The sequence below is a fragment of the Nostoc sp. FACHB-190 genome (assembly GCF_014696905.1).
In the GTDB taxonomy this organism is placed as follows: domain Bacteria; phylum Cyanobacteriota; class Cyanobacteriia; order Cyanobacteriales; family Nostocaceae; genus Nostoc_B.
Genome location: NZ_JACJQW010000033.1, coordinates 1 through 87,236, shown reverse-complemented (window position 1 = coordinate 87,236; position 87,236 = coordinate 1). Strand labels below are relative to the sequence as shown.

The window sequence follows — 87,236 nt, the reverse complement described above, 5'->3', positions numbered from 1 at the left end:
TGCAGTTTCATTTGCAAATAATGTCGTTTTGAGCAGAACCTTATTTGCAAATAATGTGGTTTCAAAATCGCCTTGTTTGCAGTTTTAGCCCTGGATGTTTGCAGTTCGCTACATATAGTGATAGAACTGTCAGTTTCGGCGATCGCCTGTTGTAAGAGTTGGGAGTCGTATTCATCTCCAGTGACGGAGGTGGAAGAATCGTCAACAATCTCAGCATCAAAATAAATTGGCGTTTTTTGATTTCTGGTTAGCATTGGCCAAACCTTGTAAGGAGTTATACCCAGGCTTGCTCCTGGGTATTTACTTGTTAGTCAATCAATCGTCTAAAAAAACCTTTCACAGAGCGCATGGCGTTAGAACCATGTCTGTGAATATCCTTGAGAGTTTCTTTGGCTCGATCTGCGGGTGACAGTCCTTGCTGTTTGTCCTTTACCTGCTGCCAAACCTGAGATTGTGCCTTAGAAGCGTCAATCTCAATAACTCTGAGCGTTGCACGGTGCGATTCACCAAGTAGGTTGAGCGTCCGTCCGTGCCGGAACTGTTCTTGGGCTAGTTGCTTGTCAGATGCAATAACTTTTTCCTGTAGGTTATAGCCCAAACGCGCATCGCTGACTCTGACTTTTGACCAACCATCAGCCATTTTGTTGATACTTGCACCTGCGGCGGTGAGAAACTGGGTTTCTTCTGCCATAACTGCCTCAGTTGCTTGTAACCCTTGATTTAAGTTGCCAAATACTGCTTTGGCATTTTGAGCGCGTTGAGTTTGTTTGATTCTGAAATCTGCCACCTCTGCGGCCGCTGTCTCGTTGCCGTCGAGTGCTTGGAATATAGTTTCTTGGCTGATGTTGGTTAAAGACTGTAAAGCAGCGTATGTGACGGGTGCATCCAGCTTGAGTTTTACTGTTTTACTCATGTTTGCTCCTCTGCCCAAATAAGCGAACAAGGCAGAAGGCAGGAGGCAGAAGGGAAAAATTAAGTTTCAGTATTGCCTTTTTGCCTTGCCCATCTGGGTTTAAGACCCTTACTAAATCTTCTCTACGAAAAGCTGCGCGAACAATTTGGTTGTCTTTAATTAGTGGGGGATTTAGACCTACCACTAATTGCTCCTTCTGCCCTCTGCCCTCTGCCCTCTGCCTTTCTTCAACCAACTCATCCAGACTGACAGCATTGATTTCTTCCACTAACTCATCAGGCAGAATTCGCAGCAGCCATATAATCAAAACCTTCATGGCTATTCACCCCAATAATTCATCTCACCCAATCTGGACTGGATGGATTCAGCCCGTTCAATCACATCCGGATCAATGCCCAATTCCTGCATGACCCCAAACGGGTAATCCTCACCCTCTGCCAATGCAAAAATGAGGTGGTCAGGGACTAATCCGCCTAAATTAGCTAAAAACTGCCCATGAGCCAGGGGATGCGGTGTTTCATCAATGGTTTGATAATCGTCATAAACTCCTGTTGAGTTCCAAGTCTGCTTCTGCAAATATGGCAGCACCTGTTGAATAATCTGCTGGTCTTCAGGAGTTCTGCCTAAATCTGGTTTGGATGGATCATCATTAGCCACAATGGAAGCGGCTGAGTGTGCTAATTCTTGGGGGCATCCATTGTTAATTAGCGCGTTCAAGGCTTCAAAGAAGATGTTATCGCTCATCTTGTAAAATCCTTTATATTGATACCTGGTGCTGTTGACAGGCGATTCGCATTACTGATTGGCGTTAGTGGGTGCGATCGCCTTTGATTTGACATTCAGATTGCAAGGTATTGAAAAACTGACGAACATCACCCAACGTGACATCACAATCAATTTGCCAAGCTTGGTATTGTGGGTGTTGATCAATTTGTGTAAGCAATTGTTGGGCTTGTAGTGCCAATTGAGATAGTGATTGCCGAGTCATATTCACCTCAAAATAAGGACAATTGCAGTGATTGTTGGTTAATGACAGAACTGTTTGTAGATAAACCTTCTACGGCATAACAACGAGTAGTCAAAGCTTTATGATTTAGCTTGAGGTCAGCCTTCTTTCGCTGTCCAGAAAGAGGCCGGAAGATAAACTGTGGAGCTTTGATTGTGCCTGTTTGGAAAAGGTATCGGTATAAAGTTCTATCGATTTGATAAACGTCTGCTTCAGTCAATAATGTTGAGTCATAGATGCGAAAGAGATTTTGCATTAGTTGTCACTCCCACCTTTTAAAGAACGAACAAGAGTATCACCGTAGTTCACCAACAGAATGGTAAATAGTTGTGAAAAGGTATGAATTCCTGTCTGATTAATAATCTCTTCAGCTTTGGGTACATACTTTTCATCCAAAACAACACGCTTCTGATTCATAGTTTGAGATTCCTAATTAATGTTTGACCTTTCAGTTTTTCGGTCGTTGGTTCTGGTGGAGATAGTTGTGGAGTTGGTGTGAGATTTTCTACCGGATTTTTTGAAGCTTGGGGCAGAACATTTATCGTATTGCCTGCTAAATATTCACTAATCAAGAGATTGGTGGCAGATGCAACGCTAATTCCTCTTTCGGTTGCATATTGGGACACCCAGGCTTGATGACGTTCATTCAGTCTGACTTTGGGGTTAATTGTCCCAGTTTGGGGCAAAGATGACAGTTTCAAATGCCATTGATGTCTGATTGCGTCCAGTAGCAGATTTACGGTGTCACTTAGCTTGGAATAGTTCAGTGAAAGGCGGACTCCCTCAACTTTACTGGCAACTTGATCTGCTAAACGTACTTGCATTTCACATAGCCAAGAGTGCTTGAATATTTGATAGTTGTGGATTGACAGGAATGTAAAAGCCTTGTTTAGCACTCAGCTTTTGACGGACTAAATTAGCGCACCCACCAATTAGCATGATGTTGGTTGTATCTGCAAGATAGTCATTGGCGGCTGTGGTTATGCTGTCTATCAGGTTGTTGAACCAGTTTTCTAGAAGTCCTGGAAAGACTGAGGAAAAATCATACTTACGCCCGTAGATGAGAGAACCATCTGCGATCGCGTCCATCATTTTGGCCACTTTAAAAGCAACGTTATCGCGCTTGGCGTAACTCTGCATTAAGTCACTATTGATAATGTCGTTAGCTAGAGAGACACCGCCCACCTTGGGAATTGAACGACGAGTGAGAACTTCCAAGGAAGGGGACATGATGACATAGTTGGTTGTACCACCACCAATGTCAATAGCGAGAGTGTCACCTTCCATGTCGAGCTTGCCAGTTTTATAAGCGTTGGCAACAGCCACGTCTGTCTCAAGATAAAACTCAACGTTTTTGATTCGGTGTCGGTAGTTTGTGCCGTTGACAGTGATTTGATGATCTGCGACTAAAGTTCTTTTGATAGTGTCTTCTTCCCATTGAGAATGTTCTGGGATAAGAAACCGGACAACTCCATCAAAATCTTGCCTTAGCCCTGCTAGAGTGAAAGGTTTGAAAAACTCTGGAAGCTGTTTACCCCTCTCTGCTGCTGTCTGTGAGTTTTTTTGCTTGGTGGCGCGGTCTCCAAGGACTAAAACTTTGTTATCCAGTTTGACAGACGGGGACTCGTCCGTATCGTAATCTCTGGCGCTGGTATAAGTTACGTCTTGGAAGACTGAGCGCATCACGCGAGGTTTTTCACCTTTGAGAGCGGTGATGCTACTGTAGTTACCGATATCTGCACAGTAAATATTGATCACTTGCAATCTCCTAATAAAGCTAGTAGCAGCCGTTTTTGGCTGTTGCTAACCTTCCTGGTAGCTATGTCGATTGTTGTGAAGTCTTGTCTCACTTGTACTAATTCGTCTGATAAACTCTCACTGACGCTTTCGAGTTGTGCTTACTTCAGAATTATTGACAACTTAGTAGTTTTAAAGTTCAGTTGTGGTCTGTTTGTTTTACATCCACTAAACGCAGTATAGCGTCTAATGGATGTAATGGATGTAATGGATTAATTGGATGTATTTATCTATGACTTAATAAAACATAAGATTGTGATATACCTAACAAACGTACAAAGATGGATATATTGGATATGTTGGAGGTAATAACTTGAATAAAAAGGGAAAAGAAAATGACACAGTGGAACTTAGAGTTTTTGTCCCTGGAGACTTAAGGAATCAATTCAAGGGTGTTTGTGCCACTCAGGGACTGACTATGAGCCAAGTAATCACTGAATTTATGAAGAATTATGTTGACCAGCAACACAAAAGTAAAGATAAATAACTTCCCCAGGTGTTAAGTTTTTGTCAAGCCAATTTAAATAAAATCGTTGAAGCTCTGAAAAAACACAGAATAGCAAATGATTAGTTCTAATGCGGCTGTAAATCAACTCTTAAAAGAGCGATTAACCGACAAAAAAAATTAAGTCATGTCTTAAAAAGACGTAGATACAAGAAATAGGTTGATTGCAGTATGGATAATACTTACTTAAAAATACTTAACATTTTAGTGGAGCTATTTAAAAAAGCGACTACTCCAGTCAAGAAGCGATCGCTTTTTGTATGTAGTAATTGTTTAAATTTCTGCTTGAGCGTTTGTCAGCCTACAAGACCAGACAGACAAATCTGTTTTTATACGGTCGAGCCGCTTTTCATGCTACTCTAGCGAGAGTAAGTCTGCACGTAGAACTGCATTAGTCTTTACAAAGGAGGTAGTAACGACCAAAACAGCATATTCAGATAGTCAGAATTAATGTGAGTCGTTGCAGAACAGTGTTGGTGCGATAAAGACTTGCCGGTCAAAACACCAAGTTGTTCCAGACTAACGAGGACTCACTACTCGTTCATTCAATCTATCCCTGTTGGCAATATTAGCACACAGGGCGGGATACTTCATGCTTTTTTTTGAACAAATCTTAAAAAAAGCATCTACCCCTACAATTTATCCCCACTCTGAATTAAAGCGGAGTATTGGTCAAAGCTATTGAGCCAAAAATAATTGAGGATGATTGGACGGCTAGATGCCTCGTAGATGAGGAGAAAGTCGTGAATATAGGTTTTTTAAGTCAAAAGCAGCGTTTTTATTTCTTGAAATGTCATATAAGGCTGATTTCTGCTGGCTTTACTCATAAAGCTAATTAAGCATTACTTAATTGTTTAATTAGCTTTGGTACGTAACTAACTAAAGAAATCGGTCAGCTGCCCACACGCCAGACATACGTTTAGCGGTTAGCAACTAACCGTCAAAAAATATTTAAAAGCAATATCAATTTAACAATGTCTGCGTCATAAAGGCAAAATTAGTGCAACTTAAATCAGGTGGCATCAACCCTCAAAAACTAACTATGAGAGCTTCAGACTAAGAATTTCAGCCTTTTCACCAAGAAAATTAATTTTTGAGTAAATGGAAAATTTTTGGTTTGTAGTCGTAGGTGACATTTGAATAAAGTACAGCTAATCAATGCTTGAAATAGGGATAGGAATTAGGGGATAGCAGAATAATCTTCACTACACCCAAAACTTAAATCCAAGAAAAATGTGGGTAGCTCCGATGAACCCAATCATCATCATCGGAGAAAGAAATGAGACAAGCGAATGTAAGAAAAACAGCACAACAGATACCCCAGCCATTAGACCCAATAGGGCAAAGGTTTCTATCACACTTCAATCACGGATGGGGATTCATCTTCGCCCCCACCCCAAAAGTTGGAGAACGCCCACATTGGCAGACAGAAAACCGCTATCCCCTACAGCCCAGAAACTTGTGGCAGCAGTACCTTGACCAAAGCGTATTACTAGGACTGCGCTTTGACAAACAAACCAGCTACCTGCTAATAGACATCGACCGCAAAAGCAAACTACACCCCGCCAACAACCTCTTAAAATACAAGCAACTACTAGGCTGCCTAGAAGAAATCGGCTTATGCCGACCAGTCCCCATACAATCAAGCGAAAGTGGCGGACTGCACATATATTATTTCTTAGAAGAAAAACAACCCTCATTTCTCCTAGCCAGCACCCTCAAGCAAACCCTAGAAGCAGCAGGATTCAAAATCAAAGGAGGAGAACTAGAAATATTCCCCAACTGCAAAGTATACAGTCAAGGCAGGCCCAGCAGCTTTAACGCCCACCGCCTACCCTTACAAGCAGGGTCATACATACTAGATGACATCTTAGAACCTTGGTCAGACGACGTAGAAGACCTAATGGATGCCGCCGACTGGTCAGCAGCAGGACAAGACTACTCAGCATTAACAGAAGCCATCGCCCTAGCCAAATTTCAAAAAGTCATCAGATTTCCCTACCGTCAGCGCAGCGCCATCGACCAATGGAGACATGACCTAGAAGAAAGAATCAGTGAAGGGTGGACAGGACACGGGCAGACCAACGACCTTCTCAAAGACATTGGCTGTTACGGCGTAGTCTTTCGCCAATTAAGCGGACAAGCCCTAGTAGACTACATCATCATCACAGCCTGCCAATCACCAGGATATACAGAATGGTGTCGCCACCAACACGAAATCGAGCAACGAGCCAGAGAATGGGCAAGATGCTGTGAAGGATTTTACACCCCCTACCCAGGCTCCCCCCAACGGGTAAACAGCTATAAAGAACAATTTGGCACAGTAGATAATAACAAAATCATCTCCCTACACCCCAACGAACAAAGGCAGCAACAGACAATAGAGCGAATTCGTTCCATTGTGCTACAGCTAAAAGCCACAGAACAATTACCCGAAAGAACAAGCGATCGCGCAATGGCAATCATAGCAGCATCAAAAGCCCAGTATGGCAAAGGAGTAAGCCAGACAACCCTGCATAAGCCGATTTACCTACCCCTATGGCATCCTGACCACCAAGAAAAAGCAGAAACAAAACAGCCTGTAAACGATTGCCCAGAGAGCGACACAGCGAATTTAACAGCAGAAAAATACCCCCAACAGCCAGACCCTTGGTTAGAAGACCCCAATCCTGAAACCCAGACTCTACAAGCAACACAGCTACAAACAGCCCTAGTTTACACACCCCCCCAATACATGAAGGTTTTGTACTTAAGTTCAGCAAAAGCGTTGCCACCAGCAACGCCAATAGCTGAACTTAATCAATTAGATAAATCATTGGTCATTTCTAATTCTTTGATCAGCTGTAATTCTTCAGATTGTTTAAAAGTCTTAAATGACTTGAATCATAAGCAAATCCAATGTTTAGTTCTGCCCAGCGTCGCCAAAAATGACAATAAGCAAGACTTATCAAACACGGAAAACCTGTCTTCCACTGATAGTACGAGTGTAGTACACAAAATTGAGACCAGTTTCCCGATAGCTAGGTCAGCCAAAAACATTACCCCACCTGATAGCTGTACCCTGAGAACTGAAACATCTGCACCAACTTTTACACAACTAGATACTGGCTCTGAAAATTCCCAGTCCATCACACAAATGGAAGCTTATAGCCAGCCTGAAGTAGAAGAAATTTTTACTCCAGAAGACTATCGTCAAAGCATTCGCTTGAAACTACAGGCAAGTACTCAAGCACGCCATTGGGTGAAAGTATACTGCATCACAGAAAACATATCCTTAAAGCCCCAGGAGCGAATAAAGCTGGAACAGCTGGCAATGCGCCTGTTGATGTTAGAGTCCCCGTCACTGATTTTACAGCAGGAAGCGCAGCAATGGCTGGCGGCTAACCCCAATGCTCTAGAGATGGCAGAACGATTAAAACAAAGAAAACATAACTGATTTCTGGTAAGGAAATCAAATTAGCAGTTGAGGCGAATTATATTCTTGTGTCAGTTAGACATTTTCCATGAACAAATATCTAACTACATCATCTTGTACTTGTAATTCAAACAATTAATAAAAATTAAATCAAAATAATTTGCCCCATTTAGAAAAATGAGAGTAAAAATGTGCAGCGAAAGTGCAACGAACTCATCAATAAGTGTATAATTATCACCAAATGGATGTTTAATTATCTTTTTGTTTTAAAACAATATAATTTAGCCCCAAACAGGGGCATCATTATCACAAAATGAGTCTTTTAGCTGCAATAACTGGCTAAAAAATTTCAAAAAGTAATATTTGATTTTGGGTAAGACAAAGTAATAAAAGTAGATAAATATATTTATAATTAAATTTATTCTAAGATAGAAAAATAAAAATACTTCTAACACCATAAATAAATTATTTTGTCAACTAATCACAGTAGTAAACTTTTAGTACAGCAGCAATTTAATAGTAAAAAAATATAGAGAAATGTCAATTATCTTTGCTAAAGTAGTTTGACTAAAAGTACTTGTACTAAAGTTTTTTATTGTCCCTGAATAAATTAAATAGGCTTGTTAGTAAAGAAGATGTATTTCTAGTAATTGGAATCGAGAGAGTAAGGGACAGTTAAGCAACTTTACTAGTCTTTACTTATGCAAGGTAAAAAACTTTTTTTGACTTCAATTAATGCCAAAACACCTATATTGGCATCTGCTAAGAGAGGGAATATAAGATTAAGAAATCAAGCTGAAAAAACCTTAATTGCAATGTTTTTTAAAGTTCGCTGGCAACTTGTTTCAGTTGCTACCACGCTATTAATTGCTTTACAAGCAAGGGTAGCAAGAGCAGATTCAATATTCTCTAATGCTCAAAAAGCAATGGAATGTGTAATTACTAGTGCCTCATCTGGTAGCACTGTTAATAATGCAGTCTTGACAAATCTGCCATTGATTTTATTTACTTCCCTGACTATTGTCCTATTCGGATATTTCTGTTTTTCTATCTATCAAGGTGTGGCCGCGTATGGTCGTGGGGAAGAAGTGAGTAATGTTATTCAGCAACCAATATTCACATTTATTTCAGTGATATTGATTGTAGTATTTCAATCACTACTTTTCGGTAATAATGCAACTTGTAATTAATTGAAAAATCAAGTCAAAATTCCGAATAAATGTATATAGTCGCTAATCGTCAAGACAAAATTAGCTCACGCTGAATTTTACCTCGAAATTCTTGAAGTAGAATTCAAATTATTGCTGATCAAAAGCTACTAAATTTTATATTTGGTAGGGAGTATTATTTTCGTTGGCAAGTTAGTCACCCCTTTCTGTCTCCTGAATTCTTGATTAATGCTCTATGAAAGAAGAGATTAAAAAAGTTAACCAGAGTTTAGGTGAAAGTCCAAAATTTGGCCCCTTTACAGGCAGACAGTTTGTTATATTTGCTGGTGGATTTTCTCTAATTTTTGGACTGTTATACCTAATTTTAGGCTTAGATATCTTCTGGAGCTTAGGCTTTGCATTTTGGGCAAGTTTATCAGTTGCATTCTTATCAGGAGACAAACCATACTTATACTGGTCAAAGATTTACCCAATTGTGCCGAAATGGACGCGAGGATATGCTACATATACGTCTCCACAACACAAGAAAAAAGTTGGAACTAGAAGAGTTAAACTGACTCGCTCATCCAAACCTAAAACCCTCAATCCTTTTGAAGATTGGCTGGATTTAACTACTATAGTCAGACTCAAGAAAGATTCATATTTAATAGGAGCTTATCTACTTAGTAAAAAAAATCTGACTGAAAATAGTAACACGCTGCAATTAATTTTTGGTTATGACTGCACTGGGATTCATCCCTTGTTCAACTCAGAACAGGAAATATCAGCCATTGCTCAAGCCTTTGAAAATGGTTGTAAAGAAATTCCTCAAGGTGAAAAAGTCACTTTTAGATGGAGTTCTTTTTGCGACCATAGTGACAGTGAAGAATATTTAATGCAGCGTCTGAATAACTCAGCTTCTTTAGAGTGTGAATTTTTAGATTGGGGGAGACTAGCCCGGACTCAAAAACTAATCCATGAGAGAGCGCGTAAAAATATCAAGCTGAATATCTTTTGGTCATTCACAGTTACTTATGAGGCATTAGAAACCTCAGATCCAGTAGATAAGTTTTTACTGAAACTTACCAACTTTATCCAAAGACGATTTACAGATTCAGGAGTTAACCAAATTACCAAAAAGCGATTTACACAGATTTTAACCAAAGGAATTGAAGCTTCATTAAGATATCAGCAGATTCTAGCCCAAATGGGGTTAAATCCTCAGCCTAAATCAGATAAAGATTTATGGACAGACCTTTGTAAAAATATCGGAGCTAAAGAGGTGATTATTCCGCATACCTTGGTATTTGATGAACAAGGTTTGAGAGAAGAAATTGATGAGAAAGCTTTATTTGATAAACCAATTGAAATCATCAATCAACCTCATCTAAGCTCAATTATTTTAAACAACGGTGTACCATTTGCAGATAAGCGATGGATTGGTTTACCGAAAGGAGAAGATAATAAGTATGTTGGAGTAATTGTACTCACACGCAAACCAGAAATTTTTGCTTCTACTAAACATCAAATTCGCTTTCTTTGGGATTTATTTTCACGGAACAATATTTTTGATGTGGAGGTAATCACAGAATTTTCACCAGCTGACAGAGGCATTACTCGTGCTGCTCAACAGATGATTACAAAACGCTCCAGAGCGTTAGATATAAATGTGCAACAGAAAAAATCAATTGATGTTTCTGCTCAAATCAATGTTGAACGTTCAGTAGAAGCACAACGACAACTTTACACAGGAGACATCCCGCTAAATTTGAGCTTGGTAGTTCTAGTTTATCGAGATACACCAGAGGAAATTGATGATGCTTGTCGATTAATTTCTGGTTACGTTTCACAACCTACAGAGCTTACCCGTGAATATGAATATGCTTGGTTAGTTTGGCTGCAAACTTTGCTTGTTAGACAAGAACCAATTCTGATGCGTCCGTATAATCGGCGCTTAACCTTCTTTACTAGTGAAGTTTTAGGACTAACTAATATAGTTCAGAATAACTCCGCAGATGATCAGGGTTTTGAATTAATCGCCGATGAGAGTGATTCACCAATCAAAATTGACCTATCAAAAACCAAAAACCTTCTAATTTTAGGTACAACTGGTTCAGGTAAATCAGTACTAGTAGCTTCCATCATTGCCGAGTGTCAAGCTCAAAATATGAGCGTTCTGATGATTGACTTGCCCAATGATGATGGTACAGGTACATTTGGGGATTACACACCCTATCACAATGGCTTTTACTTTGATATTTCCAAAGAGTCTAACAATTTAGTCCAGACATTGGACTTATCAAAAATTCCTCCAGAGCAACGAGAAGAACGAGCTAAAGCCCATAGAAACGATGTGAACTTGATTGTTCTTCAGTTAGTTTTGGGGTCGCAATCCTTTGATGGATTTTTATCCCAAACAATTGAATCTTTAATTCCACTAGGAACAAAAGCCTTTTACGATGACCCTGACATCCAAAAACGCTTTGCTGAAGCAAAGAAAGCAGGATTGGGTTCAATTGCTTGGGATAATACCCCGACCTTGGCAGATATGGAGCATTTTTTTACCAAAGAACATATCAGCCTGGGTTATGAAGATGAAACAGTTGAGCGATCGCTGAACTACATTCGGCTACGCTTTCAGTATTGGAAAAATAGCAGTATTGGAAGTGCAATCTGTCGTCCGTCTACTTTTGATACTGATGCCAAGCTAATCACCTTTGCTTTGACCAATTTGCAGTCAAGTAAAGATGCTGAGGTGTTTGGGATGTCTGCATACATCGCTGCATCCCGCCAATCCCTATCAGCACCAAATAGTGTGTTCTTCATGGATGAATCGAGTGTTTTGTTGCGGTTCCCTGCCCTATCACGTTTGGTAGGCCGCAAATGTGCCACTGCCCGAAAATCAGGCTGTCGAGTCATATTGGCAGGTCAAGACATTCTTTCGATCGCTAATTCCGAAGCTGGGGAGCAAATCTTGCAGAATATGCCCTGTCGGTTGATTGGGCGAATCGTGCCTGGGGCTGCAAAGAGCTTTTGTGAGCATTTAGGAATACCCAAGCCAATTATTGATTCAAATGAAAGCTTCCGCCCCAACATTAAACAGCTATATACGCTGTGGTTGCTTGATTACAACAACAAATACATTCGCTGTCGTTACTACCCTGCTTACCCAATTTTGGCATTAGTTGCCAATAGTCGAGAAGAACAAGCAGCCCGTGATCGATTTAAAGCAATGTATCCAAATAAGTTCAAATGGGTTTCTGAGTTTTCTAAATATTATGTGGATTGCATTAAGCAAGGAAAGCCTTTATGAAAAAGCTAGAAATTGCTACTGGATTTGCACAATATAAAGTTTTGCTGGCTATTTTAGGAGTTGTTACCTCATTAGCATCATTTACATTTTGGAAATGGCAGAAAGAGCAACATGAAAAGTATATTGTGGAGAAAGAAGAAATGTGCCAGCAGCGTTTAGACTTTGCTGAACAATATGTAAAGGGAGATAGATTTTTAAAAGCCGCATACTATGCAAGTAAAACCCAGAAGCCACTAACATTTCAACTAGAAAAGCCTGGGATTACAACTAATTTTCAAGCTGATAAAGAATATATATTGTTGTACGATAAACCAGGAGCTTTAATACCTAAGAGTCCCAGATATGAAGGTAGTTTATTTACAAGATTATCTAGGCAAACTGATAAATATCCTCCAGAACCATTACTAGTTACTGGTAAAAAAATATTGGGTCAAAAAGCAGAAGTTAAATCTGCCTGTTCTCCTAATTCTTTTACTGTTCCATTGGATAATTTATATGAAACTACACAGCCAATTGATATTACTCCCTATCTACCGCCGTTTAGCAATTTTTAGCACTTTAGTTTTCACATTTATTTTATTCTCGGCCTTACCAGCAACAGCTAAGTCTTCCTTTCTAGAGCAATTTCAACAAGTTATTACCAGTTTGCAGCAATACATTAAGCTGTATGGTCAAGAATTTGGTCAAGAAAAAGATTCAAATAAAGATAAAGAAGATGTAGATGATCCTATCAATTCGACAAAGGGAGATTTAGGCATACCTGATCCATTAAAAGCAGGTAGGAATATTAAGGTGATTATTCAAAACCAAGATACTGATTTAGTTGAAACTGATTCTCAAACTCAAGGGGATGATGCTCAAAGAAGATTACATCAAGCTTATACTTATGGACTTTCACAATCAGTTCTAGGTAGAGAAGGTCAAAAAACTCAATTTCAAGAAGGTGAAATGAGTAATGAAGCCCTGGAATCTTCCTCTGATAAAGCTGATAAAGTGCAAACTGATGTCATTACTCAAGATATTTTAAAAAAGATGGCAGTGCAAAATTTGCAGACAACAATTATCACTAAATCACTTCATAGTGAATCACAAAAACAAACAAGAGCATTATCAGCCGCAAATATAAATTTAAGTGATATTTCAAGTAGGCTAGATGAACAAGCAAGACAAGAACAAGCTAATAATAATTCTAGTGCTAAACAAATTTTAGGTGCAGCAGCATTCGCTGATAGTTTTTGGGAAAAGAGTAATGCTAATTCATCCAATTAACTTTTTATATTTACTAGAAGCGACTGGAGATACAAACGCTGATGATATAGTCGATGGCGCTATTAATGGCTCTCGTCTGGTTGTATCCTCATTTAATCAAGACTGGCAGGATTTAGTTAATAATCAAAGTGAAATTTATAAAGCAGTAGTTGCTATATCTGCTTTATGTGGTGTCGTTTTTGTATCTTTCTGGTCGATAAATTGGTATTCACGATTAACTCAGGAAGGGTTTAGCAATGAAGTTTTAAATGAGATGGTATATCCATTATTAGTCTGTTTGATGCTGACAGTGAATAATGGCCAACTACTTGCTGCTACCTCTCTCATGTTTCGTAATACAGCCATCAATCTGAACGATAAATTATTAAGTATTACGCGAGATGGTATTACTTTAAGAGATGCTATTCGTACCACAAATATGGATCAGGCTTTTACTATTTCAGTACAAACACAACTGCAAGAGTGTGAGCAGAAACCTAAAACTGGTAAAGATGACCAAGGAAATCCAATAAATCCGCGAGAGAAATGTAAAGAAGAAAAAATAAATCAAGCCGAACAAAAAGCTCAAGAATACAAAAATAAATACGGATTATCTTCTTATTCAAATAGCTGGAATCCTTTAGATATAGCAGGTCAAACTATTAACTCAATGGTGCAAGCCCTATCATGGATTATATTTAGTGGTTTACAAGCAGCCTTCCAATACGTTGTGCAAGTAGCATTTTTATTAAATGCCTACGTTGCTCCTATATTCTTAGTACTTTCACTATTTCCGTTTGGAGGTAAGCCAATTTATGCCTGGGTATCAGGATGGTTAGCCCTAACTTTAGTACTAATGTCGCACTCAATAGTTTGTGGAATTGCTGCTAGTGCAATAGTGAATGCTAGTAATAACAATCCTTTATTCTTGCAGCTAGTAGAAGCAATTTTATCTCCAATTTTGGCAGTGGCAATGGGTGCTGGTGCAGGAATGGCCGCTTTTTCTTGTTTTTCAAGTAGTGCTAGGTTAATCTCTGGGAGGATATTCAGATGAGATTACTAGATAAAAAAGAAATAAACTTCTCACCATTGTTATCAATGGGACAATTTATAATTTTAATATTTATATTTTTAATAACCTTAGTTAATTCCAGCCAAATCAGCCAAATATCTAATAAAAAACCAACCTTAGTTGAACTACAAGATGGCACTTCTATTAGAGCAGTTACTTTCGGAGAAAAAGACCGAACCGACCAAGCGATTATGGATTTCGCTGGGCGTACCATGATGAATCTGATGAGTTGGAATGCAATTCCAAAATCATCAGATGAAACTCTGAATCCCAGAGAATTAAAACTAGATCCAGGAATACAAGTAGCTGATAAAAAGTTAACAACAAATACTTGGAGTGCGGGATTTTCATTGTCAGAAGATTTTAGAGCAAGTTTCTTAAGAGAAATCGCAGCTTTAACCCCATCTAATGTATTCACTGGTGATACTCAATCAGCTTTACTAGTACGTTATCTATCCAACCCTCAAAAAATAGAACCAGGAAAATGGCAATTAGATATGGTTGCTAATTTAGTAGTTTTCAAAGGTAAAGACCAATTAGGTAATGCAATTTCTTTTAATAAAACCATATTTATCAGAGCAATAAATACACCACCTTTACCTAATAATCCCTCCGTACAGCAGATAGCAGCTTACAACGCTCGAAAAGCCGGAATGGAGATTTATCGTATCCAAGATTTAGATTTGGGAAGGTAGCTTTATGGCAAATCAAGTTACAGAAAATTCTCAAGTTACTACCGAAACTAACAATTATCGGCAAGAATTTGCTCAGATGAATGGAGCAGAAGTAAAAAATGATTCAACAAGATTATCCACATCATCAACAGACGATTCCCAAAAACCAGAGCCAGAAGAAATTGTAACTACTCGTCCCGTAGCTGCACACCCTTTATTGAAAGGGTTGACAATTTCTGGTGGAGTTTTGTTGTTGGTGATGAGTTTTGGGGCAATGGTTGGCACAATTACAGATGCTTTCAACTCTTCTACTAATAATCAAACTCAAGAAAATACTAAAAAAATTCAGCCTGATGATAGTAAAACTGCAAAAGATGAAGATGCAGATATGAAGACTGTGATGGCTCTCACTAGTCAAAAAGGTGAGTTACAAGCCATTGGCAAAAACAATGGCGAACCAGTGTCAGTTTTACCTACTCCCACAATTATTTCAAAACCTATTGTCAAGACACAACCAGCACCAACGCGCCCAACCATAACATATCAAGCGCCACCACCACCGCCTACTCCGGTTATTAGGACTCATCGAAACTACCGAGTGGCAGACAATCCTTCTCCAATTAGGCAGCCTGCGCCTGTGCCTAAATCATCCCCTAAACCTTTACCTGTAAATACAACTGCCAGAAATTTACCCCCACTACCTTCAGTTAGAACTGCCCCCAAAGACCCAATGCAGGAATGGTTAGCAGTAGCCAATGTGGGCAATTACTCTTCTGGTGATTCTGGCAATGAACAGTTAAACAATGAAGAACTGAATTTAGCAAATGCAAAAGTAGAGGGAGGTACAGGCATCAGACCAGCAAGTGCTGTTAGTCAAAATCAAGATTTACCCCAATCCTTACCAACTAATTCCGATGGTAAGCAGGTTTTGGTAGGGACTCGTGCTGCTGGTGTCATGGAAACTCCCATTGCTTGGATGGGTAGCAGTGTTAATGATCAGCAAAGACAAAACTGTTTAATTAGGCTATCGCAACCTTTAAAAAGTTTTGATGGTTCCGAAGTTTTACCCAAAGGGTCTTATGTCGTCGCTGTTCTCAATCCAACTAATTCAGAAATAGCGCAGATGACGGCAGTTTCTGCACTAGTCAATATTGATGGTAAAACTCAAGAAAAACAACTACCACCAAATTCAGTTTTGATATTAGGTAAAAGTGGCAATCTACTAAAAGCTGAATCTCGTAAAGGTGGAAGTAATTTAGGTAATTCGCTTATGGCATCACTGCTGTCTGGCTTATCGAAAGCAGCCGAAATTCAAAATCGAGCTAACAACGAAACTTCTATTAGCTCAAATGGGGTAACTACGACCAGTACAAGCAATGGTGACAAGAATTTAATAGCAGGTTTTACAGAAGGCAGCCTTAACGAGATTCTAGGAAGAATGAAAACTTCTAATGAACAGCAATTACAAAGCTTAGAAAGACAGCAACAAGTGTTTGTAATTGAAGCAGGCAAGCAAGTACAAGTTTTTGTAAATCAATCGATATTGATATGAAAAATTTAGTTTTTTTACTGGCCACAGCATTAGCACTAAATGCTGGGCAATTACTAGCATTACCAGCCGCGAGAAATGTTTATTCCCAAGATGCTCAAGGCAATAACTCGACAGGACTTGATTTAAAAATTTGGCAAGGCTATGGCCTGACAATTAACTTTATGTCTACTGGTGAGATTATCAAGCAAGTTTGGCTGGGAGATCCAACTCATTTTTCTCTAACTTCCAATGGTAAGTTATGCCAACAGGGGACATCAAATGATGAAAACTGTGGAACTGGAGGAGCAACAGTTTTATTTTTAAGACAAATTAAACCGATTAACTTTCCACATTTGACTTCTAGTGATGATGGCAGTACTCAAATTACTATTCTCACGAGTAGTGCTGATGGCCAAAAACAATATCAATTTAAGTTAATTCCAGCTAAAGGACAGCCATCTTATACAAGTTTAATTATTCAGCCTGACTCTCAAAGACCGTCACCTGTTTTAAGGCAACCAACATTAACTACCGCCAGAACAAGACCTCAATTAGTAACAAGACAGCCAGCTACTCAACAATTGACAGACCCTGTAACAAAAAAACCAGCAATAACCAAGCCAGTTTCTCAACGAAGAACAGTAGCGACAAGGCAAGAGAATACGAGAAGCCGCCAGGAAGAAAAGTTATTGACCGATAACTCCCTGCCGCCAAGAACTGTAAACGTTGCAAATAATTCAACTACTACCGTAGCCTTGTCCAAGCCTGTAACTGGTGGCAATTCAATTCCCAGAAACGATGCCAATGCTTTGGCTTATGGATTAGCAACAGCTGTTTCTAATCGAGAGATTAAGCCTTATTCAACTACTTGGAAAAAGTTTCAAGATGCTATTCGGCTACTACGACGAGGTAAAAGTCAAAATGAGGCAATTTCTTTATCTGGTGTCCCACCTGCATTATTTGAACAGTTAATAAACAGGGGTAGATAAATGCTGAAGCTGAAAAAATTATTGTTAGTAGCTTCAACAGCTTTAATAGCCGCTATATCAATTAAAACACAAGCTCAAACGCCAACCGAGACTCGTACTTTAGCCCAGTATGAAGTTAAAATACCCGACTGGTCAAAGATAACTTGGGATAACTTAGCACCAGTTCAACAGCCTGGATATCTTAATATTTCATCAGATTTAATTGACAGATTTGGTTATAATCCTTCCCGTTCTTGGTCGGCTGGACAAAAAATAGATTCGATAGTCATGTTGGGAGATGTAGAAGATGCTTTTAAAATGGGTTCTTTCAGCTTAAAACGTATATCAACAATAGTAGCAATTGATTCTGCACTGACACTTAAAGATTTGGGATTGCTCCAGTGGCAAACTCCCAAAAGCTTAGTTAAAGCAATTCCTGCATTAGGTAATCTTGATATTAGTCAAGTTCCACCTATTTACGATTTATTTGCTCAAGTTGCTAACAGTAATAAAACTCCTAAATCATTATTTGCAGGTGCAACAAAATCAAATATAACTGATAAAAATCATTTTGAAATTGCTGCAAGCGGTACAATCGCCCAAGTCTTACGATCCAATCCAAGATTAGCTAATACCCCACTAGGTAAACTTGACCTGAGCCGATATCCTATCAACTCCGTGCCTGGACTGACTCAAACACAATTAGCAAGATTTTCAGGCTGGCAGCAGAGTTTTATTAATCAGGTTCCAGGGCTAAATAAAGTGCCATTTGATAAAATGCCTCAGCCTATTAATACAGAGTTTAGTGTAATCGGGATTGCATCGTTAGTATTAGGAACACCGGAAAACGGAGATAAAACAGTTGGCTCAAACTACTTTATATCTGGCAGTATCAACCGTAGTAATGTAACTATTCCTGTAGCTTGCGAAGCCAATCATGAATGTGCGTACATGGAGTTAGGCGATTTAGCAGGTCAACAAGGGGAACTCTACGGTAAACGTTGGGCTTCTGGTTCTTCTCAAAAGGTCAAAGGCGGATTTGGACTACTAGGTAAGGTGAACGATGGTAAAGAACCTACAGGCAGACTAGTTTACGGTTCTGCTTTTAAGGTGGTGTTAACAAAAGTCAATGAATCAAAAGGTACAGCAGATTTCGGTTTATTTTTGAGGATCTGCGCGAATATTCCTTTTGTAGGTAAAACCTGTACCCCTTACTTCATCGGCCCCATACCCTGGATACCTGTGAAGGAAAATGAGCTAGTAATTGTGGGGACACAGTAATGGTTACTGTCAAAACCCAGACACAACAAGATATTAGCAGCCAGATTATTCCCAGCAATTTAAAAACTGCTTTCTATTCCCCGATGGGTTTAGCACTGCTTGTATCTATTGGCGCTTTAGTATTAGCTAAATCTTTAGAAGGCAGAGGTGGATCTAGTAAACTAGCACGGGCAAGGTGGGCAGGTACTAGAGAAAAAACCGCAGCCCGTAAATTGGCTTGCCAGCAGATTACTAAACGCAGACATAACAGAGTAGCTTTGTACATTGGTACACCCGAAGGTATTAATTTTCAAGTTGTTGGCAACAAACGCATTACCAATATTCCAGAAGATAAAAGCCGGCTCTACCTACCAGATGTTCAACGTGGTGTTTTTGTATGTGGCGGAGGAGGTTCAGGTAAAACCTTTTCTATAATTAACCCCCTGCTACGCTCTGCCATTGACCAGGGACTGCCAACGATCGTCTACGATTTCAAATATGCTCATCAGGAGTCAGCAACAGCAGAAGCCAAAGGGCAAGCACCTAAGCTGGCCGGGTATGCAATAGAGCGTGGTTATGAAGTAACAATCCTGTCCCCTGGTTTTCCTGAGTCATGTGTAGCCAATCCTCTGGATTTTCTTCGCAGTCCGACTGATGCGGAAATGGCTCGTCAGTTAGCGATCGTCCTTAACCGTAATTTTAAGTTAACAAGTGGGGACTCCTCTGATAGTGGGTTTTTTGCTAACGCCGGCGACCAGTTGGCACAAGCTATTTTTATGCTGGCACGGGGTACTTGTTTTCCTGACATCATGATGTGCCACCAAATTCTCAGTTTACCCAGGCTGATTGAACGCATCCAACAAGCAGACTTAAATCCTTGGGTGAAAGTGGCTTTTGACCAATTCTTATCTGTAGCTGGTAGCCCTGAAACCGCCTCCAGCATTATTGGTACAACCAGTGGGTTGTTTACTCGTTTTATGACTCCATCAACCTTATCTGCGTTTTGTGGAACAACCAATATTCCTTTGGACTTGAAGGGACGAAAGATGGTCATCTTTGGTATGGACAAAGAAAAACGAGATGTCATAGCCCCACTTTTAGTTTCAATTTTGCATCTTTTAGTTTGTCGAAATGTTGCTAAAAAAAGAACTGACCCGCTTGTTTTAGCATTAGATGAATTACCAACATTGTACCTTCCGGCTCTAGTAGATTGGCTGAATCAAAACCGCGAAGATGGTTTAGTTTCTATCTTGGGTTTGCAAAATATTTCGCAGCTTGAAAAAGCATATTCAGCAGAAATTACTAACGCTATTTTTGGCGGTTGTGCCACCAAAATATTCTTTAATCCTCAAGATGATGTCGCTGCTAAAAGATTTAGTGATTTTTTAGGAAATGAACAAATTCGCCATAAAGAACGTTCCCGGACTTCTGGAGGAAAAGGAGGAGCAAGTACATCTTTATCTGAACAGAACAGTACTAGAAACTTATTTGAAATTAATCAGTTTAACTCGTTATCAGAAGGTAGGGCAATAATTATTAGCCCTGGCTTCAGGAGAGGTAGAGAAGTTGGGATACCGCTTTTAGAACAAACCTCTATCCCTCAAGCTGATAAAGATGCTGAAGTGGCTAGTGTGGAAAGGTGGTACAAACTACAGCAACAATTTATTGCTAAATCAACTTTGAGAGAACCGTCTGGTGAGGAGTTAGAAATTAGAAGATTAGAGGCAGAAAAATTACTGCCTTTAGTAGAAGAAAAGGCGGAAGCAGAAAGTATTTTACAAAATGAAGTTTAGGAGTCAATTGATGAATAATTTTTCCGAGTATGAGTTAAATCTTCTAGCTAAACTACCACTAGATATTGCTTTACTAGCTGGTAAATATCGAATTGATATTATTAACGCGGCTGAATTTTGGGATGAACCACCATTTCCTGAAAACTATTTACCAGAAATGATTGAAATTTATTACGGCAATACTCCAAGTCCTCATGTGTTTATTTTGAATGGAAAACTAGAAGACTATAGGCTTGATGAAGTAGATATTAATCCAAATTCTATTGCCGTACAGATTGATGATCAATGGGCTTATATCCAAATTGAGGGACAAGAAATTCTCAATCGATTAGGTGGTGTAGTTTTACCAGATTTAGTGATTAAACCATCTGCGTTGTTAAATTCTGTTTTACAGGTAGAAAGTCATGGATGAAATTAAATCAGAAGGTAAACAAATACAGCAAGATTATTTAGAAATTCTCAATGATATCTTGCAAAAAGTTTTAGAGAAAGGACAGTTTCAAGGAGCCGATGTTAATAAAGATATATCAATTTTTGTAGGTAGAGACCTTCAGTATAAAGGTAATCCTAATGGGGAAGTATCCGTAAATCTGGTGAATTCAGATTTAGTGGAGCATCTGAAAAAAGCTATTAATTCCCCTCAAGATTTGAAAGGTTCTGTCCGAATTTTGATTGGTAAGGACAAAGCATTTCATGTTAAAGATGGAAAAATTTTAACAGATAAGCTAGGACTGGCTACTAAGAATGTTCAGAATTTAAATACTAGCCAAGCTGCAAATGTTACTCAATCTCAGAAACAATCAGCAGTTAGTATTGAGAATTTGCAAAATCAAGTTGATGCTTTACAACGTCAGGTTGAAGCGCAGCAGAAAGTAATTGATAGGTTCAGTAGTCAACAGCAAAAATCTCCAGAAGAAATTAAAGCACTGTTGGCGGAATTTAACAACCTCAAATCAGCTTTTGATGCACAGCAGCAAACAATTGAGCAGTTACAGAAAGGTTTAGAGGCAGTTAATAACCGTCATACTCCTCATGTACAAAATCAATCTTTAAAAGATTGGATGGGTAAACTCGAAAGCAATGTAAAAAAATCTGCAAAAGGTTTGTACGAACAAGTTAAATCTAATTTAACTCCAAAACTAGATGCAATTAAAACACAAATTCAATCTGCGCTAACCCCAAAAATGGATAAAATTAAGGCTCAACTTGAAAGTCAGATTGAGTCTCTTAAAAGTGAAATGCAATCGCAAATCGAAGCAGTGAAGTCTGATTTAAAAACACAAACTGATGTCGTCAAAACTGGAATTAGTGAAGTTAAGGGACTAGTACAAAATGAAATTCAACAGGGTGTAGAACGTCATCAAGCTGCTTTAGGTGCTATTGGTGGCAAAGTCTCAGAAGAAGTAAATACAGTACATAAACAAGTAACTCAAGCTGTTGGAGATATACATTCGGCACTGAATCATGCTGTTAAGCAAAATTATGAGAAAGTCACTAATAGTGTAATGGAGGCTAAAGGTAAAGCTATTGCTAAAAGTGTTGATTCTATGCTGCATCTTTTTGGAAAAACAAATTCTGATGGTTCAATGAGTTATGAAACTAAAAGTTTTAGTTTTCATAAACAAGGGAGTAATCTTTCTATTACATCTAAAGATGGTAGACCTGTGATGATAGAAGGTGACTTAACAACTGCTGCGACCGAAAAAGATGTAGAATCTCTCAACAAAGTAGAACAGGTGGTTCATAATTATTTGAAACCAAAAATGCCATCTCAATCACAATCATCAAAATTAAAACGATAATTTTATCTCCTAAAACCTCGTCTTGGTTGTGGTGAAGGCTGACGGTCAATAGTCAATTTAGCTTGAATTTCTCTTTCCCTTTGTCTTTGTGTCTCTTTAATGCTTGTGAGACGCTCTTGTAATTGAGGAGATTTGAGTAAATTATAAATAATACTCATCTCTATAGTTTTGTGTTCTCTCTTCCAGGTTTCATGATTTTGAACCTGGATTTCCCATTGGCTAGTATTTGATTGGAGTTGTTGTTTTTGAGTAAATAATTCTTTGATAGTGCTAATAGTTTCTAATTGCTGATTTAGCAATAAGTCATACTTATTACTCAACTTATGGAGTGGAATCAACTCCATTGCTTTGATAGCTTTCTCTTGTTGAGCGTGTTCTATCCACAAACTCTCAATTTTTTGTTGGAGCTGAGTAATTTGACTTTCAATTGCTTGCCTATCAATTGCAGACGGCACTTGTGCTGCTGGTTCTGAAAAATATTCCTTAATACCTTGCTCTAAATACAGTAGCTCTTGGTTAGTTAGTTCATCGATTGCTTTCTTAAATGCTGATGGAGTAAGTTGACCTGAAAAACGCTGTTGGAGTCGTTGTTTACGTTCCTGTTCACTCAACTTTTTGGGTGGCGCTGGCGGTGAGTGCCGTTGTTTATTATTATGGTCTCGCCATGCTTTAAGGGTGAGAGCCTCATAAAACGCTTTTTCGTATGCCAATGGCCCCACTGCCATAATTAAATCGTCAACGCCTTTATCTGGCCCTGGCAAAGTCACTACACTGACTTTAGCTCCACGTTCTTCAAGTAGTCCACCAGTACGTGAGATCGCAATCTCTATATTTCGCTGAGTCTCAAGTCGCGTCTCATAATCAAAGCAGAAAGTCATCTCGCGTTCTGGTGTGGCGAAAACAGCTAACTCATCCATGAGCCTAGCTTTCACCTTTTCGCCAAGCGCATCCTTACTGCGATAACCGGCATAAATTCCAGGCAGTCCAATTGCTGCATGACCCTGGCTCAAAAGACTGGCAGCTTTTTTGGCTCCTTCGGTGATCGTAACTGGTAGGTTGTACTTCCAAACACAATACCAGAATCCACTGGTGCGATCGCGTTCGGTGGGCTGTACCCCAAATTTTTCATAGATACGCCCTGCTATATCATCTGGCACATCTAATAGGAAAATGCTCAGTTCAGTTTTGGGTGGATGCTCATATTTTATGAGTTTGCTGGGGTTATCAGCTTTTTCTCTGGGATTATTGGGTTTGTAGCATCCCCACAATGTTCTATCAGGTTTATCCCCCGACTGAAGGTCAGCAAAAGACTTAGGATTGACACCAGCATCACACCACCAGCCGCCCGATTCAATATGAGTATACTTGCTCATAATTCCCGACGATAACTTACCTGTGTTAGTGCGAGGCAACCCCTCACTGTACATCAGATATTCCCAAGCCTCATGCTCCCAATCAAGAGTCTGATGCAGACTTTTGAAGTTAAGGGTGGCAATTTCAGGATGAATAGCACTACCTTCTACCAATTCTTGCCAGTGTTCAAAATCCAGCCGTTCAGAGGCTTCACCCACATGAAGAGGAGTCCAAAATGCTACTGTCGGCTGTGTCTTTTTAGGAACTGGTTTCTTAATAACTGGCTTGGGAGTAGGGATAGGAGGTAGAGGGGCAAGGGTGCAGGGGGGCAGGGGGGAAGAATTGGGCTTCGGGGCAGAGGGGCTGGGGGGCAGAGGGGAAGAATTAGTATAAGATTTCTCCTCTGCTCCACCCTGCGGGTGGAGCGAAGCGGTACCGCTCCCCTGCTCCGAAGCTCCCCCACTCCTCCGCTCCCTTACCTCTATTCCCTGCTGAGTAGTAGTTGTTTTAGCTACAATCGCATCAGCTATTTCCTTCTCTTGCTCTAACTGGCGTTGCTTCATTAATTCCTTCTGCCGCAGCAGCGCCAAGGCATTTTCCTTAGCTCTACTATGTTGCGCCCAATTCAGTAATTGGGATTTATCCTCTGTATAAAGCTTAAGGGAATACTTAGCACGGCTGACGGCAACATAAAAGCTTTCTTGTCCGATGGTATTGTCAGTAGCAATCAGTACAGAGTCAGCAGTTTTACCTTGACTGCTATATGTAGTGCTGACAAGCGCATAATCTAGATGTTGTGATTGTTGCAGGTTAATAAATTCAGTTTGACCATTTTCTAAATATTGGATTTGTGCGTTATCACCTGCAATTGCTTTAACGACGAACTCTTGACCGTTGCGCCGTCCCAATTGTCGGTCGTTTTTCGTCCAGCGTAAGCGATCGCCCTCGGCAATTTCAATCTGTTGATGTTGATAAACTGCCTTGTTAAATCCCGTGTCTACTTGAAAGTATTGCCCATCCTCTGCTTTGAGAATTAATTGGTCAGTATCCTTACCTACTACTTCATATAGTTTTCCCTTGGACAGCCCCCGGCGTTTATAACTGCGGATGGGCATAACCAAATCACCCAGTTCAAAGTTGTGAGTGTAACGCTTTTGTACTGAGGTTAAGTCTTTGGCTTGTAGTTGGGTGATGTTTGTCCCATTCCTTAAACTACCCTCGACTTTCATCTGTTGCCGAATCGCTTGAGTGATAGCCAATCGCTCAAAGTTTGTGCCTGCTAGTACCAGGGTTCGCGCCCGTTGTATGGGTGTGGCTGTCATATATTCACGGGCAATCGTATCAATTTTAAGTTCGGCTGTAACGCTATGAATACAACCGTTTTCATCGAGGCGTTCAAAACCTTCTTCAATGCGACCTTCAGCAATTAGGTCTACTGCTAACTTCAACTTTGGCGCACGTTGTCTATGAGATTCATTTAAATGAATGGTTTTGATTCCTGCTTGTTGCAAAGACTTAAAAGGACTGCCTGCTTCTACAGCTGATAACTGCTTTGTATCTCCCACTAACAAAACTCTGGCTTGCTCAAGAGTAGCTCGTTCTAAAAGAGCAAAGGCATCTTTAGCACTAAGTAACCCTGCTTCATCCACAACCCAAATTTGATTCGGTTCAATTTCCGGTGACGGTTCAGAAACTAGCAATCTAGCAACAGTCTCGGCCTGGATATCTAATTCTTGACCTAAAACTTTGGCAGCCATTGAACTGGGAGCAAAGCCTTTGATGGTATAGCCAGAATCGGTGGTGATCTCTTTTAATTCCTTGAGGGCGAAAGTTTTCCCAGCACCAGCTACCCCCTGCCATGCCACAAACTGGTCTGTTGTTGTGACCGCCGCTTCTACTGCGCGACGTTGATCAATGTTTAAAGCAGTTTTGGCCAAATGATGTTCAACTACTTCTCGTTCAGCGAGTGGGCTGACCTTGCCCTGTCCAGACTGCATGAGTTTAATGGTTGCCAGTTCCCGGTTGACTGCGGCCAAGGTTGTAAAATCACGGGTTTCTGGAGACAGGCTGAGTAATTCAGGGTTAGCTTTAACTAAAGGTTCAATAGCTCTAACATCTGTAGCTAGTCCTTGGTTGAGGATGAACTTTTCCAAATCCTCCTGGGTAAAGGCTACATTTCTTTCGGAACAGTGAGCGATCGCCGTATCCAAATTCTCATAGCTGACTAATCTTGGTTGTAGTTCTGGTTGTGCTTCTAGAGGTTGTACAAACTCGATTCCCAGTGCCGCAGCTTCTTCTCTCCACCTAGCTTTTAGTTCACTTGGATTAATCTTTTGCTTCAAGTTGCGAGTGGCAGTCCAAGCTGCTTCTCGCTCTACCCATGTTGAATTTTCGCCGGCGGCATCTAATATTTGCTGTCTGCGCTTGGAGAATTCTTGTAAGTCCTGTTGGCAAAAACCTTTAATTTCAAACTGCCCATGTTTTAAGGCTTCTACCTCGTACCCTAACTTCTGCACCTCTACTGCTAAGTAGTTCTGGTACACCATACCCAGAAATTTCTTATTTTTAAAAATCTCATCATTGAAAAGACTGTACCATGAGCCATTTTCTAGCTGCGTCATATTCATAACTAAGGCATGAGTATGCAGATGTGGGTCGAGTTCTCTGGTTTCCATGTGGTCAAACTCTGCTACTACTAAATTGTCAGTCTTGATAAGTTGCTGTCCCTTGTCCGTTGTCGCTCTGGTGTAGCTGTAGCGTTCTTCGATCAGCGATAGGGTCTTTTGTACCGCCAATGTATGGGCGGTAATTAATCTCTCATCTCCACCCACTAATGCTTGCAGACTAACACTTTTTGGCGCAGAGAAGGTAAAGTCAGTTGCTGACCGACGCTGTGATGAATCTAACTTTCTGGCGCTCAGTTGTTGGCTACCATCAGGAGATCGCCCATTGACAATATGAGTAAAGGTTTCTTGATGTTCAACTGCTCCTGACAATCCTAATTTTTTTGCACCTTTACCAGACCAACGTGAACTACCTTCTTGGTAGTAACCTGCCATGAAATAATGTACAGCTTGCTGTGGTTGGGTATTTTTTCCTGTCAGCATGGTTGTACATTCCTGGGTGAGAATTCGAGTTTCAAACCTTGGAATAATTGAGGTACTTGACTGGGGTCGCTGACTAAAAATTCAAGTTTTATTTCTGCATAATTGTTGAGTTCGCTGATGACTTTTTTAAAGTGGCACTCATCAATACACCAAACTTTGAATGCAGCATAATGATTTGGCTTTATCTCATAAAAAAATCGTTCGGTCTCTGGTAGCTTTCTAAAGACTTCTACTGCCTGGGCATGATATTTACAAAAGTTAAAACCTACCCAATTGACTTTTTTGAAACAGCTTACCCGAATAACCACACTAGCAGAATCTTTGAGTGAAGAAGGCAGAAGACTACTCCAATAAGAGCTACTTTTCCAAAAACACATCGCCATCATCTGATGTGCTTCTGTCTTGAGTGCCTTAAAGGTTACTTTCTGTAGTGCTGGATAATTCAAAACTTAATATTCATTTACATACTTTGTTCTTCCCTTTCAAATTTTAAATTAAACCGGATTTTTTCGGCAAAACTTTTTTGCGTACTGTGCGAGAGTTTTTGGCAGGGAGTCCAGAGGGAGAAATCCCTCTGGTAAATTCAGTTTTTCAATGCAAAATCCTTATATTTACCTTACAAATACCTTGAAAATACCTTAGTAATGCCATTGATTTACCTTATTTTCTCCTGATTAGCAAAAATTTCCGAAATTTTCTATATTTTGGGAATTTTCGAGAGGATGATTCCTTTTATTTGCCATTGAAATGCCATTGATTTACCATTGAAATTCCTTATATTTACCTTTTTGTAAAATTCCTTAATTTTGCCTTTTTTTTAGCAGTTTGTTGTTTAATAAATAAAGGATTTCAGCCAAGCAAATAGCGATGGCAGATTTAACAATTGCATTTGACCCAGGTTCGTCCCTGAGCAAGATTTTCTACACTCTCAAATCCTTCCAGCCGGAACTACTACTGATGGAACCAGAAGTTGCCCAAGTTCCTGTCGCTAGTCTTGTAGCTTACGAGTCAAGCTGTGTTGGTAGTCCGGCTCCTGAAAATTCTGCTTGGGTTGAGTACAAAGGACAGTATCGGGCTGTTGGGTTTCTCGCCCAAGACCGATTCTATGCAGATTTAAAACTTTCTGAACCGAAGTTTGAACTCGCCCTTTATAAGACTTTGGCTCTTGTGGGCGCTCTTGTGCAGAAAAAATCTCTACCTAATGGTGCAACTATCAATCTAGGTGTGCTGCTGCCTTATGGTGAGTACGAAGACCGCAAATTATTTGAACAATTAGTGACTGAAGCTCTGGCTGGTTTTCGTTTTCGCGGAGTGGAACATTCGTTTGAGTTAAAAAGTTTTCTTTGTCGTCCAGAAGGTTTTGGTTTAATTTCACGAGGTCGCGCTCCTGGTTCTAGTCTCAAGGAGTGCAAAATCGCGGTGATCATGATTGGTTATCGCAATATTTCTGTACTGATTATGGACAGAGGTATGATTTCTCAGGGGATTACAGAGGATTTAGGATTTAACAAGTTAGTTGGCTGTGTACAACGTTTAGTGTCTGGACAAAAACCCCTGAAGTTGGCCGCGGCTATTTCTAAGGCTGGTTCTAAAATCAGCACCAAGGCTTTAACTCACTTGGTACGGGTTCAAGACCCTGGTTTACGAGATACAGAACTTTCTCAAATTAGATCAGCAGTAACAACTGCGCGGGAGGAATACTGGATTAGTCTTACTAGTTGGTTACGTAGTCGCATCCCCTCTGATGTGGACGAAATTATATTTGCAGGTGGTACTGCTCACTATTTATCTCGTGAGTTAAATAATCTGTTTCCTTATGTCCAGAAAGTCTGGTGTAACGAACTAGAGGCACAAATCAACCGCAACTTTTTAGCTGATGTGTCCCGTAATGGATTGGAATTTCGACTTACCGATAATTACGGACTCTTTTATTACTTGTGTGGAAGTGCTGAAAGGATGACGACTCATGCCTAAACAAGTCGATTTTCGCTTTCAAATTAGTGAGCATTCCCCCTATGCCACACTGATTAAATATCTCAGTCCTAAGAATAAGTTGCTTGAGTTCCCACGGCACAATATGATTACCTGGGCGCTGGCTGCTTTTTGGCATCCTTTAGCTTGCAAGTGGTCTGGGAGATTCAGTGATGCTGACTTGAAACTGAAGGCCAGAACTGCCATCTATCAACTGCAACAACAGATTATTTATTTAGCCCATGTTTTTGGTTTGGAGAGTGAGTTGGGAAATCAGGAGATACTCACCAATCCTTTCCATTATGATGCTGACCTTGAGCCAAATTTCGATGGTTCTACACCAAAATCTTTACCTACTCTCAATCAAAGTGATGGTGAGCAAGATTTGAGATCACTAATGAGTTGTGAAAACGACGAGCTACTAGATGAAGCATTCAAGTAGGAGTTAACAATCATGCCGTACACTAAAGAAGCTCTGCAAAATATTTATTCCCTGTCTGTGGAAGATGTCAATGCAACTCTCAGTGCTTGTGGCCTGTCTCCAGATTGTGATGAGTATGCTGATGAAGATATCCAATCCGGTTTTGATACTGTTCGTCAATACTTTACTTCTGAGCGTGTCACAAACTACCAAGAAGCTACAAATCTATTCCAACAAGAATTAGAAGTGAGGCAGCAATCAGAGAATAGCCCAAAACCTAAAGGAAAAAAATTTAAACTTGGGAAGAATGAAGTCACTGCTGAACCTTTAGATATCTCTGCATTGTTATCTACAGTTAAAGAGCGAGTTGGTATGAAAATCACGCTGGGTGAATCTCTCTCTATTTTGCAAGCTTGTGGACTTCAAGACCAGGATGAATATGACAAAGCCCAGTGCGATCGCTTCCTGGAAGCTTGTGATTTAATCAAAAATCAAAATAAATCTTTAGACGAAGTTGCACAACATTTTGGGATAAGTAACTCGGCAGCAGATGTAGATACAGATAAACTTCTGGATGAACTTGGGGAAACTACGGCTTTACTCGGTGAGGAGGAACGGCAGTTAATTCAAGAAATGGTGCGACAGAAAGCCAAAGGAGATATGTCTGGCCTACCTAAACTCTATCTACAGGCTTTGTTAGAGGAAATGCGATCGCCCCAATTTCAACAAGAATGGCAGGAATTACGAAACGGATTTAAGTCTAGGGTCATGGGAAAAAAGCCGACTTCCCCAATATTCCAGCCGCAGCCGCCTTTAATGAGCTTGCCGCCGACATCGGAGAATGGGTCAACATCCGAATAGCCGAGGAAAAACATACTATTGAGGTCAAGGCACATAAAGTTATTGAAGAAAAAGCCAAGATTCGAGCTACTCAAATAGCCTTAGATAAGCTCAATGAATCTCAGAAGTGGATTGAAATTGAACAGAAACAAGCACAACTTAGAAGCCAGCGATCGCAGCAATTCAAACTCAATTTAATTTACTTTACACGCTGGATTGGCTCAGGGTGGAAAGGTTGGTTATTTTATTTGGGTTCGTTTGGAATTTACATATCTTTGGGTTTTGCTTTGGGTGTTAACTTTCCTTCTGTGATTGCCTGTCCTAACACCAAAAGCTACTGTTATCTTTTGCGATTGGATAAAACAAAAGTGGTTATTCCTAGTGATTACATCCAACAGCCATCTCAAAATCACTTCAAGCGTAAACGTTAATTTGTTGAGTAGTTTTCAGGTTGGCAAGTTGATAAACGTCAATTTGTTAAATGGTTAACTAAAGTATCATTGACAGCTTTTCTCATTGAAAAAGAAGTAGGAAAATTATGGTTGAGCCATTAAATAGATATGTTGCTGTCCCGGATAACAGTTATTTGTATGTATTGCAATCTCGTTATGGTAATACCTTTCAATGGCTAAATGCTGAAGAGAAACTAGCTTTGCTAAAAGCAGTAGTTTTTCAAATAGAAGCAATGAGGATTCAATCTCAAGGAGAAGATGCTGTGATAGAAGGAGAGAAATTTTGTGAATCTATAGCCAATCAAATCCGCATCTTAGTTCCACAATCATCATTATTGGGATTAGCAGAAGCTTTAATTGCTCAATTGAAAGAAGAAATTCCTTAATTGATTTAGTCAGGGGTAGTTAACTACTACCCCATGATCTTATTAGTGACGACTAAAAACGTAGACTTTGTTGTAACTTTCCTCTACTGAATAGTAAGAATCGATAAACCAATCACGGGCTATTGCTGATAAATTGAGGTAAAAGCTAGGAATACCCATGTCTTCTAAGCTTTTAATCAATCCTTGTTGTTCGAGTTGGTTGTAAACAAAATCTTCTTCGTTTTCATATTCACCCCAGTAATGCTCTTGAAAATTTTCTACAGTAGCGTCACTACTGTCATATTCATAATAAGCGGCGTAGGCTTCACCATGCTCTGCTAATATTTGAGCAAGTTCGGCTAATTTTTCTATGTCTTCGTATTCGTCAATATGGATACCATGCCAATTTTGAAAATCATGGATTGCCCATTCTTCACAGGCTTCATAATTACAGCAGGGCGACCAAGATAGCATCCACTCAATATCATCTTGAATGTCTGAAGCATCTTGTGTACAGTCTATCCACATTCCGTGAAGTTTACCGTTGTTATATGCAGATAAACAAGCTACATAAATCTGGGGTACATCATCATCTTGACATTCACGTTCATGCTTGGGAAATGGGAGCAAGCAGTTAGCACCTTCTTCTATTGGTAAGTCAACGCCAGCTAGACCAATTGCTAACTCTACTGCTCGTTTTTCTTGATAAGGGAAGGTTAAAATATGACCTTCAAGACGGTAGTTATAAATCTGTTCAGCAACTAATTGAGCATCTAGTTCTGAGTGAAATATTAGAGTGTTAGAAAACAAATTCATGTGTTAGAATCCTCGTAGTGATAAGAACTCAGAAAAAGCACCTTTAGATTAGTAGTCGGGGGTGCTTTTTCTGTTGTTGGTGTAAAAGGTTTGGACTTGGCGCTACATCTTAAATTTCACGCTTCGGTTCGGTTCCGTTACCGGGAGTTTTTGTGGCGCTCCGTTCCTATTCCTTACTCTTTTATTATCCCATATATATATGGGTTTTTATATGAAAAATCAGGAATTCATGATTAAAATAACTAATATATTGCCATATATATACGGGATTTGTTAGAATTGACTTATCTAAGGAGACTCATTCTTATGGAAAGAAATGATATTGCCACTCGCTTTCAATCAAAAGGAGTAGGAGTTAAATCCGGTGCAAAACCTATTTCTGTGCTACTTCCAGAAGACTTAGATACTTATGTCCGAAATAAGCCAAATCGGTCTGAATGGCTGCGGCAGGTTATTGCTGAAGCAGTTGATAAAGAACGTTCTGCCCAATCTCAACACCAATAACTTGTTCTGAGGGAAATAACCGTCCATTACCGATTTAATGCAGGCGATCGCTGTGTTACTGAAATAGGATAGCTAACCATATAATTGAAAATTTAAATGTTATCAAATTTTATTTAAAAAGTCGGAGAGTTTATCCCCGACTTGGTAATAAATTAACTAATCTATTGATGATATTTATCTCGATTGCTGGTTGAACCAATTTTCTAAATCAACAACAGTAGTAAAATCTAATAATGCTTCTCCTAAATTCTCTAATTGTTCAACAGATAATTTTTGAACTCGCTCGATTAATGAAGCATCAATTTCACCAAGACGACGATTGAGTAAACGAAGTATTAAGCTTTGTTCTCCTTCTTTGATTCCCTCTTGCTTTCCTTCTTGTCTTCCCTCTTGTCTTCCCTCTTGTTTGGCTTGTTCTCTATCTCTTTGATAAAGTGGTTCTAATCGCATGATCAACTCCTGGTCATCTGCTTCTAATTCTTCATTTACTCTCAAGTTTTCGCGCAAGTTGTAGACTAATTCAAGTGTAGCTTTCTGGTATGGATGATTTAATGGTAACGCTTGCAACTCAATAATTGCTTGTGACTGTACGCTTCCTCTACCCAAAAGCCTTAACCATAAAGTTTCTGGTGTCGGCGGTAGTTGGTGTATTGCCACAATTGCTGTTCGGAAAGCATCTGGAAGAAAATGTACTCCTGATAACCAATCTTCTTTTTGTACAGTTCCAAAGCTAGACAATCTAGTTTCAGATATGGTTGGAGTCAAAACCCACAACTGGGGAATTGCTGAGTCCTGAAGTTTGGTTTTATTTGCTTTAGCTTCTCGTCGTAAAAGAGCCTTAACCTCTAATAATTTGAGAATACAGTCACAAATTTCATCTAGAGAAGCTGGATTACGGTATGGTTCTATTATTGCAGGATGTTCAGCAAGTCTTCCTAGCAAACCGAGAATTGGTAAATTAGAGTTTTGCTGTTGGAAAGGAGTAAATAAAACATCTATCTCTTTAATCTCTCCTGAGACTTTTTCTGATGCTTTGACTTCTCCGTAATCTTTTAATAATTCTTCTAAATAGTCTTTGGCGAATTTATCATGTACGAACCGTGTCATGAAAATTAAATATTGAGAATATAATTAGGTAGATTTAATAATTATATTATTTAGTTGTTTGTTAGTAAAAATGTATTTTATAAATTGTAATTTTGTTTTAAATATCATGGCGTTGAACAATGGCTATACGACTTATTTATTATATTTATGCACATAAAGCAATAGAAATTTAGTAATTTTATAAAATAAGTTGAGCTAATAACAAAAAGTATGAAAAAACAATCTTTTGTGAACTATGTGAAAGAGAGATGGAGTCCTTAACTGTCCACCACTTAATTGCCCGACAAAATACTAAACGCAAGAAGCAAGAACCTGGCCCCACCGCAAATATTTGTTCTGCTTGTCACCGACAAATTCATGCCTTATTTGATAACAAGTTACTTGCAAAGGAACTTAACACCCTAGAAAAACTTCGCAATGAACCGCAAATGCAGAAATTCTTAGTATGGGTAAGAAAGCAAGACCCCAACAAGCGGATATCTGTCCATCACTGAATTTGGTAATACCAAGATATTTCTGCAAAATACTTGTGGAAGTCCGATAACTGATAAAATCATTGATAATTTAAGCGATAACAAGCTATCAAATTTTGCATGAGTCGAGGGCTATATCCTGAAAACTGGAAAGAAATAGCTACTGCGGTCAAGGAATCAGTAGGCTGGCGTTGTCAAAAATGCCATAAACTCTGCTTAAAACCAGGAGAAAAAACTCCTAATTGGACTTTATCTCAACGTCGAGCTTACACGTTGCAGGTGCATCATTGGAATCTAAATCCTGCTGATAATCGCTTAGAAAATCTTGCCCCATTATGTAGTGGCTTATGTAGAATCCACGTCGTAGAAGCCCTACTGTGACTGAATTAGGTGAAATTCTTCTACAACGTAACCCATGAGAACTCCCTTAAAAGGGAACAGAAAAATTTACAAAATGTAACTAGTATTTTTGACTCAGTACCTCACTCTTCAGAGCCTAATTATTAAAATCATTGTGTTGACAGATTCTTGCTCCTGAGCAGCAAAAACGTGGTTGAGATGACTGTAAAAATTGCCTACCAACTTGACAAATGGCTTCAATCGAAGTGGCAAAGAGATACGCGATTCTACACCTTAACCCTTTGCCAAAACCTATTTGGAGAATGGACGATCACTAAAACTTGGGGCAGTGCTATATATCGAGGATTCGGCAAGTCAAAAGATTTAGATTGCCCTGATTATCAAGCAGCGTTAATAACTTACTACAAGCTGCAAGAGCGAAGAGAAAAGCGAGGGTATAAAAGAGTTGACTCATAGTCAAGATATTGATTAATCTTCATCCAATTCCATTTTCGCTTTAGCTATTCGCCAGGAGAGTAGTTCATAACCTGATAAAAATTCATCATTGCTGACTCTAACCAAAATTTCTCCTTGCTGTACGGGTAAATATTTTTTCGGAATATCCTGACAGAAACCACTCTCAATAGCCTGACGATACCAACGTTCAAACTCATCCTCAACAGGAGTTATCGCCTTTTGAGGAACATTAGGGAGAGCTTCATCACGAATCATTGCCAGCAAGCAAGCACCGGGATTCTTGATACTGTTATGGCTTCGGTACTGCTGGAAAGCAGATATTGCCAACTTCACTTTCTCTGGCTCGTGTTTGGCTATTTCCTGTTTTAATCTAACGCCGATTTTGATGCCCATTTCGGTAATTAAGCGAGTAATTTCTGGAGATGGATTCTGGAGTGCGACGTTATCAGAATTCTTGGGAACCGAGTTCAAAGAAACAACTTTTGGGGATGATTCAGGTGTGGTCAACAGCTTAATTTGTGTTCGCAGTCGTTCACATTCGGACTTCAACTCGAAAATTTCAGCCACATGACCCCTCAAGTTTTCATTCTGTCGCTTTAATTCTCTATTTTCATCTGACAGTTCTCGAATCCGTTGCTTGAATACTTCACTTAGAGTTTTGAGGCTATGGTGTCCTGGTTCTTTCGACTCTAATGAGTTGAGTTGCTGTGTTTTTTGTGACTGTAAATCATGAATGTATTCAGTTAATTCTGTCCATTTATAAAGATAGGAAATAGAACAGCCAGCGACTTGAGCAATATTGGGGAAATTCAAGGGTTTACCGCTTTTTTGAATCTCTTCAATAGCGCGAAATACTTGTTCACGTTTGTGTTCTTTTCGCTTTTGTTGGGCTGAGAGAAGGACAGCAGTCTGTTTTTCCCGATTATGTTGCTTGGTCATGAGCAACTTTCCTCAAATCTGATAGCCATTTATCCATTGCTTCTAAGGTAGCCTTGGATTCAGAATAAGCGAGGGTAGCTCCAGCTTGTTTAGCTGACTCCATGCGTTTTTGTTCTCCAGCATATTGCTGTTCATAAAGGGGTAATTTACTGGTACTGGGGCGGAAACTACCACAGCCGTAACATTTGGGATAGAGGTTGTAGATACAGTTTGTTTTGGGGTCAAGGGTGCAGTGACCATAGACCACCAGACGAGGTGAAATTTCCAGGTCGAGTTCGTAGGCTTTCGGGTTTTTGAGAAGGCTTTCAGGTAAGGTTTGCCAGGGGAGGAAGCGGTTTTGTGAATTCAGCAGTAGTTCCTGAAAAGGTAAATCTACTGCCGCTACTTGCTCCCTAGTGGGAGGTGCATAGTGCTGAAATGTCGTTTCACTATTGAGGTGGTCAGCATAGAGTTGAGCTGCTTCCATTCCATGTTTAGCCCTCACTTCTTGCAGGCGACTAGCGCGGGTAATCTTACCTGTAAAGTAGGGTTTAATACCATTGCTATCACGAATATCTTCTCGCTCTATTAACAGACGAATAAGACGAACCATTGGGTTTTCATCTGCTGTTACTTGCGGGGGTTTGGGTAATGGTTTGATGCTAGAAAATGATGGGTAAGAACTCTGTTTAATACTTCTAAAATGACAAAACAGATAGGGGTAATCTGAGCCTAAGATTTTCCTAATCCATTGCTGTTGTTGTTCAATAACTCGTCTAATCTCACGAGAAGCAGGTAGTCTGTGCCATCGTTCTACCTTATGCTGATAAAACTTGATATACCATTGGCCGTTTTCTTCAACTAAACAATCAAAAGCCATTTGACAGATATCTGCTGGACGAGCAGCCGTAAATTCTTGCACTAAGTAGTGACGAGCAACAGGAGCAGGAATTTTATCGAGATGCTGTTTAATTCCTTGACGGGTGATTTCATCCAACCAATCCACGTCCTGAATTGTCTGTTTAGGAATATCTCGATGACGAACTAAACTTTGAGATTCTAATCCTAAAAAATCAAAAAAATCTTTGAGGATATATAGCTTTTCTCGAATGGTTCGATTACAGTTACTTTGATTGAGGTCGAGAAAGGCTAAGATTAGTTCCCGCTTAATATCAGAGAGTTGGTGGACATGATGTTGCTTCAAAATTTGACTAAACTGACGCAAAGCCACCAGAGAATTCATCGGTTTTGCACTAGCTGAGTACTTACCTGATTTGAGTAAGGAATATAGATATTGCTTGACTAGGACACGAAACCACTCAGGTTTAATTGACTTAAAGTTAAGGATTTTCACGGGTGGGTTTTTGATAAAATAGCGAAAATCCCAAACATCATCATCAAAACAGAAATTCAATAAAGTTTCTTGTTGTTGATACCCAACCCAACTGCCATAACTTGTGGCGTGAGGGTGAAAATTTATGTGGCAGAAGTAACAGCGACAATTACTCTGGCTGCTATTGGTTCCAAAGGTCTCGTAAATCCACCCTTTCTGTCCATTAGGGCCAATTTGATGGCACAGGGGATTAGGACAAACTAAATGCTGACGATAACTGTGAAACTGAGGCGGAACTTGGCAACAAAGCAGAGTTTTAAGGGAACAAGAATTACATCCTAGTTTGAGTTGACAACTAAGTCCATCGTCATAATGAAATTTGCTGATTTGTCCCTGATTACACTGAGGACAGATAAATTCGCCAACATACTGTTCTGCCCAATTGACTGATAGAGTCCCTTGAAGAGTTTGGTGAATGGAAATTGGTAAATGTTTAAATTTACCAGTCAGGTATGTTACTTGATGACAAAAATCACATCCCAATCTCAGTTTACAAACAGATCCTTTCGAGTAAGAAAATCTGTTGAGTTGTCCCTGATTGCACTGAGGACAGATAAACTCACCAGCATAATCTGTCTTCCAATTGACTTGTAAAGTACCGTTAAGGGTCTGGTGAATTGAGATAGGTGGGTGTTGAGGAACTTCACAAGTTAAGTTAGTTATCTGAGAGCATGAATCACATTTAAGTCTCAGTTTACAAATAGGTTTTTCAGAGTGATGAAAATTGTTAATTTTTCCCTGGTTGCAGTTGGGACAAATAAACTCGCCAGCATAATCTGTTTGCCAATTTACTTGTAAAGTACCGTCAAGCGTTTGATGAATTGAGATGGGTGGGGACTTTCTCAGTTGGTAAGAGAGGGGAGTGGATTTGTGGCAAGCTTCACAGCTTAATTGAATTTGACACAGTGTTGTCTTGTCGTAATAAAAATGGCTCAATCGTCCGCGATTACAAAGGGGACAAACGAATTCATGATTATAGTTCTCTGACCAATTTACTTGTAAAGTACCGTCAAGGGTTTGGTGAATTGAAATCGGTGGATGCTTGCGTTTACCCATTAGTTTTATGCTCTTGAAGATGTTGTAATTCTGACAAACCGTCAAGACGTTTTTGGATTAAAGCTAATAAGTTAGTAATCTCAGTTACTCGTCTTGACTGTCCATCTTTTTGAGCTTGATAATAGTTTTGCTGTAAGCGGTTCAAGTCAGCTTCTAACTGGGATTTATCTTCGGGCGTTATCCGATGATGAGGACAACTTAGACAGGCATAGCGATGTTGACAATCTCCTAACATGGTAGGACGATGACATTCTCCCAGGGGGGTACTAACTTTGAGGAGATTAGCTAATTTTTCATACCTAGTTTTTCTTGGTTTAAAAGAAGTAACTCGACCATACATATCCACATAACCTTTGAGATTAGCTTCTTTTTCTAACCTGATAAGCGAACGCTGACGATAATGAGGTAGCATATCTAAGGAACCGTGACCTAGTACGGCGGCGATATACTCATCCTCTACCTCACAATGAGCCATAATGCTGGCTTTGGTGCGGCGAAACATATGGCTAGTGAGTTTAAATCTGTTGCCATGTTTGTCTTTTAAGTCTGCTACTTCTCGAAAATTAATTAGCCAGTTACTAATTCTCAATCTGGTAATTGTTTGGGGTTTATAGAACAGTGTTGTGTCTAGTTCTCTATCAGCCCAAGGAATACTTTGATGATGAGTATAAACGGTACAAAATAGTTTATCGAATTCAGAATCTCTCCCAAATTGAGCATCGAGAAATCTCTGCTGTTCTTGGACTAATTCAGCTACTAAAGGATGAATCTGAACAAACCGCCAGTGTTGGCGTTTTTCAACCCAACGTAGTAAGAACCATTTGTCACTTTCCTGTTTCAGGCTATGGCGTGGCATAGTGAGAATTTCTCCAATGCGGCAGCCTAAAACCAATTGCAAGCGAAACAGTCTTTCAATTGTCGGGGGGAATAAGTCAAACTTTTCGTAGATTTGGTAAAGTACTTCCTCTGGAATGGTCTCAATTTTAGGAGTATTTTGTTTAAGTTTGATGGGGATAAAGGGAATTTCTAGCCACTGTTCTTCTTTCCAAAGATTGAGGGCATAAGCAATCGCATTCTGACGATTACCGCTATTAATTTCACTAATAAATTGATGAAGGAGTGCTTCTGTCAAAGATTGGGGTTGTGTATATCCATACTTACATAAAAAACGATCTAAATGCTTTAAACAGCCAAGGCGATGAATAATACGACCGAGGGAATATCGCTCAAGAACGCTGGCTTTAATGGTTAGTTGGGTCAGATGTTTTAACCAAGGCAGTGAAAACTTGTGAAAGTAGAGATGATAATGTCCATTAATTCGACATTCTTCTTGGCTATAACCTAACTCTAACAGTGACCAAACATCTTGATTCATTAAAGGGTCATTAATCCACTGTTTCCCTAACTCAGAGAGTGCAATTCGCTTCTGTAATGCTTGTAGTGCAAATGCTTCTGCCATTAATTTTCTTCTTCTCTTAAGTATTGCTCTAGGGTCATTTCATCAAGAACATGACTGTAAATGTCTTTTGTTGTGACAATTGAACGATGTCCTAAAAGCTGTTGTACATATTGGTCAAGATAATTATCTTGCAGCATTCTAGTAGCGAAGGTATGGCGAAATAAGTGCGGATGTGCTTTAATTCCTGTTCGTTTATGAAGTTGGTCAAATAATTTATTTAAGCGAACTAAAGACATCGCTTGTCCTACCCACTTACCTGATAAATTGACGAATAACATTCCATGTCCCAAAGTTTCGGCTCTATGCGGATATTCTTCTAATAAGTAGGCATGAAATGTCTCTTGAATAGCTGACCGTTGGAAAAGAATAGGGATTTCTCGTTCTCTTCCTTTAGCCATTGCGCGATTAGGATTGTCTTCTCTGCGTACAATCCGAATGCGTCCACTGACATCTAAGTTTTTCACATCTTCCAGGTGTAATCCTAACAGTTCTCCCCGCCGCACTCCTGTTGAGCGCAGCAGCATGATAATTAACCTGTCTCGATAAGTTGTACAGGCGTTGGCTAAGGCTGCGACTTCTTCATCTAGTAAACAACCACTAAAGAGTTTTGGTTCTTTTATTTTGATGCGTTTACTCTTTTGTAGATTGCTTTTAGCGATTCCTCTAAGAAAGCCTCCTCGTTTTCCCCAACTATGCGTTAGTTTCGTGAAATGTTTTTCCTCAATCCTGCCTTCAATTGTGTGATAAGTATAAAATTCTTGGATGGCGGTGATTGCTTGATTGACAGTGCGAGGACTCCTTTTGGCAACAATTTCTCTCACATTTTCTGATATTGCTTCAACTTCGCCACCTAGCAAGTACCAATTCACAAAGTCTGCCAATTCATTTAACCCAACCTCATACCAGTTGAGAGATTTGGATTCTAGCCAGCGCCAAAAGTCTACCAATCGATAAGCGTATGTACTGACTGTGTTAGGTGCTAATTGTCGCTTTCTACAATAGTTCAAAAACCTTTGGATTGGTTCTATAGGTAGGCAGGTTTGCTGGTCAAAAACACAACTAAATCGTGACTCCGTGTCAGGGGATATCGCCCATTCTACCTTGACCATTTTCTACGTTGTGGAAATTAAGTTGTTTCTACCCTAACGCAAGAATTGGGGCTGTTGTTGTTGTTCTTTCTACGTTGTAGAAGCGGTTGTTATTGTCTATATAAAGTGGCTGTCATCTTTATTACCATCGATTTGGGCGAGGTAATATTTCTCCAGGACAACTATCATTGTTTTGAAGTTTAAACCCTATCATTTTGAACTCAGAGAATACACAGGTCAAAAGTGTAAATTAATTTATATCTACATTTTTAACTGCCTTACGAGTTCAACCTGTGCAAAATGCACAGATTTGTTAAGAGATCATATAGGCGATTGCTTCTAAATCCAGTGTCTATTTGCAGAAGCTTGCAGAAATAAAAGTGGTAAACTTTGTCTATACCGAGGTATGTACTGTGTGTAGAAATGGCGAACGTAGAACGGGAATCGATTAACTTCAAACTGCCCAAAGTATTAGCAAATGCACTTCGTAAGGCAGCAAGAGAACGGAAAACCACCGCTACAGATTTGGTTATCCAAGGACTACACCAGATTTTAGGCGATGTACCGGGTACAGAAGTAAGTGTAGAAATTCGCTTGTATCAACTGGAAGAGGAGTTTTTTCGTTTCCAGGAAAGTGTGAGGGAAAGTAGCAACGACCAGCAAGAAAAAAGATTAACTAATCTCGAAGGTAAACTCGAAGAACTAGCTCACAAACTTTCAAGATTTGAAGGGGCATTGATACAAATGCACAATAGTATCAATACATCAAGGTCACGTAACAAATCAGGCGGCTACTCTTATCAGACGAGTGCGCCAGTCAAGCTTCAACCCCACAATGCAGAAGACTTAGCAAAGCGGTTTGGCACTACAGCATCTACCATCGAAGAAAAACGTGCAACATCAAGCCAAAAAGATTTTGAGAGGTGGACACAAGACCGCGACTTTATTCATCGTTCTTGGCGGTTTAATGAGAAAGATGGGCTATATTACCCAATGGATTAAATAGATAGGTTGATAGTTTCTCTTTTGCGCTTTTGCGGAAACAGGAGATGACCAATGGCCATACCACTTGCCCAGATGAAAATAGGATTATCAGTTAAGTATCTGATTGGCACAAGAAGCAGGTTGACTGCAAGAGTAAGCGAGATCAGAAAATGTTCTTTGAGCATCAAAGATACTCATGTGATAACGTTGACATTTGATGATGAATCGCTGCCACCGCACTTGAGAACCCAAGATGTTACTGCCTATAACGGCGTGGTTGAGTGGTGTGAAGTGGAGTTTTAACGTCAGGGAAGTGCTAGTAGTCCAGGTTTTGGGTGAGGGAGATTTTGGCAGCACGTCCCGCCTGATGAAAAACTGCGATGATTCGGCTCATAAGTGAGTTGGTTTAGCTGCACCGTTACAGTTGAAGATAACGGTAATCTGTCTTTTGGCAAATGTTTATTTTTGTTAGTGGCTGATATTTTATTGAAAAATGTGATCAAATAGGTGATAGCCAATTTAATCAGGCAAGAATGCTGTCCTTGCATGGAGGATGATGTGCATGATGATTTCGTTCCCTCAAGTCGATAAAATTCCAGAATTAAGCTTGAGCGAAATCCAGCAGTATTTAGAAAGTGGACTTTTTCGAGGAATTGGAAAAAAAACGGCCCAAACTCTTGTTAACTACTTTGGCTATGACACCTTATTGGTATTAGATGCCCATCCAGAAAGACTAAATGAAATCCCTGGATTTGGTGAATATCGAATCGCTAAAATTACCTCTTCTTGGTCAGAGAGTAAAGTCAATCCGACAAGAGGAGCTATTGCCCAGCTTTTGGCGGTAGGAACGTCACTGAGGTTAACCTTAAAGATTTGTGAGCATTACGGACATAAAACCTCATCGGTACTCAAAACCGATCCTTACAAATTAATTGATGATATTGAGGGCATCGGCTTTAAAACTGCTGATGAGTTGGCAATATCTCTGGGTATTCCAGTTACAAGTGATAGTCGTTACGAAAAAGGTTTACTCCATGTCTTGAAAGAGGCTTTAAGTGAGGGTCACTGTTTTCTACCTGAATCTCATTTGCTGGCGCGTTCTTTCTCTTTGCTCCAGCGTCCTCACCACACACCAGACTATAAATCTTTGAATACTATTCTTGGTAAGTTAGTTGAGAACCAAACTTTAGTTTATGGCGAGGTAGCCAATAGTGTTTATGCTAGAGCCGCCTACCGCGCTGAACTTTCTGTAGCGTTAAAAATCCAAACTTTAGTTAATCAACCAACTTACTCGACCGAACATCTGGAACATTGGTTAGCGGACTTTGAAGCCCCAGAACATCGTGAACTCTCACGCTTGAGTCCTGAACAAATCAGTGCTTTATTAATGGCAGTTAAACATCCTATTAGTATCATCACAGGCGGGCCAGGACGCGGGAAAACCTATGTGTTAAAAACTTTGGTGCAATGGTTGGTATCTACTAGGGCGAATATAGCACTTGCAGCACCAACCGGAAAAGCAGCGAACCGAATGAAAGAATCAACTGGAATGTCCGCCAGCACCATTCACCGTCTACTGCAATGGCAGGGAATTGGACAATCATTTCACTATAACGAGCATAATCTCCTGCCAATTGATTGGCTGATTGTTGATGAATTTTCGATGGTGGACATATTCTTATTTAATTCACTATTAAAAGCTTTACCAGCAACAACACAAATTTTGTTAGTAGGAGACTCAGACCAATTACCGAGTGTTGGGTCTGGAATGGTGCTGCGAGACTTGCTCTGTGCTGAAATAGTGCCGACAACAAGATTGCAAACTATTTATCGACAGCGAAAGGACAGCCCAATTATCTATGCAGCTAGTGACGTAAATTTTGGTACAGTCCCGCCATTGGACAAATTTAATCAGGCTCCTTCGTGGATGGATGTAGGAGAGTGCGCCATGCTAGAAGCTAGTTCACCAGAAAAGACAGCTAAAAGCATTGTTGAATTAGTCGCCTCAATGAAAAAAGAGAATGTAGATTTAAATCAAAACGTAATAGTGTTAGCACCCCAGAAGGAAGGGGCGGCTGGTGTTCACAATCTCAATAAACTTCTTCAGCCCATCTTTAATCCCAAAAAATGTAACCAGCCAGAAGTTGTTGTCGGCTCGGTGGTGTATCGAGTTGGGGATAGGGTGATACAACTTAAAAATCGTTACGATACCGTTCCGCCAGTAATGAACGGCGAGACTGGACAGGTAATGGCAGTAGATGAGAAAAAACAAATGGTGAAGATTTTATTTGAAGGAGGCACGATTGTTGATTACTATCCTGGTTACTTTGAGCAAATCATGCACTCATTTTGTATAACGTGCCATAAGAGTCAGGGCAGTGAATTTCAGTATGTGATTTTCCCTTTGCTAATGTCTAACTACCGAATGTTAACCCGTCAACTGCTTTACACTACCATGACTCGCGCTCAAGGGACATTTATCGCGGTTGGACAACCAGAAGCATTAAAGATTGCGGTAGAAACAGATAAACCTGCAAAACGGTTTACTGGTTTAATGGCTTTACTCATTTCACCAATTGATGAACTAACCAGAACTTTCTTGCGTTTAAGTAAAGCCAAAACGGTTGCAAGTGCAACACCAACCACCGTCACCATTGCGTCTAGACTACAAGAACGTAAACTCACTGCCACACCTGGACAGATGACAACTATCGGTACTATAGCTCTACAAATGTATGAAGAAAAATATGGACATCGACCGTCTAAGCAACTGGAACAGGTAGGCAAGTTTAAGTTTAAAACTTATCACTACGAAACTGAGGTGGTTGAGTTAATTGACTCGGCAATTGATTTGGTGATGAGAGAAAGTCATAGTGAAAGCAACGCGCTTGAGTAATTGTAGAGAAATCCGGGTTTAAAGAATTCGGAAAGATGCGATAATTTCAATAAGTTTTTCAAAAGTGCAAATGCCAAAATCCAACACCTTTGAAGAAAAATAACCTTATATTTCACGCTTTGTAGAAGAACACGGCTGGATTGAAATTGGAGAGAGGGAACACATTAACTCCTTTGTTAGAGCCTATGATTTCGGTGGTACTATCTATGAAGGTAAAGCAAGTTACCGCAATATAGAAGCGGCATTACAAGACCTTGGGGCAGCTATTAAAACCAAGATGGATTCAAGGGGAATTTAAAAGAAATCAATGTAAGAAAAAATTAAGAAATTCTATTTTATTAGTTACTTAAAAGTTTGACTTATAAAGGTTTGAGACAGCCATTGTTGCGAATCTCTATTGCGAGGTATTGGCTCAAAGAGTGCGATCGCACTCCCAAGCTCCTCAAGAGTCAATGCGTCGCAAGCTACTTGCTCGGTCGCTCCTTGAGGCTCAATACCTATCGGGAGCGAGCGCCAGTAATCTAGTTTTAAAGTATCGTATAGGCTGGGATACTAACGTCTCTACAACTTGCAGCAAAGTTGAAATTGTGGTTTTGCTTCCCAAAGATTGGTTTTCCAAGGGTGGGGTACTTCCACCAGCAAACATTCATCAACTGTACCTGCTGTGCCAATGGGGTCTTCTTAGTTATGCTTTAGAAACTACGGAGCAGTAACGGCAATCTTCAGCTATTTTTTTCATGTTACAGGTTGATTTTTGAACCAATATACTGAAATACCTGCTGTCAGACTATATAAAGTCATCAAAATCAGAATCGAAACCTCATCAAAAGGAAACTCTACTCCTATACCTTCCCCTAACCAAAAAGTCCCCATTGCACTGAGCATAATTCCTGCACCCAGTTTGATTAACACTTCTGGGAGTTTCACCAAATATTGATGTAAAAAAACTACCACAACTAAAGATAATAATAAAGCTAACCCTGTAGCTGTGATCGCCTCAGACCATGCGCTGCTTGCTAAACCCAACGTCATCACAATCACAACGATTTCCAAGGCTTCCAACGCCACACTTTTAGTCATAATCAGGAAATTCAGTTTGCTAAATCCCACAGATTCCTGTTCTAAAACAATACCCTCTTTTTCCAGAACATCATCATTAATCCAACCTGCACGCCTTCCTGCGGCTAGTCGGCGTACAGACTTCTGCGCCCATCCCCAACCAAACCACAACAATAACCCGCCAATTAAGATTTGCAATGGTTGTAATGGTAATAAATGTAACTCAGTGCCGAGAGCGAGTGCTACAGACAACACAGTTATCAACGCGACGATAGAACCCCAAATGGCTTCTCTAACATAACCCGAACTACCAACAGCATAGGCGATCGCTACCACCTCGAAAAACTCCACACTCGTACTACCAAGCGCAGCCAAGAAAATACTCCAATTCATCCTATTAACTCCGAAAATAAAGTGTTCATACTAGTACAATTTTCCTCATTTTTAAACTATACGGTTTAGTTTGCCTCTGGTCGCAGCTACCTTCACGCTACCCCTTCTCGTAGCTCTGTTGGAATCTCAATGACCAGTTTGTATAGGAACGTGAGCAAACTGATCCACATTCATAATTGTCGATTCATATTAGAGTAAAGTTCACACTCGTACAAAACACCGTTCTCCCCAGATGTCACCAAACCCCTATTACACGAAATAAAAGGGCGATCGCAGTTTTCTTTTTCTCCCCCAGCCGCCCCAGCCTGCGAAGCACGACTTCGCAAGGAAGTTGATCCACATTGGCGGCTGAAACTCCTAATAAATAAGGCTATTGAGCGAAATTATCAAATTTTTCTTAACTGAGTTTCTTACTAACACCAAAATCTATAAGTAATTGATTGATTATTGCTAGTACAGCATAGATTTATTTCTATATAAAACTGATATTAATATTTCAGAAGATTTAAGAACTCGTTGCAATTAGGCGGCCTTGTTCGGAGTGCTGGGTGAGGCTTTGATAAACTAGACTGACTCACTAGTAAGCTATAACCCCGGAATAACACCGCAAGAGTTGAGCGACAGCAAAACAAGCTATGCAAATCGGATGGTTGCCTAAAAAGTCAGGTATAACCTTTAAGAGGCTGTCTCTAAAGAAATGTAAAGAGAGTGGATTAAGGCAATCGCTACAAATGAAAATTATGAAAACCAATGGTTTGCATATACCATTCCCAATTCCAAATCTACACCATCTGTCGCGCCATCAAATCTGCAAACAACCCTTCCACCCCCGCTAACTCTGCAAAACTCCCCTGCTGGACAACTTTCCCTCTATCCAGCACATAAATCCGATCTGCGTGACGAATGGTACTTAATCTATGAGCAATTACCACACGAGTCACCCCGAACTGTTCTAAACTTTGAGTCACAATCCCCTGGGTGCGATTATCCAACGCAGATGTGGCTTCATCAAACAACAATATCTGCGGTTTGTGTACCAAAGCACGGGCAATAAATAACCTCTGTCGCTGTCCCCCGGATAAATTGCCACCGCCTTCGGAGATAATTGTATGGATACCCATAGGCATTGCTTGCACATCCTCGGCTAAACCTGCCATTTGCAATGCCTCCCAAGCCTCTTCTTGGCTGACAATAGCACCTCCAGCAATATTCTCCCATATCGAACCACTCATAATTCGCCCATTTTGCAGCACCACCCCCAACTGTCGTCGCACTGCGGCAATATCTAAACCTGACAAATCCCTGCCATCATAGAATATGGTTCCCGCTTCCGGGGTTTCAAAGCCCAACAGCAACCTGACAATGGTGGATTTTCCGCTTCCCGATACCCCCACAATGGCGATAAATTCCCCTGGTTGTGCCTCCAGGGTGATACCATCTAAAACTAGGGGACTATCCAGGCGATAACGAAAGCATACCTGGTCTAATTTTACGCCTCCATGCAGCTTACAGGGATGGTATTTGTGAGCATCAACTTCTGTCTTTGTCTGTAAAATCGGTTGGGCACGTTCCCATAAAATGGTGATTTCTAGAATATCAATTAGGGTATTACTCAACCTGGCGGCACTGGTGATAAATATGCCAAAGGCAGCGTTAAATGCTAGAAATGTCCCCGTAGATAATCCCTGTCCTTGAGATTGTCCGATTAAAGCCACAGTCAACCCAAACAGCACCATAGAACTGACTGGAGGTAGGATGACATTAAAAGCCGTGAGTAAATCTTCCACCAACTGGGTACTTAAGATCAGTTTTACCTGTTGAGTATATTTATTTGCCCAACAAGCAAATGCCTCTGACTCTGCTGCTGCTACCCGCAGTTTGGATACTCCTCCAATTAACTGCACCGTCAGTCCAAAGACTTCCCCAGAAAGCTGTTGTAAGGGGCGCATTTTCTGTCTCGTAATTATCCCGGAGATGGTAGTCACAATTACTGCCACCAACGCAATCGCCATTGCCACCAATGCCAGGGGAAAACTGTAGACTATCAACAATCCCAGATTCAGCAAGGAGAACACACTGATAAACAAAGTTCGTAAAATACTACTACTGAGACGGTCACGTATCTGGGAAATTGCGGACACCCGATTATGTAAATCCCCCGTGGAATATTGGCGGAAAAAAGCGGGTTTGAGTTTGAGTAATCTATCCCACATCGCAGCTTGAGTATCAAAACTGACTTGGGTTTGCAATCTGAGGATGGTGAAACTTTGTGCTAGTTGGAATATCATCACCCCAAAACTCGCAGCAAACAAGCCCAGTCCCATTTGGATTAATAATTGGCGATTTGCGTCGGGAATGGCATAATCGATGAACATACCCGTGATGAAGGGTGTTACCATGCCAAATAAGCTGGCAATCACCCCCACTAAGATAATTTTTATCAAGTCTGCCGTATGTCCCCTGAACGTAAATTGCAGTACATCCCAGACAGTAATTTCCCTATCTGGGAAAGGACGATAAAAAGTATAGGCAATGGGTGCGAGTTTGGCTGCGGTGTGGCGATTGACAGGGGAACGGGTCAATTCTGCTGGATCTAGTATCTCATATTTTTTCCCTTTGATGGGTAAGAGGGCGACGGGTTGATTTGCGTCTTTGGTAAAAGCCAGGAGGGAGCCACAATCTGTTGTCCACCAATTAGGGGTGAGGGTGACGCGACGGGTACGAAAACCAGAAGCGCGGGCTATTGCTTCTAAAGTGTGGGAATTTTCCGATTTAGCAGGGGGACGGATGGTTATCCCCAGGGATTTACCCACAGCACCCACAGCGATTAATAGGGAGGTTTCTCCTGGGGGAATGTGGTTGGTGGGGTTGAGGATGGATGCGAGTTCCCGGAGGGCTTTTTCGGTCATGGGGGAGGGGTGAGGAAGTAAAAATAAGAGCCCCCAACAACTACCACTGAGAAGCTACTGGTAAGAGTTATGTACATTAATTTGACTTAACAACATTTTCAACTTTTTGCGCTTCTTTATTCACGGTTGGATAACTCAAATCTCCCTGACGAATGCGCTCAATGAAATATTCTGGAATCACTCCCAGCCATTTATCCTTAATCACTCCATCTTCCAAGAGAATAGCAGTAGGAAAAAAGCTAATTCCTAACTTTTGATGTTGTTTTTGTTCAATTGCCACTATGGGATAATTCAAATCATAACCATCAACAAATTCTTGCCCCTCGTCAACAGTAGTTAAAGCAATTGTTCCTAATACATCTGGTAAATCATCCCGATAGTGAACTACCTTGAGGACATTCAACCATTTCTTACATTGGGGACATTGAGGACTTAAAAAAACTATCAGATGGGAACCAGAGATTAACTCGGAATCCGAATCTTCTCCTAACCATTCTGGTTGCCAGTAATGGTTAATTTTTACTGGTGATAAATCAATATAAGGGCGATGATTCTTAATCCAATATTCCAGGGAACCAGAAGCTAAAGCACCACTAGTAATTAGGGTTGCTAATACTAGCATCCACTGCCATAAAAATGTGGGTTGATAGTTGCAAAAAACAGCAGCAAATATTAATAGGGCAATATAAACAAAATTGAGAATTAAACTTTGGGTAGGAGTGATATCTAACCAACCGTTATAACAGCCACAATCCTCCGTGCGTCCAGTAGAAGTACTCCAGTAAGTGAGAATTGTTAGCCCAATTAATAACAGAATGTTGATAGGAATTATGATTGATGGAAACACCCCTAAAATCAGAGCAATTCCTAAAGCAGATTCCACAGCAGTAAATGTTAAAGCTGCAAATTGACTTGATTGGGGTTGCAGAAGTTTGAGTTTAGAAATATGCCCGATAAATTTCCACGGTTCTATTACCTTGGCAATACCAGTGAGAACAAAAATTATCCCTACTAATACTGAAGTATTCAATGTTTCGGCAAATATGGAAATCATATAAAACAGACTAGTTTATTTAGTTAATTAGTATTAGGAATTTGGCAACAGCTACAAACTAAAAAAAGTAAGACCCCAGATAAATAATATCAATTTAAAACTAGGCTACATACAATTAGTTAAGGATACAAGTAGGATGGAAAATATTTTCACAAAACCTCAAGATTTCATAATCTCCTTCTAGCTTCTATAACTCCTCATAAGTTTCCCATTGTACTGTCTTATTTACTGAGAACAAAATAGTCTCATTACTACCCCGAATTAATTGTATCTAAGCAGTGAGCTACCAAAATACAACTACAGTTTCGTCGTTGCGCGATCGCATATCATCTTCTAAAGATGCCTCAAATAGAAAAACTAACCCATCTCACCATTCAAAGCAGCAAAGTTGAATTTTGACTTGATAGGTAGTGCCAGTTATTGAAATCACTGCCAGTAACTGACACACTATATAGGTAAATTCAGCCCTATAAACCTATAGATATATAGAAAACGCTTCTTTTGACCTTATTGGAACAGTCTGTGGTAAAGTCCTGATTTGATTATTATGCTAAGATGGCAGTTCTCTACATCCAGAGGTTAGCAGTCCCAGCACTTAAGGACATATAAAAGCAAAAGGACACGGTATCTTACTTGGAACATTGCAATCACACCCGACCCCAAGAAGAGAACCACCTGAAAGATTGTCCAATTCTGCTAATGAGAGTTGAGTGAGGTCGGAGAGAATAGCAGATGTTTTGGGTTTTTGCGAGACTAATTTAATTTGCTTTTTCACGAAAATATTCTCCGTTGGCAGTTGCAAATAAAGTTAACAAAACTATTGTATCTTTTTTTACAAGCATTGATGTCTATCTTTAGGAATAGAAAGCTTTATTTTTGGAATAAATTCGCTAATAATGCCTGTAAATACAGCATTAAACTCAATTTTATTGAGTTATGCTTTTTCAGAAACAATCAAGATTTCATAATCTCCTTCTGACTTCCATGACTCCTCATAAGTTCCCCATTGCACTGTCTTACTTACTGATAACAAAAAAATCATCACTATCCCGAATTGTACTTAAGCGGTGAGATACCAAAATACAACTACAGTTTCGTTGTTGCGCGATCGCATATCATCTTCTAAAGATGCCTCAAATAGAAAAACTGACCCACCTCACCATTCAAACCACCAAAGTTGAGTTTTGACTTGATAGGTAGTGCCAGTTATTGAAATCACTCCCAGCAACTGACACACTATATAGGTAAATTCAGTCCTATAAACTTATAGAGCTATAGAAAACGCTTCTTTTGACCTTATTGGAACGGTCTGTGGTAAATTGACTTAAGCTTAAGCGTCGTCTCTCAAAGTTACGGTGCTTCCCAACCTCCTGGTCCACCCTTCCGACAAGTACCTGGCAACACCCAAGTCCGCGTTGGTTGACACCAATCGTAGGCATTGGGTGGGAAACCCCCCGAAACATTGTCCAATTCCACTAACGAAAGTTTAGAGAGAGTGGAGGGAATAACAGATGTTTTGGGGTTTTGGAAGACCAATTTAATTTGATTTTTCACGAAAATATTCTCCTAATTAGTTACAAATCAGGTTGGTGAATAGCAGTATATAATTTATTACAGTTAACTATATGTACTTTTCGCAAAAATAAACTGGGTTTTTCAGAAAAATTTGTCAACACTGCCTGTATGTAAAACATAACAACCATTCTCTTGAGTCATTCTTCCTCAGAACGAATCAACCTCTCATACTCTCCCCCCTCTTCCCACAATTCCTCATGAGTACCCCGTTGCACCACCTTCCCCCCAGACAACACAATAATCTCATCGCAATCTCGAATTGTACTTAAGCGGTGGGCTACCAAAATACAACTACACTTGCGTTGACGCAGATTTGACACAATAATTTCTTCTGTTTGGGCATCCAATGCAGATGTCGCTTCATCCATCACCAAAATTGCTGGATTCTTCACCAAAGCCCTAGCAATTTCTAACCGTTGTCTTTGTCCCCCACTTAAATTTACTCCCCCTTCCAGCAACTCCCCATCATATCCCCCCGGAATTGCCATTACAGCGTCCAGGATAGCCGCATCTTCACAAGCTTGGTCTAAATCTTCATCTGGGACTGTGCCATTCCATAAGGTCAAATTATCCCGCACTGTACCCCCAAAGAGAAATATATCCTGTTCCACCAAGGACACAGAATTCGCCAATACCTCTCGCGGAATCTCGCTTCTGTGGGTTCCATCAAAGAAAATTTCCCCTTCCCAAGGTTGATAAAGTCCGCAGATAAGTTTCGCCAGAGTGGATTTCCCAGAACCACTTGCACCTACTAAAGCCACCCGTTGTCCCGGTTGCAAGGATAAATTGAAGTTCTCAATCAACGGTGGATCTATATGGGAGTAACCAAAGGTAATATTCCGTAATTCTACATAACCCTTTAAATTTTGGATTTGAGATTTTGAATTTTGGATTGTCCCCTTTGTCTCCACCCATCGTCCCCTGCTCTCCTGCTCCCCCTGCTCCTCCGCTCCCCTGCTTCCCTTCTCCACTTCTGGATCTAAAGAATTACCCAAAACGTCATCTAAACGATTCAAATCCCCTTCTAATTCCTGGAGGGTAGTCCCAAATTCTACCAAAGTATTCACGGGTTGCTGGAAACTCAACATCAAACTTTGAAACGCCACCAACATCCCAATGGTGAGATTTCCATCTATTACCCGCCAACCCCCAACCACTAAAATAAACATGGTGGTTAAGGAAGTAAGTAATACAGGTAAAACCCCTAACATTTGATTCATGACTTCCAACTCTTGCTGGGAAGTGGCAGCTTTGGCATAATAACCAGACCACCGTGAAAAGAAATCCGACTCCAACGCCGATGCTTTCAAGGTTTCTATACTCTGGAGTGCAGCAATACTCACCCCTGCAACTCTCCCCCAATCCTGGACTAAACGCATATTTGCATCTACCCGTCGTCTGGCTACCCACTGCAACCCCAAGCCATTGATAGTGGAAAAGCAGATACCAATTAAAGTCAGTACCCAATCATAGGCAAACATCACCGCCGCGTAGAATAATATCATTACCCCATCAATTACCGTGGTTGCCAATTGCCCAGATAATACCTGTGCCACTTTATTATTTAAACTGGCGCGGTTACTCACCTCCCCGGCATATCTTTGGGCATAAAAATTGACAGGCAATCTCAGAATATGCCACAGGAAACGGGCAGACATCCCCACCCCTAACTTAATCCGCAGCTTGCGTAAATACCGCAAGCGTAACAGAGTGAGTAGTCCTTGAAATACCGTGGTTATAATCATCCCCAGAATCAAAGGATGCAACCATTCCCTGCGGTTTTCCACCAACACCTGGTCTACAAATACCTGAATAAATACAGGAATTGCTAATCCCGGCAGCACCAGCAAAAACCCAGCAAAAATACTGTATAAAATTGCCCCCAGTGAACCCCGTAAACGGTCAGTTAAGGCGAAAATCACACTGGGTTTACGACCCCCTTGGTCAAAATCATCACCGGGTTCCATCACCAGCACCACCCCGGTAAACCCCTCGTCAAATTCTTCCCAAGTAATCTTGCGGGGACCAGTTGCGGGGTCATTAAGAAACACCCAGTGTTTATTCCACCCTTCCACTACCAAGAAGTGATTGAACTGCCAAAAGACAATGTAGGGGGGAGATAATTCTTTAATTTGTTCTATATCTTCTGCCTTAAAGCCATCGGCATTCATTCCGTAGCGTCTAGAAGCCAGAATCACGTTAGAGGCTTTGCTACCATCACGGGAAACCCCACATTCAATGCGGAGTTCCGCTAGGGGGACAATGCGATTGTAGTAGGCAAGGATAATGGCTAAGGAAGCAGCACCACATTCGACTGCTTCCATTTGTAAGACTGTGGGAGTTCTGACACGCACTTGGAGGTATATATGAGGTATATATTTAGTTCAATTCATCCTATCAAAAATGTTACTGATTACCAGATAATACCCACTTCATAATCATGGTTTTCAAGTTTTTAAGTCTTTCTTCATAATTGCCTCCTTCGGGGTTTTAGCAGCAATCTTATACCGCATCCTCATCAGTTTCCTGGGGTTTTACATATAAATTATTCCTGGGGGTAATACAGCAAGGGTAATAATTCCCTGAGCAAGGGGTTTACATACCCTTGTGTTTGTTGGTTCCTGGGAATTAATTCCCGATATTGTCAAAAGATAAACGAGAATGATGTAAGTTAAATTTATGGCACCGTGAAGTCATTATCCCTCGTTAATCCAACGAATGCCTCCTGAGAAAAAATCCCATATTTTTCGTCAACAAGCCCTCAATCGCTTATCTTCCCCAGAACGGCTAGACACCCTCATGCAAGTGGTTAGCCCCACAGATTGGTTACCATTGACTGCATTAGCTTTCTTCGGAATTCTCGGTGTAATCTGGAGCATCTTTGGCAATATCCCCATCACCGTCACCGGGAAAGGGGTACTCATCAATCCCCGTCGCGTCGTACAACTACAATCCCCCATCTCTGGACAGTTGCAATCCTTAAATATCCGTAATAGTCAATGTGTAAAAAAAGACGACATCCTGGGGATTATCGACCCCTCGGATAAAAAGCAACAATTGCAACAGCAACGGGATAAACTCGCTCAACTCCAACAACAAGTAGCCAAAACTACAGCAGTGCGCCAACAACGCACCCAACTAGAAACCGCAGCTATCACCGCAGAACGCACCAGCTTGCAACAACGGCTACAAGATACCCAAAAATTGACACCCCACATCCAAAAAGAAGGGTTAAATAGCATTTCACAACAGCGTCGCAACCTCCAGCAAAAGCTCAAAGATGCCCAGGAATTAACCCCCCTCCTGCAACAGCGACTGACAAAACAACAGTCATTACAACAACAAGGGGCAATCTCCTCAGAACAGGTGTTACAAGCAGAACAAGAATATCGCCAAACCCGCCAAAATATCTCGGAGATTCAAGCGCAGTTGCAACAGTTGCGGGTACAATCAACAGAACTCCAACAAAAACACCAAGAAAACCTCAATAATATTACCCAAATTAACGCCGAATTAGAGAAATTAGACACACGTAGTAAACAACTAGAACAGGACAACCTCGAAGCCACCAATACCGAAAACAATCAAATCCAGGAAATACAGCAAAACATTGTCCGGTTACAAAAAGAAGTCGTAGACAACAGCATTATCAAAAGTCCCCACACAGGATGTATTGTAGAACTCACCGCCACTAGAGGACAATACTTAAACCCCGGTTCCCGTTTAGGAACCCTGCAAACCACGGGAGAAGCAACAGACATGAAGAGTGTGACCTATTTCGCTGTAGAAGATGGCAAGAAAATCCGCCCCGGCATGGAGATATTAATTACACCGGATACGGTCAAACGCACAAGATTTGGCGGGATTGTCGGTAAAATTACAGAAGTAACACCCTTCCCCGTCACCTCAGAAGGGGCTAACTATGTGGTGGGAAACCCGGAGGTGGTAAAAACAATCATGGGGGAAGCAGGGGGGAAAATAGAAACTATGGCTCAATTAAAACTAGACCCCAAAACCGTCAGTGGTTATAAATGGTCATCCTCATCGGGACCAGAGTTAGAAATTTCCCCAGGAACCACCACAACCGTCAGGGTGACAGTGGAACAGAGAAAGCCCATCACCTTTGTGTTGCCCATTTTAAGGGAGTGGAGTGGGATTTCTGGTAGTTAAGGGGACAGGGCGAACGCATCTCTCCCAATCTAGCAGGCATATTGCGATCACCAATTCATTGATGTCTACAGTCCACCAAAAGGATACTCAGATGAGAAAAAAATAGAATGCTTAAAAGCATACGTTAATGGTGCAGGCTTTAGAGCAATTGAACGTCAAACAGGAGTTTAGACGCTCGCGGACTCGCTAACACTTCGCTATCTAACAACGATAATTAACTGGGTAAAACAAAACTCATCGACTAAAACCCTTAGAGCGTTGCTTCTGCTGTTGCATTGTGTGGGTTTGCGGACTAAGTGAAATTTTTCCAACACCAGAACAAGGGTTTGAGGTACTTGAACACCGGAGTATGACGATCGCGCCTCTTCTAAATACCGAAATTGATACATAAAATTATACAAAATAATCGAAGAGTATTGTTAAGTAAATATTAATCGGATTTTATATCGTACAAAAGATAATTGTTTCATTACTGCCGTTAGTCAGCTTTGATAATCTGCCAGCATCATCATAAAAGTAGTTAACCACTGCTCCAGTTTGGTCAACCATTTTTGTCCGTCGTCCGCCAGCATCATAAGTCAATTCTAAAAAGCGTCCATTATTTTGAACTACTTTTGTTAATCTGTCAGCATTATCGTAAGTATAAGAAACGCTACTATCGGCATCAATTGCAGTGAGCAAATTACCCCTATTGTCATAAGTAAATGTAGCGTTTGTTCCGTCAGGATATTTCTTGCTGAGTAACAGTCCTCTATTGTCATAAGTGTATTCAATTGTCTGTCCTCGACGGTTGACAGAAACAGTCAAATTTCCTGTTGCGTCATAACTGAAGGTTTCTGTACTGCCATCGACATAGCTAATGCTTGACAAATTACCTGTATTCGTGTATGAATAAGCGGTAAGATTTCCTCGCTGATCCCGAACGGTAGCTAAATTATTAAAATTAGGTTCATAACTAAAATCCACCCGTTGCCCTAAAGGATCTACAGAAGCGAGGAGATTACCTTGCAGATCATAAGTAAAAGCAGAAATCGTATCTTCAGGAGCAATTATTCTAGTTAAATTACCAGTATCATCATAAACAAACTGAGTGAGTCGTCCCAAAGCATCCTGAGAACGAGCAATTTGTCCCTGGTCATTTAACCATATTTTTGTACTTGCGCCTGTACCATCTTTTACAGTCACACCACCTGTGGAGTCATAGATATAGGTAGTAGATTCTGCATTACCTTCCAAGTTTTGCCCAACTAACCGTCCTTGAGCGTCATATTCAAAGAAAGTTCTTGTACTGTCAGGGAAAATAATTTGACTCAGGGCATAGGCTTTTGCACCAGAAGTGCTACTTTGATAAGTGTAATTCGTTGTCCCCTCTGGAGCTATAACACTCAGTAAATTTTCACCTGTAGCATCGTAAGTGTAAGTTGTAACTCTTCCAGCTTGATCTGTCAGCTTATCAATGCGACCTTGAGCGTTATAGGTGAGGGTAAATTTATCTCCATTCGAGTGAGTTAAGCTGGTTAACTGAGTGCCAGAATAACCTAATGTAATGCGGTTTCCGTTGGTATCCTCAACATACTCCAGTTGTCCATCACTCCGAAAACCTTGCACTAAACCGCCCTGTTCTTCCAGGCGATACACCCCTGACTCAAGCTTGAGAGTCCCATAATCACCTTGTTGAGAGCGATAGCTATTATCTGACCTTTTCTCAAAGAAACGAGCTGCACCACCACTGGTAATGGTGACGTTGCCATTAGTATCTGTAGTAGCTACAATGTCCCAATTATGAGTCCAACCCCGCCCAAAATCATCAACTATAAAACGAGAAGAGATTTGTTGCGGATAAGTACGACCAAAAGTAAGTGATAAACCAGGTGTTGGCGCAGCAGCATCAATATCGCTGGCTAAAATGCCATTACCCAGAGAATTATTAGCCTGTTGCAATTCAAAGGCAAGCAGTTGGGAAATATCATCTGTCGATTCTCCTAACTGACCCAAATAATTAGAATTTTCCCCTAGATTTTTTTGGTAACTATCTACTGTATTGCCCAGAGCAGTTATAAAGTTGTTATAAATTACATCCCAAGCATCAACAGGAATTGTACTAGGCCTATTGCTGTCTTTAATCTCATTCCAATTAATGGGATTATTAGAACTCCCTGGCGGAATTACATTGAGAGAAAAATTGATTCCGCCTACTGCTTGTTCAGGTTTAACACCAACGGCCTGTCCACCGCCTCCACCACCACCTCCACTAAAACCGAGTGAAGGGGCTGGGGAGAAGTAGATTTTATAAGTTCCACTTTCCCCAGGCGAGAGGGTTCTAGCATCTCCTTGATTGCCGGAACCCCAAAAAGTTGCCGTGTCTGCTGCTTCAAGGTCAATAGCAGAAGGAAGATTGAGAGATCCACCGCCTCCACCACCTCCATTTCCACTAACAGCCCCTACAATTCCCTTAGTAAAACTTGAAACATCTGTACCAATAAATTTCGCCAGTTTACTGTCAGATAATAAGGTGATGGAAAACAGAGGCGCGGGAATATCAGTATTACCAGTATTTCTATAAGTAACAGTGACTTCTCCAATATTCCAGGGACGTAATCTTGGTGTAACGCTCAGGTAAGCTTCTAACTGTCCTTGTCCAGTAGTATTAACTTTGAAAATATCATTTTTAATTGCTGTTCCTGCCGTATCTGTGACTCGCACATCATAAGCACCCGCACTCACTCCTCCTAGATTGAAGGTAGCTATTAAAGTTGTGTCATTTTGCCAAATTACATTTGTTGCGGTTTGAGTTGTATTATCGGGAGCAATGAGGCTAACTGTAGCAGCGTTGGTAAATTGATTTCCTCTAATAGTTAGTGTGACTTGTCCAGCATTACTGCCAGTATCAGGTGTGACACTATTAATTTGAAAAGGTGTAGTAATAGGTGTTCCTTTGACACTCAAGTTATAGTTAGTTTGACCGCTTTGACGATAAACGCGAACATAGTAAACACCTGCATTTAAACTTTGATTAATGGTTTCTGCGCTTGTCCCACTAGCAATGGAACTAGCCATAACTACTCCAGCACTGTTGAGTAGTTCAACATTAGCGTCAGCACTTAAACCATTGAGTGTCAGGTCAAATGTGCTATTTTTAAGCAGTTCAAAACGATAGTAATCATCTTTATCAACTACATCTAAATAATCACTAAAATTTTGTGTACCGTTGAGAATGCTGATATCCCGTGCGGTACTTAAAGAATTTCCTGCATAGTCTGGCACTAAAACATCATCATCGATAATAGTCAGCGTCGCGGTATTTTGTGAACCTAAAACTGCTCCTCCTGTGGGGTTAGATAGAGTCAGCGTAATAGTTTCATTTCCTTCTTGGAGAGAATCATTAATAACAGGTATATTTACAGTTTTACTGGTTTCTCCATTAGCAAAACTGACCACTACAGGAGCATTATTATAATCAGCCGGAGCAGTTGCAGTCCCATTACTAGAGGTAAGAGTGACACTAACAGCACCTTGATTCCCTCCAGAGCGAGTAATTACTACTGGAATTACTGTTGCCCCATTTTCATTGACGCTAAAATTACTGGCACTAAATTGTAATTCGCTATTAGGTATAACGTAAACAAATGCAGGAGAGCTAGAAGTTAAACCAGAAACGTTTTCCAGAACAGCAATCAGTTCATCAGGTTCATCGCCTGGTTTATCAACAAAGATATTTGTAGAAGTACCTACTCTAATAGCAGTTTCTAGACGGTAATCACTGGCAGATCCTTTTAACTGAATTTTATCTTCCAGTGGATTGAAGTCCGTAATGATGGCGTAATCATTACTGCCATTAGTAGAAGTATTGCGATCGTCATAGTAAATGTTAGCAACATCGCCTAAGATAAAAAGATCACTACCCGTCCCTCCGCTTAAATTATCTCGTTGACCAATTCCTGGGTTGGGACTGTTGGCATTAACTCCGATGATAGTATCATTGCCTGCTTCACCGTAAAGCACATCATTCCCCGTCCCACCAACGAGGGTGTCATCGCCGCCACCACCACGCAACTCCGCATAACTGGAAGCACTGACATTGATGTTATCGTTGCCTGCGCCACCTTGGAAATCAAATTGTTCTACTCCCTGTACTGTTCCCCCTGTGGAGAATGTACCAGTCCCATTGCTATCGGTGTAACTGAGGCTCAAACCTGAACTGCCAGAAGTGAAAGCGAGTCTATCCGTTCCTGCACCACCAATGTATGTATCGACTTCGATGGTTTCGCGGTCAAACCAAACTCCTAAGTTATCGTTACCATCGCCACCATCTACGATGTCATTGCCTGCACCGCCTGTTACTCGGTCATCCCCGCCACTACCACGGAGGGTATCATTGCCTGCCAACCCATTCAGGATATCATTACCACCCAAACCTTGAATAAAATCATCTCCGGCTGTTCCTGTAATATTGTCATTACCTGCCGTGCCGATAAAATCTTGCTGTTCAATCTCAACAGCCTGACCATCCAGCGTAATTACAGCATGATCATCTTCTGCTTTTAAAGACTGCAACTGCCCACTAGAAAGACTTTCCCCTTGCACTAACGCCGAGAAAATCGCTCCCTCATCCCCAGCACTATCACTATTGTTCAAAACACTATCAACTAGATGTCCAATTTCTTCTAGCAACAACCCAACAAGATTCTCTGGATTTGCCTGATTCGCTTGCAAAAACTCCCAAGACAAGTAAATTTTATTAGTAAATGCGCCATAAGCCCCATTTGCACCATTGATATCTGCTGCATTGCGGATTGCTATCTGAGGAATAACACTAAAATCCTCTGACAACCATGCTGTTTTTAGTAAATCAACTTCAGTTTTTTCCCCAAAAGCTATCGCCATCTTTTGAGCAAAATCTGGTTCATTGGCAAAAGCTTGTAATCTTTCCTGTACCAAAACCAGAGCTTGTTCTAGGGCTACTAATATAGTGGGTTCGACACTCAAGGGAGATTGGACAACTAGATTGTTATGGAGGATGTAAGTATTATTCATAATTTTGAATTCCTAATTTAAAAAGCCAAAGTTAATCAAAAAATTTGAGATAATTGCTCATCTTTGGCAATTTTCAAAAGTCTGGATTGAGTAATGCGATCGCAAGCAATACCAAACACCTCAACTTTCTTTGCCTTTGAATCTTGAAAGTTAACAAATATGATTTTATTAACCTTATGGATATTAACTAGCTTTTTTAAGTTGAAATAGCCAATTAATTGACTGAATAGGGAACTCAAAATCTACAGACAAAAATAAAATTAGACACAGAAAGCTACGGTCATTAACAAAATGACCGTTTCAAACGTACTTATAAAACAGCTAAAGCTCACTTCAGCAGATAATATCACTGTTTGCAAATTGAACTTAGTATTTTTACGTAAAATTTATATCCTTTATAAAGGAAAAATTTAAGTATTTTTTCTCCAATTAAAAAATAATAATTGCAGCTTTTACCGTATATTTTCTAGAAAATGCCAGCAATTAGGCAGTCGCTACTCATAAATTTTACAATTAAATAGGCCAACTTGTGGTAATGTATACCTTCTTTGGGATGCAGCAACACACTCTATTAGCTTGTGAAGCAATCTCATATATGTAGACCAACGGTGAGGCAAAATTAAGAGAGTAGTCCTGACATTTAACAGTCAAACTAATCATATTGAAAAAATTTTTGTTCTACCTCTAAAGGATGAAAATACCAAATCAACCGATGATTTTACCCAGGTGAAGTGTATATTTCTGGCGGCTAATGACGGACAGTTTTTATGCCCAAGCCCAAAAGGGGTTGGTGTGGGGTGTAGGGAGAAGAAATGAGCAGCCAAAACAAGCCGATTTGGGTCAGCACCAAGATTGACAAACATTCTGGTGACGAATCAGACAAATTTCAACTAAAGTCACATACAATTTTGGGTGTTAGTTTCACACTGCTGCTTTTGCGATCGCGTGCGACAAAAACATCTGTATCCACTGATATCCGATGGATGAAAGTATTAGAATTTTTACGCAGTAATAACCTTGCGCCTAACACTCGGAAACTATACGAACGCGAACTCAAGCGATTTTTGGGATGGACTCATGGAAAGAAATGATATTGCTACTCGCTTTCAATCAATAGGAGTAGGAGTAAAATCTGGTGCGAAACCTATATCTGTACTTTTGCCAGACCAATTAGATAGTTATGTGCGTAACAAGCCCAACCGTTCCGAATAGCTGCGGCAAGTTATAGCTGAGGCTGTGGCGAAAGAACAAGCTTTAGCTCCCCAGGAAGATTGATTGTAAATTTTATCCAGGCGAGTGCTGCACTTTTTGCAATCGATCTAAAATTGCAACTCGATTGCAACAAAAAAATTAGTTGACAGGCTCTATAGGGTTGTGCCAAAATTTGAACAACTCGAAATGCAGGAATTTTTCCAGTAATCGAGTTGCAACATGGCTGTTTTTCAAGAAAAAGATCCCAGATAAGGATCTCAATGTTCTTTATTTTTTTCGTAAATCTATTATGACAAACAATGCCACTGCATTGAACAAAGTCGATGTCCTCTCAGTTGGACATTCTCAACAGGTAAACCAACCAGCCGAGGTATCATCCTCTCAGGTGCTGCTACCACAGCAGTTGACTGCTACTAGTTTGGGATTAGCTTCCCGGAAGCAGACATACATTCATCCCAGTTGGTTAGCGAAAGCACTCTCTGGCGATCGCCAGTGTATGTTTTCGCTGCACACTCAGGGGAACTACTTTATCCCAAAAGCTGACAACGACTTTGATGCCCAAGGTTACAAACTCAAGCACCAAGCTGTTCTCAACCAATACGCCAAGGAACTGAAAGCAGAGGGCTATACTGTTTACACAGAAGCTTCTAACAGCTTTTGGTATGAAACAAAAGCAGGTGCGCTGATTTCAGCCCAGCCCGACATGGTGGCAGTGCGTGGGGATGAAGTAATTGTGCCAGATATTAAGACTGGGAAAGAACTAAAGGCAAGTGATATTGCTCAAGTTAAGCTATATATGGCTTTGATTCCTGCTGTTCGTTTGCATGGTATCTGCCAAATTCCCACAGGGCAGCTAGTCCACCAAGGTCAAGTTTCTGAGATTCCAGCTACAGAGATTACAACTGATTTTAAGCGTCAAGTTGCAGAGTTAGTTAACACTATGACAAGTGCAACTACGCCACTTGTTACACCCAGTGTACACGAATGTCGCTGGTGTCCCTTGCATCACCTCTGCCCTGCCAAGGTAGAAAATGTAGCTAAAGGTCAGGCTGACTGGCTATAAACTTTGATGCTGTGCAGGAATTTTAATACCAATAAAATTCTCTGCACAGTTTCATCTTGGTTAAGTGTGCAACACAGGGTTAGGGAGTATTTTTGTAACACGCCGCCTCGCTTTTTTATTAAGTAAGTCCTAATACCCATGACGAAAGCCAAATTGAAGTCAACTCATGAAGCTAATCAAGAAGTCAAACTGGGGAAAATTGCATCAATTTACATGGGTTATCCCTTCCGTACAAGGGTTGAGCGTGACCCAGAGGGAACGGTGGGAGTAATTCAAATGAAGGATATTGATGACTATAATCGCCTAAATTTAACTGATGTTTACAAATTACAGTTAGAAGATTTAAGCGAAAAGCACTTACTAAAACAAAATGACCTTTTGTTCCGATCTAGAGGCGTTACTAATACTACAGCACTGGTAACGGAGAAAATTGAACCTTATGTAGCAGCATCACCTCTAATAGTCATTAGAGCGAAGTCGAGCCATGTAAACCCAGCATATTTAGCTTGGTATCTTAATCATCCCTATGGGCAGAAGCAAATTAATCGTTTTGCTGAGGGTACTAGCCAACGGATGGTGAGTAAGTTGGCATTAGCAGAGCTAGTAATAGACCTACCACCATTAGCAATACAGGAGGCAATTGTGCAGGTTGCAGAGTTAAATCAGCGTGAGCAGCAACTCATGCAGGAACTGGCACAAAAGCGTAAGGTATACATTGATGCAGTGTTAATGCAGAAAGCTGTAGGGCAAAGCAACCAAAATACAAGTTCCAAAGACTCTGGTTGATTTGAACTAAAGATTTTGGTACAAATGTATGTTCTGTGCCAAATATTTTATGTATATTTTGTAACAATTTTGTAACGAGATTAAACTGATGGCTGAAACTGACAAAATTAAGCAAGACGAAATTAATAGCATTCTGTGGGCAGCATGTGACACTTTCCGGGGAGTGATTGACCCGTCAGAGTATAAGAATTACATTTTGGTGTTTCTGTTTCTCAAGTACATTAGCGATATTTGGCGCGACCACTATGAGGAGTATCGGAAGCAGTACGGGGATGACGATGAGCGTATTCGGCGAAAAATGGAGCGGGAACGCTTTGTGTTGCCTCAAGGTGCAAGTTTTTATGACCTTTACGACCAACGTAATGCAGATAATATTGGCGAAATTATCAATGAAGTCTTAGAGCAGATTGAAGAACACCCAGCGAATAAAGCCAAGCTAAATGGGGTGTTTCGGAAAATTGATTTTAACTCAGAAGCGAACTTGGGCAAGACCAAAGACCGTAACCGAAGACTAAAGAACCTGATTGAAGACTTTGCTAATCCCAAGCTGGATTTAAGTCCTTCGCGGGTAGGTGAAGATATTATTGGCAATGCCTACATCTATTTAATTGAAAGGTTTGCGTCTGGAGCAGGTAAAAAAGCGGGAGAATTTTTTACGCCAGCGCAAATTTCTAAGTTAGTGGCGAAACTGGCGCAGCCAAAGCCAGGGGACAGAATTTGTGACCCTGCTTGTGGTTCTGGGTCATTATTGATTGAAGTTGCTAATGAGGTAGGTAGTAATAATTACTCGCTGTTTGGGCAAGAGGTAAACGGCGGTGCTTGGGCGTTGGCGCGGATGAATATGTTTCTGCACAAGAAAGATGGTGCCAGAATTGAGTGGTGCGATACACTTAACAGTCCAGCTTTGGTGGAATTAGATAAATTAATGAAGTTTAATGTGGTGGTAGCGAATCCGCCCTTTTCTTTGGAAAAGTGGGGGGCAGAGGATGCAGAGAAAGATACTTATAACCGCTATTGGCGGGGTGTGCCACCAAAAACTAAGGGAGACTATGCCTTTATCACCCACATGATTGAAATTGCTCAACCCAAAGAGGGGCGTGTAGTGGTAATTGCACCGCATGGGGTACTGTTCCGGGGATCAAGTGAGGGGCGTATTCGTCAAAAGTTGATTGAGGAGAACTTATTGAATGCGGTGATAGGTCTACCAGCAAATTTGTTTCCGAGTACGTCGATTCCAGTAGCGATTTTGGTGTTTGATAAGTCGCGGGAGAAAGGCGGTGTAAATGAGAACTGTCAGGATGTAATGTTTATTGATGGGAGTAATGATTTTCAAAGTGGGAAGAATCAAAATACTCTGTTAGATGAGCATTTAGAGAAAATTGTTCAAGTTTATCGGGAACGGCAGAATGTGCCAAAGTATGCTCGTGTGGCATCTTTAGAGGAAATTCAGGAGAACGATTTTAACTTAAATATTTCTCGTTATGTAGACACGTTTGAGGAGGAGGAAGAAATTGACATTCTGGCAGTGCAGCAAGAGATTGAGCAGTTAGAAGCAGAATTATTTGAAGTAAGGGGGAAAATGGCGGTTTATTTGAAGGAGCTTGGTGTTGATGTTTCCTAAAGATTGGGATAAAGTTACTCTAAAACAGCTACTTAGTAAACCAATTCAAAATGGTTATTCTCCTATTTGTGATGACGAACCTAATGGTAGATGGATATTAGGTCTTGGAGCTTTAGGAGAAAATGGATTAGATATTTCTCGGAAAAAACCAGCACCACAAAATGATTCAAAGGTTAAAAAATATTTTTTATCTCCAGGAGACTTTCTAGTAAGTCGTTCAAACACGCTTGATAAAGTAGGACGTTCAGCACTTTTTAGAGGAGAAATTGACAATTGTGCCTATCCAGATTTAATGATGTGTTTCAGGGTTTGTCCAGAAAAAGTATCAATAGATTACCTTGCTGCATACTTAAGAAGTAAGTACGCTTTTACATATATTAAAAAATCTGCTGCTGGTACTAGCGGTAGCATGAAAAAAATCAATAAATCTGTCCTTGAGAAATTAATAGTTATACTCCCGCCAATTGCAGAACAGAAGAAAATAGCTGAGATTTTGGCGACTTGGGATGAAGCGATCGCTAAAACAGAAAAGCTAATTACAGCCAAGCAAAAGCTTAGGATTAAATTAATTCAACAAATTTTTGCTAAAAACGATTGCGAAGCTGTTTCTTTAGGCAATATTGCAGAAATTAAGGGAAGAATTGGCTGGCGTGGTTACACATGCAATGACTTGAGAAGTGACAGAAGTGACGGTGTTCTTGTAATTGGAGGAACAAATATCACTAAAGATGACAAGTTAGATTTCACCAATTCAACATATTTATCATTTGAAAAATATGAAGAATCGCCAGAGATAAAAATCAAGCCATTAGATATTATCTTAGTAAAGACAGGAAATACAATCGGTAAAGTTGCATTTGTCAATAGGGATATTGGCTATGCAACTATAAACCCTAATACTGTGATTATTCGGGCTATTTCGGTAGAGCCTGAATATCTTTATCATTGGATGACAACTCCCTATTTTAAACAGAAGCTATGGGATTTTGTTGCTATCGGTGCTCAACCATCCGTTAACCAAGCTAATATCAAAAGTCTTAAAATTCCTCTACCCAGTCGTCATCAGCAAGTTGAAATAGCGAAGACAGCTTCTTTCATGAATCATGAGCTGGAGCTTCTAAATAAGCTACTCATTAAATTAATTGAACAAAAACGTGGACTCATGCAAAAACTCCTTACAGGAGAATGGCGCGTCAAAATTGAAGAAACAGCAGCATAGCTAAGGTCAACAAAAAATGACAGTAATTATACCTATTCAAGCCATAGAACTCGCTCCCGGTAGCCAAATTGCCATTCATAACCTTTCTTGGCAAGATTTTGAGCGACTTCTCGTAGACTTAGGAGAAAAACGTCACACTCGCATTGCATACTACCGAGGAACCCTAGAAATCATGTCCCCGTTAGCATTACATGAGCGTCCCCATCGCATTATTGCTTACATTATCACCACAATCCTAGAAATCCAAGGACGCAACTGGGAAGATTTTGGCTCCACTACCTTTAAACGTCCAGATATCGCTGGGGTAGAACCAGATACCTGCTTCTATATCCAAAACGCCAGCCAGGTAAAAGGATGTACTCAAATGGATTTGGACATTTATCCTCCCCCAGACCTAGCCATTGAATCTGATGTTACTTCAAAAACCACTCTCAACGCATACATAGCTCTGGGCGTTCCTGAAATATGGATTTACAACAAACATCAGTTAAATCTTTACATCCTCCAAGGCAACAACTACGTAGAGTCTGCGTTTAGTCCCACCTTTCCCGACTTACCGATAACAAAACTTATTCCCCGACTGGTGCAAAAAGCCATTGATGACGGAACCAGTCAAATGCTGCGAGAACTCAAAACCTTGCTACGCCAATCAGAAAAATAATGCCAAAATTCCAGTTCGACGAAAAATGTTTATCTCAAATTCCCGTCTTACAACTACTGATTAACCTGGGATACAATTACCTTACCCCAGAAGAAATTAAAAGTCAGCGACGGGGGAAACTTAGCAATGTACTATTAGAAGACATTTTAAGTAAGCAACTGCAAGAAATCAACCGTATCACCTTCAAAAGACAAGAATATCAATTCAGTGAAGCCAATATTCAGGAAGCCATCCTCCGCCTCAAAAATGTCCGTTACGATGGCTTACTCAAAACCAACGAAGAAATTTATGACTACCTCACTCTCGGTACTAGCCTAGAACAAACTATTGACGGCAGTTCCAAAAGTTACAGCCTACGCTACATCGACTGGCGTAACTGGCAAAATAACGTCTTTAATGTTACAGCCGAATTTAGCGTAGAACGTACTCATAGCACGGAAACAGCACGTTTAGATATTGTCCTGTTCGTCAATGGTATCCCGTTTGCTGTTATTGAGTGCAAATCTCCAAAAATAGAAGTTGAGCAAGCTGTTTCTCAGTGCATCCGTAACCAGCGAGACGAATATATTCCTCAACTGTTTATCTACACCCAATTACTACTAGCAACTAACAAAAATGAAGTAAAATACGCTACTACTGGTACTTCTGCCAAGTTTTGGGCAGTTTGGCGTGAAGAGTTCGACACGGAAGAAGACATTGCTATTTCCGTCAACACTCCCCTCCAAGACGAACAAGAAAATCGCCTTTTTAGCAGCGATTTTGCCCCAACACGTTCTTTCTTCGATAACTTAGCCGCAGAAGGATCACGACAAATTACCGTCCAAGACCGCACGCTTTACAGTCTTTGTCGTCCAGAACGGTTGCTTGATATAGCATACCAGTTTACCGTATTTGATGCTGGTGTACGAAAAGTTGCCCGTTATCAACAATTCTTTGCAGTCAAAAATATCCTTCAGCGCGTCAAACAATTTGATGACCGAGGAGGGCGTAAGGGTGGTGTTATCTGGCACACTCAAGGGTCTGGGAAATCCTTGACTATGGTAATGATGGCACGGGCATTGGCACTTGATCCAGATATTCTCAATCCTCGCATTGTGCTTGTGACTGACCGGGTTGATTTAGACGACCAAATCAAAAAAACCTTTGCTAGTTGTGGAATGCAGCCAGTAAAAGCCATTTCTGGTCGCCACCTAGCTAAGTTGATTGAGGAGAAGAAAGCCAATATTATTACTACCCTCATCAACAAATTTACTGCTGCTCTGGGAGTGCGGAAATTCTCCGACCCTGACCCCAACATCTTTATTCTGGTAGACGAGAGCCATCGTAGCCAGTACGGTAGCTTTCACCCAAAAATGCGGCAAGTTCTTCCTAACGGGTGCTATCTAGGCTTTACTGGCACTCCGCTCATGAAAAAGCAAAAAAATACTTTCGCTAGATTTGGTGGCATCATTGAGCCATCATATACTATCCGTCGTGCCGTAGAAGATGGGGCAGTAGTGCCATTGCTCTACGAGGGACGGCATAGTGAGCAGCAAGTCAATCAAAAAGCCATCGATACTTGGTTTGAGCGTTTATGTCAGGGACTCACCGACCAACAAAAGACAGACCTCAAGCGCAAATACAGCCAAGCTGCCATGCTCAATAAAACCGAGCAGACTATTTATTGCCGTGCCTTTGACATCAGTGAACACTACAGACAGAACTGGCAACGAACAGGATTCAAAGCCCAACTTGTGGCCCCTGGCAAAGAGAGTGCCTTAAAATACAAACAATTTCTGGATGAAATCGGCTATGTCACCTCTGAGGTAATTATCTCACCACCAGATAACCGTGAAGGTTATGAGGACGTAGAAGATGAACCCAGTGATGAGGTGCAAAAATTCTGGCAGCAGATGATGAAACGCTACGGTTCGGAGCGGGAGTACAACCAGCAACTCATTAACAGTTTTAAGAACGGTGACACCCCAGAAATCCTGATAGTAGTTGATAAGTTACTAACTGGTTTTGATGCTCCTCGAAATACAGTTTTATACCTTACCCGCTCATTAAAAGAACATACATTATTGCAGGCTATCGCTCGTGTTAACCGTCTCTACTCTAATGAAGCCACCTGTGCCGAAAAAGAGTTTGGTTACATCATTGATTATGCAGGGATATTAGGAGACATGGACAAAGCTTTGACTGCTTACAGCGCGTTAGAAGGCTTTGAAGAAGAAGATTTGGCAGACACGCTCACCAATATCCGCAAGGAAATCAGTAAACTGCCTCAACACTATGCCGAGTTGCTGGATATTTTTAAAGAAATTCAAAATACCCATGATGAGGAAGCTTATGAACAATTACTGGGCAATGAAAAATTGCGAGATGAGTTTTATGAACGGTTAGCACAGTATGCTAAAACATTAGCAATGTCCTTATCTTCTGACAAGTTCTTACTAGAAACACCAGAGCAGAAAATTGACCGTTATAAAAAAGACTTAAAACGGTTTCAGAACCTAAAAGCAGCAGTTAAACTTCGTTATCAAGAAACTGTCGATTACCGGGATTTAGAACCAAAAATCCAAAAACTGCTAGATACCCACATCTCTGCAACCGAGGTAGTGCAAATCGCTGCCCCCTTCAACATTTTTGATGAAGCACAATTTCAAACCATCAAAGAGCAGCAAAAAGATAAGCCTGCATCCCGCGCTGATATTATTACCAGTGCTACTAAACGCACTATTACAGAGCGTATGCAGGAAGACCCTGCTTTTTATCGACAATTCTCAGAATTGATTCAGCAAACTATTAATGACTTTCGCGCTAAACGTATTTCAGAAGCGGAATATTTGCGGAAAGCTGAAGAAATTCGAGATGCTATAGTTAACCGCAAAACTGACAACCAACCAAACGAACTGCGACACAACCCAGTTGCTTTAGCGTTTTATGGCTTAATTAAACCAGTTTTGGAAAAGCACATCCAAAATCAAACTGAGATTGACACTATTAGCGCATCAGCAGCGATCGCCATCTACAATATCATTGATAAACGTACAATTGTCGATTGGATAAATAATGAGAATGTCCAAAAAAATATGATGAACGACATCGACGATTACCTCTATGATGTTATCCGCGACGAACATGACATTGATATTGACCATGAGCAAATGGATACAATCATTCAAGAGTCCTTGCAAATTGCAAGACGTAGAATGGCAAAATGAACGTAACTACCCGCACCATCAACTATGGCGATGAAATTATCGCCTTTGAGGTCAACTTTTTGGAGCGTAAGACTCTAGATATCTCCGTTCACCCCAACCAACAAGTTATAGTCAAAGCTCCCATTGATGCCCTAGTAGAAGAGATTGACCAACGTGTTAAAAAGCACGCACGCTGGATTCTCAAACAACAACAGTATTTTAGCCAGTTTGAACCCCGCACACCACCCAGGAAATACATCAGTGGAGAAACCCATCTCTACTTAGGTAGGCAATACCGTTTAAAAGTAGAAATAAATTCACAACCATCAGTCAAGCTCAGGGGTTGTTATATTTATGTGCAAACTCCTCAACCACACTGCACAGAAACCACTCAACAACTTCTAGAAAACTGGTATCTGGAACGCGCTCAAGCTAAATTCAACGAACGGTTAGATTTCTGCTTTGTTAATTTTAAGCGTTTTGGGCAGGAACGTCCTAATCTACAAATTCGCCATCTTTCTAAGCGATGGGGTAGCTTGACTGCTAATGGCACTATTATTCTCAATCGTGATTTAATTCGCGCTTCCTCTAGAGGTATCGATTACGTGATAACTCACGAACTCTGCCACCTAAAACATCCAGACCACAGTTGTGCTTTTTATGACCTTCTCATCTCAATTATGCCTGACTGGGAAAAACGCAAACTTACACTTGAGCAAATGCTTGTTTAACAAAATTAAAGTAGGCGATCGCCTGCGATAATCTGTAGCCCATCACCAGAAAGCATTCATCCCTCTAATTATGAAGATAACGCTCGAAACCTTTAGCCGTGATGCGTCCCGGCTAGATCGATAAACCGCTCTTTCCCGATTTAAAATGGCTATTCCCTGACATGCCAAGCAGTGTATCGCATGACGGCGCACACGGTACGGTCACGTACTGTGGTTAAACCTTTGATGAACAGAAGTTGAATCTCTTGCTGATTCAGAACTTTAGCTTTGCAATATGGGTCAATTTTCACAGTTGATGCACTATACCTAACGGTTAATCTTAGTAGCAGGTGTAAGGTCATAACATTTGAGGAGACGAAAAATTTATTTATAAATTTTTTATTGATTTAATCCGAAATGATATCCCTACGCTAAAAAAATTTATTTTATGTAAATAAGAATAAACTTTTTAAAAAAATAAAAATACAATACCTTGCTTACGTAAATTCTTCGGTTATGATATGGTACACCTGTATTATTTAGTCTATTGCAAAGTCGCCAAGTGCCTAAAAAGAAAATTGGTCAATCTGACATAATCGGACAACAGGGCATAAATATTATTGAACAGGTCGTCCTAGAGATGGGATTCCTTTGGTATCCAACTGGAGGTGTAGAGGCAGGTATTGACGGCATCATTGAAATCCGTGATGTCCTAACAGGCGAGGTCACAAATTGTATCCTTCAAGTTCAAAGTAAAGCTACTCAAAAAACTCCTCTTCAAGCTGAAAATGAAAACAGTTTTGAGTATCGATTTGAGGAAAGAGATATTGACTACTGGCTACAAGGCAATGCTCCAGTTATTGTGATTGTTGTTAAAACTTTAACTAAAGAAGCTTTTTGGGTTTCTGTTAAGGATTACTTTAATGATGCCAAGCGACGGCAATCTAAAAAAGTTATTTTTGACAAGCGTTTTAATCGTTTTGATGTCAATGCAAGAGATGAATTGATTAAACTGGCTGTTCCCAAAAACTCAGGGCTTTATCTCGCGCCAAAACCAAAAGTAGAAAAATTGTACTCAAATCTGCTAAAAGTATCTCAAATTTCAGAACATCTCTACACTGCTTACACTTTAACAGAGGATGAATCTAAAGCTTATTCAGTTCTTCAGAAAATTGGTCGAACTTCAGGGCAAGAGTGGTTGTTAAAAGAAAATTTTGTACTTAGTTTTCATAACTTACGGCAAGCACCTTGGACAGAAATCTGCGATTTAGGAACTGTTGAGCAGCATGGCGTAGAGGAGTGGTCACTATCTAACCGGCTTGAACGCCAGCAGGAATTTGTGTGGTTACTTAATAATGCACTGCGTGAGAAAGTAAAAAAGGATTTATCCTACGACCAAAAGAAAAAATGTTATTACTTCAAACCTACTAATGACTTGTCGGTGCGTCGATACCATTATCATAGTCTGTCCAAAAAAACACATCGAGATGTTTTTCTGGCATATTGTAAGAAAAATTCTGAGCAAGTAGCTTATTACCGACATTCTGCTTTTGAAGGACAGTTTATACGTATCGGTTCTGACTGGTTTTTAGAAATCACTCCAACTTATTTTTTTACAAGGGACGGCTATACCAGAGATAAGTTTGAGCAAAATCATCTTTCAGGAATAAAACGCATTGAAAAGAATCCGGCAGTATTTGGTCAACTTATAATGTGGGCTGAGTATTTAATTACCCCTGCTCAAGGTGATTTATTTCTTCAAAGTTACCCATTTTTACAGTTTTTTGAAACCTTAGAAAAATTTGAGATTGAAGTTGGTATTGATGATGAGATTTGGTTAAGGAATGAAGACGATGAAACAACTGCATTGTTAAAAGAATCTTTAAATGATTTACCTTTATTTCAAATAAACAATGAAGATTGAATTTTTACAAGAACCAGAGTTAGAGTTTGGCAACGGTGGACAACATCTCGATATCCGCTTTGGGATGATGCACTATAAACCACTTGACTATGACAGTACATCAGCCCCAAAAGAAATCAAATTAGGAATTATTGGTACATCTGAAACAGTTGCTAGTCTGGAAAATTGGCTAGAAAAATCCAGGCAGGGAATTGAAGCAAAGAACAGTAAGCAACCATATCTATTTCCTGCTTTCCCTGGTTTTGGAGAAGAAAGCAATCTACCTACTGCTATCAGCACAGACTCTCGACGAAACGCAATTATATCAAATAAAGACATTGAAAAACTTTTGCAAATTCAGAATATTAATCAACTAATTAACGATACAGTCGATTTTTTAATTGAGGAGTTAAGGTATATTGATGAGAAAACTAACCCTGATGTTTTAATATGTGCATTACCAGAAGCATTATTGGAAAAAATGTTTGTACAGGGGGAGGATATTGATAGTAGTAATCAATCTTCTTCTCCTAATAAAGATAATCAAAAAGAAGTTGAGTTAGATTTTCATGATTTATTTAAAGCCAAAGCAATGGCATTAAGAAAGCCAACGCAAATTATTTTACCTTCAACCTATAATGCGAAAAACAAATCAAAGATAAGTAAGAATCACCAAAAAAATAAGACTCAATCAATGCAGGATGAAGCTACTCGTGCTTGGAATTTATACACAGCACTATATTATAAAGCTCTAGGCACTCCCTGGCGACTGGTCAGAAATTCACGAGATTTGACCACCTGCTATGTAGGTATTAGCTTTTATAAAACTCTTGATCGCTCAAAATTATTAACCAGTACAGCTCAAATTTTTAACGAGCGTGGGGAAGGAGTAATTTTACGTGGAGGTCAAGCTGAATTGTCAAAAGATGACCGCCAACCTTATCTTCCAGCATCTGACGCATCAGATTTACTTTCTAAAGCACTTGTGATGTATCGTCGAGAACATCGTACCTTACCTGCTAGAGTTGTATTGCATAAAACTTCTCGATTTATTCCTGAAGAATTTGAAGGGTTTCAGGATGCTTTGGATAAACATGGCATTGATACAGCAGAATTTATCAGCTTTGACTCTAGAAGTAAAACTAGGCTATTTCGTTACGGAAAATACCCACCTCTGCGAGGCACACTGCTAAGTCTGGATGATTCCACTCATGTTTTATATACACGGGGTAGTATTGATTTTTTCTCTACTTACCCAGGAATGTATGTACCACGTCCTTTAAAATTCCGGTGTGAACGTGTAGAAGAAACACCAAAACTACTGGCACAGGAAATTTTAGCACTAACAAAGATGAACTGGAATAATACACAGTTCGACCGAGGAGAACCGATCACGATCCGAGCAGCAAGACAGGTAGGACGAATATTAAAGTACGTAGGAAAAAATGATCCGCTAGAGTTTCATTACCGCTTTTATATGTAGAGGCATACAAGTAAAAGCTTTTCAAATTTCAACAAGCAGATTTAGCAAGAGTTAACTACTGTTAGAAAAAGATTACGTCAAAAACTAACCAATGCCAACTAGGACTAATTTTATAATTTAGCCACACTCATCAATCGAAGTGAGGATTAGCAGTCGTAAACAGACATAAGGCAGGGATAGATTAATAACAAAGTCTGTAAGTTACAAACTTTGTGACTTACAGACCTAATGAACTTCGTAACTCCTCTTCTGTAGTACCCTGAAGCTCCGAAGCTTTACTCAGCAGTAAATCCACTGCAACGCGAATCAAAGTATTATCTGTAAGTCTTTCACCACCTTTAACTCGTTTTGTTCTGTTCAATTTACGGGTTAGATCAGTGAGTGCGTCAATCTGATCCTGTCTCAATCGTGTTTCCTTACGCTCCAATTTTAAATACTTCGGAAGTTCGGTACTCTGTAAGTCTGTATCTTTCAAACTTTGTAACTTTGTAGCTTTGTTGATTTCTTCACCCTCCCGCTTAATAGCAATTTCCTTACAAAAAACAGACTCTGCAACTTCCGAAGTTTGTAAGTCCGTAATATTGCGAGTCTGTTGTTTTGCAACTGCTTCTGGTGTTGAGTCTGTTCTACTTGAGAATCCTGGTTGACTTACAGGCTCCGTAACTTCCAAAGTCTGTAAGTTTGTAATATTGAAAGTCTGTTGCTCTGTAACTTCTTTTGTTTTTGAGTTTGTTCTATTTGCAGGTTCCGGTTGACTTACAGGTTTTGTAACTTCGGTAGTCTGTAAGTCTGTAACATTGGAAGCCTGTTGCTCTGTAAGTTTATCCTCTACCTCACTCGGAGTTTCCAATAAACTATCGGACTTTGTAACTTCGGTAGTCTGTAAGTCTGTAATATTGCGAGTCTGTTGTTTTGCAACTGCTTCTGGTGTTGAGTCTGTTGCGCTTGCAGATTCAGGTTGACTTACAAGCTCTGTAACTTCGGTAGTCTGTAAGTCTGTAACATTGGAAGTCTGTTGTTCTGTAATTTTATCTTCTGCTTCACTCGGATTTGCTGACAAACTTTCGGACTTTGTAACTTCCGAAGTCTGTAAGTTCGTCTCTCTGATTTTCTGCGTTTCTTCTTGAACGAGATCAGATAAACGACGACGTGCCTTAGCCATGAGTATTCACCTCTCTCAAAAGCTCATCAGCAATACGCCGATAATCCCCTTCAGCTTCACGAGCTACTTTTCCCCGAACTTGAGTAATTGGTATGCCATCAAGAGCAGCTTGTTCATGAACAGCATAAGCCCTAACAAATCCGTTAAATGCAGGAATACCCCCTTGCATCAATGCTTGTTGAGCATCAAGCGCCTTACCTAAACTACGCGGATCAACACGGGTTAATAAAACTCGAAACTGAACTTTTGCTGGCATTATTGATGCTTGTACTGTTTCAATTAGCGCCTGAAGATCCATTGGGGCTGGTGGAGATGGCAGCACAACAAAATCAGCTGCATCGATAGTAATTTTCAGTGCATCAAAGTGGAGTGCTGGCGGAGTGTCCACAATAATAAAATCAAAGCCTTTCACCTTTTTAAGTTTTAACAACTCATTCGTATCTGTTTCCTTGGCTAGTTCAAAATCTCGCTCATTGCGTTCTGCCCACCAAGTAGCAGAACCTTGAGGATCTGCATCTACCAATAATACTTTTGATTTCTCAGCAAGGATGGCGGCTAAATTGACGCTAGTTGTCGTCTTAGCTGACCCCCCCTTTCCGTTCACAATAGCAATAATACGCACATCCTGACTCCGTAACTTAGTTAGTCTGTAAGTTGGTAACTCTGTAAGTTGGTAAGTAACGAATATACTAACTTACGGAGTTCGTATGTCAATAGTACGCCATAGAGTGGACAAGACCAGCTTGGTTTTCATGATTGCTGTCCTCACCAACATAGGGTTATGATCAGCAATTCGGCATACGGGCTTGTCACGGCTATAGCAGAACGCAGAACGTCGTGTACGGAAAAAACTTGCAACCGTCAACGCTGACCCAGAAGTAGCCCAAGCTATGTTAAATCAATTTAATCAGGCTATGGCAGACCTGACGGCGGTAGTAGAGTATCTTGAGGAATAAAATTAATAGACTAGAAAATAAAGTAACCTGTAGACTTAGGTATTGCCGCTAGGGTTGCTACAGAGGGTATCTCAACTGCGGTTTCATCCCATGAATCTACCTCATAAAATGTGAATAAACTCCGAGTAAACTGAACTTATTAGCAAATAAAAACAATGAATACTGAACAGACTGTTTTAGAAGTTTCAGGAGTAGAAATTACCAAAACTCTCTTAGTAGATTTACAAAAACTCTCCTCTTACTCTGGAGAACCAATAGCCGCAGTCTATGTAGACAATCTACTACGTACCATGCGGAAGTTGCGCGATAGATTACCTTTTGACCCCTATACAGAAGTGGTAATGGCACTGCATGATGCACTAGCCTTTCAAAACAGATGGATTGACTACAATGCCAATCAGTACAAGGGAGTTTGTGAATTACTTACGTCCCTAGTGAATCAAGAAACAATCAACAATTCCTCATTTGAGTCAGCTATTTTAACTTTAGAACACTTAGGTTTTGATACCCTACCATTCGGTGTAAACCTTGACGATAATCTAGATACAGATGAAGATGAGGAATAACACTGGATGGATGAGAAATCTGTTCCTCAACACTTTTTAGACACCTCAGTTCTACGTTCTCTGCTACTAGGTACACAAGTCTATAAGCAGTATTTTGAATCTCAATTCACTGACCAACCGCTTTATATCTCTAACTATGTTCAGATGGAGATGAAGCGCAGTTATCTGATTAATCTTATTTCCTTCTACTTTGTTCTGCGCTTAGAAACTATCAACAATATTGGAGATGCTATTACTCTGTGGAGTAATAAATTTAAAACTAGCGAACTCAAAGCAATTTTACAACTTATCCCTCAACTTTTTAGCACGCATCAACTTAACTTTAGCAGTCCCCAAGATAAAGAAAAAGCCCTTGCTATTTTAGGAATTTATATCAAACGTTTTGAACTTCTACTCAGAAAAAAGTTTAACAATACCAACAATGATGCTACCGCCTGCGCCCGTGCCATTGTACCCCTTGACCTTGATTTGCAAAATGCAGCAGCAGGATTAAAGCAGTTTGCTGATGAATTTGGAGATATAGATACTTGTCGAAATAAATGTCAAATTGACCAATTTCTTTTAGTGCAACACCGTTCCGAAATTGAGCAATTAGTTCAAATTGCCGACCAACTACCCAAAAATGCAAATACTAGGGGATTTATCAAAATTGTTAATAATCTCAAAGAGATATTGGCTCAAGGTGCAGCAGCCTGTAACTGCAAGTGTTGTGCAAAGATAGGCGATGCAGTCATTGCTTTAAATGCACCTCGGAATATGCAATTGGAACATACTGATAATTCTTTTGATTATCTATGTCCCGCGATTAATCAACCTCATTACAAACATCCGTCAGAAAATCAGATAGTTAGTAATATATAAAGTCATGACAAACAATAATTGTGACACCCAGAACTAATCAACGAGAGATCGCTTTGGCAACTAGACACCATTGTGATTTGAACGATAATTTAGCCAAACGGTCACGAAATACTTCACTCTGTACTAGGACAACATATAGTTCAAAGCTATAAATGGAGTTCAAAAAACTCAAAACTTAATTACAGCAAGGAACATGGTCAAATAGTTCATTTGTACCGTACCGTGATGAGAGAGAAATAAAAATTCAGATTTCAGGCGATCGCTTTATCACTCAATTTTTGGCGAAACATATTTTTGAACCACGTTATGGTTCAAATTTTGGTCACGCAGGGGGTAAAATCACAACCATCAAACCAAATCTGCCAGCACACTACTCACCTTCAACTGGTGCTGCTGTCGATTATCGTCATAAATCATCAACGTCTCCAACTTGATGTGCCGACTCAGCTTCTGCACCTCCCGCACACTCTGCCCTGCATCCAAGGCCGCCGTAATCGAACTGTGCCGAATACGGTGCGGTGATAACGGCTTAGTAATCCCCGCTTTTAATGCCCGTGTTCTCACCATCTTGGCAAGTCCTGTATCCGATAAAGGATGCCCCGGCGTATTCAGATCCAACGCCACAAACAACGCATCCTTAGTTGATGCCAACCCCCGAAACGCCAACCAATAACAAATCGCATCTCTAGTCTTAGGAGTTAAATCAATTATTTCCTGTTGGCTACCCCTTCCCTTACCCAAAACCAGTAGTTTGCTATTTTTCCGGTCAAAATCCCCGATTTTTAACTTGGCAATCTCCCCCCGCCGCAGCGCATTATCCCAAAGCAAGCGCAGCAAAGCATAATCCCTGACCCCCTTCGCCGTTGACCGATCGCAAGACAGTAATATCTGCTTAAATTCCTGGGGAGTAACACCACTAGTATCTCGGTATTTAATCACAGTCTCACCTTTAATATCTTCCAAGGTGTAACCACAAACCCCCAACACCCGACCTTGATGCACCAGCGCCCGTAAAGCTGCTAACCGTCGATTCACCGTGGCTTCCGATAAGCCTTGCTCAATCAGCATAGCTTTGTACTTGACCACCCACCCCAAAGCTTGCGCCCCCGGCAGTGCCAAAAATCGTACCACCCATTCCGCCGTCGATTCTACCCCAAACATCTTGGCAAAAAAATCTTTAATGTCTCGGTCATAGGCCCTACGGGTGGACGGACTGCGTTTTTGGGCCAACAACATCGCCAACACATCCGGCTGAGTCCACCAATCCATCACGGAAGGCAGAGTATCATTATTGACTTTAACGATGCGACCAGACATAAAAGCTAGGTAACGATAATGGCTCTTTACGTAACCTTATACCCCAATTTACGATCCATCGCTCAACTTTTTATCCTCTTTGCCCCAATCTTGATCTAACTGCCCCAAAAAAAGTCATTCTGGTGCGATTATCTTGGCTATCCCCTGATTATCTGTAAAAGTAATTCATCTTTTAGACGTGCCTTGAAGCTAACAGAGCGATTGAAATCTGAGCATCAGTTTTACCGGGGTATCCCGGTTATTTCTAAATACAAAAACTATTAAGTAAAAATCCATAATATTTTGTAATATTATTTCTAAATGTAAGCAGGTAGAGCAACCACCTTGGAGCATGATTGACCCAAAGTTGGTTAGGTTTTGAATGGTTTTTATACTCTTACTGAACAGTTGATGCCCAATTGCGATAGTCGTGGGAAAGTAGATGATCTCGAAATTAAGCCAGAGATGCAAGTACGGGCGATCGCTTTATAACTACCAACCTCTGAATTTGGGTATTCTCGGAATTTGCCAATAGCGTCTTTGACTCCTATGTATGATTTTTAAAGTAGATGTAGTAAACTGCTTTTGGAAAAAGCCTGTGTACAATAATTGACTGTATTGTGAAAAAAATCCTGATTTTGTCGGCTAATCCTACGGATACTGGCAGACTGCGCCTGGATGAAGAAGTCAGAGAAATTCAGGCAGGGTTAGAACGTGCCAAAAGTCGGGGGCAGTTTGAAATTATTACTAAATGGGCAGTACGTGCAGATGATTTACGCCGCGCTCTCCTAGATCATAATCCTGAGATTATTCATTTTTGTGGACATGGGGGAGGAAATCAAGGATTAGCTCTGGCAGATAACACAGGTAAAGCGCAAGCAGTGAGTAGTGAGGCACTATCAACACTGTTTTCCTTATTTGAGGGGATTGAGTGTGTAGTATTAAATGCCTGCTATAGCGAAGTGCAAGCAGAGGCAATTCGCCAACATACTGATTATGTTGTCGGAATGAATCAAGCAATAGGGGATATGGCAGCAATTAAGTTTGCAGTCGGATTTTATGATGCCCTTGGTGCTGGTAGATCCTATCAGGATGCTTACAAATTTGGTTGTGTATCCATTGACTTAGAGAATATCCCAGAATCAGCAAAGCCAGTTCTGAAACATCGAGATAACCTCATCAATACTCAGCAAGTATCGCAGACTAAACGTGTATTCATCAGTTATAAGCGGAATGTAGATCCCGATGAAATAGTTGCCCTGCAAGTTTGTCAGGCACTAGCAAAGCAGCATCAGGTGTTTATTGACCAAACTATGTTGGTAGGGACACGTTGGGCTGAACGCATTGAAGCCGAAATCCGCCAAGCAGATTTTCTTATTACCTTCTTGTCAGCACAGTCAGTTCATAGCGAGATGGTAGAGGCAGAAATTAGAATGGCGCATAATTTAGCGCAATTACAGGGAGGGAAACCAGCAATTCTACCAGTGCGGTTGGCATATCGAGAGCCGTTTCAGTATCCCTTGAGTGCTTATTTAAATCATATAAACTGGGCATTTTGGCAAGGGCAAGAGGATACACCAAGCCTAATTACAGAATTAAATCAGGCGATCTCTGGTGGTCAGTTAAGTATTAGTGCAGTGCAAACAAAAGCTGATATCCTCCAAACTAACCCCTCACCATTGCCCCATCCTTTTCCTTCAGCACAACCAGTTACGCTAGAAATGCCGGAAGGAACAATGGACTGTGAATCTAAATTTTACGTGGAACGGTCATCAGATCCACTTGCTTTAGAAGCAATTAAGCGTCAGGGTGTGACTATCACCATTAAAGGCCCACGGCAGATGGGCAAAAGCTCCTTGTTAATTCGTACTAATAATGCAGCAGTTGCAGCAGGTAAGCGGGTAGCATTTCTAGATTTTCAATTATTCGACAAAGCCACTTTAAATAATGCTGACAAATTCTTTCGCCAGTTCTGCTCTTGGCTAACTGATGAACTAGAAATGGCAGATAAAGTAGATGAGTATTGGCAGATGCCATTAGGTAATAGCCAACGTTGTACTCGCTATGTAGGGCGATATCTTCTCAAGGATTTTGGTCAGCCTTTAGTGTTGGCAATGGATGAAGTAGAAAGTGTTTTTGATAGCGAATTTCGTTCAGATTTCTTTGGGATGCTGAGAAGCTGGCACAATAGCCGTGCCACGACACCCATCTGGAAAAAACTAGATTTAGCACTGGTAACATCCACTGAACCTTACCAGTTAATTGATAATCTCAACCAATCACCCTTTAATGTGGGAGTGGTCATAGATTTAGAAGATTTTACAACCCAACAGGTTGCAGACCTCAACCAACGTCATGGTTCACCCCTCAACTTCAAGGAAGAACAGCAATTAATAGCATTGCTAGGTGGACATCCTTATTTAGTCAGGCTGGCATTGTACTGGGTTGCTAGTCAACGCCTCACTAGCAATGAACTGTTTGCCAATGCTACTGCTGATAATGGCCCCTTTGGAAATCATTTGCGTAACCATCTGTTCCGGCTGCATAACAAAACTGAATTAGTGCAAGGGATGCTGCAAGTCATTCACCAGAACACCTGTGAGGATGAGCGAGTTTTCTTCCGTTTGCGAGGTGCGGGTTTAGTGCGTCGGGAAGGGCGAGTAGTGATGCCCCGTTGTCAACTGTATGGCGAGTATTTTCGGGAGAACCTGCGTGGCTGAAGCAAACATTTACACCGTAGGCGGGACTGTGCAGGCTGGTGGGGGAATTTATATTCCTCGCAAGGCAGATATGGAGTTGCTGAATTTATGCCGGGAAGCAACTTTTGCCTATGTTCTCACACCCCGCCAGATGGGTAAGTCTAGTTTGATGGTACGCACGGCCCAAACACTAACGGAGGAAGGGATTAGTTCGATAGTGGTTGACCTGCAAGAGTTGGGGGCGCAAGTCACAGCCGAACAGTGGTATTTTGGTTTTTTGGTGAAGTTGGAAGACCAACTCATGCTGAATACAGATGTGGTGAGTTGGTGGCAAGCACATGCACATCTAGGAGTTTCACAACGCCTAACGTTGTTTTTTGAGCAGGTATTGCTGGCAGAGGTAGAGGGGCGGGTGGTGATTTTTGTGGATGAAATTGACTCAACCCTCAGCTTAGATTTTACTGATGATTTTTTTATTGCAATTCGCTATTTGTATGTAGCTAGAGCAACTAATTCTGAATTTCACCGACTTTCATTTGTATTGTTGGGTGTAGCGACTCCAGGAGATTTAATTCGGGATGCCAAACGTACACCATTTAATATTGGACAGCGTGTAGATTTGGCTGATTTTACTTTTGAGGAAGCTTTACCCTTAGCCGATGGTTTGGGTTTATCTAAGGACAAAGCACAGCAAGTTTTAGAATGGGTGCTGAAGTGGACAGCGGGACATCCTTATTTAACACAGCGTCTCTGCCGCACTATAAAAGAACAGGCAAAGGATAATTGGACTGAAAGAGAAATTGATCAGGTGGTATACAGTGCGTTTTTTAGCTTAACAAACAAGCAAGATAGTAACTTGCAGTTTGTGCGCGATATGTTAACTAAAAGGTCGCCTGATTTGTTCGCTGTTTTAAGAACTTACAAGGATATACTTAGTGAAAAATATATCATTCTTGATGAAGAACAATCGTTGGTCAAGTCCCACTTAAAGCTTACAGGTATTGTACGGCGTGATAACGGTAGATTATGTGTACGCAACTTAATATACAAGAAAGTTTTTGATAATAAATGGCTGCAAGAACATTTGCCATTACCTTTGAGTTTGTTAAAAGCCCAAGCAGTAGTTTTTACAACCTTAGTTGTAACTCTTTTGAGTCTGGGGGTGCGACAGTTGGGAGTGCTACAGGCTATGGAGTTAGCAGCTTATGACCAAATGATGCGATCTCGCCCCGATGAAGGCCCAGATCAGCGACTATTAATTGTAACTATTGACGACGCTGATTTAGCCAACCAACGCCGTAAAGGTGAAAATTTAGCAGGAACATCTCTGTCTGATCAATCACTGAATGCCTTACTGATAAAATTACAAAAATACCAACCGCGAGTGATCGGTTTAGATATTTATCGTGATTTTCCCGCCGAACTGCCAGAGTTAGCCCAACGGCTGCAAAAAACAGACAATTTGATTGGTGTGTGTAAAGGTAGTGATTCTACAGCAAACACCAAAGGTATTGAACCACCACCAGAAATTCCCAAAAATCGGCAAGGATTCAGCGACTTTCTTCATGATCCTGATGGAGTGGTGCGTCGCCATTTGATGTTTTTCACCCCAGAAACAGCATCTCTGTGTTCTGCTAACTATGCGTTCAGCACACAATTGGCATTTCGTTATCTTTTACCCTTGGGAATTCAACCAACATTTACCCCCCAAGGAAATTTACAGTTAGATAATACCATTTTTCCCCGTTTATCATCTCGTAGTGGCGGCTATCAAGGCATTGATGCCAATAGCGGTCAAACCTTACTCAACTATCGCGCTACCAAGAAAATTGCCGAAACCGTCACACTCACCCAAATTTTATCGAGTCCGATGAACTCTAGCGCCATCAAAGACCGAATTATTTTGATTGGTGTGACAGCCAGAGGTGATTTTCCTGACTATTGGGCGACCCCATTCAGCAGCAGATTAGACGCACAAATGCCCGGAGTTATCGTTCAGGCACACATGATTAGCCAAATTATTAGTGCGGTCTTGGATAAACGACCGTTGCTGACAGTTTGGACTGAATGGGGAGAATTCTTATGGGTTTGGGGATGGTCTTTGGCCGGAGGTTTGCTAGCATGGCGTTTCAAACAATTTTTATACAGAGGATTAGCTATAGGTATAGGAGCTACAATCCTGTATTTAATCTGTTTTATCGGCTTATCTACATGGGCTGTTTGGATACCATTTATTCCATCAACATTGGTATTTTTTTTTACAAGCGTGAGTGTGGTAGCATCCCAGGAGGCGTTCAAGCAACAACAGCGAATCAAAATTAGTAAATCACTTGTTAATAAACTCGAAATCGCCTGTGTGCTAAGGGGAGAAAATATGACAGATGTGATAGCAAGACTAATCACTCAGTACATTGAGCATAATGAAATGCCTACTAATAAAACCGATGAACAATCTGGTAAGCAAAAACATTAGTAGCTTGATAAGTCAACACGGATTGGGATGGTGAAGGAAGTAGCAAGAACGACCATTATCAACCGTTTTAAATGGGGAAAATAACGAACTAGGCGGAACGCTTGGGGAATAAAGGTTTGAAGATGAAAGTCTTGATTTATCGTGAATCAGTTTTTCATCGGTGAAGCCCACCAACAGGTACGGGACAAAAACTACCTTCTGAGGGTACGAAACGATGATCTCATTCCAATTACCAAATAGAATGAAACAAGCACAGAAAAAGCTTGTTTGGCAGGAGACGGTTCTATGACAGGGACAAACCCAGACATACAATTGTCAGGAAGAATTGAAAAAGGCTAGAGGGGCAATTAGAGCAGCTAAGTACAACTGTAGCTTTAATTTTGGCTCTGGTTAATGAATTGAATCACAAGACTTATGACACAAACACTTCAAGCCAAAGACATTGATTTACGTTATTTAATTGATAATTTTGGAATTAAGTTAATTTTAGATGAACAATTCTTCAGTGAATGGCAAGAGGAATTACCAGAGCTTACAGATTTAGAGAAACAACTTTTAGATAAAGTAAAAGCAGGTTATCTAAATCTGCTCAATTATCCACCATTGCTAGAAGATGTTGTGAGAATGGCAATTGTAGATCCGATACTTTTTATTGGAGATTTTTACCTATCTCCGTTTTATGTAAAATCTGAGGAATCTATAGATATTGCTGTACCTGATGAAGATGTAATCATTAAAGGCAGAATAGATACTTTAGTTTTAAAAGACCAATTATGGGTGATGATTATTGAATCAAAAAAAGCTTCATTTTCTATTGAAGAAGGACTAGCACAAATTCTCGCCTATATGTTAGGTAATCCTTATTCTGACAAACCCAGTTTTGGAATGATTGCCACAGGTAGCGAGTTTATTTTTGTGAAATTAGTAAAAGGGCAACCAACCCGTTATGCTTTATCAAAAGGTTTTTTAATGCGTAACCCTGGAAATGAATTGTACGAAGTGCTGCGTATCCTCAAACATTTAGCTCAATTGGTGACTGCGTGAATTACCCTGGTATGTCCCCGAAACTTATTAATTAGTGAATTTTGTCATCCCTAACTGAACAAAAAATGACATAGGGTTTCCTCGAACTACAGGGGCGATCAACTACCAATCGCAGAAACTATCTACTCGCAAATCTCGCCAAATATCAGAAACTTGCCACCCTGAATTACCAACTGATTGAACTAGAGGGTTATCGCGCACAGATATGTAGTCAGGAACATAGTTAATTTCTTGGTTAGCTATGTTCAGTTCTGGTTTTTCATCAGTTTTGATTTCAGGAATATCAGGAGGATCAATTTGAAGATTTTGCTGTATAGGTTCTTCGGTGATTTCTTTATTTTTGATAACTGGCTTTTCAGTTTTTTTGATTAATCTCATACTGATTCAAATTATGCTATTGAGCAATTAAAAATTTAAAAGCAAACAAATTAACTGAGGCGTTAAACACAGATAAAATTCAGCGCCAATCTAATATTATAGCTTAATAACAGATGAACTGTCTGGTAATAGTTATAGTGAGCTTTTTAATACAAAGTGGCAGTTTGATATCAATATCAACAGCAGTAATTATAAAAGTGTGTTTCTATTTAAGCTCAGTTTGCCTTAGTTTGCGCCTACAATAGCGATATCAGTTTAGATATCAAGTAAGATATCGTTATGACCCGAACGCAAAACCAAAGCCAGAAACAACCAACCAGCCAGATGATTCGCGTTCCCTTACCCTTGCTAAAGGCTGTACGGGAATTGTCTCGGTTGCACAGACAGGGGCGTACAACCGAAGTGTTGCAAGGAATCCATGAATTAGTAATTAAGCTTGATAGCACTGCTGATATCGATAGTTATGTTGATATTAAACAGTTGGCGCAACGGGTAGCTCAACTAGAATCACGTCTAGAGTCAGACTCAACTTATGAGTTAGAAGAAGAACTGACGACGATGAGCGATCGCTTAGAGCAGTTGGAGACGGCATATAATCAACTGATTATCTACCTCAATCACAAAAGTAAACCAAGGCAATCATCCTCACGTTACTATCAGCAGTAATACAATTTGGATTAAGCACGAAAGAGAATCCAACCGATACAGTAAAAGAAAGTATGGACAGAAGAGAACACCAGCAGTGAAGAAAGAATGACACAGGTAACAGCAATCACAGAAGCGATTACCAGTTTAAGCGAAGCAGAAGCCCGCTTTGGTTTAGTTCGTATTGAGTCAGAGCAATTTTTTCCAGAGTGGTCTACTGAATTGCCCCAAATCACTGAAGCAGAAAAAGCCTCCCTGGATATACTACGACGTAGATATCTATACCACCGTGGCGAAGGTGATTTGTTAGAAGGAACAGTCATGTTGCTAGTGGTGTCGCCGTTACTAGCACTGTCTGGATTTTACGATCCTCCTTTCAGGATTAAAGCAGAATCATCTGTGGATTTGGTACTGAATGATGGCGAGGAAGTACTGCGTGGTCGAATTGATGTTTTAGTGTTACAAAACCAGTTGTGGGTGATGGTGTTAGAGTCCAAAAAAACTACACTTTCAATTTGGTCAGCTGTACCGCAAGCCCTAGCTGTAGCGAACTGCAAACATCCAGGGCTAAAACTGCAAACAAGGCGATTTTGAAACCACATTATTTGCAAATAAGGTTCTGCTCAAAACGACATTATTTGCAAATGAAACTGCA

71 protein-coding genes and 4 pseudogenes are annotated in these 87,236 nt (G+C 40.4%); 45 read left to right on the top strand and 30 right to left on the bottom strand.

Annotation, left to right across the window (positions count from 1 at the left end; genetic code table 11):
* From H6G28_RS27525 to H6G28_RS27485, 9 genes and pseudogenes are all read right to left on the bottom strand, one after another.
* Positions 1-254 (bottom strand): annotated as a pseudogene (locus H6G28_RS27525) (hypothetical protein); the annotation flags it as partial.
* A 53-nt stretch (positions 255-307) separates the two neighbouring features.
* Positions 308-913: a hypothetical protein gene (locus H6G28_RS27520; protein ID WP_190675710.1), complete on the bottom strand. Its 606-nt coding sequence runs from the start codon at positions 911-913 to the stop codon at positions 308-310.
* Complete coding sequence (locus tag H6G28_RS27515; RefSeq protein WP_190675708.1) at positions 906-1,229, bottom strand: hypothetical protein; 324 nt, start codon at positions 1,227-1,229, stop codon at positions 906-908. Before H6G28_RS27515 ends, H6G28_RS27520 begins: the two co-directional genes overlap by 8 nt.
* 2 nt (positions 1,230-1,231) lie before the next feature.
* Positions 1,232-1,657: a hypothetical protein gene (locus H6G28_RS27510; protein WP_190675706.1), complete on the bottom strand. Its 426-nt coding sequence runs from the start codon at positions 1,655-1,657 to the stop codon at positions 1,232-1,234.
* A 64-nt stretch (positions 1,658-1,721) separates the two neighbouring features.
* Positions 1,722-1,901: a hypothetical protein gene (locus H6G28_RS27505; RefSeq protein ID WP_190675704.1), complete on the bottom strand. Its 180-nt coding sequence runs from the start codon at positions 1,899-1,901 to the stop codon at positions 1,722-1,724.
* 7 nt (positions 1,902-1,908) lie between these two features.
* Entirely contained in the window at positions 1,909-2,175 is a 267-nt protein-coding gene (locus tag H6G28_RS27500; protein ID WP_190675702.1) for a hypothetical protein, read from the bottom strand.
* Positions 2,175-2,336, bottom strand: a complete 162-nt coding sequence (locus H6G28_RS27495) for a hypothetical protein (RefSeq protein WP_190675700.1) — start codon at positions 2,334-2,336, stop codon at positions 2,175-2,177. Before H6G28_RS27495 ends, H6G28_RS27500 begins: the two co-directional genes overlap by 1 nt.
* Positions 2,333-2,743 (bottom strand): hypothetical protein, encoded by a 411-nt coding sequence (locus H6G28_RS27490; RefSeq protein WP_190675698.1) that lies wholly within the window; start codon positions 2,741-2,743, stop codon positions 2,333-2,335. Before H6G28_RS27490 ends, H6G28_RS27495 begins: the two co-directional genes overlap by 4 nt.
* A gap of 1 nt (position 2,744) precedes the next feature.
* On the bottom strand, positions 2,745-3,677 hold the full coding sequence (locus H6G28_RS27485) for a ParM/StbA family protein (RefSeq protein ID WP_190675696.1): 933 nt from the start codon (positions 3,675-3,677) through the stop codon (positions 2,745-2,747).
* Between the two features lie 352 nt (positions 3,678-4,029).
* Here H6G28_RS27485 and H6G28_RS37030 point away from each other — a divergent pair, with 352 nt between their 5' ends.
* From H6G28_RS37030 to H6G28_RS27420, 14 genes are all read left to right on the top strand, one after another.
* Complete coding sequence (locus H6G28_RS37030) at positions 4,030-4,203, top strand: RepB family protein (protein WP_242054662.1); 174 nt, start codon at positions 4,030-4,032, stop codon at positions 4,201-4,203.
* 1,297 nt (positions 4,204-5,500) lie between these two features.
* A complete protein-coding gene (locus H6G28_RS27480) occupies positions 5,501-7,657 on the top strand; it encodes a hypothetical protein (RefSeq protein WP_190675693.1) in 2,157 nt (718 codons plus the stop codon).
* 680 nt (positions 7,658-8,337) lie between these two features.
* Positions 8,338-8,826 (top strand): hypothetical protein, encoded by a 489-nt coding sequence (locus H6G28_RS27475; protein WP_190675691.1) that lies wholly within the window; start codon positions 8,338-8,340, stop codon positions 8,824-8,826.
* A gap of 214 nt (positions 8,827-9,040) precedes the next feature.
* Positions 9,041-12,097, top strand: coding sequence for a helicase HerA domain-containing protein (locus tag H6G28_RS27470; RefSeq protein ID WP_190675689.1), 3,057 nt, complete (start codon positions 9,041-9,043; stop codon positions 12,095-12,097).
* Entirely contained in the window at positions 12,094-12,651 is a 558-nt protein-coding gene (locus H6G28_RS27465) for a hypothetical protein (RefSeq protein WP_190675687.1), read from the top strand. Before H6G28_RS27470 ends, H6G28_RS27465 begins: the two co-directional genes overlap by 4 nt.
* Positions 12,593-13,366 carry an AI-2E family transporter gene (locus H6G28_RS37025; protein ID WP_242054661.1) on the top strand — a complete coding sequence of 258 codons (774 nt, stop codon included), beginning with the start codon at positions 12,593-12,595 and terminating at the stop codon, positions 13,364-13,366. The genes H6G28_RS27465 and H6G28_RS37025 overlap by 59 nt, the downstream gene beginning before the upstream one ends.
* A complete protein-coding gene (locus tag H6G28_RS27455) occupies positions 13,347-14,399 on the top strand; it encodes a type IV secretion system protein (RefSeq protein WP_190675684.1) in 1,053 nt (350 codons plus the stop codon). Before H6G28_RS37025 ends, H6G28_RS27455 begins: the two co-directional genes overlap by 20 nt.
* Positions 14,396-15,112 carry a hypothetical protein gene (locus H6G28_RS27450; protein ID WP_190675681.1) on the top strand — a complete coding sequence of 239 codons (717 nt, stop codon included), beginning with the start codon at positions 14,396-14,398 and terminating at the stop codon, positions 15,110-15,112. Before H6G28_RS27455 ends, H6G28_RS27450 begins: the two co-directional genes overlap by 4 nt.
* Positions 15,113-15,116: 4 nt before the next feature.
* Positions 15,117-16,643 (top strand): TrbI/VirB10 family protein, encoded by a 1,527-nt coding sequence (locus tag H6G28_RS27445; protein ID WP_190675679.1) that lies wholly within the window; start codon positions 15,117-15,119, stop codon positions 16,641-16,643.
* Positions 16,640-17,611 (top strand): hypothetical protein, encoded by a 972-nt coding sequence (locus tag H6G28_RS27440; RefSeq protein ID WP_190675677.1) that lies wholly within the window; start codon positions 16,640-16,642, stop codon positions 17,609-17,611. The genes H6G28_RS27445 and H6G28_RS27440 overlap by 4 nt, the downstream gene beginning before the upstream one ends.
* Positions 17,612-18,871 (top strand): hypothetical protein, encoded by a 1,260-nt coding sequence (locus tag H6G28_RS27435; RefSeq protein WP_242054660.1) that lies wholly within the window; start codon positions 17,612-17,614, stop codon positions 18,869-18,871.
* The gene (locus tag H6G28_RS27430) at positions 18,871-20,643 is read left to right on the top strand and encodes a type IV secretory system conjugative DNA transfer family protein (RefSeq protein ID WP_190675675.1); all 1,773 of its coding nucleotides are present in this window, start codon (positions 18,871-18,873) and stop codon (positions 20,641-20,643) included. The genes H6G28_RS27435 and H6G28_RS27430 overlap by 1 nt, the downstream gene beginning before the upstream one ends.
* A gap of 10 nt (positions 20,644-20,653) precedes the next feature.
* On the top strand, positions 20,654-21,055 hold the full coding sequence (locus H6G28_RS27425; RefSeq protein ID WP_190675673.1) for a hypothetical protein: 402 nt from the start codon (positions 20,654-20,656) through the stop codon (positions 21,053-21,055).
* Positions 21,048-22,445 carry a hypothetical protein gene (locus tag H6G28_RS27420; RefSeq protein WP_242054659.1) on the top strand — a complete coding sequence of 466 codons (1,398 nt, stop codon included), beginning with the start codon at positions 21,048-21,050 and terminating at the stop codon, positions 22,443-22,445. Before H6G28_RS27425 ends, H6G28_RS27420 begins: the two co-directional genes overlap by 8 nt.
* 2 nt (positions 22,446-22,447) lie before the next feature.
* Here the strand turns inward: H6G28_RS27420 and mobF are convergent, their stop codons facing one another.
* The gene (mobF, locus tag H6G28_RS27415) at positions 22,448-26,905 is read right to left on the bottom strand and encodes a MobF family relaxase (RefSeq protein WP_190675671.1); all 4,458 of its coding nucleotides are present in this window, start codon (positions 26,903-26,905) and stop codon (positions 22,448-22,450) included.
* Complete coding sequence (locus tag H6G28_RS27410) at positions 26,899-27,351, bottom strand: hypothetical protein (protein ID WP_242054658.1); 453 nt, start codon at positions 27,349-27,351, stop codon at positions 26,899-26,901. Before H6G28_RS27410 ends, mobF begins: the two co-directional genes overlap by 7 nt.
* 421 nt (positions 27,352-27,772) lie before the next feature.
* Here H6G28_RS27410 and H6G28_RS27405 point away from each other — a divergent pair, with 421 nt between their 5' ends.
* From H6G28_RS27405 to H6G28_RS27390, 4 genes are all read left to right on the top strand, one after another.
* On the top strand, positions 27,773-28,879 hold the full coding sequence (locus H6G28_RS27405; protein WP_190675669.1) for a ParM/StbA family protein: 1,107 nt from the start codon (positions 27,773-27,775) through the stop codon (positions 28,877-28,879).
* On the top strand, positions 28,872-29,318 hold the full coding sequence (locus H6G28_RS27400; protein ID WP_190675667.1) for a hypothetical protein: 447 nt from the start codon (positions 28,872-28,874) through the stop codon (positions 29,316-29,318). Before H6G28_RS27405 ends, H6G28_RS27400 begins: the two co-directional genes overlap by 8 nt.
* Positions 29,319-29,330: 12 nt before the next feature.
* Entirely contained in the window at positions 29,331-30,158 is an 828-nt protein-coding gene (locus tag H6G28_RS27395; RefSeq protein ID WP_190675665.1) for a hypothetical protein, read from the top strand.
* Positions 30,159-30,675: 517 nt separating this feature from the next.
* Complete coding sequence (locus H6G28_RS27390) at positions 30,676-30,975, top strand: hypothetical protein (RefSeq protein ID WP_190675663.1); 300 nt, start codon at positions 30,676-30,678, stop codon at positions 30,973-30,975.
* Positions 30,976-31,017: 42 nt separating this feature from the next.
* On the opposite strand, the gene H6G28_RS27385 is transcribed toward H6G28_RS27390, so the two are convergent.
* A complete protein-coding gene (locus tag H6G28_RS27385; protein WP_190675661.1) occupies positions 31,018-31,770 on the bottom strand; it encodes an antirestriction protein ArdA in 753 nt (250 codons plus the stop codon).
* 306 nt (positions 31,771-32,076) lie between these two features.
* Here H6G28_RS27385 and H6G28_RS27380 point away from each other — a divergent pair, with 306 nt between their 5' ends.
* Entirely contained in the window at positions 32,077-32,274 is a 198-nt protein-coding gene (locus tag H6G28_RS27380) for a hypothetical protein (protein ID WP_190675660.1), read from the top strand.
* Between the two features lie 174 nt (positions 32,275-32,448).
* On the opposite strand, the gene H6G28_RS27375 is transcribed toward H6G28_RS27380, so the two are convergent.
* Positions 32,449-33,381 (bottom strand): DUF4351 domain-containing protein, encoded by a 933-nt coding sequence (locus H6G28_RS27375; protein ID WP_190675658.1) that lies wholly within the window; start codon positions 33,379-33,381, stop codon positions 32,449-32,451.
* 221 nt (positions 33,382-33,602) lie between these two features.
* On the opposite strand from H6G28_RS27375, the gene H6G28_RS27370 reads away from it, so the two are divergent.
* Together H6G28_RS27370 and H6G28_RS27365 are read left to right on the top strand one after the other, a co-directional pair.
* On the top strand, positions 33,603-33,875 hold the full coding sequence (locus H6G28_RS27370; protein WP_190675716.1) for an HNH endonuclease: 273 nt from the start codon (positions 33,603-33,605) through the stop codon (positions 33,873-33,875).
* Positions 33,876-33,974: 99 nt separating this feature from the next.
* A complete protein-coding gene (locus H6G28_RS27365) occupies positions 33,975-34,235 on the top strand; it encodes an HNH endonuclease (protein ID WP_190675656.1) in 261 nt (86 codons plus the stop codon).
* A 447-nt stretch (positions 34,236-34,682) separates the two neighbouring features.
* Here the strand turns inward: H6G28_RS27365 and H6G28_RS27360 are convergent, their stop codons facing one another.
* From H6G28_RS27360 to H6G28_RS27345, 4 genes are read right to left on the bottom strand one after another with little or no spacing between them, the layout of a single operon-like run.
* A complete protein-coding gene (locus H6G28_RS27360) occupies positions 34,683-35,609 on the bottom strand; it encodes a DUF6262 family protein (protein ID WP_096586109.1) in 927 nt (308 codons plus the stop codon).
* Positions 35,593-38,037: a site-specific integrase gene (locus H6G28_RS27355; protein WP_096586110.1), complete on the bottom strand. Its 2,445-nt coding sequence runs from the start codon at positions 38,035-38,037 to the stop codon at positions 35,593-35,595. The genes H6G28_RS27360 and H6G28_RS27355 overlap by 17 nt, the downstream gene beginning before the upstream one ends.
* Positions 38,030-39,496: a tyrosine-type recombinase/integrase gene (locus H6G28_RS27350; protein WP_190675654.1), complete on the bottom strand. Its 1,467-nt coding sequence runs from the start codon at positions 39,494-39,496 to the stop codon at positions 38,030-38,032. Before H6G28_RS27350 ends, H6G28_RS27355 begins: the two co-directional genes overlap by 8 nt.
* Positions 39,496-40,503 (bottom strand): tyrosine-type recombinase/integrase, encoded by a 1,008-nt coding sequence (locus tag H6G28_RS27345; RefSeq protein ID WP_199332951.1) that lies wholly within the window; start codon positions 40,501-40,503, stop codon positions 39,496-39,498. The genes H6G28_RS27350 and H6G28_RS27345 overlap by 1 nt, the downstream gene beginning before the upstream one ends.
* A gap of 504 nt (positions 40,504-41,007) precedes the next feature.
* On the opposite strand from H6G28_RS27345, the gene H6G28_RS27340 reads away from it, so the two are divergent.
* From H6G28_RS27340 to H6G28_RS27325, 4 genes are all read left to right on the top strand, one after another.
* Positions 41,008-41,586, top strand: coding sequence for a hypothetical protein (locus H6G28_RS27340; protein ID WP_190675650.1), 579 nt, complete (start codon positions 41,008-41,010; stop codon positions 41,584-41,586).
* Between the two features lie 54 nt (positions 41,587-41,640).
* Positions 41,641-41,871: a hypothetical protein gene (locus H6G28_RS27335; protein ID WP_242054657.1), complete on the top strand. Its 231-nt coding sequence runs from the start codon at positions 41,641-41,643 to the stop codon at positions 41,869-41,871.
* Between the two features lie 259 nt (positions 41,872-42,130).
* Positions 42,131-44,464 (top strand): SF1B family DNA helicase RecD2, encoded by a 2,334-nt coding sequence (gene recD2, locus H6G28_RS27330; RefSeq protein ID WP_199332950.1) that lies wholly within the window; start codon positions 42,131-42,133, stop codon positions 44,462-44,464.
* Positions 44,465-44,871: 407 nt separating this feature from the next.
* Positions 44,872-45,177: a hypothetical protein gene (locus tag H6G28_RS27325; RefSeq protein ID WP_190595169.1), complete on the top strand. Its 306-nt coding sequence runs from the start codon at positions 44,872-44,874 to the stop codon at positions 45,175-45,177.
* 22 nt (positions 45,178-45,199) lie between these two features.
* Here H6G28_RS27325 and H6G28_RS27320 read toward each other — a convergent pair whose 3' ends face one another.
* From H6G28_RS27320 to H6G28_RS27300, 5 genes are all read right to left on the bottom strand, one after another.
* A complete protein-coding gene (locus H6G28_RS27320; protein WP_190595170.1) occupies positions 45,200-45,916 on the bottom strand; it encodes a COG4280 domain-containing protein in 717 nt (238 codons plus the stop codon).
* Positions 45,917-46,698: 782 nt separating this feature from the next.
* Positions 46,699-48,825, bottom strand: coding sequence for an NHLP bacteriocin export ABC transporter permease/ATPase subunit (locus tag H6G28_RS27315; protein WP_190595171.1), 2,127 nt, complete (start codon positions 48,823-48,825; stop codon positions 46,699-46,701).
* A gap of 76 nt (positions 48,826-48,901) precedes the next feature.
* A complete protein-coding gene (locus H6G28_RS27310; RefSeq protein WP_190595172.1) occupies positions 48,902-49,879 on the bottom strand; it encodes a MauE/DoxX family redox-associated membrane protein in 978 nt (325 codons plus the stop codon).
* Between the two features lie 1,350 nt (positions 49,880-51,229).
* Complete coding sequence (locus tag H6G28_RS27305; RefSeq protein ID WP_190595173.1) at positions 51,230-51,433, bottom strand: hypothetical protein; 204 nt, start codon at positions 51,431-51,433, stop codon at positions 51,230-51,232.
* 158 nt (positions 51,434-51,591) lie between these two features.
* Positions 51,592-53,778 carry an NHLP family bacteriocin export ABC transporter peptidase/permease/ATPase subunit gene (locus H6G28_RS27300; RefSeq protein ID WP_199332949.1) on the bottom strand — a complete coding sequence of 729 codons (2,187 nt, stop codon included), beginning with the start codon at positions 53,776-53,778 and terminating at the stop codon, positions 51,592-51,594.
* 394 nt (positions 53,779-54,172) lie between these two features.
* Here H6G28_RS27300 and H6G28_RS27295 point away from each other — a divergent pair, with 394 nt between their 5' ends.
* Together H6G28_RS27295 and H6G28_RS27290 are read left to right on the top strand one after the other, a co-directional pair.
* A complete protein-coding gene (locus tag H6G28_RS27295; RefSeq protein WP_190595175.1) occupies positions 54,173-55,624 on the top strand; it encodes an NHLP bacteriocin system secretion protein in 1,452 nt (483 codons plus the stop codon).
* Between the two features lie 42 nt (positions 55,625-55,666).
* Positions 55,667-55,792: pseudogene (locus H6G28_RS27290) on the top strand (IS1 family transposase); the annotation flags it as partial.
* Between the two features lie 29 nt (positions 55,793-55,821).
* On the opposite strand, the gene H6G28_RS27285 reads toward H6G28_RS27290, so the two are convergent.
* The 3 genes from H6G28_RS27285 to H6G28_RS27275 are packed head-to-tail and all read right to left on the bottom strand — an operon-like array spanning position 55,822 to position 60,897.
* Entirely contained in the window at positions 55,822-56,013 is a 192-nt protein-coding gene (locus tag H6G28_RS27285; RefSeq protein WP_190675648.1) for a hypothetical protein, read from the bottom strand.
* Positions 56,014-56,065: 52 nt separating this feature from the next.
* Positions 56,066-60,658 carry a Calx-beta domain-containing protein gene (locus tag H6G28_RS27280; RefSeq protein ID WP_190675646.1) on the bottom strand — a complete coding sequence of 1,531 codons (4,593 nt, stop codon included), beginning with the start codon at positions 60,656-60,658 and terminating at the stop codon, positions 56,066-56,068.
* A 35-nt stretch (positions 60,659-60,693) separates the two neighbouring features.
* Positions 60,694-60,897, bottom strand: coding sequence for a hypothetical protein (locus tag H6G28_RS27275; RefSeq protein ID WP_190675645.1), 204 nt, complete (start codon positions 60,895-60,897; stop codon positions 60,694-60,696).
* 714 nt (positions 60,898-61,611) lie between these two features.
* On the opposite strand from H6G28_RS27275, the pseudogene H6G28_RS27270 reads away from it, so the two are divergent.
* From H6G28_RS27270 to H6G28_RS27230, 9 genes and pseudogenes are all read left to right on the top strand, one after another.
* A pseudogene (locus H6G28_RS27270) lies at positions 61,612-61,734 on the top strand (tyrosine-type recombinase/integrase); the annotation flags it as partial.
* A 1-nt stretch (position 61,735) separates the two neighbouring features.
* Entirely contained in the window at positions 61,736-61,870 is a 135-nt protein-coding gene (locus tag H6G28_RS37495) for a hypothetical protein (RefSeq protein ID WP_277883261.1), read from the top strand.
* A gap of 289 nt (positions 61,871-62,159) precedes the next feature.
* Positions 62,160-62,933, top strand: a complete 774-nt coding sequence (locus H6G28_RS27260) for a PD-(D/E)XK nuclease family protein (protein ID WP_190675643.1) — start codon at positions 62,160-62,162, stop codon at positions 62,931-62,933.
* Positions 62,934-63,071: 138 nt separating this feature from the next.
* Positions 63,072-63,719, top strand: a complete 648-nt coding sequence (locus H6G28_RS27255; protein ID WP_190675641.1) for a restriction endonuclease subunit S — start codon at positions 63,072-63,074, stop codon at positions 63,717-63,719.
* A gap of 88 nt (positions 63,720-63,807) precedes the next feature.
* Complete coding sequence (locus H6G28_RS27250) at positions 63,808-65,340, top strand: type I restriction-modification system subunit M (RefSeq protein WP_190675639.1); 1,533 nt, start codon at positions 63,808-63,810, stop codon at positions 65,338-65,340.
* On the top strand, positions 65,330-66,559 hold the full coding sequence (locus H6G28_RS27245; protein ID WP_190675637.1) for a restriction endonuclease subunit S: 1,230 nt from the start codon (positions 65,330-65,332) through the stop codon (positions 66,557-66,559). The genes H6G28_RS27250 and H6G28_RS27245 overlap by 11 nt, the downstream gene beginning before the upstream one ends.
* A 16-nt stretch (positions 66,560-66,575) precedes the next feature.
* Positions 66,576-67,220, top strand: coding sequence for a Uma2 family endonuclease (locus H6G28_RS27240; protein ID WP_190675636.1), 645 nt, complete (start codon positions 66,576-66,578; stop codon positions 67,218-67,220).
* Complete coding sequence (locus tag H6G28_RS27235) at positions 67,220-70,426, top strand: type I restriction endonuclease subunit R (RefSeq protein ID WP_190675634.1); 3,207 nt, start codon at positions 67,220-67,222, stop codon at positions 70,424-70,426. Before H6G28_RS27240 ends, H6G28_RS27235 begins: the two co-directional genes overlap by 1 nt.
* Positions 70,423-71,136: a M48 family metallopeptidase gene (locus H6G28_RS27230; protein ID WP_190675632.1), complete on the top strand. Its 714-nt coding sequence runs from the start codon at positions 70,423-70,425 to the stop codon at positions 71,134-71,136. The genes H6G28_RS27235 and H6G28_RS27230 overlap by 4 nt, the downstream gene beginning before the upstream one ends.
* Positions 71,137-71,285: 149 nt before the next feature.
* Here the strand turns inward: H6G28_RS27230 and H6G28_RS36595 are convergent, their stop codons facing one another.
* Positions 71,286-71,477, bottom strand: a complete 192-nt coding sequence (locus tag H6G28_RS36595) for a hypothetical protein (RefSeq protein WP_206758268.1) — start codon at positions 71,475-71,477, stop codon at positions 71,286-71,288.
* Positions 71,478-71,677: 200 nt separating this feature from the next.
* Here H6G28_RS36595 and H6G28_RS27225 point away from each other — a divergent pair, with 200 nt between their 5' ends.
* Both H6G28_RS27225 and H6G28_RS27220 read left to right on the top strand, forming a co-directional pair.
* The gene (locus tag H6G28_RS27225; protein ID WP_190675630.1) at positions 71,678-73,039 is read left to right on the top strand and encodes a DUF4365 domain-containing protein; all 1,362 of its coding nucleotides are present in this window, start codon (positions 71,678-71,680) and stop codon (positions 73,037-73,039) included.
* Positions 73,029-74,501, top strand: coding sequence for an argonaute/piwi family protein (locus H6G28_RS27220; RefSeq protein ID WP_190675628.1), 1,473 nt, complete (start codon positions 73,029-73,031; stop codon positions 74,499-74,501). The genes H6G28_RS27225 and H6G28_RS27220 overlap by 11 nt, the downstream gene beginning before the upstream one ends.
* A 217-nt stretch (positions 74,502-74,718) precedes the next feature.
* Here the strand turns inward: H6G28_RS27220 and H6G28_RS27215 are convergent, their stop codons facing one another.
* Positions 74,719-75,663: a hypothetical protein gene (locus H6G28_RS27215; protein WP_190675626.1), complete on the bottom strand. Its 945-nt coding sequence runs from the start codon at positions 75,661-75,663 to the stop codon at positions 74,719-74,721.
* Positions 75,656-76,285: a ParA family protein gene (locus H6G28_RS27210; RefSeq protein ID WP_190675623.1), complete on the bottom strand. Its 630-nt coding sequence runs from the start codon at positions 76,283-76,285 to the stop codon at positions 75,656-75,658. Before H6G28_RS27210 ends, H6G28_RS27215 begins: the two co-directional genes overlap by 8 nt.
* Positions 76,286-76,774: 489 nt before the next feature.
* Here H6G28_RS27210 and H6G28_RS27205 point away from each other — a divergent pair, with 489 nt between their 5' ends.
* Both H6G28_RS27205 and H6G28_RS27200 read left to right on the top strand, forming a co-directional pair.
* The gene (locus H6G28_RS27205) at positions 76,775-77,185 is read left to right on the top strand and encodes a hypothetical protein (protein ID WP_190675622.1); all 411 of its coding nucleotides are present in this window, start codon (positions 76,775-76,777) and stop codon (positions 77,183-77,185) included.
* A gap of 6 nt (positions 77,186-77,191) precedes the next feature.
* Positions 77,192-78,046, top strand: a complete 855-nt coding sequence (locus tag H6G28_RS27200) for a hypothetical protein (protein WP_190675620.1) — start codon at positions 77,192-77,194, stop codon at positions 78,044-78,046.
* Positions 78,047-78,394: 348 nt separating this feature from the next.
* On the opposite strand, the gene H6G28_RS27195 is transcribed toward H6G28_RS27200, so the two are convergent.
* Positions 78,395-79,363, bottom strand: a complete 969-nt coding sequence (locus H6G28_RS27195; RefSeq protein WP_190675618.1) for a tyrosine-type recombinase/integrase — start codon at positions 79,361-79,363, stop codon at positions 78,395-78,397.
* A 599-nt stretch (positions 79,364-79,962) separates the two neighbouring features.
* On the opposite strand from H6G28_RS27195, the gene H6G28_RS27190 reads away from it, so the two are divergent.
* The 3 genes from H6G28_RS27190 to H6G28_RS27180 all read left to right on the top strand — a co-directional run bounded on the left by H6G28_RS27190 (position 79,963) and on the right by H6G28_RS27180 (position 85,558).
* Positions 79,963-82,062 carry an AAA-like domain-containing protein gene (locus H6G28_RS27190; protein ID WP_190675615.1) on the top strand — a complete coding sequence of 700 codons (2,100 nt, stop codon included), beginning with the start codon at positions 79,963-79,965 and terminating at the stop codon, positions 82,060-82,062.
* Positions 82,055-84,514, top strand: a complete 2,460-nt coding sequence (locus H6G28_RS27185; RefSeq protein ID WP_313950002.1) for a CHASE2 domain-containing protein — start codon at positions 82,055-82,057, stop codon at positions 84,512-84,514. Before H6G28_RS27190 ends, H6G28_RS27185 begins: the two co-directional genes overlap by 8 nt.
* A gap of 414 nt (positions 84,515-84,928) precedes the next feature.
* The gene (locus H6G28_RS27180; RefSeq protein WP_190675610.1) at positions 84,929-85,558 is read left to right on the top strand and encodes a restriction endonuclease subunit R; all 630 of its coding nucleotides are present in this window, start codon (positions 84,929-84,931) and stop codon (positions 85,556-85,558) included.
* A gap of 102 nt (positions 85,559-85,660) precedes the next feature.
* Here the strand turns inward: H6G28_RS27180 and H6G28_RS27175 are convergent, their stop codons facing one another.
* Positions 85,661-85,936 (bottom strand): hypothetical protein, encoded by a 276-nt coding sequence (locus H6G28_RS27175; protein WP_190675608.1) that lies wholly within the window; start codon positions 85,934-85,936, stop codon positions 85,661-85,663.
* 279 nt (positions 85,937-86,215) lie between these two features.
* Here H6G28_RS27175 and H6G28_RS27170 point away from each other — a divergent pair, with 279 nt between their 5' ends.
* Both H6G28_RS27170 and H6G28_RS27165 read left to right on the top strand, forming a co-directional pair.
* Positions 86,216-86,602, top strand: coding sequence for a hypothetical protein (locus H6G28_RS27170; protein WP_190675607.1), 387 nt, complete (start codon positions 86,216-86,218; stop codon positions 86,600-86,602).
* A gap of 87 nt (positions 86,603-86,689) precedes the next feature.
* A pseudogene (locus tag H6G28_RS27165) lies at positions 86,690-87,124 on the top strand (type I restriction endonuclease subunit R); the annotation flags it as partial.
* Positions 87,125-87,236: the final 112 nt, after the last annotated feature.

Excerpts from the sequence above, each read along its gene's own strand:
- H6G28_RS27520 (WP_190675710.1), bottom strand. The coding sequence starts at position 913 with ATGAGTAAAACAGTAAAACTCAAGCTGGATGCACCCGTCACATACGCT.
- H6G28_RS27515 (WP_190675708.1), bottom strand. The coding sequence starts at position 1,229 with ATGAAGGTTTTGATTATATGGCTGCTGCGAATTCTGCCTGATGAGTTA.
- H6G28_RS27510 (WP_190675706.1), bottom strand. The coding sequence starts at position 1,657 with ATGAGCGATAACATCTTCTTTGAAGCCTTGAACGCGCTAATTAACAAT.
- H6G28_RS27505 (WP_190675704.1), bottom strand. The coding sequence starts at position 1,901 with ATGACTCGGCAATCACTATCTCAATTGGCACTACAAGCCCAACAATTG.
- H6G28_RS27500 (WP_190675702.1), bottom strand. The coding sequence starts at position 2,175 with ATGCAAAATCTCTTTCGCATCTATGACTCAACATTATTGACTGAAGCA.
- H6G28_RS27495 (WP_190675700.1), bottom strand. The coding sequence starts at position 2,336 with ATGAATCAGAAGCGTGTTGTTTTGGATGAAAAGTATGTACCCAAAGCT.
- H6G28_RS27490 (WP_190675698.1), bottom strand. The coding sequence starts at position 2,743 with ATGCAAGTACGTTTAGCAGATCAAGTTGCCAGTAAAGTTGAGGGAGTC.
- H6G28_RS27480 (WP_190675693.1), top strand. The coding sequence starts at position 5,501 with ATGAGACAAGCGAATGTAAGAAAAACAGCACAACAGATACCCCAGCCA.
- H6G28_RS27475 (WP_190675691.1), top strand. The coding sequence starts at position 8,338 with ATGCAAGGTAAAAAACTTTTTTTGACTTCAATTAATGCCAAAACACCT.
- H6G28_RS27470 (WP_190675689.1), top strand. The coding sequence starts at position 9,041 with ATGAAAGAAGAGATTAAAAAAGTTAACCAGAGTTTAGGTGAAAGTCCA.
- H6G28_RS27465 (WP_190675687.1), top strand. The coding sequence starts at position 12,094 with ATGAAAAAGCTAGAAATTGCTACTGGATTTGCACAATATAAAGTTTTG.
- H6G28_RS37025 (WP_242054661.1), top strand. The coding sequence starts at position 12,593 with ATGAAACTACACAGCCAATTGATATTACTCCCTATCTACCGCCGTTTA.
- H6G28_RS27455 (WP_190675684.1), top strand. The coding sequence starts at position 13,347 with ATGCTAATTCATCCAATTAACTTTTTATATTTACTAGAAGCGACTGGA.
- H6G28_RS27450 (WP_190675681.1), top strand. The coding sequence starts at position 14,396 with ATGAGATTACTAGATAAAAAAGAAATAAACTTCTCACCATTGTTATCA.
- H6G28_RS27445 (WP_190675679.1), top strand. The coding sequence starts at position 15,117 with ATGGCAAATCAAGTTACAGAAAATTCTCAAGTTACTACCGAAACTAAC.
- H6G28_RS27440 (WP_190675677.1), top strand. The coding sequence starts at position 16,640 with ATGAAAAATTTAGTTTTTTTACTGGCCACAGCATTAGCACTAAATGCT.
- H6G28_RS27435 (WP_242054660.1), top strand. The coding sequence starts at position 17,612 with ATGCTGAAGCTGAAAAAATTATTGTTAGTAGCTTCAACAGCTTTAATA.
- H6G28_RS27430 (WP_190675675.1), top strand. The coding sequence starts at position 18,871 with ATGGTTACTGTCAAAACCCAGACACAACAAGATATTAGCAGCCAGATT.
- H6G28_RS27425 (WP_190675673.1), top strand. The coding sequence starts at position 20,654 with ATGAATAATTTTTCCGAGTATGAGTTAAATCTTCTAGCTAAACTACCA.
- H6G28_RS27420 (WP_242054659.1), top strand. The coding sequence starts at position 21,048 with ATGGATGAAATTAAATCAGAAGGTAAACAAATACAGCAAGATTATTTA.
- mobF (WP_190675671.1), bottom strand. The coding sequence starts at position 26,905 with ATGCTGACAGGAAAAAATACCCAACCACAGCAAGCTGTACATTATTTC.
- H6G28_RS27405 (WP_190675669.1), top strand. The coding sequence starts at position 27,773 with ATGGCAGATTTAACAATTGCATTTGACCCAGGTTCGTCCCTGAGCAAG.
- H6G28_RS27400 (WP_190675667.1), top strand. The coding sequence starts at position 28,872 with ATGCCTAAACAAGTCGATTTTCGCTTTCAAATTAGTGAGCATTCCCCC.
- H6G28_RS27395 (WP_190675665.1), top strand. The coding sequence starts at position 29,331 with ATGCCGTACACTAAAGAAGCTCTGCAAAATATTTATTCCCTGTCTGTG.
- H6G28_RS27390 (WP_190675663.1), top strand. The coding sequence starts at position 30,676 with ATGGTTGAGCCATTAAATAGATATGTTGCTGTCCCGGATAACAGTTAT.
- H6G28_RS27385 (WP_190675661.1), bottom strand. The coding sequence starts at position 31,770 with ATGAATTTGTTTTCTAACACTCTAATATTTCACTCAGAACTAGATGCT.
- H6G28_RS27380 (WP_190675660.1), top strand. The coding sequence starts at position 32,077 with ATGGAAAGAAATGATATTGCCACTCGCTTTCAATCAAAAGGAGTAGGA.
- H6G28_RS27375 (WP_190675658.1), bottom strand. The coding sequence starts at position 33,381 with ATGACACGGTTCGTACATGATAAATTCGCCAAAGACTATTTAGAAGAA.
- H6G28_RS27365 (WP_190675656.1), top strand. The coding sequence starts at position 33,975 with ATGAGTCGAGGGCTATATCCTGAAAACTGGAAAGAAATAGCTACTGCG.
- H6G28_RS27360 (WP_096586109.1), bottom strand. The coding sequence starts at position 35,609 with ATGACCAAGCAACATAATCGGGAAAAACAGACTGCTGTCCTTCTCTCA.
- H6G28_RS27355 (WP_096586110.1), bottom strand. The coding sequence starts at position 38,037 with ATGGGTAAACGCAAGCATCCACCGATTTCAATTCACCAAACCCTTGAC.
- H6G28_RS27350 (WP_190675654.1), bottom strand. The coding sequence starts at position 39,496 with ATGGCAGAAGCATTTGCACTACAAGCATTACAGAAGCGAATTGCACTC.
- H6G28_RS27340 (WP_190675650.1), top strand. The coding sequence starts at position 41,008 with ATGGCGAACGTAGAACGGGAATCGATTAACTTCAAACTGCCCAAAGTA.
- H6G28_RS27335 (WP_242054657.1), top strand. The coding sequence starts at position 41,641 with ATGGCCATACCACTTGCCCAGATGAAAATAGGATTATCAGTTAAGTAT.
- recD2 (WP_199332950.1), top strand. The coding sequence starts at position 42,131 with ATGATGATTTCGTTCCCTCAAGTCGATAAAATTCCAGAATTAAGCTTG.
- H6G28_RS27320 (WP_190595170.1), bottom strand. The coding sequence starts at position 45,916 with ATGAATTGGAGTATTTTCTTGGCTGCGCTTGGTAGTACGAGTGTGGAG.
- H6G28_RS27315 (WP_190595171.1), bottom strand. The coding sequence starts at position 48,825 with ATGACCGAAAAAGCCCTCCGGGAACTCGCATCCATCCTCAACCCCACC.
- H6G28_RS27310 (WP_190595172.1), bottom strand. The coding sequence starts at position 49,879 with ATGATTTCCATATTTGCCGAAACATTGAATACTTCAGTATTAGTAGGG.
- H6G28_RS27300 (WP_199332949.1), bottom strand. The coding sequence starts at position 53,778 with ATGGAAGCAGTCGAATGTGGTGCTGCTTCCTTAGCCATTATCCTTGCC.
- H6G28_RS27295 (WP_190595175.1), top strand. The coding sequence starts at position 54,173 with ATGCCTCCTGAGAAAAAATCCCATATTTTTCGTCAACAAGCCCTCAAT.
- H6G28_RS27285 (WP_190675648.1), bottom strand. The coding sequence starts at position 56,013 with ATGTATCAATTTCGGTATTTAGAAGAGGCGCGATCGTCATACTCCGGT.
- H6G28_RS27280 (WP_190675646.1), bottom strand. The coding sequence starts at position 60,658 with ATGAATAATACTTACATCCTCCATAACAATCTAGTTGTCCAATCTCCC.
- H6G28_RS37495 (WP_277883261.1), top strand. The coding sequence starts at position 61,736 with ATGGAAAGAAATGATATTGCTACTCGCTTTCAATCAATAGGAGTAGGA.
- H6G28_RS27260 (WP_190675643.1), top strand. The coding sequence starts at position 62,160 with ATGACAAACAATGCCACTGCATTGAACAAAGTCGATGTCCTCTCAGTT.
- H6G28_RS27255 (WP_190675641.1), top strand. The coding sequence starts at position 63,072 with ATGACGAAAGCCAAATTGAAGTCAACTCATGAAGCTAATCAAGAAGTC.
- H6G28_RS27250 (WP_190675639.1), top strand. The coding sequence starts at position 63,808 with ATGGCTGAAACTGACAAAATTAAGCAAGACGAAATTAATAGCATTCTG.
- H6G28_RS27245 (WP_190675637.1), top strand. The coding sequence starts at position 65,330 with ATGTTTCCTAAAGATTGGGATAAAGTTACTCTAAAACAGCTACTTAGT.
- H6G28_RS27240 (WP_190675636.1), top strand. The coding sequence starts at position 66,576 with ATGACAGTAATTATACCTATTCAAGCCATAGAACTCGCTCCCGGTAGC.
- H6G28_RS27235 (WP_190675634.1), top strand. The coding sequence starts at position 67,220 with ATGCCAAAATTCCAGTTCGACGAAAAATGTTTATCTCAAATTCCCGTC.
- H6G28_RS27230 (WP_190675632.1), top strand. The coding sequence starts at position 70,423 with ATGAACGTAACTACCCGCACCATCAACTATGGCGATGAAATTATCGCC.
- H6G28_RS36595 (WP_206758268.1), bottom strand. The coding sequence starts at position 71,477 with ATGACCTTACACCTGCTACTAAGATTAACCGTTAGGTATAGTGCATCA.
- H6G28_RS27220 (WP_190675628.1), top strand. The coding sequence starts at position 73,029 with ATGAAGATTGAATTTTTACAAGAACCAGAGTTAGAGTTTGGCAACGGT.
- H6G28_RS27215 (WP_190675626.1), bottom strand. The coding sequence starts at position 75,663 with ATGGCTAAGGCACGTCGTCGTTTATCTGATCTCGTTCAAGAAGAAACG.
- H6G28_RS27205 (WP_190675622.1), top strand. The coding sequence starts at position 76,775 with ATGAATACTGAACAGACTGTTTTAGAAGTTTCAGGAGTAGAAATTACC.
- H6G28_RS27200 (WP_190675620.1), top strand. The coding sequence starts at position 77,192 with ATGGATGAGAAATCTGTTCCTCAACACTTTTTAGACACCTCAGTTCTA.
- H6G28_RS27195 (WP_190675618.1), bottom strand. The coding sequence starts at position 79,363 with ATGTCTGGTCGCATCGTTAAAGTCAATAATGATACTCTGCCTTCCGTG.
- H6G28_RS27180 (WP_190675610.1), top strand. The coding sequence starts at position 84,929 with ATGACACAAACACTTCAAGCCAAAGACATTGATTTACGTTATTTAATT.
- H6G28_RS27175 (WP_190675608.1), bottom strand. The coding sequence starts at position 85,936 with ATGAGATTAATCAAAAAAACTGAAAAGCCAGTTATCAAAAATAAAGAA.
- H6G28_RS27170 (WP_190675607.1), top strand. The coding sequence starts at position 86,216 with ATGACCCGAACGCAAAACCAAAGCCAGAAACAACCAACCAGCCAGATG.